Source organism: Micromonospora sp. CPCC 205558 (assembly GCF_036902955.1).
Taxonomy (GTDB): Bacteria; Actinomycetota; Actinomycetes; order Mycobacteriales; family Micromonosporaceae; genus Micromonospora.
In genome coordinates this window covers 1-113265 of the sequence record NZ_JBAKHR010000020.1, presented here as the reverse complement: position 1 = coordinate 113265, position 113265 = coordinate 1, and the positions used below count along the sequence as shown (strand labels likewise).

Here is a 113265-nt window from a genome sequence, read left to right as displayed (position 1 = left end):
CGAGCGGGGCGTTCTGTGCGGCCATGAAGGGCACCGGGTCGATCGCGCCGTTCGGGCTGGCATCGCCGTTGTGGTGCACCTCGTAGTGCAGGTGCGGGCCGGAGCTGTGGCCGGTGGAGCCGACGACGCCGATGGGCTGGCCGGCGGCGACCGGCTGCCCGACCGTCACCATCGGGGGTTGGTCCATATGGCAGTAGCGGGTGAGTAGGCCGCCGGCGTGGTCGATGTCGACGTACCAGCCGCACCCGCGCGTGCGAGCGGGGTCGCCGTCGCGGTCGCATCCCCAATCCGCGCCGGTGTCGGCGTGGACGGCGTTGCAGCGGACGGTGCGGACGGTCCCGGCGGACGCGGAGCGGATGATGGTGCCGCGCGAGGCGCTGAGGTCGACGCCGTCGTGACCGGGCCGGTCCGAGCTACGAAAGCCCGACCCGACAGGGGCCAGTACCGGCTGCGTCCACGGGCCGGTGGCCCCGCACCCGGCCAGGCCGTCGGTGCTGAGACCCGTGGTCTCGGCGATCGTGGCGACCAGGTGGGTGGCTGGTCCCTCCCATGTCCCGTAGGCGTCGGGGACGGCGCTGATCTGCACGGCCTGGGCGGCTTCGGTGAGCGGCATCGCCTGCCAGCCGCTGATGGTGGCCAGCTTGTCGAAGAACTTCTCCGACGCGTAGACGGGGTTCCGCAGTTGGGCGGGGGTGCCCCACCCTTGGCTGGGGCGCTGCTGGAACAGCCCGACTGAGTCCCGGTCGCCGCCGGGCAGGTTCCGCAGGCTGCTCTCCTGCATGGCGGTGGCGACCGCGATCGTCCAGCCGCGTGCTGGTAGCCCGAGGCGGGCGCCGGTGGCGACGATCGCGGCGGCGTTGCCGACCTGGTCGCTGTCCCAGTCGCCGATCGCCGGCCACAGGATCGGCGGCCCGCTCGGCGACGCCGTGCTGTCTGACGTGGACCCGGGAGTGGTGAGCATGGGGACGCATCCGGCGGTGGCCAAGCCGCCGGTGAGGAATCCGCCGAGCCCACCGGCGCAGAGGATGAGCACGGCGACGAGCGCTACCGCGACTGACACCAGAGATCGGAGCTTCACGTCGGCCCTAAGCGGTCGAGGGGATGAGTGAGGTAGGGAGCGCGGGAGGGCGTGGAGTGCCAATGGGCGAGGGGAGGGGCGTGGGCGGGCATGACTGGTCCTCCTGGTTGCCGGCTAGCCGAGGCTGTGGACACCGACCGGATCGCCGTCGTCGGTGTGCACGGTGACGGTGTTGTCGGCGGGGTTGATCACGTAGATCCAGGAGGCGTCGAGGTCGACGGCGAGGCTGAGCGGGAAGACGGTGGCGGGCTCCGGCTCGGTGTCGTCGAACGTCACGCCGACACCGCCGACGGGGTGCTGGTGGGGGAGCGACCGGGTGTCTGGGGTGATGTCGGATCCGAGGTAGTACCAGTCGTGGGCGAGGACCGCGTCGATGAGGGCTTGCGTGTGGCGGCGGGCGGTGGTGGCCCAGATGCCGCGCAGTTGCGCGATGAGCGCCAGGGGGTAGCCGTCGAAGTGGACGTAGCGGGCGTGGACGGTGCTCGGCTGGGCGGGATCGATGGCGCTGACGTAGCAATTGATTCCCACGGGTCGTGTCTCCTCGTCGTGATGGTGGGTTCGGCTACGGCGACGACCGCGCGGCCGTGGTGGGCCACGCGGTCGAAGGTCGTGAGGTCTCGTGGTCCGGGCCGGGTGGGCGTGGGTCGTCGCGCCTGGGCTGCGGCTACGCGGCGTAGACGGCGGTCAGAGACGCCCCGGGAACGCGGCGGGGCAGCCGCTGCGGGACCTGCGGCAGTAACTGCGTGGCAGCGGCGGCGAGACCGTTGGCGAACCAGCCGACGAATCCGAGGGAGTCGCGGGTCGGCCGTTGTGGTGTGGGTTCACGGGCAGGTGCCGGCTGTGGCGGTGGTGTGGCTTGCGCGGCGCGCATCGCCCGTTGTGCCTGCCTGGCGGCCGAACACGGCCCGCTCTGGTCGGCGCACTGCAGGTTGGCGCACCGGTTGCCGGGTCCGGGTTGGTGGGCGGTGAGGACGTCCACGGCCAGCCGCCACAGCAGGGGGTCGGTGACGTCACGGGGGAGAAGGGCACGGTGGGACGGGCGGGTTCGGCTGCGGTCAGACATGGCGGGTGACCTTCTATCGGGGTGTGGGCAGGGGTCACCGTCCGGTCGGGGTCGAGTCGTGTTCTGCCTGATGGCCGCCCAGGACAATGACCTAGTTGATCGACGCTTCTCTCTCGATGAAGGTCAAGTCGTCTGCCAGGGGTGGTGCCGTAGGGCACGGTGTGCGGCGCGCGGGTGAGGTGGGGACCGCGCTCGCGGTGGGGCGGCCGGCGGCCGTCAGGAGGCCGTCGGCGTGATTTGGCCGGGCTTGCTGGTGGTCTGGATGAGACGCGCCAGTGCGGAGCGAGTGGTTGGTGCGTCGTCGTGGTCGTCGTGGTCGTCGACGCGGACCATGGGGTGCGGTTCGCCCCGCAGCCTCGTGATCCGGTAGCCGCGGCGGTCGGCGTCGACCGCGTCAACGCGGCGGATCTCGTGCAGGTCGTCGGACTCGACGAGGACGTCCTCGTAGCAGACGGCCCAGGCCAGCAGGCGGAGTCCCGGGGTGGGATCGGCGAGGAGGTTCGTGATGAGGCCGATGTCGACGCAGGCCGCGAGGGTGGGCCGGGCGACCGGCTGGTTGATGTCGAGAGCGGTGGTGAGGTCGGGCAGGAGGTCGGCGAGCCCGGCGCGGTAGCGGCCCATGCGGGTGTCGTTGAGCGGTAGGTGCACGGCGCGCATCTGGCGTCTCAGGCCGTTAGGTGCTGATGGGGTGGGCCGGTCCTGGACGAGTAGCAGGAGAGGCGGGCGGCCCCAGCCGAGCAGGTCGGCGCTGGCCTCAATGTGCAGCAGGCACCCGGTCAGGGTGTGAACGGCGTGGAAGGACATCACGAGGATTTGAGCTCCTTGACATACGCGAAGCCCCGCAGGCGAATGGCCTGCGGGGCTCCTGGTGCGTGCGGGGACGTGGTGCGGTTGGCGCCAAGGGCGTGTTAGCGCAGGTCGCGATAGCGGATGACAATTCCAGGCGCCGTAGCGTGATCCGGGTCGTGGGCGCGGACGCCGCAACGCTGGCGTTTGGCCAGGTACATGGCCTGGTCGGCCGTGTGCAGGAGGTCGCGGGGCAGCATGTCCGGCTCGGCGAGCGCGTAGCCGACGCTGGCGGTGACGATCACCTTTTGCCCGGCGATCTCGTGCGGGAGCTCCGAGATGCGCCGGTGGGCGGCCTCCGCGGCAGTCTCGACCTCGCTATCGTCGCCGTGCACGACGAGGGCGAACTCGTCGCCGGCGAGATGCGCGGCCAGGGCTACCGACGGCCCGAGGGCCTTAAGGCGGTGTCCGACCTCGCGCAGCAGGTCATTGCCGTGCTCGTGGCCGTAGGTGTCGTTGACCTGCTTGAACCGGTCCAGGTCGATGAGGACGAGCCCGAGCGGTTCCCCGAGCGAGAACGTGGCCTCAAGGTGGGTCCACAGGGCCCGCCGGTTCGGCAGGTCGGTCGTGTCGTTGTGTGTGGCCAGCCGATGCCAGTAGGACCGGTCACGGTCGCGGGCAACCAACGCCCGCCGCTGATGGTGAATGATGTGCCGCTGCCGGGAGAGCAGTGCCGCGGCGACGGCGAGACCGGCGAGGACTCCGCCGGCCGCCGTGAGGTACGAGCTCAGGTGACACACTTGACGTCGCTCCTTCTGGATTAAGGAGCACCGGGGCGGGCGTGGTTCCGCCAAGTTCGACGCCCGCCCCGGGCTACCAGCGGTAACGGGGTTTGCTAGGTGGTTGCCGGGGCGAGTTGGAACGTCGCTGGCCTCTCGGCGATCTGAACGGCGACTCCGTCGGTGACGAGCTTGTGCACGGCGTTGACGACCGCGCCCGCGCTGGCCTTGGCCGAGTCGGTGCCCTCTTTCGCCTGGTCGATGGCCTTGCACAGTTGGCTGGTCTTGAACGGCTGCCCGGGATGGGCTTCGAGAACGTCGAGGATGGCCCTGCGCAGGCTGCCCTTGGACCGGCGTGGCTTCCCGCCATCGGACGCGCTCAGAGCCTCGGAAGGGCTGCTGGGCACAACGGTGTCGTCGCTGCCCCCCGGGTCCAGACTGGGCGCGGAGTCTGCCTGACCGGACGCATCGGCTGCAGGCGGATTCTCGGCGTCGGCCGGGGAAGCCTCGCCGGCCTCCGCCGGCGTTGTGGTCGATGCGTCGGGGACGCGGTCCGGCTGGGCGGGTGGGTCCTGTAGGGCTGGCCGGCCCGCGTCGCTGTCCGGCGCTCGTAGGCGTTCATCGTCCGGCTGGAGACTGGTCGATCCCTCGTCCGGGCTCGCCACCGAGGCGGTGTTCGCCGCCTCTGCCGGTCCGGGGACCTCGTCCGGTCCGTGAGCCTCGTCCGCGTTGTCGTCCGTCACTGCGGAGGGCGGATCGCGCCTGGCATCGGTCGTGGCCGCCGGCGGGCCGCCGTCGGTGCTGGTCGCCGCGTTCGCCACGTGCTGCCAAAGCGTGCGGCCGTCGTCTGCGCGCAACGGTTCGGCCTGGCCTGCCTCCGCCAGGCTGCGCAGTCGTTTGGTGGCAGTCGAGTAGCCGACGCCGGCGCGCTGCGCGATCGCGGCGGCCGTGTCCTGGCCAAGTGTGGCCAGAGCTGCGGCGACCCTGTCTAGGGCGCTGGGTGCCGCGGACTGGTCGGTCGTGTTGTCCATAGGTCCTCCCTGTGGCTGCTGTTGCGTCTGCTGGGATGTGGCGTGCACTGATCCACGCTTCGACAGCGCCCCGTGATCAAGTGCGGTGACCAGATCTCGGGATGCCGTCGACGCTCGGGGCCTGCCAGGCCCCCGTGCTGGTGGGCGGTGCGGCTATGACTGGCCGAAGACGTGGTCGCAGCGGCTCGGGTCGACCGGTAACCACGCAAGGCCCCAGCCGATCCGGTACCGCCCGCCGGTGAGCTCGACGAGGTGGACGCCGCCGCCGAGGGACACCGGACGGGCGATGGTGAGGGTGTGTCCGTCGAAGCCGACGGTGCGCCAGTCACCGCCGACGTAGGTGGCCATCGCGTCGAACGTCTGGGTAAGGGCGATCACGGCCTCGTGGTCGAGGGCGAGTTCGAAGCTGCCGTTCCACCAACCGGTCACCGTCGCGAAATATCCCTCGTGGTAGCGGTGGAAGCCAGGGACCGGTTCGTAGCGCAGCCACCGACCGGAGAAGACGGCGGTACTGCCCTGACGTGGTGTGTAGTCAGGGGTCGTCACCGCTGCCCTCCTGACGCTCCGTGCCGTCGGCGGTGGGGGAGGGGCCGAGGTGACTTGCGGCCGCGACCTTACGGGCGCTGGACCACGCGGTCCCGGATGCCTGCGCCGACTGGGCGAGCCAGCCGGCCGCATCCTGCAACCATGCGCGGATGTCGTCGGCAGCGTCGATGACGTCGCTTCCCTCGCTGTCATCGAGGCTGGCGAGGTGTGCCTGGCGGGCCTGGTCGAGGAGGTAGGACCCGGTCTGTGCGTGCACCCGGGCGAGCAGCCGGGTGCTGCGGTGCAGGTGCCCGATCAGGGAGGAGACGTCGGAGGGCTCCGGCAGGGTGAGCAGCGCGCTGAACGGTCCGGTGGCCGTGTGCAGCCAGCGGGTGAGGTGCTCGGCGGCGGTGATGGCGCCGCCCAATCGGGCGGGGTCGTAGGGACCGTCGACCGCGAACAGGCGGGTCATCTCGTCGAGCCAGGTGGTGGTCTGACTGTCGACCGGAAGCGGGTCGGCGACGAGGGCCGGCTGGGAGTGTTGGCCGTCGGCGGCCGTGCAGATGGGGCTGTTTTCCGCCAGATGCCACCACGGAGTGCCGCCGCGGTAGGCGTTGGTCCAGTGCGTGGCGGGTTGGTCAGCCACCGGCTCGTCGCAGACGGGGCAGATCGGAAGGTGAATCATGGAGCTATGTCCCTTCAGGCAGGGTGATGACGGCGGCCAGGGCCTGGTCGCCGACGGCTCGGTGAGGTGTCTAGAAGTTGGTGCCGGCGCTCGCCGGCTTACGCGCAAGAGGGAAAGGGCGGCCGTCTCGCTGGCCAGCGGCGCAGTCAGCGCCCCTGCCAGAGGCGGCTGGCACGCCGGGGCGAGATGCGGCGGCTCGCGGGTGTCTGCCGACACCGTGAGCCGGTCGCCAGGATGGTGGTGCGCCAGTGCGTGCAGCGGCCCGAAGCTGCGCGATGAGGTGCGCGTGGATGGCTAGCGGTTCGCGGTGCTGCCCCGCGGGGCGCGGACGCAGGCGGCGGCGAGGCGCTCGACCTCGTCGAGCGGGAACATGTCGCGGCCGGTCGGGCGTGTCTCCTTCTTGGCCGGCTCTGTCAGAGCGCGACCGCGAGCAGTCGCTGGTTGGAGTCGATGGCGTCGAGCAGCCGGTTGGCCTGTTCGAGGTAGGTCACCCGGTCGGCCATGGCGTCGCTGGCCGGGGCCAACCTCGCCCCTTCGGCGGTGATCAGCGCGTCGCCCGCGACGGCGGTCAGGGCGCTGTGGTGCTGGTAGGCCATGCAGCCGGCCTGGTACATCTCCAGTTCGCTGAGGCGGATCTGCCCGGCGCCGTAGGCGGCGGCGTTGTGCATCCGGATGGCGTTGACACGAGGCTGATGGGTGAAGTCCGAGACGGCCGTGTCCCACGGGTACTGCTGCGGGTCCGCCAGGTGGCGGGCCTCGTAGACGTGCCACGGCAAGGCGTTGCGGGTGCCGTGCACAGCGCGGCTGAACAGTTCGTGGCGGATGCCCGCCCCGACACCGGCAGCTTGGCGCATGCCCGTCAGGTCGAGCAGTCGTGCCGGTCCGCCGGCGCAGTAGGCCGGGCGGCCCTTGCGCAGCCCGAACATCTGGCTGCGCTGCCACAGGCGCAGGGCGGGGCTGGCCCAGAAACGGGGCGACAGCGTGCCCTGCACGCCGAAGTTGCGGTCGAGCTGGTGTGCGGTCAGGGACTCGCGGGGCAGGTCGCCCGGCACACACACGATCATGGTGCGGATCGTCGCCGTCGGTGTGACAGTCGGCGAGGTGGCCTTCCTGGTCGGGTTCTTGGGCATGAGTGGTCCTCCTTGGGGGTGGGCGCGTCAGGGCGCGCGGAGATGACCGGCCCATTGGGTGCGTGGGTCGGTTGCGGTAGAGGTGTGTGGTGCGGGTTGGTGCGGTGCGACCTGGGGTCGCCGCGCGGCGCGGCGCCGACCGGCCCCGTGAGGGGCGGGTGGGCGAGGCGCACCGGTGGGTGCGGCGGTGGTTCCGGGGTGGGACCGGACCGGGGTGGAGATGTATGAGGTGGTGTTAGTGCCGTGAACGGTAGCGGCCTGTTCTGTCAGGCCGATCCGACGAGTTAATCGCCGGGGAGTGGGGCTGACCTGCGCTGTGAGCCATTCCGGCTCGTAGCGGAGTCCTCGTCGGCGCGGGTGCTGTGAGCCTTCACGACTCTCACAGATGATCTCGTCTGCTGACAGAGTCCGCCGACGGTAGTCGGCTTGCCGGCGGTGCTCATTCTGGCAGGTTCAGCGCGCTGGCCTGCGGTGTGAGTTCTACGGGTGGTCGAAGCGCTGCGGGTTGGTGACGGTGTCGGGGCCGTGGTCACAGGGCAGCTCGTGCAGGTACCGCCGGTGGGTGGGGTCCGAGACGAGGGTCCAAACCCGACCCGCCGCGTCGGGGCCGTGGACGGCGGTGGCGATCGGGCTGGCGGTGCGCAGTCCGGCGAGCACGTCGAGGAGGCTGGTCTCGCGGCGTCGGCTGGGGACCCAGAACAGCACGGGGTAGCGGGGGCCGAAGGTGGTGAGGCGTTCGTAGCCGCGCAGCTTGGCCACGACCCGGGCGAGGTTCTCGGTGTCGTTGTCGTGCTCGAGGAAGAAGCCGGTCGAGGTGTCGCCGACAGTCCAGACGCCGTGCCCGTCGGGGCGGATGCCGGCTTGGGCGTAGACGGTGGTGGCGTGCTGCTCGGACCACCAACGCGACAGCCGCACTCCGCCGGCACGACGGGCGGTGGCGATGAGGTCGGTGAAGAACTGGTTGACGCCGAGCAGGTGGTTGACCTGGCCGCTGGCGGCGATCCGCTTGGCACGTTCCAGGGAGCTGCGCGGCGCCTTGCCGCTGGTGCCGGTCGGGCCGTGGTAGACGGTCGGGTGTAGCTGCAGTCCGACGGGGCCGAGGGTGTAGAGCAGTGACCCGTACCGGCCGTGGGCGCCGCTTCGGCCGAATCGGTGTAGCACGTCGAGGCGGTGCAGGATCGTCAGCCGCCGTTGGGCGGTGCGTCGGGTGTCGAAGAGGGCGCTGGTGATTTGGTCGGTGGACAGTAGGTAGTGCTCGGCGAGCAGGGTCAGGAGGGTGTGGTCGCGGGGGACGATGCGACCGAAGACAGCGAGGGGATCGGGGTTGCGGGAGGCGGGGGGAACGCGGGAGTACACGACGGTTGCTCCTGGGCAGGATGGGGTTCCCTCCCGATCGGGAGGGGTGTCTGGGCTAGGGAGGGTCGGTGTGGAGGGCGTGTCACGGGGTGTGTGCGGCACTGACAGCCCAGGTCAGCACTGTGCTGTGGATGCTCTGCGGTCACCAGTGACGATCCCGGTGACGAGCCGGTGCGCGACCCTCGGCGACGCCACCGTCTGAGAAGGCGTTTCGGAACGCTTTGGTTGATCTATACGTTGGGTCTGTTTGGTGATCATTCTGCGGGTTCGCGATAGATGGCGATCATTCGATGGCGTGAAAGATGTACCCCGGTCGCGACCTGGCTCGTAGCTGCGGCGTTGGCTGGTCATGGGTGATCAAAAGCCGTACCCGAGCGATGTGACCGACGAGCAGTGGCGTTGATCGGGCCGTGCCTGGACACATGGCGGGCCATGCGTGTCTCGGGACCGGGTCCGGCCCGGTAGCCGGACAGACAGAGAGCGGGCGGCGAGCCAAAGGGAGATGGACCGCCGCCCGCAGTTGGCTACGCTGATGGCGACGCCGAAGGACGTTCCGCCTCTACACAGGACTTGGTGGCAACGTCGTTACAGGCGCCTCAAGATGAGGTGCCGAGAGCTCGGCCGGCGAACACCGATGGCTTCCGCGAAAGCTTGCATTGATTCGCTAGCGTGACTGCATGGGTGACGTGGAGTATGCGATTGTGGCCATCGATGCGGCGCCGGCCCGCGCCTTATCGGCTGCGGCCAAGGACCTGGACGGGCGCGATCCGGAGGTCGTGAAGCTCCACGGGTTGGGTGGCTCGGTCGGCGACTGGATGCTGGTCGCTACGCTGGCCGCCAGCGTCGTGTCCAGTCTGCTCACGGCGGTGTACCCCTACGTCGAGGGACGCCGTATCAAGTCCATCAAGGTTGGCGATGTGGAGATCATGCACCCGCGTCCGGAGGACGTGACGAAATTGCTTGAGCTGTATTTGCACCGAGGGCAGGACGAGCCAAGCACCGATAAGTGACATCCGCGATGGAGGGTCCCGTGGACGCGCGGGTCGACTTCGCCGTCCGGTCCGTTCTCAACCTCGCCGGGCCGCCGTTGCCGCTCGGGCACCAGCATTGGGAGGTCCTTGAGTCGTTGGGGCGCGTACTCCGCAGGTATCCAGCGCCGCCCGTGGAGTTCTACGGCATCTGCAGCAGCGTGCCGGACGTGCTGTTCATCCCGGCGCGGCCTACTCCCGGGGCACCGGCGTACTGCGTCTACACGGAACGCCACTATTGCATGGTGGCGACGCTCAAGACCCTCTCTGCCTTGCAGCTGACGACGGAGCAGTCGCGGATGGGCATGGCACATAACGTCTTCCTCCGGCTGGCCGCCGACTACTTCTTGCAGCAGGGCGCTCATGGCGATGCGGCGCGGCTCTACTGCGCCAGCTGGCTGTCCCCCGCTGGGGACGAGGGTCTGGCTGTGGACGCGGGGCTGTTCGACACGCTGTTCACGAATCCGGTGGTCGAGTCTGCCCTGGTGGACGGTGGATGGCCACTGGCACACGAACTCGGCCACATCATCGCCGACAGCGACGAAGAGGTTCCCGCACTCCTAGCCGATTTGCTGAACCAGTACCTGCGCGAGCGCTTCGGCGGACAACCACCTGTGTGGGGTCCGCCCGGGGCACGCGATCGGTTGATCGCGGAGGTGTCGGCGGACTGGTTCGGCGCCGAGTTGCTGCTGCGGTCGATCGCTGGTCGAACACTCGGCGAGAATGGGCTGTCGATTCTGCTGAACGAGTTTGCCGGCAACATGTCGGTGATGATGCTTATGGAGTCGTGCAAGGAGATGGTGCGCCTTGCGTGCACTGACCCGAGCGCCCTGGGGCGGCCGCAGAAGAGTGGTCACCGGGGTTGGATGTACGACGTCCGGAGAGACATGCTCTTTCACAGCATCCGCCTTGACCTTTGGGAAGCGTTCCCCGACGAGCCGGCGCAGGCCACCTTCGTAGGACTGATCCGTAGGGCCATGGCTTTCTATAGGCTCAACTTCGACGCCATGCTGGCCGGGCTGTCTCGGGCAGAGCGCACTCTGCGGTACGGTCTCGCCCCGCCGGGACTGGACGAGCCCCTGCTCCAAGAGCTCAATCCGCGCGCGGCCGACTGGTGGGATACGGTGTTCCGTCCACTCGCGTCGGAACGTGCCCAGCAGTCCCGCTGGTTCGGATGGGCCACCAGAGAATTCGTCAACCGGGCCCGAGCTACTCACAACTCTCACCAACAGTCCGCAGAGCTCATCGGATACCTCGACCGCCTGGCGCCGGACGAGGTCCCGCCCCCCGCCCGGCACCGACTCAAGCCGGGCCAGCGCGACTGGTCGGGCATCCTGCCGCCCGAGTACCTGCCCCGTCGCTGAAGGGCAGCAATCACTGGCGTGACCAACATCGCCGCCGCCAACCGTCACTACGCCAGAACAGTCATCGACTACTGTCCCCATTCGGATCGCCCGCGCTCGACGTCGAGCGCTCACCGGAGCACGTCGAAGGCACCCGCGCGAGGCTGAAACGCATGGTCAACCGCCAGATCCTGACCGAAGACGAACCCGGAGTCTTGACTCTGACCCCGAAACGGACCTAATCCTCCGAACCGCCCTCTGAGAGAGACAGTTAGCTCCGGTCGCTCTTCGGACGGGACCGACGGTCGTCGGGTTTACGGCTGAGCCGTTCGACGAGGTCGTCGACGGCGCTGGTGTCCTGGCTCGGTACCGCCGCGGCGGCGGCCTGGCGGATGGCGGTCGCCTCCCCGACGATCAGCTTCGGCGGCCGGGTCTTCATCGTGAACGCCGGGGTCTGCCGGCCGTTGACGACCAACCGCGCGGCGGCGGTGTACGCGTCGAGGTGGGCGAGGTCGTGCTCGCCCAGCTCCGGCAAAGTGTGCCGGGACAGCACCTTCGCGTCCTCGGGCGCGACGGTGAAGTAGATCTTGTTGCGGGCGTTGGCTGACGCCGCGGCGAGGAGGTCGCGGGGGAACTGGGCCAGGTCCTGGTGGGCGAGTACGAGTGACAGCCGGTACTTGCGGGCTTCGGCGAGCATCGTGTCGAGGCTGTTGGCCAGGGTCAGGAAGTTCTGGGCCTCGTCGATGATGAGGGTCGCGTCGCGGCGCCGGTCGGGTGCGACGCCGGCGCGGGCGGTGGTGGCCTGCCACACCTGCGCGAGGATCAGGGAGCCGAGTAGCCGGCTGGTGTCCTCGCCGAGCACGCCCTTGGGGATGCGGACGAGCAGTACGCCGCCGTCGAGGACGCGGCCCATGTCGAAGCTCGATTTGGGGTAGCGCATGGTGCGTTTGACGAAGTCGCGTAGCAGGAACGCGCGCAGCCGGGCGAGGACCGGTCCGATGACCTGGGAGCGGAGGCTGTCGTTGAGGCTGTCGTACCACTGCCAGAAGCCGCTGAGCCCGGCCGGGTCGTCCAGGTCCACCGTCATCGCCGAGCGGAACTGAGGGCTGTTGAGCAGCGGCGGGATGTGTTGCAGGGTGACGTTGTTGTGGCGCAGCAGGGTCAGGCAGGCCACCCGCATGACGTCGTCCATCCGCGGCCCCCACGCCTTGGCGAAGATGTTCCCGAAGATCGACACGAGGTTGTCGACGACCAGGTCGGGGTCGTCGCCCTCGAGAGGGTTCAGCGTCGGCGGGTTGTCCTGGTCGGGGTCGAAGAGCACGACGCGGTCGGCGACGGTCGCGGGGAGCCGGTCGAGGATGTCCAGGACGAGGTCGCCGTGCGGGTCGATGACGACGGTGCCGCGGCCGGCCTTGATGTCGTCAAGGGCCATGTTGACCAGCAAAGTGGTCTTGCCGGAGCCCGTGGAACCGATCACATGCAGGTGATACCTCGCGTCCGGCACCGTCAGCCCCACGCTGTGGCCGCCGATTTCGGCGTCGCCGAGCATCTTCACTCCGCGGCCGCCGCCGGGGACGGCGACCGGTGCCGGCATGGACGCGGCCCGCGCCCGGTCGAGGCCGGGCACGGCAAGATCGCGCGGTAGGGCCGCGAGGGCGGCGAGTTCCGGGGCGGAGGTGAGGAAGCCGGGGCCGAGGCGGCGTGCGGCGAGGACGGCCACCGGCGCCCGCATGCGGGTGCGGTGGGTGAGCCGGTTGCGGCCGGTGTGGATGGCGAACGCCGAGGCGAGGGTGTCGGCGATGCCCCGCAGCCGGCCGGTCGGGTCGGCGCCGGGGCGCTGGTTGGTGGTGGCGACGGCGTAGCGGATGCCGGTCTGCCACAGCGGGTGCGCGGTCTTGTCCAGGATCGCCCGGACGTCACGCTCGACGGTGGGATCCCGACGGGACGCGGGCACCGTAGACCGCCCGGTGGTGCCGGTGCCGGGCAGGAACGCGTCCAGCAGCCACCGCAGCGGCGCGGCCGGGTTGATCGCCGGCACGGCGGTGGTGCCGGCCCGCAGCCGCCCGGCGGCGCGGCGGGCGCGTGCCGCACGTCGGGGTGTGGCCGGGCGGGCGAGGATCTGCACGCACGCGTACTCGCCGGGCTTGAGCTGCGCGCCGGCGGCCATCAGCGGGCGCAGCGGGTCAGTGTCGTGGTCGGTGGCCAGCGGCAACCACTCCACGTACACGGGCAGCAGATGCCCACCGGCCGCGGGATCGGCGTCCAGGGGGATCGGCGGCGGCGGGTTGTCGTCGGTGGTGGTGGCCGAGCTGGGCCACGCCGCCCGCACCGCGGCCTCGACCGCCCCCGCAGGGACGGTGCCGGGAACCCAGATCGAGATGAGCAGTCGCCGGCCGGACCAGGTGTACTGCCACACGACGTGCGGGGCGCCGTGCAGCAGGCGCCGCCGCCGTGACGGGGTCAGCACGCCGGCCAGGTTCGCCCACAGCGCGCCAGCGCTGTGTGGGTCGACTTCCGGCGGTGGTGCGATCGTCACGAGGCGCGCGCCGTTGGCGTGGTGGCGGTGCCGCCGGATCTCGAGCAGGTTGCGGGCCGCGATCCACACGATCAGCGCGCCGGCGGCGACAGCGGCCAGCCACGGCCGCTGTGTGGCCCACACGGCGGCGTCGAGCAGCGCCGCCCCTGCTCCGGTAGGGGGTGGGATGGGGTCGCCGTCCGGCCCGATCGTGGGGTCGGGCGCCGGTGACACCACCGCTGAGGTGAGGGCTTCGGTCGGTGGTGTCACAGATCGCTCTCCTCCTCGTCGAGGTCGGCCAACTCGGCGGGGTCAGTGGTGCACAGGGCGTGTTCGGTGTCGGAGGAGATCGACTCGAAGCTGGTCCTGCTCACGCCGCAGATCAGTAGCCCTTGGCCGCGGCGGGCCGCCAGCAGCAGCCGCCGTTCACCGTCGGTGAGTCCGAACGCCTCGCCGACGGCGTCGATGGCCTGCGGCGCCTGCCGCAGCAGCACCTGGGTGGAGGCGTTGGATACCACCGCTTGGCCGAGGTCGGTGCCCAGCACGTCGGCGGCGTCCTGGGTGATGACGGTCAGCCCGGCGTTGCGCTTGCGTGCCGCCTTCGACATGCGGAACAGGAAGCGGGCGCCTTCGCCGTCGCGCATCAGCAGCCACGCCTCGTCGACGACCACGAGCCGCCGCCGTGACGGGCGTTGTGGGGCGTCGACGGTGCGCCAGATCGAGTCCAGCGCGAGCAGGGTGCCGACGGTGCGCAGTTCGTCGGGCAGGTGCCGCAGCGACCACACGACAAGGTGTCCGGCCGGGGTTTGGGTGGTGGGTGCGTTGAACAGGTCGGCGAAGCTGCCCTGCACCCACGGTGCGAGCCGGGCGGCCAGCGTCGCGGCGGCCGCGTCGTCGTCGGCGCGTAGCGTGGCGGTGAGGTCGCGCAGCAGCGGCGCGGGCCGGTGGTGTGTGGCCGGGTCGGCGGTGATCCCGGCGGCGCGGTAGACGGCGAGGATCGCCCGGTCCAGCGCTGCCCGTTCCGCCGGTGGCGGCTGGTGGCCGAGCAGCACGCTGACGAGGGTGTGAAGGAACAGAGCGCGGCGGGTCAGCGTGTCGGGACGCCGGTCGCCGACCGGCAGGTCCAGGGGGTTGATCTTCACGCCGGGCAGGCCCAACCGGACGACGCTGCCGCCGACCGCGTCGGCCAGTCGCAGGTACTCGTCCTCGGGGTCCACCACCGCGACCCGCGCACCCTGGTAAAGGTTGCGCAGGATCTCCAGCTTCACGAAGTACGACTTCCCCGCTCCGGAGCGGGCCAGGACGATCGAGTTGTGGTTCTCCTGTGTCCAGCGGTCCCACCAGACGATGCCGGCGCTGGCCGGGTTGATGCCGTAGAGGACGCCGCCGGTGGTCGGCGGGTCGCCGGGCAGCGGGGCGGGCAGGTCCGGGCTGGACAGCGGGAAGGCGGCGGCGAGGGCCTGGGTGTCCATGGTGCGCGGCATCCGCAGCCCATCGCAGGCGAGGGGCAGGGTGGTGGTCCAACCGGGGAGCTGCCGCCAGGTCGCGGGCTGCACCTCCAGGAGGGTGGACGCGGCGGCGGCCCGGACCTGCGCGCACGCCTGCAGGAGTTCGTCTTCGGTGCGGGCGTGCACGGTCAGGTACAGGCCGACGCGGAACAGCTTCGCCGCGCCGCGGGCCAGCCGCTCGGCCAGGTCACCGGCGTCGTGGGCGGCGGCGTCGACGTAGGGGTCGGCGAGCTTGCCGCGCTCGGAGTCGGCCCGCCGGGACGACTCCAGCCGTGCTCGTTGTTTGCGGAGCCGGGACGCGGCGATCGGCGCTGGCAGCGGCTCGATGTGCAACGCGAGGTCGAGCCGGCCCGGCCAGGACAGCAGCGGCTCCAGCCACGCCGGGCCCACCTCGGCCGGATAGCCGGTCACGACGAGGGTGGCGGCGAAGCCGTCGCCCACCCGCAGCCACCGCGGTGTGACCTCGACGGTGGCCGGCGCGACCGCCGACGCCAGCGAGCCCGGCCGCGGCGGTGCGCCGCCGTCGCCGGACCGTCTCTTCCTGATCACGGGTTCCTCCTCTTCTTACGGGTGGGGGCGGCGGCGGTGATGACGGCGTCGGGTGCGGCCAGGCCGCCCGGGCGCGGCGGCCGGTACGGGTCGGCGGCGCTGGCCAGGGCGGCGGTGACCGCCGAGCCGTCCAGCACCCGCGGACTGACACCGATGCCGGCCAACGCCCGCACCGTGTCATCGGCTCGCCGCCGCGCGGCATGCGCCCGCTCGCCAGCCGCCGTCCGGGTGACGACCAGGACCTGTCGACGCAGCGGGTCCCGGCGGGCGGCGAGGTCACCGAGGAACTCGGCGTGATCGGCGCACGCCGCGCGCAGCCGCGGATGCGGTTGGGCGTCCGCGGCGGCGGCGAGGGCCCGGCTGTGGGAGGCCAGGTCGACCGGTTGCGCGGACACGACGATCTGCGTCGGCGTCGACAGGCTGTTGAGCCACCGACCCCACCCCTCGATCAGCGCCGTCTGTTCGTCGGGTGTGCGTAGCGCGAGGTTCACCGTGGTGGTGCCGACGATCGCTGCCCGCGCGTCACCGAGGCTGATCTCCCCGTCGTCGTCGATGGCGTCGGCGGGCAGCCGCAACGGCGCTGGCAGCGGCACCCGGCCGCTGGTGGGGGTCTCGACCCATTCCGGTGACCCGGTATCCGCCGCGACGGCGGTGGTGGACAGCGCCCGAGGGCTGCGGGTGTGGCGGATCGCGTGCAGCAGCCACACATCCATCGACAGGCCGTCGCGGCGGCCCAGCGCCAGGCCGATGACCAGCCCGCCGAGCACCACACCAGCACCGATGAACACCGGCACCGGCACCACGCCATGCAGCGTGCGCCACGCGCCGTAGAACAGCAGCGCGCCGACGGCGACGATCGCCAGCTGGTGAAACGTCAACCCGTAGGCGACCTTGTCAGGGGCGTCGACGTCGGCGGGCATCCGTGCCCTCATCGGCGCTTCGGGCTCAGGCCGGGTCATCTAATGCTCCTCTGAACGGTGTTCAAGCCGGGGACGGTGCGGGCGAACTGCCGCACCACGACGACGCGGACCACCGCGCCGAGCATGCTGCTCGTGCTACGTCCGGCCTGGCCCGCCCAGCGGGCCAACAAGGTGGGGATCTTGACCGTGGTCCACAGCAGCACCACCACGACCAACAGGTTCAGCGTGCCGCCCGGGTCGACGGGCAGCCCGAACACCGGCAGCATGGTCGCCGGGTCGAGCAGTGTCTGCTCACCCGCGGTGAGGAAGAACGCTTGCGCCACGGGGATCGCCAGGCATCCGGCGTAGGCGCGCCACCACAGCCGGGCGAGCCCATCGGTCTGCGGCAGCGCATGGCAGGCCAGCGCCAGCGACGCGATGCTCGTCATCACCAGCAGCGCCACGAACCGGCCGATCAACTGAAACGCGGCCGTCACGACCAGGACGGTGATGAGCAGGATCAGGACCAGGAACAACAGCGGGACGGTGCGGTCCTGTGCCGCCGCGAGGTGGGTGCGGATCGCGGTGAACGCGCCGCCGCCGTCGTAGCCGCCCTCGCTGATCGCCGCGGTCAGGGCGTTGGCGAGATCGACGAGCTGGTCGCAGGCCAACTGGGAGAAGTGCGCGGCGGTGAACCCGACGACCAGCCTCGGGAGGAGGTCCTTGACCGTGTACCGGGACTGTTCACCGCCGGCGACCATGACGAGCACGCCGGCGGCGACGAACGCCAACACGAAGACGGTGTCGACGATCCAGACCGACCGGCCGGTGACCGCCTGCACCTGCGGCAGCGCGGTGACCTTCGGGGTGGTGAGCAGGATTCCGGTGATGAGGTCGAAGATCGCGTTGAGGCAGGCCAGAACCGCCGTGGTGAGCCAATCAAGAACATGGTCGAGGACCCATCCCATCAGTTCAGCCCCCCACGATGCCCCGGACGACCTGCAGCAGGATCGGGGCCAGGACGGCCAGGCCGTAACCGAGCAGCGCGTTGCGCAGGGCGAGCTTTGCTTTCTCCACCTGCGACGGGTCCCCACCGGCGGTGGCCCAGTACACGCCGGCCAGAACGAGGAAGAGGGTCGCGACGGCGGCCAGGAGGCCCATGACCCAGGCCCGCAGATTGGCGATCACCACCGGCAGGGAGTTCGCCGCCAGGTGAACGGCGGCGCCCGGATCGGCGTACGCGGCCGCCGGGGCGGCCAGTGACAGGCCGACGCCGACCAGCGGTACGGCCGCACGGAGTGCGAGACGAGCGACTCGCGGGATTCGGAGAGTGTGCTGTGGGGTGCGGGACATTGCGGTTCACCTCCCGCCGCCCCGACCACGAAGACGTGTGACCGGGGCGGCGATTGCTCGAAGCGGTCCGATGAGACCGCCGCCGGGCGCAGACGAGCAGGGCACGAACCGCGTGAGTCCCGGGAGGAGCTCGTCCTCCCTCAAGGGTGGGTTGCGGTCATCAATGTGGTGTCAGCGCATCAACTGGCGCGGCACCCGAGGCGCGCAGATCGCGGCTGCTCGTGTCGCCCGGCGGCGGGCGGGACCGGCGAGCGGTACAGCTCGAAAGGTCCCGTACCCCCAAACCGAGATTTGTGAGCCCTGGCGAACACTTGCCGCGCTCACCCCGACCCAGGCAGGCTCACAGGGCAGGTCAAGGCCTTTCGCCGTCGACCGTGTGGCCCACGGGCGAGGACTCCCAGCCGGATCTGAACGGGCTGCCTGTGAGCGTGTGAGTGCCGCCGGGGCTCAAAGCTCTTGACACGCCCGCATCCGTCCGCCCGTTCCGGACTGCTTAGGACCAAGGCGGAGAGGTTCTGGTCGTCGGAGTGGGGGGCGAGCGGCGCCTGGGGCGCTCGCCCCCCCACTCCGACGTGGGCAAGTCGGCTGCAATCCTGCGCTGGCTCTCTGCTGCCAATGCAGCGCGTTGCCTCCGAAGCAGCTCTACGGGGACGGGCGCTCGGTACGCGCAAACGGCTGTGGCCCGACGTGGTACGTCGGGCCACAGCCGTGCCGGTTGGCTGTCAGGCGGCTGCCGCAGCGTGCTGCCGTGCGGCTTCGCGGCGGGCGGCCGCGGCACGTCCAGCGCGACGCCCACCGCGCTGCTCGGCCTGCTGCCGCAGCCGCGCCGTGGTCTCCGGCGACGCGACCCCGGTCAGCAGCCCGTCCGCGAGGGCCTCGGCGACGCGGCTGTCGATGCGGGACAGCCGCATGCGCAGGGCATCGACGCTGACGCCATTGCTCGCGGCGATCGGCTCGATCGCCCGTCGACCGAGCCGCACGTCAATGTAGGGCTGCTCGTCCTCGGGGTCGAGGATCCCGAGGGTCACGGCGCGGCGGACCAGGAGGTCCGGGTGCCCGTACGGCACCGGCGGGGTGCGGGAACCGAGGGCGAGATGCTCGATGTCCTGCACCGGCAGGCATTCATGCTGCTGCAACCGCAGGTCCCGCCCGGCCCGCCACGCCGCCTTGCACAGGCTCGCGTACGGTGCGGGTTTGCTCAGGTCGGCTCGGTCGCGAAGCGCGGTCAGGAAACCGGTCAGGATCTCGGCGTCGATATCCGCGGGGTCGCCGGTGTAGCCCTCGCACAGGTGGGCCGCGTACTGCTGCAGCGCGGGCATCGCCATGCCGACCGCGGCGACGACCCAGTGCGGCCCGTCGAGGCGGGCGCGTCGGATCAGCTCCCGCCACACCTCGTCACGCGTCGTGTAGTCGCGGGGGTGTCGCAACAGCCAGTCCCGCAGCGCGGGCAGCGGCATCACCGGCCGCGGCAGACGCACGTCGGAGAAGAACGCCATGCAGTCGAGCGCCAGCGGCGCGGGCTCGCAGGTCAGCGCGGCGTAGGCGGTCGCCGCCGCGTCGAGGGCGGAAGTCGGACAGTTCGTAGCGTCGGACGCGCTCATGTCAACACTCCTGTGATACCGAAGGGATGCGAATGCCGTCGCCGGCGTTGCCACGGCGATCGGTGGCATCGATTGCGCCACAGAGGGCTCACAAGGTCCTGACAGAGCTGCCCAGGGCGCTGTTCGTCGCCCTCGGTCCGGGCCTTTGTCAGTGACCCTCCCGCACGGCGCGCCATCGCCGCTGACCGTTGGCAAGAGTCTGACAAAGGCAGGCTGACCTGCCCTGTGACACCCTGACAGAGCCTGTGACCGCGCGATTCGGGAGCGGTGGCACGGGCTTCACGCCGTGATCCGCGAGACGGCGCGGACGACCTCACAGGGGACACGCACGGCCCGCTGTGACAACCGGGTGGCTCACAGCGTCACCGCTCGCCGGAGACGCCCGCGCGGACTGCCGGCGTACCGATGACAGTCGCAGGCAGGCTGTCACCGCTGGACATCCCGCACCCTGTGACAGGCAATGCCGCGCCGATGACAACGGCCCGGCACACGACGCTTGGCAACCTCTCACACTGCGGGTCAACGCTCACGTCCACGTCGCCGCCCAGACGGGTTCTGTCCAACCGGCGCCGGCACCGTCAGCGCCGTCTGTCACTGAGCCAGCGTCACTGACAGACGCGAGTAGGGACGTAGCCGGTCCCGTCGCGGTAGGGCGCCTGCCGATGGCCGCCGTCATGTCGCGCGCACCAGACAGGACGAGAACAACCGGGACCAGCCGCTGCGGGTCGCGCGTTGTGAGCGGTTGTGGGTTCGGCAAGTGTTCGCCGGGGCTCACAAAACCCGGTTTGGGGATGTCAGCGCTTCACGGCGCGGCGCGGAGCCGACAGCACATGAGCGAGCACACGCCGCACCCACACCAACAGGACGACCACAGCGAGCCGGCGGACTCCACTCTCATCGACTTGATCGTCGGCGACCCGCCGGTTCCGATCACGGTCTGGCGCACGGCCCGTACCAACGCCGACCCCCACGCCAGCCTGCCCACCCGTCTGGCCTACCGCCTCGTCGCCGCCTACAGCCGGCCCGGGGAGGCGGTGGTCGACCTCACCACCGGCCACGTCCTCGCACCGATCTGCGCCCGGGGGCGTCGCCAGCATCACCGCGCCTGGTTCACCGACAGCTCCGGTTTGATCATCGGACCCGCCACCGCCGGCCCGCCGGCACCCACGACCGCAACCAATCCGCTCACCACGCCCGCCGAGCCGGAGGCCAGCGACGCGCAGGACCTGCCCGAGCTGGGCGACTGGTTCGGCGACGACCTCACCGACCCCGACCTGCCCGACGCCGACACTGTGGTCGTCCGGCCGCCCGAGGACGGACCGCTGGACGCCGCCACCAGCCTGGTGGTCGCTTGCTGGCCGCTGCACGAGGCTGGCACGACCGCCCGGGTCCGCCTCGCCTGGCTCCTCGCTGCCTGCGCGCGGCTGCTGCGCCCCGGCGGCTGCCTCGTCCTCGTCGTCGGCGTCCCCGCCGGTACGCAGACCACACCGGAGGACTTCGGGCCGCTTGTGGCCGCCGCCTCCGCGGCGGGACTGGGCTACCTGCAGCACATCGTCGCCGTCGAGGCCGACACCGACGGCGACCAGTTCATCTACTACCACGGCGCGGACGAGGAACTGCTCACCCTGGCCCACGCCAACCCCGAGCAGTGGTCGGTCGCCCACCTGCGAGTGCACGCCGACCTGATGGTCTTCACTCCACACCCGACTCCAGCGGCTGGGGTGGGACGGCGCCGTGGCCGCGACGGCGGTGAGCGCCGTGGCTGAGCACACCACTACGGGATCCTCTTCCGGCGCGAGCGAGCCGAACCCCAACAGCTCCGCCGTGGGCGAGGACTACCCGGGTCGGCACCGCGACTACGAAGGCCGCCACCGCGCCGATCCTGAGGGCCTGTCCGTCTGGGCTACCGCCCAGTCGACCGGCCCCGTCCAGCGACGCGGCCGCTACGTGCCGGAGTCGGTCAAGCATCCCGCCCGGATGCTGCCCGCGATCGCCGCCCACGCGATCGCCGCCTACACCCAGCCCGGCGACCTGGTCCTGGACCCAATGTGCGGCATCGGCACCACCCTGGTCGAGGCCGTCCACGCCGGCCGCGACGCCTTCGGCATCGAATACGAGCCGCAATGGTCGAACATCGCCGACGCCAACATCCGCCACGCCCACGACCAGGGTGCCAGCGGACGCGCGTCGGTCATCCGCGGCGACGCGACCCGGCTGATGTCGCTGGTACCGAAGGCCCTCACCGGGCAGGTGGCGCTGGTGGTCACCTCACCGCCGTACGGGCCGACCGTCCACGGCCTCGTCCGCCCGGGCGCGGACGGGGTCGTCAAGTACGACGACCGGTACAACGACGGCGAGGACAAGGGCAACCTTGCCTACCGCGACCTGACCGGTCTCACCGACGGCTTCGCTGAGATCCTGCGCGGCTGCGCCACCCTGCTACGACCCGGCGGCACTGTCGTGGTCACCGCCCGCCCGTGGCGCAAACGCGGCGAGCTGGTCGACCTGCCCAGCGCCGTCATCGCCGCCGGCCTGCGCGCCGGACTCGTGCCGACCGAGCGGTGCGTCGCCCTCCTCGCCGCCGTCCGTCACGGGCGGCTCGTCGCCCGCCCGTCGTTCTTCCAACTCCAACAGGTCCGCAAGGCCCGCTCGTCCGGGGTACCGATGCACCTCATCGCCCACGAAGACGTTCTGATCTTCACCAAGACGCGAATCTCGGCTGAGGACGGATCCGGGGTGGTCGCGTGAGCCCACCCACCCACCGCTACCTGTCCCTGGGCGCCGGCGTGCAGAGCTCCACGCTCCTGCTGCTCGCCGCCCGAGGCGGGATCCCCGATTTCGAGGCGGCGATCTTCGCCGACACCTCCTGGGAGCCGGCGGCGGTCTACCGGCACCTGAACCGCCTGACCGGCATCACCGAGCAGGCCGGAGTCGAGGTGGTGCGGGTCAGCGCTGGTGACATCCGTGCTGACGCGCTCGACCCGCGCCACCGGTTCGCCTCCATGCCCCTGTTCACCCTCGGCCCCAACGGTGAGCGGGGTATGGCCCGCCGGCAGCGCACCTCCGAGTGCAAGATCAAATCCATCAAGGCTGAGGTGCGGCGCCGGCTGGGCTACCCGCACCCGAGGCGAGTCCCGGCACGGGTCCGGGCAGAGGTCGCGATCGGAATCAGCCTCGACGAGATCGGTCGGTCCCGGGACTCCGACGTCGCCTATATGCACAACGTGCACCCGCTGCTCGACGTCGGCTGGCGACGTACCGACTGCCTCATCGCAACCCAACCTACGCCCGGAACAGGTGCCGACGGATCGCCGCCGGCCGAATGCCCGTGCACTCTGCTGAATCCGACGACCGCTACCGATAGAAGCGATTCACCGGACGCGTTCGGCGACCCTCAGCTCAGTCAGGTAGCGCTTGACGACTTGGCCCCCGTAGTTGACGTCGATGAGCCGCGCGAGGGAGTTCAGCAATGCGCTCTGCTGCGCGTCCGGCAAGGCACGGTGGCCGGAGTAGGTCAACAGCAGATCCAGGTAGTCCGCTGTCGAATACGGCAACTCCCACTCGTATCGGTAGAAGCTCGCAGGCCCGAACCGCTCCGACGAGGTCAGCTCCCGATCGTCCTCCGGAATGTCTTGAGCACCTTCAAGACGCAGGCCCGGTGGGGTCGACGGATCGAAGAGCTCGTAAAGCTTCTGAATCTCAACGAAGAACGCCTCGGTCCAGGTGCCACCGGCGATGTGGTGGGTTCCCACGGTGGCCAGCAGACCACCGAGACGCAAGGCGTCAGCAGACTTCGACACCCGCACGGCCGGATCGATCCAGTGAAACGCCGTCGCGGAAAGGACCACGTCGAACGGTTCCGCAGGCAAGGGCCACTCCTCGAACGCTGCCGTCACCACCTCCACCGAGTCGGAGCCGGCAAGGTTTCGCCGAGCCACAGCAGTCATGTCTGCGCCCAACTCGACGGCCACGATCCGGTAGCCCCGTTCCGCCAGCGTCACGGTCGCCTGCCCGGTGCCACAGCCGATCTCCAACACTCTTGCACCGGGCGCTACGCCGGCCGCAGCGAGATCATCGAACATCTGTGCCGGGTACCGGGGCCGCGCACGGTCATACCGTTCAGCGTCCTCGTTGAAAGTTTCGCGCAGCCTCACGTAGTCATTGCTCTCGCTCACCCAGAGAGAGTACGAGTGCCGCTCCTACGGCAGGCACTCAATTCTCAATGCCTGGCTCGCCGAGGCGCTGCAGCTCGCCCGCCTGCCGATCGTTACCGGAAATTCGCAATGACGTGCCCGTTCCACGACGACGGCTTCTGGTTCGCCCTGCGCGAGCACAGCCCGCATGAGTGGGCCGACGCCGTCGCCTTCGACCGGTCCATCCGCAACGGCTCCGCCCGGGCCACCGCGGACGGACACCCCTTGCGCGGCCAGTTCGTCCTGCACCGGCAGCGAATGCCGCTCGACGAGGTACAACTGCGCCCACGTCCCCAACCCGGGCACGCGCCCGGCTGTGGGCCCTGGTCCTGCCCCAGTGGCGAGCCGGTGACAGGCGACGCCGGGCGCGGGGAGGTGACGTGAGCATTGCCCACACCACCGCCCCCCGCATCGGATCGCTGTGCACCGGCTACGGCGGCCTCGACATGGCCGTCGAGCTGGTGCTCGGCGGCCAGCTCACCTGGTACGCCGAAACCGACCGGCACGCCCGCACCGTCTGCGCCCACCACTGGCCCGGCGCACCCAACCTCGGCGACATCCGCACCGTCGACTGGACCCACGTCGAGCCCATCGACGTCCTCACCGCCGGGTTCCCCTGCCAGGACATCTCCAACGCCGGCAAGCGCGCCGGCATCACCGGGACGCACTCCAGCCTGTGGAGTGCCGTCGCCCACGCCGTTTGCGTCCTTCGACCGCCGCTCGTGTTCGTGGAGAACGTCGCCGCCCTCCGGCGGCGAGGATTCGACGTCGTCGAAGCCGACCTGGCCACGATCGGGTACGACACGAGCTGGCTATGCCTACGCGCGTCCGACATCGGCGCCGCCCACCGCCGCGACCGGCTGTTCCTGCTGGCCACACCCACGTCACGCCCGAGAGGAGATGCGGACGCTGCCGACACCGTGCGCCCGTGACGGCAAAGGCCCCGGCCACCAGCACGGCCTGCCCGACCTCATCGAACCGTCGGGCTCCACGCACGGCTTCCTACCCACCACCGCGGAGCGCACCGTTCAGCACGCGCACACCGACGCCGAACGGTTGCTGCCCACACCGAGAGCGAGTGACACCGGCACGCCCGGACGACGCGCGGGCGCCGGGTTCCGGCCCCCGCTGTCTCAGGTGCTGCTGCCCACCCCCAGGGCCACCGACGGCGAGAAGGGCTGCCCAGGGCAGCGCGGCTCCCAAGGAGACCTCACCCTCGCCTCCGCGGCGGTGCGGGTCCCGGCCCGGATCCTGCCCACCCCGCGCGCGTCCGACGGGCGCGGCCCCGGACACCACGGCGACGGCGGCGCGGACCTGCGCACCACCATCGCCGCCCTCGGGCAGCCCGACGAGCAGCGGTGGGGCGGCTATGCCCCGGCCGTCGCCCGCTGGGAGCTGCTGCTCGGCCGCCCCGCGCCCGAACCCACGCAAACCGGCCGGCACGGCAAGCCCGTCCTCGCGCCGTCGTTCGTGGAGTGGCTCATGGGCCTGCCCGACCACTGGGTTACCGACCCCACCCTCGGGTTGCCCCGCACCGCCGCACTGCGGGTCCTCGGCAACGGCGTCGTCCCCGCCCAAGCGGCGACTGCCCTGCGACTTCTGCTCTGCCAGCACACCTAGCCCCTGCCAGCCGGCGGTGGCTCGTCGCGGCGCACCCACACACCGTCCGCGACGAGCCACCACCCCGATCTCCAACCGCCAGAACCTCCGACGTTCGGGAGTCGACCGATGCCTGCCAACCAGCCCCGCGCCCGACGCCGACCACCACCGGCCGCCCCCACCCCTCACGAGACAACAGTGAGCCACGACGAGCAGGACCCGCGGCTTTATACGCCGGCCGAAGCTGCCGCCCGACTCCGCGTGCCGGAGTCATGGCTGCGCCGCCGCGCCGGCCGCCGCCAGATCCCTTGCACCTTCCTCGGCAAGCACCTGCGCTTTTCAGCCGCCGACCTCGCCGCCATCATCGCCGCCGCCGCGCAAGTCCCCACCGGCCGGCGTACTACCCGACGCCACCGACGCCCCACCGGCGACTTGCCCCGCCCCGGCAGCCACGCGTCAATCACCACCCCTGACACCAACCGGACGGAGACCACGCCATGGCCTGGGTAGAGAAGCGCGGCACCCGATTCCGCGTGCGCCTGCGCATGCCCGACGGAACCGTCACCACTGACTCATCCCACGACCTGCGCGCCGACGCCGTCATCCGCGCCAAGGAGATCGACGTCGAAGCGGCCCGTGACACCTACATCGACCCCCGCGCCGGACGAATCCCCCTCGCCGACTGGGTTCCGATCTGGGAAACGACCCACCAAGCAGGCCCCGCGACCTGGGCCGCCTACCGCAGTCACCTACGGCTGCACATCCTGCCCGCCCTCGGCCCGCTGCCGCTGATCGACATCCGCCGACAACACGTCAAAACCCTCGCCGTCGCCCTCGGCCAGCGCCTCTCGCCACGATCCGTCGCCGACGTGATGATGGTTCTGTCGATGGTCCTGCAAGAAGCCGTCGAAGACCGACGCCTACCCTTCAACCCCTGCCGGGGAATCCGGATCCCCAAAGGCATCCGCGGTGAGCGACCGCATGCCACCGCCGAGCAGGTCGCCGCGATCGTCGCCCGCCAAGCCCGCCCCAGCGACGGGCTGCTCATCCTCACCGCCGCCTACACCGGCATGCGGTGGGGAGAACTCACCGGACTCACCCGCGACAACGTCGACCTCACCACCGGCAGCATCCACGTCCACCCCGACGTCGGCGCCCTGCACGAAATCGAAGGCAAGCTGTTCCTCGGCCCACCCAAGACCAACGACTCGGTGCGCCACATCCGGCTGCCCCGCTTCCTGACCACCCTCCTGACCACCCTCCTCGCCGAACAACCCCACGACATCGTCTTCCCCGGAGCCCGCGGCCACCACCAGCGGCGCTCCAACTTCAACCGCCGGGCCTGGACCCCCGCCGTCGCCGGCAACCCTCAACGAGGCACCCCGCCGGTCCTACCCGGCATGCACTTCCACGACCTGCGCCACACCCACAAGACCTGGCTCATCGAGGACGGCATCCCCGAGATCACCCAAGCCCGCCGCCTCGGCCACCGCCTGCCCGGCGTACGGGGTATCTACAGCCACGTCACCGAGCCAATGATCACCACCGTCGTCGACGCGCTGCAACGTCGATGGGAAACCACCCAGCCCGACCATGCCAGCGATACCGTCCGACGACTGCGCGTGGTCGCCTAACGAACAGGGGAGGATGAGAGTTATGCCTCAAGCCTTCGTCGCGGAACCTCCGTGCGCGGTGTGCGGGCGCCCGGCAGCCCACATCGAACTCGTCGCACCCGCCTCCCAACCGGTGGACTGGCAGCGCTGGACACCGCCGCAGCGCAACGCCTACACCGCCGCCCGACAGCGCCACAGCGGCCAGCAATGGTGGCTACTGTTCTCCGGGATCGTGGCGGGCGACGGATTCGGCCGACCGGTGGACCCGGCAGAGGCACAACGAATCGCTGACGCCTTCACCCAGCCGTACCGGTACGCCGCCGTCACCTCCGCGGGCTTCTACGACGACGCCGGATTCTGCGGCCAGTGCGACGCCCCTTACTGCTACCACCACTGGAACGTCTCCAGCACCGGCTACGGGCGATGCCCGCGAGGCCACGGCAAAAGCCTCTACCCACACTGGTGGCCCGATGATCTATGAAGCCGAGGATCCGTCCTCCGGCTGCGGCAGCGCTGACCCAGGAAGACAATCCGCGATGACAGCCCGATCAGTCGTGGATCCGCACTGGGCGCCGGGCTGCTCGCGACAACCGAACAGCCGTGCCCGCTGTCCTTGCCCCGCTGGCTCACCGGCGTCGCATGACCGCGTGCAGCGTCCGGCCGCCCCCCACCTCCGTTAGAGTGACGAGTTCCCATCCTGTGTGGCTGAGGTAGTCGGCGGCCGCGAGAGCCTGGCTGATGTTGTCGCCGCCAGCGGCGTAGGCGACCACGGCAAGATGCCGGTGAGGGTAGGCGCGTAGATCGACCAGTTGCTGCAAAACCGCCGCCGCGGTGATCGCACGGGAACGAGCGACAGACTCGATGGTCTCGTGGGGCATGCCTCGACGATAAGGGCAACCCACACGGGCGAGAACGACGAAGGCATCAACCACCCTCGCGACCAGCCGGGTGTCAACGCCGGTTGGAATTTCAACCGGCGTTGATAGTCCCCGGCCTGGGCCGTGGTACCTGCGGGATCAGTGCACTCGTGCGGTGCTCCTCTTCTCCAAGCTCCTCCGCACCGGCATTCTCAACGACGCGCTCGTGTCGACCAGGGTCGTCTCTAGCGTAAGAAGTAACAACGGCCGCCGCCCGCCTCGATCGGACCTACCCCAATCAGCCCGGTAGGGGGGCCTCGGCGGACTACGTTCGATGTGGCACGATCCCGGGCGTGGATCCATCTGGGGCAAGGTGACATGGCACTTGACATCACTTACGGCCGACCTGAGTTGCTGGCGGTGCGTACCGCGGCCCGCGGAGGTGATTGGCCCGGCCTGATGGATGCGATCACGGCCGGCGTATCCGATGACGAAGATCGGTCAGACCGCGTCGAAGTTGCCGTGCAGACCTTGATCGGGCGATGGAAGACCGTTGTCCCGGCCCACTTCGAGCAGTACATCGCCTCGCTCGGAGCAGACGCTACCGCGTACCTGCTGCGGGGCGCGCTGGAAGTCGCACGGGCTTGGCTGTTACGCGGCGGGGCTCTTGCCCGCTACACCCGCAGCGAGCAGATGTCGAGCTTCCACCAAGGTCTGCACCGTGCCCAGGAGCTGCTGCAGGCGTCGGCCGCGCTGGCGCCTGCGGACGCATCGCCCTGGGTGTGGCTACTGCAGCTGGCGCGAGGGCTGGAAATCGGCCCGGAGCGTACCGGCGAACGCCGCGAGGAGCTGGCCAAGCGCAGTCCCTACCACTTTCGCGGGCACTATCAAGCAGTCATGTCCGTCACTCCGCACTGGGGATATTCCGCCGCCTTCACGGCACAGTGCGCGCGGGAGTGGACCGACGGCCATCCCGTCGGTTCCCCGACTCACGCGTTGATCCACATCGCGAATTTCGAACGCTGGCGCCGCGACAACACCGGCACGCCCCTGCGGAAGGACGTCGACGCTCTCGAACGCGCCCGGCAGGCGTCGACTCGGATGAATCTGGCAAGCTGCGAGCGGCCCGGCGAGATACTCGCTCACAACTACGCCGCCGCCTGGTTCAGCGTCATAGGCGACCGGAGATCGGCCAGGCCACACCTTGTCTTGATGCGGGGCCGGGTGACCCGATGGCCCTGGAACGACGTGGGCGACAACCCAATGGCCGTCTACCGCGTTCACCGGCTGCGGGCAGCGCTCGGCATCTGATGCAGCGTCCCGTTAGCGTACCTCTGCGGTTTTGAGCAGCAGTTGACGGCGCCATATGTGGCCTGGCAGGGGAGTGTGCGCAGGTCCTGGCGGTATGGAGCCATTGGTTAGTTTGGCCTTGCAACTGGGAGCAGATTGGGGGCAGGTTGGCGAAGAGTTCTTCGCCCGCCAGGTGCTCACCGAGGCCGGACAGAGGCGAGGCGCTTTGACCTGCGGTGATGGAGATCGAGCGGTGCGGCGTGACCTCCCAGTAGGGCTCGAAGTGGTCAGGCGTTGCTGCTCCCTGGATAGCTGGCGCCGGCCGGCGCTCGGTTCGTCTAAGGCCACGTCTGTAGCCGTGCTGCAAGTCGATGTGGAGCGTTGCGGGTGAGCTTGCTGGAGTCCGCCGCGGTTCCGCCATTTGAGACACCGATCCCACGGGTAACGTTCTGAGCAGGCCCTTCAGGCTGGGGACCTCTTCGGCGGATCCGGAGGCGTCAGCGTTGGCGCTCCGCGGAGGCAGAAGAGCGGCGTCCGCACATGTCGATCAGCGAGCACCCCACGAATCGGCCCGGGGCGAAGCGGACCGATGAGGAGCGAGGCTCAAGAGCCAGAAGGACGCATGCGTCGGCCCGCTGCCGCCCGACCGCGGACGAGACGATCAGGTGCTACGACACGAGTTGAACAGCAGCGGCTGCGGAACGAGTCACTGTAGGTGAGGCTGCTGCCGGACAGATGTCCTGCTGTCCCTTTGATCCTTTCAAGTTGTGATTGATCTTTACAGGCGATTGTCAGGGCTCCTACAGTTCGGCCACTCATTGGGTGTGATCAACGGGGGCCTTGGGTGGTTGCTGCATATCTCCGCTTCGAAGCCGAGCCGCGTAGGCGTAGCAGGCGTCGCGGCGGGCTCGGATCGTTCGCGGCTGTGCTGCTGTGGGTGAGCGCTGGCGCGGTGGTGCCGCTGATGGCGGCACCGGGTCAGGCCGCTGCGGCCCCGGCGGATTGCTCGACGTTGGTTCTTGAGGATGTCCGGGCAGCGGCGCTGCTCGCGGCGGAGTGCGGCGAGAGCGTTGAGGTGCTCGGCGAGCGCTCTGAAACCACGCAGGTGTTCGTCGACGCGTCAGGTGTGGGGCGGTTGGAGTCGGCGGTCGTGCCGCAACGGGTGCATCGCAAAGACGGCACCTGGGCAGACATCGATCTAGCGTTGCGGTCTGTGTCTGGCGGACTCGCGCCGGTGGCGTCGACGGCTGACATGACGTTCTCCGGTGGCGGTTCAGGCGCGCTGGTCACGTGGCGTGAAGGCGCTTCCACGTTCGAGCTGAGCTGGCCAGGATCGCTGCCGGTGCCTCGGGTGAATGGGGCGACGGCGATTTACGACGGCGTCCTGCCGGGGGTGAATTTGCACGTCACGGCGGATCGGGCCGGGTTCCGGCATGTGTTGGAGGTGTTGAACCCGCTGGCGGCGACTAATCCGGCGTTGCGCCAGGTCCGCTACGGCCTGGGCGGCGACATGAAGGTCACCCGCACAGCCGACGGCGGCCTGAGTCTGGCCGAAGCGTCGGGTAAGGAGTTGCTGCAGGCGTCGCCAGCGGTGATGTGGGACTCTTCGGCCTCCACACCCGCACCCGGCCTGCAGGAACGCGTGGCAAGCCCAGAGGATGTCCCTCAAGCAGAGACCGGCACTGAGGTGCCAGGACCGTCCGATCTGGTCTCGACCCCGCAGCGTCCCGGGGATCTGGCTGCGTCAGCGCCGGTAGAGGTGGCGGTCTCCGGCAGCGACCTCACGCTTACGCCTGACGCGGACATGATGGCGGCGCCGCCGGCGGCATTCCCGCTGTTCATCGATCCGGCGTTCAGCAAGCTGCGATCGAAGTGGGCGTATGCGAGTAGTAACGGGGAGAACAACGACACCAGCGCTGCGCGGGTGGGATTGAGTCCGGACTCGGGTGCTCGCTACCGTTCGTATTTCAGCTTCGACACCTCGGCGATGAGTGACACGACGGTGTTGACCGCCAAGGTTCTGATGAAGCTGGATCACTCCTGGTCGTGTGAACCCACCTGGGTGCACCTGTATCGCACCGGGAGTTGGACGGCGTCCAGCGGCAACCGGCTCGCTTGGTCCTCGTATCCTCTGGGCTCCTCGGCCACCTGGTTGGATTCCTGGGAGGGCAACGCCAACGAGGCTGGCGGGTGCGGGTCGCAGCAGCAGAACTCCGACGCGGTATTCGAAGGTGGCAGCCTGCTGCAGGATGTGCGGGCGCAGGTGGGTAGCAGCAGTTCCTACTGGGTGGGCTTGTGCGCCTGCAATCCCGAAAATGAGTGGGAGAGCGCTCAAGACCGGTGGAAGAAGTTCTTCACCGACAGGACGTATCTGGTGGCCACGTTCGATGTGAAGCCGAACCCACCTGTGGGCTTGGCGTTCACCACCACAACGGACTGCTACCGGCAGTGCGCGTCACCCGCGGTGCTGCGTAGTTTCACCCCGACTTTGCGGGCACAGGTGCAGGACCGCTTCGGTGGTGTGCTGGGGACCGCGTTCGAGATCCGGACCTCGGCGAGCCTGACAGGGACGATCGCGGTCAGCAGCACCACGATGCCCTTCGCCTCCGTGACAACGGTGGGTAATGCCACAGGCGTCGCTACGTCGAAGGTGCCGGCTGGGTCGCTGGTGGCCGGGGTCACCTACTATTGGCACGCGACGAGCATGGATGAGGCCGGACTGTGGAGCGGTTGGGGTTCCTGGTACAGCTTCACGATCGACAACACTCCGCCGACGGTGTCGAACGTGACCTCTACCCAGTATCCGTTCAAGTCCTGGGGTGCCACGCCGGGCACGGCGGGAACGTTCGCGTTCACGGCCGCCGGAGCCGCGGAGTACACCTGGGACATCGATGGCGGAAGCGCGACCACCACGACGTCGGCGTCGGCCGCCTACACCCCGGCCACTGACATGGTCCACACGCTTCATGTGAAGGCGAAGGACAGCGCTGGCAACACCAGCAGCACGTACGACTACCAGTTCTGGGTCTCTCCCGTCCCTAATGCGTACTCGCTGTGGACGTTCGACGAGACAGACCCGGCGAAGACAGCGGCCGACACAGGAAGCGGCTTCACCGCGCGCAATCCTGGGACGCTCACCGGCGGGGCGCACTTTGTGCCCGGTTATCTGAAGAACGCGTTGCACGTGTCCGGTGCGGCCGGGGACGGCATGGTGACGAGCGGGCCGGGCCTGGACACGACGAAAAGCTTCACCGTCATGGCATGGGTGCGCCCGGGCAATCTTTCGGCACGCCCCCTGCAGACGTTCCTTACCCAGGACGGGTCCTCGATGTCGCGGTTCCAGCTGCAGTACCGCCAAGACGCCAACGGCGGCCGAGGCGGCTGGTGCTTCACGCTGTCGAGCGCGGACACTGCCAGCGCCGGCAAGGTCGCGCCCTGCGCGGGCCAGAACGTCGGCATACCGACCAACGGGGAGTGGGTTCACGTGGCCGGCCGCTACGACCGCGTCACCGGCAAGATGCGCGTCTACGTGATGGGCGACCCGAACTCCTGCGCAGGTGAGGTCACCGAGGCAACCGCGCCGCCCTCCTGGTCGGCCACCACACCGTTCAGGATCGGGCACGACTTCAGCGGCGACATCGACGATGTACGCGCCTACCAGAGAGTCCTGTCGGACTCGGAGATCTGTCAACAAGCGTCGCAGTAACCAACCAGATGCCGCCACGGCCCGGGAGACACCGGCCGTGGCGGCACAGCCGGCGAGCCGGCGCAACACCAACGATTGGTGGCGCTGCCACCCATCGCAGGGTTTGGCAAGACACCGGCCAACGCCGGTCGAGTCTGTCGTCTGTACCGCATGGGGAGCGTTCTGGTGAGTGGAACTGGTTCCGGTCGAGCGCGAGTGGGCTTGTTCAATCGGCGCGTGTGGCGATCGGCGTTGCTTGCCGGCGGTCTGTCGATCGCCGTGGTGGTCAGCGGGTTGGGGCAGCCAGCACAGCGAGCCGAGGCCGCACCGAAATGGACGGCACCGACGCCGAAGGAAGCCACCGGTGTCCCGGTGCATGACGCGGTGCCGGGCAAAAGTCGCTCCACGCATGCCGCATCGAGCGTGACGACCGAGGCCAAGAAGATCACCTGGCCTTCCGGTACTGGAACGGCGAACCTCGGCCAGGCGCAAGCCGCCGCAGCGAGGGCCGCCAGCACGCGGGCGGGTATGACCGGGCCGGTTCGGGCTCGCGCGGGCGTGCTGCCGGTCACGATATCTACCCCCACCACCAGCAGCGACACGGACCGCGCCGGGAGCCCGGTCAGCGCCGCCCAGGTCACCCTGCATGACCGTGTGACCACCGATAGGGCCGGCGTGCAAGGTCTGCTGCTGTCGATTGGCCGAGCCGATGGCAACCCGGGCACCGGGCGCACCAGCGTGCAGGTCGACTACGCCGGTTTCGCTGACGCCTATGGCGGCGATTGGGCATCTCGCCTGCGGATGGTCGCGATCCCCGCGTGCGTGCTGACCACTCCGAAGCATCCCGCTTGTCAGAAGCGTTCAGGCGTGCCGACGATCAACGACAGACCTGAACGCGTGCTGTCGGCCGACGTGTCGCTCGCCGGCCGCACGCCGATGCTGCTCGCCATACAAGCAGGCGCGTCCGGCGACAGCGGTGACTACACCGCGTCCAGCCTGTCACCCGCCGGCCAGTGGCAGGTGTCGACCCAGAGCGGCGACTTCTCATGGTCCTACCCGATCCAAGTACCGCCAGCATTGGGTGGACCGGCTCCCGAATTGGGGCTCTCCTACTCCTCGGGCAGCATCGACGGTAAGACCGCGCTGACCAACAACCAGGGCTCCTGGATCGGTGACGGCTGGGACTCTTGGCCTGGCTTCATCGAGCGCAAGTACCAGCCGTGCGCGGACGACAACCCCGATCACCGAACGGGCGACCAATGCTGGTTCAGCGACAACGCCACCCTGTCCCTCAGCGGCCACTCCGGCGAACTGATCAAGGACGGGTCGGTGTGGCGGCTGCGCAACGACGACGGCACGAGAATCGAGAAACTCGCCAGCTCCGCCCGAGACAACGGCGACAACGACAACGAATACTGGAAGGTCACCACCACCGACGGCACCCAGTACTTCTTCGGCTACCACAAGCTGCCCAACTGGATCAGCGGAAACCCGGTCACCGACTCGGTGTGGTCCGTCCCGGTCAACAGCAACAACGCTAACGAGCCCTGCTACGACGCCACCTTCGCCAACGCCTTCTGCACCGAGGCGTGGCGGTGGAACCTCGACTATGTCGTGGACCCGAACTCCAACACCATGGCCTACTTCTATGGCAAGGAGTCTGGCGCCTACGCCAAGGACAACGACCCCGCCAAGCGCACCACGTACGACCGCGGGGGCTACCTCAAACGCATCGAATACGGGATGCGTAAGGACGCCGAGTACGCCCAGGCCGCGCCGCTGCGCGTGGTGTTCGACACCGCCGAGCGGTGCATGTCGAACTGCTGGACCGGTGCAGCATGGACATCCGACCCGGTGAAGGCGCAGTGGTTCGACACGCCTTGGGACCAGTACTGCGACAGCGGGGACCAGTGTACCGAGCAGGGCGCGCCGACCTTCTGGACCACGCGCCGGCTGACCAAGGTCACCACGCAGGTCCGCAACGGCACGACCAGTTACGCCAATGTTGACTCATGGTCGCTGCGACAGGAATTCATCAACGCCGGAACCGGTGAGTCCACCCCGATGTGGCTGCGCGGCATCACCCGCACTGGTCACGTCACCACCGCCGATGGCGCCGCCGTCTCCCATCCGGAGATCACCTTCGACACCGGATCGCTACCACTGCCCAACCGCGTCGACGGGCCTTCCGACCAGCGCTCCGACTTGAACCGGTGGCGCATCAAGACCGTGCACACCGAAACCGGCGGCGACATCATCGTCACCTACTCCGGACCCGATTGCACCCGCGACACCCTTCCAACGCCGGCCAGCAACACCAAGCGGTGCATGCCTTCCTACTACGCGCCCGAAGGCCAGGAACTGAGCCTGGACTGGTTCCACAAGTACGTCGTGACGCGCATCGACCTCGATGACACCGTCACCGACCAGCCCACCGAGGTCACCGAGTACGACTACGACACCCCCGCCTGGGCGTACAACACCGACGAGCTGACCAAGAACAAGTACCGCACGTGGAGTGACTGGCGCGGCTACGGCAAGGCCACCGTCCGACACGGCGACCCTTCCGGACAGCAAACCGCCGTCGAACACCGCTACCTGCGTGGCCTCGACGGCGACAAAGCCACAAGCGGCGTCAAGGACGTCTGGGTCGACGATTCCTGGGGCGGTAGAATCGAAGACCACGAAGCATTGCAAGGCTTCGAGCTGCAGAGCATCACCTACAACGGCAAGGGCGGCGCGGAGGTGTACTCCACCCGCAACGACCCGTGGATCAACGGACCCACCGCAACCCGCACCCGCGACAAAATAACCACGCGGGCGTGGATGATCGACACCGCCGCCACCCGCAGCCGTACCGCACTCGCCGCAGGCGGTTTCCGGTACACCAAGGCCGTCACCAGCTTCAACAGTGACGGCCTGCCAACCGCCGTCGAGGACCAAGGCGACGAGTCCACCACCGCGGACGACACGTGCACCCGATCCACCTACGCCCGCAACGACGCCACAAGCGACGACGGCATCTGGATGATCGATCGGGTCGCGCAGACCGAAACGCTGTCCATCCGTTGCGCCGACGCGCCAACCCCCGCCACTCCCGGCACCGTCCTGAATCGAACGCGCCTGTTCTACGACAGCTACGTCGATGACACCTCGTTCGGGCAGGCGCCCAGCCGCGGCAACGTGGTCCGCAGCGAGGTACTCGACAAGTTCACCGGCACCACACCCGTCTACGTCCGCACCACCACGACGGCCTACGACGCCAACGGCCGGATCAAGGCAGCTACCGACCCGCGGGGTTACATCACCTCCACGGACTACACCACCGCCAACGGCGGCCTCGTCACCCAGACCACCGTGACCAACCCGAAAGGTCACACTCTCACCACCCGGGCCGAGCCAGCCTGGGGCGCCCCGACGAAAATCACCGACGCCAACGGAGCCGTCACCGACTTCGCCTACGACGGACTCGGACGGCTCACCAGCACCTGGATCCCCGGCAGAGACAAAAGCACCCAGACTCCCAGCGCGACATACACGTACAAGGTCCGCAAGAGCGGCGGACCGACGGCCGTTACAACCGAGGCACTACTCGCCACCGGCACCACGTACCGCAAGTCAGTGAACCTGTACGACGGCTTCCTGCGGCTGCGGCAGAACCAACTTCAAGCCACCGGCGGCGGCCGCACGATCACCGACACCCAAACCAACAGTCTCGGCGCCACCAACTGGACGTCAGCCCCCTACCACGACGTCACCAACGCCGCCGTCAGCGACAGCGCGCTGGGACGGCCACAAGGGCAGATCCCATCCATCACCCAGTCCGTCTACGACGGCGCCGGGCGTGAACGCGCGCAGATCCTGCTCGCCAACGGCGCGGAAAAGTGGCGCACCACCACCACCTACGGCGGTGACCGTGTCAGCATGACCCCTCCCGCCGGCGGCACCGCCACCACCACCATCACCGACGCCCAGAACCGAACCGCCGTCCTGCGGCAGTACAAGAACCCCGCCGACGTCGGCAGCAATGACACGACCAAGTTCGACAAGACCACCTACACCTACACCCTGCTCGGACAGGCCAAGACCCTCACGGACGCGACCGGCGCCAACGTCTGGTCCTACACCTACGACCTGCGCGGCCGCCAGATCAAGGCCACCGACCCCGACAAGGGCACCACCGAAACCACCTACGACGCCGCCGGCAACATCGAAACCACCAAAGTCAACACCGGGACGGGCAGTAGCACCAGCACCGCCACCACGGCCTACACCTACGACGAGCTCGGCCGCAAGATCAGCATGCGCGACGACTCCGTCACCGGCGCTCTGCGCAGCAACTGGGTGTACGACACCCGGCCCAACGGCAAGGGCAAGATCTCGTCCGCCTCACGCTTCGCCAACGGCAACCGCTACGACTCCCGAATCGACGAATACGACGCCTACGGCCGACCCACCACCACGTCCGTCGTGCTGCCCGCCAGCGAGTCGACCCTGTGCGCCGCCGCCACCCCCAACACCTGCACCTACACCACCACGACCAGCTACCGAGCGAACGGCCAGCCCTACCAGGTCACCATGCCCGCCGCCGCCGACCTGCCCTCGGAGAAACTGACGATCGGCTACACCGACGTCGGCGACCCAGGCACCCTCCTGTCGGCCTCCCAGATCTACGTCTACTCCGTCAACTACGACAAGCTCGGCCAGCTAACCCAGCGGCAACTCGGCGCGTACGGCTCACGCGTCGTCGTCACCTCAACCATCGACGAACCCACCCGCCGCCTCCAAAGCACCAACGTCGTACCCGAACTCAAGGCCGAAGCAGCCAACTACAACTACCGCTACGACCCCGCGGGCAACATCACCGAAATCCACGACACCCCCGTCAGCGGCGTCGCCGACCACCAATGCTTCACCCTCGACTACCTCCGCCGAATGACCGAGGCATGGTCCCCGGAAAGCGGCAGTTGCACCACCAAACCCACCGCCTGGACGCAGATCGACGGCTCCGCCTACCCGTACTGGCGCACCTGGACACTGAACCTCGACGGGAACCGCAAGACCGATATCCGGCACGGCAGCACCAACACCACCTTCACCTACACCTACCCAGCCCCTGGCGCGGCCCGACCGCACGCCGTCACGAGCGTCAGCGCCAGCGGCGCTGGCACCTGGACCCGGGGCTACACCTATGACAACGCCGGCAACACCAAAACTCGACCCACCACCGCCGGTGCCACACAAACCCTGACCTGGGACCGCGAAGGCAAAGTCACCAGCTCCACCGACTCCACCACGACCAGCTACATCTACGACGCCGACGGCAACCGCCTTATCCGTACCGACGCCACTGGCAAAACCCTCTACCTCCCCGGCGGCGCCGAAGTCCGCTACACCACCAGCGGCACCACTAAGAAGGCCACCCGCTACTACACCCACGCCGGCCAACCCATCGCCATCCGCACCGCCGCCGGCCTGAACTGGATCACCAGCGACCATCACGGCACCGCCGAACTCACCATCAACGCCACCACCCTCGCCATAGCCAAACGCCGCACGCTCCCCTACGGCGAACAACGAGGCGCCACCACCGGCACCTGGGCAGCCGGCATGGACAAGGGCTTCGTCGGAGGCACCCAGGACCCCACCGGCCTGACCCACCTCGGCGCCCGAGAATACGACCCCTTTATCGGTCGTTTCATCAGCGTTGATCCCCTGATGAACACCAGTGACCCACAACAATGGAATGCCTACGCCTATTCACACAACAACCCCGCGACATTCAGCGACCCCAGCGGCCTAATCGACGCCGACTGCCTGATCCACTCCTGCCCCGACTACCAGAACGGTAACGAGCAGGGCAACCGTGACGAGAAGGCCAAGAATCAAGACTGCTGGCCACGGTGCTCCGGAAGTGGAGCCGCAAAGCCCGTCAAGCCGCCAACCATCAACGACATCCGCGCCGGAAGCTTCCCCATAAACGACAAGTACAAGGCCCTACTAAAAGCTAAAGGCTACGCCGGCTCCAACTCATTCACCATTGGCGACGTAACCGACTGGGCGGCCCAAAGTCGCGAGAATTATGTCCTGGTGTGTTCGGAGATAATGGGCGGCGACCCACTCGTCTGCGACGTTCAAAATCCGCTACTGCCGAAGAGAAGCGCCCTTCAGGACCTCATCCTCGGAGCCGCGATCCTCGCTGCGATTGCTTGCCCTCTCTGCCTGGTTGAGGCGGCCCTAGGTGAGGGCCAAATGGCCGCGACCGGTGCGATGATCGGAGGAGGCGGGCTGGCAGCGCTTCGTCAGTTCGGTGGCATTAAGGCTGCGCCGGAGTTCCGCTCAAACACAACGCATATCTTCCGAGATGGCCATCCTGGGCACCTCAAGGTAGATACGCCGGGGAATCGCGAAATGATTCAGAGGGCAATCAGGCCGCAGAACCTTCGTTCGAGGATAGAACTCCCGAATGGTGGCGGTACACTGGAAAAATATTTTGAGATTCTCCCTGACGGGACGCAGGCCTGGGCCGAGGTTAGGAATGGTACCACTATCACCAATGGTGGATTGAATATCACACCCCGTTAGGGAGATTTCCGTGGGCAGCTATTCCATGAATGAACGTGAAGCATTCGAGGCGATGTCAAAGTTTATATGGCAATTCGCTAATCGAGCGGGGGATGATCTACTCACTCTATTGGGTGATATTACCCTCGAGGCGGATGGGAAACCTACCGATCCGGCCGCGTGGACGGACTGGCTGGAATGTGTACGAGCGACCATGGATAAGAATCCGTAATTCGGTTGATATCCAACGGCCTAATCGCCGCGCGGATTCTCGGTAAAGTTGATGCGGCAGGAAATCCCACGATTCCCGCCCCGCTCGTCCCACTGAGCGGGGCGGGAATTCAGATCACCGTGACCCGGCAGCCTGTGCTGTCGCTATCCCGGCCGCCGAAGCGCCGCTCGAGCCGGCAGGAGTCGGGGTGGCTGACCCACACCATCACGCGGCCGTGCTCGAAGACCGGTTTGGACTCGGATCGACCGCGAAGTAGGTGATTTCTAGATCGGCAGGATCGATGACGCGCTGTCGTTCACAAGCCTGATACAACCGCGGTCTGATCACGCGTCTAGTTAGAGGACGTCTGATTCACGTATTTTGCGTGTGTGGTGGTTTTAGTCGTCTCGCCAGGTTGGGGTGGTTTCGGTGGTGAGGCGTTTGGTGAGGTTGTCGATCATGGCGATGGTGATCATGGCGGCGGAGTTGTCGGGTCGGGTTTCGTAGTCGCGGACGAGTCGGCGGTGGTGCATGAGCCAGCCGAGGGTGCGTTCGACGACCCATCGGCGTTTGGCCACGCTGAAGCCCTTGATTTGGGGGTCTTTGGTGACGATTTCGACGTCGACGCCGAAGGGGCGCCGTGTTCGACGACGCGGTTCTTGAAGCCGGCGTCGACCCAGGTCTTGGTCAGGGTGGGGTAGGTGGTGGTGGCCTGGTCGAGTAGGTCCATGCCGATGGCGTTGTCGCTGGCGCTGGCGCTGGCGCTGGCGGCGGTGACGATGACGGCGAGGAGCAGGCCGAGGGTGTCGGTGATGATGCCGCGTTTGCGGCCGACGATCTTCTTCCCGGCGTCGATGCCCTGTGTCGACAGCGGGACGTTGGCGGAGGTCTTCACGCTCTGGCTGCCCATGATGGACGCGGTGGGTTCGATGGTGCGGCCGTGGTGGTCGCGGACAAGGCCGGTGAGCTGGTAGTCCAGTTCGGTGAAGATGCCTTCCTTGCTCCAGGCGGCGAAGTAGCCGTAGACAATGCGATGCGGTGGAAAGTCGTGGGGTAGGTAGCGCCAGGCGATGCCGGTGCGGTTGACGTACAGGATGGCGTTGAAGATGTCGCGGAGGTCGTGGGTGGGTGAGGCCGGCGGCGGTCTCGCGTTCGGTGAGCAGGGTCAGCAGCGTCGGCTGCGTGACCGTTGGTCGCGCCAGGACGTGGTGGCGGTGCCGGTCAACCGGCGGACGAGGTTCGCCGTCGAGGCCCACCAGGTGCGTGACACCGCGGAGGCGGGTCGGCTTTCGTACTCGCGGACCAGACGGCGATGCAGCATCAACGTGCCGTTGGTCTGCTCCACCACCCACCGGCGTGCCAGCGGCACGAACCCGGCCGTCGTGTCGGACCGAAGGACCTGCTCGACATCGATACCTCGGACCGCGCCGTGGATCTGCACGTCGTCTTTGAACCCGGCATCGACCCACGCCTTGGTCACCGTCGGCGTGTGCGCCACCACGTTGTCCAGCAGCCGCACGCCGATCGCGTTGTCGGTGACTGACGCGGCGGTGACCACCACCGCGATGATCAACCCGAGGGCGTCGACCGCGAGGCCCCGTTTACGCCCCGGCACCTTCTTCGCGGCGTCCTTGCCGGTCGTGGCGGCCGGGACGTGGTTGGCCGCCCGAATCGACTGAGTGTCCAGCACCACCGCGGTCGGATCCTCCCGACGGCCGGCCTTCTCCCGCGCCTGACAACGCAGCAGATCATGAATCACCTGGTCAGTGCCGTCATCACGCCACCGGGCGAAGTAGTAATACGTCGCGGACTTCGGCGGCAGATCGTGCGGCAGGTACGCCCACTGACAACCCGTCCGGTTCTGGTAGAAGATCGAATTCACGATCTCCCGCAGCTCGTAGCGACCCTGATGCCCCGACACCGACGGATGCCGGTCCTTCCACGCCTGCAGGAACGGACCCACCACCGCCCACTGCTCATCGGTCAGGTCACTCGGATACGCCGCACGCTCACCCATGATCAGCCCAACGCCGGCCGGACCCACCGGTTACGACCACGGCTCACATTCACATGCCGACCCAAACCCACAATGGATGAAAGCTACCGAACCACCCTCTCAGGCGTACGGCGCGAGGACGCGGAGGTGACGGACTTTATGTCCGTCGATGTCGGAGTGAAAGTGAATCAGACACGATCGCGGGGCCGAATGCTCTGAATCCGGTCAGGGTTTAATCGACCGGGATGCGCCCTTTCTCGGTCAGGTCGGGCACCTTGCGCCATCGAGGCCCGAGACGCAAATCGACCGCTACTGGCGCGAAGGTGAAGCAAACGTTCAATTAGAGCGTGTTTGAGATGGGGGTTATTCAGATGCGGGTGAAGGTGCGGCGGGCTTGACGGCGTGCAGGTTGGCCGCGAGTCATGCGGCGTGTCATGCCGGCGATCGCGGCCCACGGGATCAGCGCTGCGTAGACGGCGGGGTGGTATTCGTAGTCCTGGGCCAATCGGCGGTAAACGGCGAGCCAGGCAAGGGTGCGCTGCACGACCCACCGATGTGGGTGGACCGCGAAGCTGCGCTGATCGGCGGGTTTGCGGACAATCGCCAGCCTGGTGCGCAGGGTCTCGCGGGTCCAGTTGACCAGCCGGCCGGTGAAGCCCTGGTCGGCGAAGACGTGCCGGATCGGAATGATCATGTCGGCATTGAGCAGGGCGGACTTGCGCCGTCGCGGTCCTGCCAGCTCACGGCGAGCACGGTCACGGTGAGCAGCAGGCCCAGGGTGCCGGTGATGATGAACCGCTTCCGGCCGTTGATCTTCTTCCCAGCGTTGTAGCCTCGGCTGTCTCGGCCGACGATGTCGGCCCCTTCACGATCTGCGAGTCGATGATCCCCGCCGATGGCTCCGGCTGCCGGCCTTGCTGCACCCGAGCCTTCACCCGCAGCGTGGCCAACAGCTTCTCCGTCACCCCGGCCTCTTCCCAGCGAGTGAAGTACCAGTACACCGTCCGCCGCGGCGGACGGTCAGCGGGCAGGTACCGCCACGGGCGCCCCGACCGCACCATGTAGAAGATCGGTGCCAAGTGGCGTTACGTCGCTCGCCGGGTGGGTGCGTCTGACGTCGGTGATGTTGTCGCTGAAGTCTTTCTCGTCGCGTGGCGGCGTCTGGACGATGTGCCGGCCGGATCGGCGTTGCCATGGACAGCCTCGCCGAGGGGACATTTTTTGGTCCTATGACGACATCGAGTGACCAGAAATGATCTACGCGCGTGGCTGTCAGGAGCAGGGGAGCGTCTGCGATCATGGCCGGATGTTCGAACCGGGGTCGCGTTCGAAGCAGGTCAGCACCTTCATGCTGCCCGAGGACGAGGCGGTATTCGACGAGGCGCTGGGGCACGCTATTGCCGATCTTGGGCAGTGGGAGACCCATGATCAGCGTGCTCGGAGCATCATGCTGCACGACTCATTGCCGGTTGCGATGCGCCACGACCGCACGCAGGCGTTCTTGCGGCTGCTCGGCCGTGACGGCGGAACCGTGGGTCCCCTCATCCAGTACCTGCGCACCTCCGTTGTGACCACGGACGAGGCTGTGCTCGCCTCTACCGGCGGTCGATACCGGGCAACGGCCGAACGGCTCGAGGCTCTGTCGCCGGGCAGGCTGGCGTTCAAGTCCTTCCCTGAAGACGAAGCCGACTACGTACGGCGGGACTTCGTCCTTCTGGCTGGCATGCCTGGAAGGCCTTGCAAGCGGTCACCTCACCGCACATCGAAACCGTCGCGGGCAAGCCGCTTCGGCGGTACCGGGTCGGGGCGGCAGCGACAGCATGGGCGCTCGATCGCCCGGGTCTTCAACTGCACGACTACGCGTTGCGTCTAAGGATCCGCCCGGGCATGCGACCGAGAGTGCGCGGTGCCTCAGGGCATCGGCCCTGCTGACTAACCAGACGCGGTCCCGGCGACGGCGATCGGGGGTTCGCGAGGTCTGGATCGATGCCATCCTTCGGAAGGGCTGCGGGGTATGTGCGCCTTGAGGCCCACATCGCCGTCGGCTGTCGCGTTGGCCCTGTAGTCGACGGGTTACCAGGCGCGGAGCAGCCGTTGCTGGCCGCGCTTGTGGTCAGGTCGCGGAGTTGGCTGACGGACGCCCTCCCGGAGCGGGTTGGGAGTTGCTGGATGCGGTGACGCGGGAGGCAGTGCCCGCTTCGCATCAGCTGGCCCGACACCGGCGCATTCGGCAACCACACGGTGCCGGCGTGGGCGTCAGTAGACCGTGTCCGCCGGTCAGCCGCCGGCGGTGTCGTGCCGAGATTGGGGAGCGGGATGGGAGCAGACGGATGCACTGAACGGCGTCGAACAGCGTTTAACGGCCCTGAACGGCATCCAACTGCACCCACCGCTGGCTGCGGCTTTTCGCCCCGCGGTGATCACTTATCGCTCGTACCTGACAGCCGAGTACGCCGCCACGCCACGCTGACACCACTTGCTTGGGGCCACCTGACGTCGCGCACTTGCCCGCTGAGGCGCCAGGGTCACCGGTCCTGATCGGCTGCTGGTCGAGTGGTTTTGCCGATGGCAGCGCTAGCGGAAGGGCTGTACGTCCAACGGCGCTGTGATCGCAAAGTTCTTGTCGATCGCTTCAACCAGAGCGGTCCCGCGCTGCTGCAGTCCGACTCGCGTGCCCCATCCGGTGAGGGCCTCGAGGAAGCCGATCAGGGCCCGGTGCACGTCGTTCAGTAGCCTGGGTAGCGCAACGTGTGGCAGGTCGACGTGTATGCCGGCCCATCGGCCTCGGTACCGGTTCTCGCCGCCGTCCTGCCACACCCGCAGATCGTCGTTGACGACCTCGACCTCGGGACCTGGGTCATGTCCCAACCACGGCGAGTCGCCGATCAACACCTGGGCCCAGTCGCGCCAGTCCTCGAGCCCGGCACAGCAGCCTGGCGTCACCACCGTCCCGATGGTGCGGTCGCGGACCTGCAGGCCGCCGGCAGCGATGAGAAACTCCTCGGCCAGCAGCGCGTTCACGACCTCATCGCGGCCGCTAGGAGGCTGAACCTCGATCCGGCCAGCGAGCGCGGCCACGAACAGCCCGACCTGGTCATCGGTGCAGCCGGCGTTGAGCGCCAACCACGATCCGGGCGCCATCGCTGCCACCGGCCAAGGCGGCGGTGACCCGTCGGTGACCGCGGGTACCGCGATTACCGCTTCCATGGTGATCATCGCGGTATTCAACCCGACGCACAGGGCACGGGTCACGCGCTTACGGAAGGTCAATAATGCGTATGTGAGCGTGGGTCGGACGGTCGGCGATCCGTAGCCGGGCGTGGCTGAGGTGTTCGGTTGATTAGTCTGCGCGGTCCAGCATGACGGCGCTGTGCACGGGGGTGCTCGCCCAAAGTGCTTGCAATGTTGGGTGGTGCTGCGCCTGCGACTCTGCTTCGCCGGTCGCATGGTCTCGCTCTGGACCGGGTGGACTGAAGTTGAACCCGGTGTCCTGGACGTTGAGCTGGTCTAGGTCGGCGAGCGCGGGTGTGTCTGGGAAGACCAGGTCCAGGCTCACCTGCCAGATCTCTGGTTGGTGCCGGTCGGTCTCGGTCCAGGTTCCCCGCACGTCGACGGCGAACTGTCGGGTGAAGCTCAGGCTGGGAAGTCGGTCGTGCCAGCTGTAGCGGCCCCACTGAACAGTGAAGCCGTCGGCGTCGCTGTCCGGCCCTGGCTCCAAGCCGTCGATCGGCTGGGCAAGAAACTCGCGGAACGCCTTCCACGCCGTCTCGACGTTGTCCACCCGGTCCGGAGTCAGGCCGTGTTGGAGTAGCAGCCCGACCAGCGCTTCCGGCGACTCGCGCCACGTGATACCCACGATCCAGCCCACCACCCGGAACCCATCCACCCGCCCGATCAGCTGGACATCCACCCGCGCGTTCAGGCCGCCGAATCTGTACTGGCCGCGTCGATCATAAGATCCGCGAGGTTCACGTCGGACACGATAACTGCGGCGTTTGGCTGGCGGTCGCCTTGGGGGCCATGGGACATCGTCACCTGCCATGCACCACGGCAGCGCCGCCATTGAGGCGCTGGACCTGCATCCTGACGTACCCCGGATGTGGGGGCACCCGCTGTCGTATCCCTGTGGTGAAGTGCGTGCCATGGGTGTGCTGTACGACTACTTCCGGGCCAACGACGACGCTGCGGCTGTCAGGTTGATGAAGGATTACGAGGGCGGACCGTTCGCTGCCAGCCGCGGCGGCTTAGCTGTGGATGTGGTTGATCTGAAGGGCATCGAGCCGACCGTGACCCTCGGCAAGCTTGTGAGCCTGGTTCGACAGGTCGACTGGGATGTGAGCCTGGTCGACCTTGAGTTGTTGTGGAGCGGGGACGAGCAGGAGGGGCCATGGCTGATGTCGCTGGACCGGGCCGCGCGGGACACCCTCGCCGCTATCAGCAACGCCCAGGTGCGGGAGTTGTCGGCGCAATGGGGGCGGATCGAGGAACTGGCGTGGAGTGGGCCACTGTCTGACGAAGAGATGCTGCCGGTCATCGAAAAGGTTGCCGCCCTTGCTCAGCGCGCCCGAGACGCGGGCGAGGATCTGTATTGCTGGTGCTGCCTGTGACTAACAAGGAGGCGGTGCCGGGCCCGGACAGGGGGAGCAAACTGGGAGCAGCAGGGTGCTCTGAACGGCCTTGAACTGCGTCCAACGGCGCCGAACGGCGCTCAACTGCACCCATCCCTACCTGCGGCTCCACGTTCCCGCAGGTCAGAGTCGGTGCGGCGTCCTGTTTCACACCGAAGAGGTCGCTGGTTCGATACCAGCATCGCCCACTCTCAGTTCTGGCAGTTCAGAGGCTGCTTCCCGGGTTCGGGAGGTGGCCTTTTTGCTGTCGTACAGCAGCTAAGTACAGCAACGGCGTCAGTGGCCGAGTGAATCGCCGGCCGTCGCCCACCTCTGCGGCGCCGCACCCATCCCCGCCAGTTCCGGACGAGTGCGCCGCCACCGCCTCCACCGAGGAGGCGACCGGGGAGCCAACCACGCCCTACACACCATCGCGCTCTGCCGCATGCGCTACGACCAGCGCACCCGCGCCTACGTCCGCCGCCGCATCACCGAAGGTATCAGGAAGCAAGAGATCCTCCGCTGCCTCAAGCGCTACTCGTCCACGACGTCTACGCCCCACGCGCCGACTTCGCCGCCCTCGCCCCTTGGCCTCCATGGGAGCATCGGGATGGCTGGGATCGCCGGCTAGTCTCGCTATGTCAGCGGGGGCTGCCCGGGAGTCGCTTGGCGGAGGCATCGTGATGGGGCGTGTTTTGCTCGGGCTCATGTGGGCAGTGCTCTTTATCGTGATCGGAGCGGCCCTCGCGAGCGATTATCGCGGCATTGCGACGAAGCATATAGAGCTGTCGATGCGGTTCGTTCGTCCTGTTAGTCCCTTCCGCTGGGAAGACGAGCAACTCGCGCGACGTCGCGCTTTCTTCATTGTGTTCGACAGGCTCTTTGGGATGATGTTGACACTGGCGGGCGTGGGAATGCTGGTTGCTGTCGGGCACTCGCTGCTCAACGGGCGCTGGTAGCTCAACCAGGTGTTGCCTCGGCACGCGCGGCGGGCGACCCGTGAGGATGTTGTGCGGGTGGGCGAGGTCCGGCGGTCCTGGGTGACCAACCGAGTGACGATCGGTGCGGACGCCAGTGGACAAGCACGGACGACGGAGGACCGCGCCCCCAGGTCAAGGGCCACGGAACAGCAGCTCACGTGGCCGTGCCGGTTGCCTGGGGGTCAAGGAGTCGTCGGGGCCGTGCGGGCAGCGGCAGAATGGTGGCGTGATGACCGAGCCCGTCATTGCTGGCCGTATGGAGCTGGTGGACGACCTGGAAGGGCTGCCGCGCCGGTCTTCCTTTGCGCCGGCGACGTTTGGCGGGTTGAGGACGAGGCGCTATAGGTCAGGCGAGGGAGCGCCGCGGCGGTGGCGCATCGAGGTCGCCTTGAATGGCGTCGGAGGTAGTAGCGCGGCATGCTGGGGCACGCTGGGGGCACAAGACACCGTGAAACGTCGTCAACCAGCGAACAATAATGGCAGCCCGAGACGCCGAGTGAGCAGGTGCCGGACGATCCCGCCGCTGGTAGTGGAATAGCGGCCCTTAGTTCCGCTTCAACGTCTGAATCAGGAGTTCCTGGCTCGCACGAAGTCCGCGTAGTCCTCCCCGGCAACCCCGTGGTTGACCCAGCGATCCGGGGACGCCCCGGTCGCGCGCTCTGCTAATTCCAACGCTTGGGCCGGATCTTCAACGTGACCGATCACGCGGCCGGGCCCTGGGTCGTCCTCGCCGTCTGGGTCCAGCGAGGGGAACACCGACAGGTCCCGGCGGTTCTCGTCGTCCAGGTCCTGCACGTCATGGATGGACACGTTGTAGCCCTCTTGCCAGGGCCAGACGGACACCCAGCGGATGCCTTCAACGCCCGCAATCACGACGGGTCCGAGGAACTGCTCGGCCTCCTTCTTGCGGTGCAGCGCGCCAAGGAGGAACGACCTGCTGAGATACCGCACGCTCGGAGGTTAACCGGCCCCCTCCTCAATGCGGAAACGTATGCCTGGCTGCTGCCGACAGCAACCGGCCAGGCGGGGAGGGGTTCAGTGAGAGAGCGCGGACCATTGCCTGAGGCCACGGACGTGCTGAGCGACCCGAACAACGCGCCCGGAACTTGCAGCCGTGAGGTCGTGGCTGCGGCGGCTGGCTCTCTGTAGGGATTTACTCGGCGACGAAAACTCCCACGCCGGGCAGGGTTTCGGTCATCCCTTTGATCCGTAGTACCTGCATGGCGCGGTCGATCACCGGCTCGGTGACCCCGTAGTGCTCGATCAACTCTCGCCGGCTGGGCAGCTTCGAGCCGGGCTGGAACTCGCCTGACGCGATGCGTTCGGCGAGGTCGTCGGCGATCTGTTCGTAGCGGTAACGCGGTGGCACGTGGCTCTCCTCGGTTGGCAACACGAGTAGACCACCTACACCAGCCCTTGACTACCCAACGGTACCTATGGGAGGTTGCCGAGGAGGTCGGTTCCCTCGGTTGGCGCTGTGGGCCGTCCTCGCCGGCGTGGATGTTCGGCGCGTCCCCCGCGTTCGGGCATCCACGCCCCCCAGATTGCTCCGGCACAAGGAGACGGCAGTGCTCCCTTCAACAACAGCAGGGCAGACCCTGGCGCGAGCGGGCGAGGCGAGTCGTTGAAGCGAGTTTCGTACGACGAGTACGTGCTGGCGGCGGCGCTGACTCTCGCTCGTCGGCACCGGCCCGTCTGGTCCTGGCGACACTGGCGGCGCGTCTGCCGCTGCGGAGGCGAGCTGCCATGCCGGCGCCACCACCGCATCCCGATCAACCGCGGCCATTGGCCAAGCCAGGACGGCCCGCAGTGACCATTCACCACCCGATCAAGCCGGCCTGGACGTGCGGCGGCTGTGCGGGGGAGTGGCCATGCCAGACCCGGCGCCGACAACTGCGAGCCGAGTACGACCGCGCCCCGGTGTCACTGGCCCTTTACCTGGCCGCCCAACTCGTTGACGCCGCCCAGGACCTGGCCCTCGTTCCCGCCGGCCACCTGCATTGCCGATTCCTTGGCTGGAACCGATGAGCATCCTGCGGCCGGGTGACGAGAAGTTCCACTACAGCGACGGTTCACACAAGTGGATCCCGCCGGACCCGGACTACGACCAGGAGGTCTGGGATGAGCAGGTTCGCCAGCACAAGCACGGCCACCTCAGGAACGAGCGCCCGAAGGTCCGCATCCAACGCCTCGTGTGACGCCAGCAGTACAGCAGTGATTTGTACCAGGTAGTCGCTAGAGAAGATCGTGTGTGCCTGGCCAAGCTGCCCATGCCACCAGCCGAAACCGCCTCGCGCTTCGTCGAGGTCGTCGAACATCAGACGGTGAACGCGGGCAACGGCGGTGAGGGCGGCGGAGACGCGGGCGAGCGGCTCAGGCACCAGATCATCTTCCTCGGTCCGGCGGGAGGACGCACCTGGAATTGTGCCGGCGACGTCGTGGCCTCAGCGCCGTTCGGCGGGGTCTCCGTCTGGAGGGGCGCTGGCACGTATGAGGCCCTGAGTTCGCAGCCGTTCCCAAACGTATCCGGACGACGTGCACAGAGCTTGTAAACGAGACGTCGGGCAGCAGTGAGGCAGCGGGAAGGCAGAAAGAGCCTTGATCCAGGTCGGTAGCGAACGTCGAACGATGGCGGTGCGCACCTGCTCTACGGCATAAGCCGCTAGGACCCAGCAGCAGTCGACAACTTCGGTCCGCATCCCCCAGCGGAGGTCGTGTGTTCGGTGTTCGTCTGGCGAGTACGCCAAGAGGGGCCGCCAGCAGCCCGGCGTGGGGTTCGCGCGGATACTGGCGGGGTGGTGGAGAAGCAGGCGACGGAATTGACCCGGTGGACCATCCACGGCGAGCGGGTCGTGGACGACACCCGCCGGGCGCGGCTGAGCATCGCGGAGGTCGAGCTGCCCGACGGGGTTCGGTTCGAGCAGTACGTGATCCGGGCTCCCCGGTCGGCCATGGTCGCTGTACTCGACGACCAGGAGCGCCTGCTGTTGATGCGGCGGCACCGGTTCGTGTTCGACCGGTGGGTGTGGGAGCTGCCCGGAGGCTACGTCGACGACGACGAGCACCCGGCGCAGTGCGCCGTGCGAGAGGTCGAGGAAGAGACCGGCTGGCGGCCCCACGCGGTGGAGCCGTTGCTGTCCTTCCAACCGTGGGTCGGCACTGCCGACGCCGAGAACCTTCTCTTCCTGGCCCGGCACGCCGAGCACATCGGCACACCCACGGACGTCAACGAGGCGGAGCAGGTCGCCTGGCTTCCGCTCGACGAGGCGTACGGGCTGGTGTCCCGGGGTGAGATCGTCGGTGCCGGCACGGTGATCGCTGTGCTGGAGCTGGTGGCGCGCAAGGCCCGGGGAGAGCTGTGACGGTCAGCGTCGAGGGCCGAGGGTGGCATCGATGCGACCGGTGAAGTGCCTGACGGCGGGTAGTCGCCGGTGTGGGGCGAGCTGTGCTTGCAGGTCGCGGCGGTAGCCAACGGCTCTGGCAGAGCGGAGCTGGGTGGTCAGGGTCAGGGCTTCCACGCCGATGGCGCAGGCTCGGTCGGGTTCGCCCTGTTGGGCGTGGACACTGGCGAGCAGGGCGAGGTTGAAGGCTCGGCCGCGTACGTAGCGGTTGTCCATCCGCAGGGATCGTGCCGCGAAGCGTTCCGCGTGGGTGTTGCGGCCGAGGGCGTGGAAGCAGTGGCCGAACTTGGCCGACAGGTACGCCTCGTCGAAGTAGCTGAGCCACTGCGGTTCGGTGCTGCGGTCGGCTCGGTCGAGGGCTTGTTCTGCCTGGTGCAGGGCGGCGGCGCAGGCCCGTTCGTCGTTGGCTTTGGCCAGGGCGTGGGCTTCCATGACGTGGGCTTCGGCGGTCAGGACGGGTATCCCGGCGCGGCGGGCGGTCTCGCCGGCGGCGCGGGCGAGGTCGAGGCCGGTGGTGGTGTGGCCGAGGTAGGTGGCCTGGTGGCTCATCGCCGCGAGGATTTCCGCGCCGAGGCCGTCGTCACCGGCGGCGTGGGCGAAGTCCAGGGCGAGGGTGAGGTACCGCTGGGCGATGCCGTGCTCAGCCGTGTCGTACGCCTGCCATCCGGCGAGTTGGGCCAGTTCGGCGGCGGCGCTGAGCAGCCGCTGACCGGTGGCGTGGTCGTACCGGCCGTCGGTGAGCAGCGGGGTCACCTCCTGGTGGAGGTAACGGGCGACGGTGTCGCGGGCGTGCCCGCCACCGTACTGGTTGTCCAACTGGCGGTAGGTCGACGTCATCGCGCGGATGGTGTCAATCTCCGGTTGCCCGACAGCGTTGCGTCCGGGTTGGGTGACCGGGGCCGGGTCAGGGGCGGTGAACCAGCGCAGCGCCGGCAGGGTGTAGCCGGCGGAGCTGAAGGCCACCTGTCGGAGTACGTCTCGACGGTTCACGTCACCTCGCCAAAGCTCTGCGGCACTGCGTACGTCCTCCTGCCAGGTGCGGATGGCCGGCGGCTCGCTGGGGATACGCCGGCCGGGGCCGGTGGGTGGTGCGGCCTGGCGGGGTGCCAGGCCCATCGTGGTACGCGCCTGGTCGGGCATCCGGCAGCCGTCGGCGATCCGCTCCAGGACGTCTATCGAGGTGACCTTGCGTCCGGCCATCACCCGGCTGACGTAGCCCTGTTCCAGCCCGACAGCCGCTCCGATCCGGCTCTGACTCGCCCCGGTGAGACTGATGATCCAGCGGAACAGACCGCCGATGTCGCGAGCGGCCAGCACGGTCAACACCTCGCCGTGCGACCACGCATCCTCCGGAATCCGAAGCGGATTGAGCAGCACGGCAACTCCCAGCGTCGCGTTCCGACTACTCAAGGTGTTCAGGTCGACAGCCTAGGGCGACCATTCGCACTGGTCGAGCCGCCTCATGTCACCGTGACATGACCGCTGGCCATGGAACGGCCCGTCGTCGGACGCGATGGTCGCCGCATGTCCTTCGATATCGACAACCCACCCGAAGAGCCACCCGCCGACTGCCAGCACCGCCTGCTGTGGCGACTGGCCCGCGCCCTCTGGGAAGCCCACCGACCCGACAACGCCGGCATCTGCGTGGCCACCGGCTGCTGGCACACGAACCAACGCGACCCCTGCCGGCTGACCCGACTCGCCCAGGAAGGGATGCGTACCGCGTGCGGCGAAGCCACCCCCGCGTCGCCACCCTGGATCGCCGTCACCCGCGAGCGCCTGGCGGCCGGGGACATCGACCCCGTGGACGCCGTGGCCGAAGCCCTCTGGCACCACCGCCACGCCCGCAGGGCAGGGCGGTGACCGATGGGAGCCATCTACACCTCGACAGCCTTTCGGGAGTACGCGAAGGCGCAGGTGGCCCATGCGGACATCCTGTTGACCAAGCACGCCGAGTCGGGCCTGAGTCTGTGCCGCTGCGGCCGACTCCACCCCTGCGACGAACACCGCCACTGGCTGGAGATGCGCACCCACTTCAGACAGTTCCTCGTCGACGAGCAGCACAGCAGCGAAGTACGGCAACCCTGCCCACCGAACCCGACCCAAAGCGACCCCAGCAGGCCGTACGACCTCGGATGACACCCGATCGGACCGGCCTGCCGCCAGTTCACACCGAAGAGGTCGCTGGTTCGATACCAGCATTCGGGCGCGATGGCAGCCTCGTCGACCGTCAGGCTATTTAGTCATCGCGGGTGCGTCCTTTTATCCGTGGGCGCGGCGGCAACGTGGTACGACTGCTTCAGCGACTAGCCGACGAAGCGAGCGGGCCGGGTGACGAGCAACAGAGTGGCCAATCTGCTGCGCAGGCGTGAGAGTCCGCAGCGGCCGACCTTCCTGGAACTGTTCTTCGATCTCGTCTATGTCTTCGCGCTCACCCGGATTGTGCACGAGTTGGTGTTGGACTACACCAGGGGTCACGTCGCGGAGCGGTTGACCACCTCCCTTGCGGAGAACGGCGAGACGCTGCTGCTGCTTCTGGCCCTCTGGTGGATCTGGACCCAGACGGCCTGGGTGACCAGCAGGTTCGATCCGTTCCAGCCGCCGATCCAGTTCGTTGTCGTCGCGACGATGTACGGGAGCCTGCTCATGGCGGTCGCCATTTCGGGGGCTCTCGCCGAGACTGGCATGCTCTTCGCGAGCACCTATGTCGCGATCCAGGTGGGCCGCACCCTCTTCTTCGTCGGCATCGTGCGCGGTCATAATCTGCGCCGCGTCAATATGTTGGCGCTCATCTGGTTCGCCGCGTCGGCCGTACCATGGCTCGCCGGAGCCTTCGCTCCCGAAGTGGCGCGCAATTCGCTGTGGACGGTGGCCCTGGCAATCGACTACCTGGGGGCCAGACTCGGCTGGCCGGTGCCGGGGTTGGGCCGCTCGCGGGTGTCCCCGTGGGCCGTCGCGGGCGAGCACCTGGCCGAGCGCTACTGGCAGCTTGTCATTGTCGCGCTGGGCGAGACGATCCTGACCACCGGGTCGAGTCTTCTCCGCGGTCCGATCGTGGCTGACCGAACGATGGCCCTTACCTTGTCGTTCCTCACCACGGTGTTGCTGTGGCGGATCTACTTCTATCGAGCCGGCCAGATCCTGGGCGAGGCCATCGCGGCATCCGCCGACCCCGGCCGGCTCGGTCGGTTGGCCGAGTTCGCACACCTGCTCATGGTGTCCGGCATCCTCGCCAGCTCAGCCGGCTCCGAACTCGTCCTCATTGATCCAGCCGGAGACGCCAAACCCGCCTGGGTCGGAGCCCTCCTCGGAGGGCCTGCGCTCTACCTCGCCGGGCGCTCAGTATTCGAGTACGTGGCCTTCGCGCGAGTGTCCTGGCCGCGGCCGATCGGGATCCTCGTCCTCGCGACCATGGCACCGATCATGGTCGGCCTACCACCCCTCGGGGTCGCCGCCGCCGCAGCCGCCGTCCTGCTCGGCGTTGCCGTCTCTGACACGACCCGAGCCCATGGACGTCCACTGGAGGAGGCCTCGCCGCCACGCTGATGCGCACCCGGCACCTCACCTAGCCTGAGGACCGTGAACAAACGACAGCGAAAGAAGCTCGCTGAGCGCCTGGTGGAGGCGGTGCTACGCGGAGACGCAGCGGTTGTCAGCGCACTCCTGCGCGTCGGAGCGGACCCAAACGCGGCCGACCGCGAGGGCTCGACTCCGCTCTACCAGGCGTCCGTGGACGGGGTGGTCGACCTCGTGCGGCTTCTTCTTGCCGCCGGCGCTGCGCCGGACACCGAAAGCGGGCACGGCCAGGAGGGAACGCCTCTGTGCGCTGCAGCGGCCTGGGGATATACCGACGTCGTGCAAGAGCTTCTCGCCCACGACGCAGACCCGAACCTTCGCGAAGACCGAGGAACCGGCTACTCGCCACTGGACTGGGCGGTACGAGGCAACCAATCACAGACAGCCGATCTGCTCCTGACCGCCGGCGCACGCCCCGCCGCCGCTGACATCTGAACGCGCCCTACGGCCACACGACGGCCTCGACGACGAGCTTTGCGGAGCACGACTCATCATCAATCCGCTCGGCACGAATGGTGAGCGATGACGTGCCCTTAGGTACGTTCAGTTCTTGTTCCTGGCTCTCAGAACCAGCCGTGGCATTGCCGAGAGATTCGCCGTCAGCAAGAAGCTCCCACCGAACCTGGGCGCGGCCCGAGCAGCCATCAACAACGATGCCCAGGTCTCTCTGGCGTGCCGGACCTGAGAGGGTGGCCTGTGCCTGAATCCTCTGTCCGGACGAGTCAAGGAACCAGTGATTGGTGCATGTGGTGCTCATTGCCATGTTGAGACCGGTGGTCTTGCATTCCTGCTGTGCCGCGTCGCCCACGGAGAATCGTATCTCGGTAGGGTAAGGGCGCTGAAGGTGCTGAGGAAGTCGAGGAAGAAGTAAGGCACCGCCGACCCCCGTTGCCAGTAAGGCAAATGCCAATCCTGCCACGACGAGCATGCGGCGTGTCTTCTTGCGCAGGATGTCCCCTGCGGTCGTGCACTCGGATTCGTATGCCGTCAGGATGTCGGGCTTGTCCAGGGAGAGCGCCAACGCACGGACGAAAGGCCTTGCCATATCCAGCGTCGCTTTAATCCGAAAGGTGTTCGACGCTTGCACGGCCATGAAGACACCGACCAGCGTGCCTATGATCGCCGCAAACCAGGACCCCAGCTCCGCCCAGTTCGTCCAGTGCGACATGGCTCTCCATCGCTCGGCAGTTGTAGGAGATCCGAGTGAGCATAGGCGAACGTCGGGCGGCACGCCGGTTCTGTTCCGCGCCTGCGGCAGGGGCTCATTGCCCCCTTTGCGCGTATCCCGGCGGGCTCCCAGTTTCCGTGCTCGCCGTACCACTTCCGGGCCTGACCAGGGTTTTTGAGCCTTGGCAGCGCGCCGGCCGGCCACGTAAGGGCGCACCATGTGCCGGTGCGGGCGCTACTCGGATGAGGGGCAACAGCGCTCTGGGCGCGGTCGGCGTCAGCGTGATCAGTCGGCGGAGGGCGGGACGCGGAACGAAGCGGGATTGACGGGACGGCTCTGCTTCGGCAGGCCGGCGACGACGAGGAGGTACGACTCGGTCACGAGATTGTCGACAAGCGCGGGCTCGACGTCCGCACCCGCCCGCACCGTGATCCAGTGCTTCTTGTCCATGTGGTAGCCGGGCGAAATGCTGGCGTGAGCTGCGCGGAGCGCCTCCGCGTCGGATGGGTCCGCTTTCAGGATCACGACGGGCTCGCCGGGCATGGACGTCTGCAGCATGAACACCTTGCCGCCGACTTTCCACACCTCCCAGTCGCCGGTGGACTGGTGTGTGTGCTCCGAGCCGGGAAGCTCGGCGGCGCGGGCTGCCGCTCGATCCTGCACAGCCTTGTCAATCTGCATCTTGACCTCCTGGAAGTCCTTGGGGGGTTGACTGTCCGGCGTCCGTCGAGGAGGTGTGGACGCCGGGCAATCGAGTCGAAGTGAACGGGCAGGCATCGCGGTCCGTGTCCGCCCCGTCCGTCACATGTGCGTGAAGATCTTCTCCGCGTCGAACCGCGAGACCGGCTGGTGGGAGACCCGAGCCTCGTCGGGGTAGCCGAGCACCAGAAGCAGCGTGGTCGTGTAGTCGGTGTCGGTCAGGTCGAAGGCCGCGTCCACGGTCCTGCGGTCGAAGCCCTCCATCGGCGTCGCGTCCACCCCGAGGGATGCGGCGGCCATCATCGTGGCGCCGACGACGAGGTAGGTGTTCTTCTCAAGCCAGTGGAGTACGTCCCCGCCGTAGTTCTTCGTCTGGATCTCCACGAAGTTGGAGGCACCCGCCTCCCATCCCTTCTGGATCTCCGGGTCGGCGAAGCGCCTGTCGGCGCGCTCCTTTTCGAAGATCTCCTGCAGGTGCGTGTCGGGGATGTCCTTGCGAGTCGTGAAGACGATGGCGTGCGACGCGTTGCGTACCTTCTCCGCGTTGTCGGCGAAGCGGCCGACCAGTGCGTCCGCGAGCTTGTCCTTGCCATCCTGCGTCTCCAGCACGTGGAAACGGTTCGGCTGGATGTTGATCGTCGTCGGCGAGGTGCGCAGGTAACGCAGCAACTGCTGGAACGTCTCCTCCGGGATCCTCTTGCTCGGGTCGAAGTAGCGGGTGAGGTGCTTCGTCATCAGCTTGTCGAGATTCAAAGTCGTACTTTCTGTCGTTTGCACGGCGGGTGGAGAGGGCAGTCAGGCCGACTGGTGATCGGCGCCGGGGACGTCGACGACGGCGTCGCTGACGTTGTTGAGGTAGTTCGTGAGCAGGGTGACGACCACGATCGTGACGATCGCCTGGATCTCCGGGTCGATGTACCCGGCCTCGCGGATCGCCGCGAGGGCCGCGTCGCTGACCTGGCCACGCGTCTCGATCACGTGCTGCGCGAACGTCGCGACGGCGGCGCGCTTCGGGTCGCTGGACGTGCCGTTGCGGGCGAGCTCAATCTCCTCCGCCGACATGCCGCCGAGGTTCGACGAGATGAAACCGTGGAGTGCCTGGCAGTAGTGGCAGCCGTTCGACTGAGAGACCGCCAGGGCGATCGTGTGACGCGTCTTCGCGTCCAGGAGCTTCGCGATGCTGCCCTGCAGGCCCATCACGATCTCGAGCACGGTCGGGTTCGCGGCGAGCGTGGTGAACATGCTCGGGGCGAAGCCGAACTGCTTCGCGATGGCGTCGAGAGCACCCCTCGTCTTGGCGTCCATGTCGGCGCGCGCGGGAGCGGTCAGGCGGGACATGGTGATGAACCTCCGGGTGGCGTGACTGGACGATTTCGTCCACTCGCTTGAGTGAACACCATCGAAATTGGGTTAACAAGCCCAGTCGGTGTTACCTGGATTACATGCAGGTGCGCGGCGGGTCAGGCGCAGCCCGGAGGCTCGCCGCAAGGGCCGAACCGCGCACGAGCGAACACTGGAGCATGTGCCCGCCGCGTAACGGTGCTGGACGATTTCGTCCACTTGCGGAGCCGATACCGCAAACTGGGCTCCTAAGCCCAGTTCGTGTAGCGTTGATGACATGCAGGTGAACAACCGGGTGGATGCGGCCCAGAAGCTCACTCCCAAGGGCCAGGCCACGCGCGAGCGAATCGTGGAGCAAGCGGCGGCGTTGATCTACAGCAAAGGGGTCCACGCAACCAACAACGACCTCGTCCGCCGCGCTGCAGGGGTGAGTGGATCGCAGCTGAGTCACTACTTCCCCACCAAGGAGAGCCTGGTCCTGGCGGTCATCGACTGGCAGGCCGACAGCGTCCTCGGCTTCCATCGCAGCCAACGGTTTGCCGGCTTCGACACCGTCGACGCGTTCCAGGACTGGTCGGACTTCTACGTCCTCTCGGGGCGTCCGTTCGAGGACGGCTGCAGCCTCGGCTCGCTCGCGAGCGAGATCGTCAAGACCGACCTCGACGTGCACGACCGGCTCGCCGAGGTGTTCGCTCAGTGGCGCGAGATCTTCCGCGTCGGGCTCGATCGCATGCGACAACTCGGCCGCATCGACGCGTCCGCCGACCCCGCGCGGCTCGCCGACATGTTCCTCGCGGCGTATCAAGGCGGCACGCTCCTCGCTCAGGTCGCCCGGGACATCGGCCCCCTGCAGGACGCGCTCGCTGCGGCGGTCGACCATCTGCGGACGTTCGCGACGTCTGACGACCAGCACATGGGCTGAGGCGGCGCATGCGAGCCCTGGGTGTCGGGGGCGCGGAAGGAGGTCTGCCGAGTCATTAGGTGTGAGCGTCCGTCGTGTTGCCGGTGTTAGGTTCGCCAGCATGACCGTGCAGATCACCGCGGGGCAGTTCCACGCGGCGGACGGTGTCGAGGACTGGCGCTGCCTTTACCACGTGGTCTCGGCCTACTTCCGGACCGGCTCGCTAACCAAGGGTGTTGCCCTCGTCGATGAGATCGGCCGGCTCGCCGACAGCGACGAGCAGCAGTACCTCAGCATCGACCTGCGCCACGCCGGCGTCACAGTGTCCCTGTCCCGGCGCGACGTCGCGCTGGCCCGGCGGATCTCGGCCGCCGCCAGGGAATTGGACATCGCCGGCGATCCGACCGCCGTTCAACTTGTCAACGTCACCCTCGACGCGTTGGTCTGCGCGGACGTGCTGCCGTTCTGGCAGGCGGTGCTTGGTTATTGCCAAATCGGAGACGACTACCTGGCTGACCCGTCTCGCCGAGGCCCGGGCCTCGGGTTGCAGCAGATGGACGCGGTGCGCCCACAACGCAACCGCGTACACCTCGATGTAGCGGTCCCGCACGACCAGGCCGAGGCCCGCATCGCCGCAGCCCTGGCTGCCGGCGGCCGCCTCATCTCTGATGAACACGCGCCGAAGTGGTGGGTTCTGGCCGATGCCGAAGGCAACGAAGCGTGCGTCGCCACCTGGCTCGGCCGCGGAAGCCACCGCTGGTAGCAGCATGGCGCAGGGGCGCCAGCTCAGGATCAACACCACGCTCTGAATCGCGTATCGTGCTGCCCGTGTCTGACCAGCCGGCGTCGGAGCCGAGCCGCAAGGCAACGATCGCTCTCGTCCTGGCCAGCCTGAGCCTCGTGCTGTCTTTGGTCTCGTGTGGCTTCGTGGCCGTTGCGGGGCTTGAGGACTTTGATGATTCGCTTCAGTCACCGCCGCAGCCAGCGAGCGCGTCGGAGGTCGAAGCCTTCGCCCACGTGACCTTCCCGCCGGGCACGGTGTTTCTCTCGGCCGCCCAAAGTAACGGACTGGAGACCTACCTGTCGGCGAGGTTCCGGATTCCTCGCGAGGCCCTCGACACCTTCCTCACTGACGGAGATTTCGCCGCCGAGTTGACCCCCGGGCTACGCGCCGTCAGCAAACAGGACGACGTCGGCGGAGGAAACAGCTGGCACCCCGAGACGGCGGTTCGAGTCTCCGGACTGGACGAAGAAGCACCGGGACCCAACGGCACCTACCGTCGCCTGCTGGTGGACCTCGATGCGGAAGACACCGTGACGGTGTACCTCCGCGCGAGCAAGCCCTGATATCCGAGGCTCGCGTCGACGTCTGACACTTGAGTTGGACGAGGGATGCTTTCAGGCAGTCCCATCAGGTGGGGGCGGGTCTGAGCGGTGCATGGGGAGGACTGACTTCGCGGTCCTCAGCGACGCAGACAGCATGGACGTCAGCCCGCGCTCGGTCAGCCGACCATCTTGGCGCTGTTGAAGCGCCCCGATGACGATGACCGCAATGAGCGCTGCTACCAGGACAACCGGAAGGGTCCACCAGTCCAGCAGCCGAGCGGTGACCAAGAAGAGTGTGACGACGACGGCAAGGCAGACGAGGTAGAACAGTCCAGCGCGCCAAGGTCCCTGGTTCGCGAGTCGTTGACGCTCAAGCTCCCGTACTACCTTGATCACGTCGTCAGCGCGACGTCCTGAGACGCGATAGCCAGCTCGGCCGACATAGGCGCCGCACTCGGGGCAGGAGTTGCCGACAGCGGGCGCGCGACAGTGGGGGCAGACGACCAAGTCCGTTGGATCCTGGTCGTGAGGTTCTCGTGCCATGGCACTGATTTTCACCCAGCCGTGCAAGATGGTCCGTCGCACAAGCGTTCGCGACGGCCATCGGGTCAGATGGTGACGACGATCTTCCCCGCCGGGTGCCCGTCGCGGAGGTGCCGGATCGCGTCCGCAGCCTGGGCCAAGGGATAGGTACGGTCGACCGCCGGGGTTAGCGCGCCCGATTCGATGAGGGTCCCCAACCCGCTCAGGTCCCCGGTCCGCTCGACCGCGCTCACGCTGCGCAGCCGTTGACCGACGAACAGGGACAGCATTGGCGCGCGGAACATCTGCCGGTCGTAGCCGCTGAGAACCGGACCCTTGGTGTACGCGCCGCCGACCAACGCCAGCGTCCCGTGTGGGGCGAGGGCGCGGCGCAGGAGAGAGATCGGCCGGTCGCCGCCGGTGTCGATGACCACGTCGTAGACCGGGCCGTCGCGGTCGACCTCCTCGCTGGTGTAGTCGAGGATGTCGTCGGCGCCGAGGGAGCGTACGAAGGCGGCCCTGGCTGGTGTGCAGACGGCGGTGACCGTCCCCCCGTACGCCTTGGCGATCTGCACGGCATGCGACCCGACGCCGCCGGACGCGCCGATGACCAGCACGCGGTGCCCCCGGCGCACCGCGCCGCTGTCGCGGACCGCGCGCAGCGCCGTCATTCCGGAGACCGGCGCGGCGGCGGCCTGCGCGAACGACACGTTGGCCGGCTTACGGGCCAGCCGCCGCTCCGGCACGCTCGCGAACTCGGCGTACGAGCCGCGCAGGCAGGTGCCGTACACCTCGTCGCCGGGCCGGAACCGGGTCACCCGGGCGCCGACCGCGACCACCACCCCGGCCAGGTCGCGGCCCCGAACCGGCACCCGGGGTCGGCGCAGCCCGCTGGCCAGCCGCGCCAGGTAGGGGCGGCCGGTCATGAAGATCCAAACTCCGGGGTCGACGCCGGCGGCGCGGACGGCGACGAGGACGTCCCCGTCGCCCACGGCCGGCTGGTCGATGTCGCGAAGGTGGAGCACGTCAGTGGAGCCGTAGCTTCCCTGGACGATGGCCTTCATGGTGCCGCCTCCTCGGGGTACTGGAACACGTCGTCGAGCCGAACACCGAACACGTGGGCGATCTTGAACGCCATCTCCAGCGATGGCGAGTAACGGCTCTGTTCGATGGCGATGACGGTCTGCCGGGTCACGCCGATCCGGTCGGCGAGCTCGGCCTGGGTCATCTCGTTGTGCGCGAAGCGCAGCGCGCGGATGCTGTTCGTGACGCGGGTCGGCTTCACCACTGCGGAACACCCCTGCGGTAGACGATCACCTTGGCCAGGGAGCCAACCGCCGCCGACAGGACAAAGCACAGGTAGATGACATTGGCGATCCAGAACCAGTCCCACTCGGCCAGCGCCATCAGCATCGCCGACACCGCGCCGATGGCCACGAACGCCTGGCCGACGTAATCGCCGAGCCGTCCGATTTCCCGGTCACGTACGTCGCTGACCCGGGAAGCGCGCGGGTTCACCACGCCCATCACGATCTCGGCCATGATGCTCGCGACGATGCCCCCGCCGACCGTCCACAGCAGAACCCCGGCGTACGGGGTGGCGGTGAGCGTCCCGCCGTCGGCCCGGTTCACGACGACGGCGGCGTAGACGGCATACCCCACCACGCTGACCACCAGCATGATCCAGGCGCGTTTCTCCTCATGCGTCACGGCTGCCTCCCTGTAAAGAATTCTTGACACGACCATAGTATGGCGTTTTTGACACCATGTCTAGAAAGTTTTACATCGATTGCAGTGAGTGCCCAGTGGGCCGCCTGCTCGGCGGCCTGACCGGCTCAACCGGCGCACGCATGCCTGTCACTGCGATCTACACTCCACCCTCGTGCCGACGAAGACGACGACGCCCAGCAGGTGTCCGGCTTGTGCCCACGACCTGTTCCTGCTGGATGCGGGGGTGCGCCCCTGGTGCCCAGCCTGTCGGTGGAACCTGGACGTGTATGACCCCGCCCTGGCTCCGTGGCGCGGCACCACGGTGATCGGTCGGTGGGGGTTCCGGCGAGGGCTGGAGCTCGACCAAGCAACGCATGAAGAACTGCTGGCCGACCCGGAGGCACGCCCGGTTGGGAAGTCGTCGGCTGAGGTTTGGCTGTTGGCGGTCTCCGTGGTGCTGGCCCTGCTGGGGGTTGCGGCAGCGGGTTGCCTCGTCTGGCTCGTCGTGGCCAGCGACCTGCCACCGGGGGTACGGCTGGCTCTGGCGATCCCCGCTGTGCTTGTCCTGCTGCTGGTCAAGCCGTCGTTCGGGCGGGTGCCCAGGCACGGCGTGATCACCGAGCGCGAGGCCCCGCAGTTGCACCGTCTGGTGCGGGAGGTTGCAGATGCCGCGGGTACGCCGGTTCCCGATGTGATCTGTGCGGACCTGACCATCAACGCCGGTGTCGGTCGGCTGGGCTGGCGCCAGCGATCGGTGCTCGTCATCGGGATTCCCCTGTGGGTGATGCTGCCGCGGCCGGCTCGGGTTGCGCTGTTGGCGCACGAACTGGGTCACCTCGCCAACGGCGACCCGCTTCGGGTGCGCAGGACGCTGCTAGCGACGACGTTCGGCAGCCGGGCGGTAATGGCCACTGGAGGGCGAAACCCTTGGCGGCGGGCGGTTCGCGCGACGGAATCGCTGGCCGAGCAGGGGAGCGGGATGGTCGTCTTCCTTGGGATGGTCGTCCATGGAATCGTCGCTTTGGCGAACGTCGCCGCCGCGACCGCGCAGCTGCTCATCGACACCGTGGCGATGCCCGATAGCCGCCGCGCCGAGTACCGGGCCGATCTGGTCGCCCGCCGGGTCGCCGGCAGCGCACCCTTCCTCCGATCTTGCGAGACGGTCCTGCTCGCCGGGCGGCTCTGGCAGGACTTGTGGCATCTGGCGCCCCGCATCGACGGCGAGCAACTGGAGGCGATGGCCGCTGAAGCCCGCCAGCGGCTGAGCGCTGACCTGCCGCTGACCCGTCAGCTCAGCCAGCGAACCACCGACCTGTGGAGTACCCACCCGGGCGAAGACCAGCGGATGCGGCTGATCGAGGCTTTGCCTGACACCGACGGGGCACTCTGGGTCGATGACATCCGCTGGGCCGAGGTCGACGCCGAACTCGCGCCGTGGCGCCGTAGCGCGCACAACGCCCTCCTTGGCACCCGGGACCGGTTCTGAAGAGCTTGCGCCACCAGGCAACCTGACGGTGCCGGCCGGACGGGCGGACCGTGCGGGGCCGACGCCAGGAGCGCCGGCCCCGCTGTGGTCGACCTCTTCAGAAGCTGAAGAAGGTGCACTGGAAGGCCATGTCATCCACCCGCACGGCACCGCTGCCACCGAGCAGGGAGACCCGCATGAACACCTGGCTCGGACCGTTCGCGTAGCTGGCCACATCATGCCGCCGCCAAGCGGTGTCGGTGATCCGGACGGTTCGCAGCGCGAGGTAGGTCCAGCTCGCCGGATCGATCACCTCGACGTTGAGCACCGCCGGCCCGCTGACCGCCCGGACGAAGAACCCGCCGCCGCAGGTGGTGGAGTGCCCGGCGGTACGCGGCCGCACGGTGAGCAGCTTGCCCACCCCGGACCAGCCGCCGGCCGAGGTCGTGAGAATGGCGTTGTTCGAACCGGACCGGGCCGTTCCCGCGCCCAGCTCGAAGGCTCCGCTCCCGGCGCCGGAGCGGTGGAACTCCCACACCGCTGCCGGATTCCCCTCGAACCCGTCGGTGTGCTGCCACAGGTCCGCCTGGGCGGGGCCGACGGCCACGGTCAGGGCCACCGTCGTCGCCATGACGGCCGCGGCGGTGAGGCGTACGGCTCTGGTGAATGCGGTTCTCATCGCTGTCTCCTTCGCTCGTCGCCGCTCGTCACGGCGCGCCGTAGATGACGACCTGGTACGTGTTGATCGCCTCTCCCACCGGCTGATGCCAGGTGCGCGGCGTGGAGTTGCATTGGCTGCCGTTCCGGTTGGCGTGCGAGTTCAGCCCGTACGCGGTGTTGTTGGCGAAGAGCGGCCCACCACTGTCGCCGCCGAGGGTGCAGATGTTGGTTTCGACCATTTGGCGTACGGTGCCGCCCGTGCCGTTGACCGTCACATTGGTCTTGAGCACGGAGCCGCACCTGAATCCGGTGGTCTTGCCCGAGTTGCAGACCGACAGCCCGCTCACGGCCGTCGCCCAACCGTGGATGCTGCGGCTTGTGTTGTTCCACAGGTTGATGACGCCGGTCGCCCAGACCGACGAACCGTTCATCCAGATGAGGCCGAAGTCGTTTTCCGGGTAGTTACTCTCCAGCGACGGGCCGACGTCCTGCCCGTTGGGCAATGTCCAGTGCGGAAAGCCCCGGGTGCAGTGGCCCGCCGTGATGATGTAGTTGAAGGTGAAGTCAGTGGCGGTGAAGCCGACCGAGCAGCCGCCCAACGCGTCCGCGCTGGAGATCCCGACGTTCGGTTGGATCTGGCCGGCGTTGGTCTCGAACCGGACCGCCGCGCCGAACTTGCGCGCAGCCGAGCGTTGCACGGCGTTCTTCGCCCCCGACGCCGGCAGGCTCACCACCACCTGGTTGGTCTTCGGGTCCACCCCCCAGGTCGTGTTCGGTTCACTCGCCGTGGCCTCCAGCGCCCGCTGGATGGTCTGGAGTTGCCGTTCGCCACGAGCGACGAGGCGTGCCTTCGCGCCAGCGGCGGTCACCTTCGCGGCGGCTGCGGCGTCGGTGACAGTGACGACGAGGCCGCCGTCGGACAGGTAGGCGCCACCCGAGCTGGCACCCAGCTCGGTGGTCAACTGGTTGGCGAGTCGCACATTGGCGTTCTCGGCACTGAGCAGCTTCTCGGCGGCATCGCGGCTGATGCCCCGCTGCTCGGCGATCGCCTCGGCCATGTCCGCTGCCCCGTCCGCCCGGGCCCCGTCGGCGACGCCGCCGGCGGAAGCCAGGGCTGCCGAGCCACCGGTGCGGGCCGGATCCGCCGCGCCCCCGGGCCGGGCCGGTCGGTCGAGCGGCCCGGCGGCTGCGGCCGTCGGGACGAAGGCCACCGACGCCACGACGGCGAGTGCCATTGTGAGCAGGGACCTGCGGCTTGGTCTTTTCGTACGCGGATGGCTGACCACACGTTCTGACATTCACCGCTCCGATCACGAGGGGACTGGTCGGCCAGGTCAGGAGCCGGATGGTCCGGACCAGACGGGAATCCTCGCAATCGGGAGGGGGCCGTGAGCGGGATGTTGGACGCGGCTGGACGCGGCTGGACACGGCCGGACACCTGGCTCGGGAGGCGTTGGGCGATGATCCCGACCTCGGGTACCGCCAGTGGCGGACCGCGATGGGGCACACTCTCCACCGGGGTTGCCCGCCGCCGGATCTGTCGCGATGCGTCGGGTGTCAGTGGGCGATGACCAGGTTGGCCATGTCGACGACCGGTCGGTAGCCGAGGGCGGCGTAGATCTTGTTCGAGGTCGGGTTGGCCTGGTCGGTGTACAGGCAGACCCGCGTACCCTCGGCCTGGATTCGCCGGGAAACCTCGGCGACCGCGTTGCTGGCCCAACCCCGCCCGCGTTGGGCCGGTGGTGTGTACACCGGGCCCACGCGAGCCACTCCGAACGACGGTGGGTTGGCGCCGGTGAGGTGCACCGGCTCCCCAGTCCCGTCGACCCAGAACCACAGCCGTCCGGCGTGGAGCCGGCGCAACATGTCCGTGCGGTCGGGCACGTCGTGGGCACTGGCATCGCGCGGGCGGCCGGCTTGTTCGTCGGCGTCGCCCGCGAACGCGGCGAACCACTCGGTGGCCAGTTCGACGTCGTCCTCGGTCGCGACCACCAAGCGGCCCGGCACCGGCGACGGCATCACCAGCTCGCCGAGCTCGTGCAGCCGGGTGTGCTGATTGACCTGAACTCGGCCCCCGCCGAGCCGGGTCAGTTCGGCGGCGCACAGTTCAACGGCGGGCAGGGCCCCGTTGATGGCGAGTATCTCCTCGTCGCGTTCGTGCAACGCGTGGGCCAGCGCAACGGCCGCCTCGTCGGGCATGGGCAGCAGGAACGGTGGGTAGGGGGCATACGGTGCGGAACGCATCCCGGCACCGACCACGGCACCGCAGCCGTCGCTGACCACCAGCCACCAGTTGCCGTCCGGCGGCGAGATCCCCTCGGCCCGCTGCGACAACAGCCGATGCGCGACGGTGGTCACGACCGTGCTGACGACCGGATCGGCGGCCAGGTAGTCACCCGCTGCGGCCAGGAACTCGCCCGGATCGGTGTAGAACCGCAGCCGCAATCCGGCCGTCGGGACAATTCTCATCCGCGTACGCTAGCCACCGCCCACCGGATCGGCACCGGAATATCCTCCGGCCGAGGACCTGTAAGCGCTGAGCCAGCCGGGATCTCATCTCCGCGCCTTCGAACAACCGCCGACGGTCGGGACTGATGAGTAGCGACTCAGCTGCCGTCAAACCGGTTACGGCGTCGTGCCGTCGCTGAGCTGCGGAGGCTTCGGTAGCGAGATGGGGACCGTTGACAGGCCTTGGATCGCCATGGAGTAGTACGTGTCGAAAAGGTCGAACACTTCGTTGGCTTGGTCAAGGGTGAGGTCGTCGGCACCGGTGCCGGCTGGCCAGTCGTGCGATGAGACGTGGTACTCGGAGTCCATGAACATCACCTGAACCGATCCGATCTGCCTGGGCGTACGAGGCTCGCAGCAGTGAAAACGTTTGGCGTGCCGTCTGGTTCACAGCCGAGGGGTCGTCGCACTCCAATCGCTCGATATGTTGGCTGAGTGTAACAGGGCCTTGCTCTAGTGGAGGTACTCCTTGGGTCCACCGAAACCATCGGTTCTGGCCGATAGGTGGATGAATTCCCACGTCCTCGCGAGGTAGGCGTAACCGGTGGTACTCGCGTTTAGGACGGCCAACAGCATCAGTACGCTCCAGGCCGTCGACGTAATGCCGAGGATTTGCATATCGGGTGGGACTTTCCATTGCAGGAGGGGAAGTCCTGCTTTGTAAACCATGAATAGGCCGCTGGCGGCGATCGAACACAGCACGGTGGCCAGCAGGGAGAGCCGCGCTGCGAGCGTTCCCTCAAGCAGACGTCTCGGTTGGCTGTCAAAGCCGAGCCAGGCTGCGGCGACAGCGGGAAATACCAGAAGGAACGCCGGCACATCGGTCCCCGGGTCGGGCTCACGGGATGTGACGAAGCCGATCAGCCAGATGAGGAGCGCCGCCGCGGCGGCAGCGATGAGCGCGCGGAAGACTGAGCCTGGCGGCACCTCGTAAAAGCGGAACCGCACATCCGGGATGCGCTCACCGTCGGGCAGTTTTTCTCTGGGCTCGGGGAAGAAGCGTGTGTAGAAGTGGGCGTAGCGTTGGCCGGCACGTCGGCGGAAGCGGTAGTAGGGCGGGGGAGTGGTCAGTTCCAGTAGAGGGCTCGTCTTCTCCAGTGCAAAGCTCTGCTCGAGCCTTGATTGGCGATCGTTCCAGTGGGCGTCCAGGTATCCCACCAGACCCTGCGCCTCCTGCACGCCGACGAACACCCCGTCCTGGCAGTCGATGATCAGGTGATAGCTCTGCGTGGTCCAAGCGTTGTCCAACGAGATGGAGAAGTCGACCGGCCGGGAGCCGAGCAGTAGGCGGGCGCGCGCCTTCAACCAGCTCAGGATGCCCTCGGACCAGGGCGCGAGGGCGAGGGTGGGCGTCATCATCCGCTCGTATGAGACGACGAATCGACCATCCACTGGACAGGGAACGGCCGCGACCACTGCGTAGTGGGATGAAAGCTTCTTGATCAGTTGGGCCGCGAGCTTCAACGCGGCGGGGTTCGCCAGCTTTTGCCGGCCGTTCGCATGTCCAGCCCGGTACAGCGCGTTGCTGCCCTCGTGATCATCAGCCTCGTCACTAGTGGTCGTGGCCCGACGCATCACCGCCTGGAGGGCGGTCCGCTCCGCTTCGAGCGCGTCCGAGTGATTGCCGTTGGAGATGTCCTCGCCGTAGGCAATGTCGAGGAGGGTCCGAAGCACTTTGGCGACGAGCTGCAGGTACTGCCGGTAGGACAGCACCGGTACCGCGCTGCCGTCGGCGGCCAGGACCCGCAGGTTGTCTACCATCTCGCCCTTGCGGGGCACGAGCACGGGGAAGAGGATGACGGCCGGATGTTGCTTGGTGTCGGCGTCGCTGCGCCCACCTTCGGAGACGTCGTTGCTCGTCGTCGTCCGCTGAGTCGGAATGCCTGATTTCTGGAGTGTCGCGGTATCAGCGGGGTTCAGTAGCCGTTGGACGTCCCGTGACGGCAACTGCGCATCGATCGTGACGAACTGGGTCAGTGTCCGCTGGCCCGGATCATATCGCTCGGTGAGCCGCTGACGAACGTGTGCGGGGTAGATGACGGCAGAGGTGAAGATACGCGCTTGGGCGGGCCCGGCGTTGTCCGAGGTATTGCTGATCTGAGCTTGGCCAGCGGTCCGCTGCAGGACGTTGACCTGGTATTCGGGCAACCCCCATACCTTCGTAGGTCGATGTGATTTCCGTTGCGGCAGGATGTAACGACGCCGGGTGTGTATGAAGAGCAGCAGACCGAGCATCAACGCTCCTAATGCCCGTAGCGCCCATCTCGTGTCGGTGCCCCAGCGACCTGGCGTGCCGACGATCACGAAGGCAAACAGGAGCGTCATGGTGACGCAGGTGACGAAAACGGAGAAGCTCGATGGCGGCGATGCCACACTTCGCTTTGCGATAACACGAGCCGAGGGCGGTTTACCCGTTGGCTCTGCTTCCTGTGCGGCCGGTGCGTGTTCGAGCGAGGAGACCACATTCACCCCCGGGTTACCGCTAGGACTCAATGAAATTCACGTTCGGCTTTACAGCCTTGCCGCTTCCCATAGGGGGAAGAAGATGGGTGTCAGCGACGCGACAGCAGGACAATGCCGGCGGCCACAGTTGCTCCGAGCAACGGATTGATTACGGTGGACGACCGGATGGGCGGCTGGTCCCCTTGACGGTTGAGTCGAGGTCGGGTGGCGCAGACCCTGAGGCGTTCGGGCCACATTGAGGACAGCGGCGCTATGCGAGCCCGGCAGGGATTCGGGCTGATCCAGTGGGCAACGTGGACCGTTCGGACAGCTGAGCCTGATGGGGAGCGGGCGGCCAGCGGCACGCGGACAATGGGGGGATGAAGCGAGAGGTACGCCTGACGCAGTTGGCCGGGACGCGGGCGAACGGCGCGGTGGCGACGGGTGCGGCGGCTACCGGCGCATGGGCTGCGGGGGCTGCGTCGCTCGGCGCTCTGGCCGTCGGGGCCGTGGCCGTCGGGGCGCTGGTAATCGGGCGGCTGGCTATCCGCCGCGCGGTCGTGCGCGAGCTGCGCGTCGGCCGGTTGGAGATCGACGAGCTGGTGGTGCACAGCCGACCCGCTGCCGAGGAGTAAGGCGCGGCCGAAGCGGACGGCAGCCGCCGGGATGCGCCTGGTGGCACCGCGTACGGGAGATCTGACGCGTGAGGTCCGTCGGTGGGGGCACGCTCCCGCCGACGGACCTCACGCGGATCGCGCCTACGGTTTGCGGGCGAGAAGCCCGACGAAGGTGTGATAGGTGTCGGTCTGCACCGTGGCGGGTGCGTCCGGCTCTGGGCGCCACTCGGCCAGCGGCACCAGTCCCGGTTCCAGCACCGTCAGCCCATCGGTGAACGAGAGGATCTCCTCGTCGGTACGCCAGCGGCCGGTGCCCAGCGACTCGTTGAAGATCCGCTCGACCTCGCGGGCCTTGCGGGAGCCCTCGGGGTCGCGTTCGCCCGGGTCGCGGAAGTGTGAGATCGCGACGTAGCTGCCGGAGGGCAGTGCGTCGATCAACGCGGCCGCCACCCCTCGCGGGTCCTCGTCGTCGCCGAGGTGGTGCAGGATCGCGAAGAGCAGCAACCCGATCGGCCGGTCGAAGTCGAGGAACCGACGTACGTCGGGATGGTTGAGGATCTCCTGCGGCTCCCGGATGTCCGCCTGGATCACCGTGGCGGTGCCGTCCGCGGCGAGCAGGGCCCGCCCGTGCGTCAAGACGATCGGGTCATTGTCCACATAGACCACCTGAGCCTTGGAGTTCTGCTCGGTGGCGACCTCGTGCACGTTGCCCTGGGTGGGTAGCCCAGATCCGATGTCGAGGAACTGGTCGATGCCCGCCTCGGTGACAAGGAAGCGAATCACTCGACGCAGGAAGGCCCGGTTCGCCTGGCCGGCGGCTGGTCCGTCCGGTGTGATCCGCAGGGCGTGCTCGGCGACCTTCCGGTCGGCCTCGAAGTTGTCCTTGCCGCCCAGAAAGAAGTCATAGACCCGGGCCACGCTGGGAATGGTGGGGTCGATGCCGGCGGGTGCCGCCTTGTCGCGGGTCATAGGCGTCTCCATTCGATTGGGGTTGGCGCGGGTAGGGGTCTGCGGGCGGTGCCGGCGTTGCGGCGAGTGTAGCGATCGGAAGGATTGAATTTTGCCCCACTGGTATCGCTCCCAGCCGAGCGAGGGGCATGAATGGTGCTCACGCAGGAGGAGGGTGCGGCGACCGTCCAGCGGGAGTCGGGTCGCGCCGACCGAGGCGTGAGATACGTTGGCGATCATCGATGTGCCGCTGCATGGTCGACGTATGACAGGCGTCTCCTGGTCCTCGCTGTTCTGCCGTCCGCGGCCGGTTCTGCTGGCCGCCGTCCTGCTGTCGGCGGCGGTTCTCAGCACCGCCCTGAGCGCCGCACCGGCGGCCTATGCCGCCACCGCGAGGCCCGCCGTCCATCCGAGGGTCGCCCCGACGCCCGGCGGGGCCGCGATCTCCGCCGCCGAGCCGACCGGAACCGCGCCGCTGGCGCCGGCCAGTACGCCGAGCACCGCGCCCGTCCCGCCGAGCGCGCCCACGAACCTGGCCGCCAGCGAGGTCCGGACCGGGTCGGTCACTCTCACGTGGACGGCCGCCACGTCCGGCTGCTGCGCCATCACCGGCTACGACATCACCTACTACCAGGAGTTTGGCGATGTCATCCTCAGCGCCACCGCCGGCGCGGTCACCACCACCACGATCACCACGCACATTGGGCCGGGCATGCAGTTCTCGTTCCGAATGATCGCCCGGGACAGCCTCGGGCAACGCTCGAACTGGTCGAACATGCTGACCGTGGTCACACCGGTGACGGACACCGGCCCGGACACCACCCCGCCGAGCGCACCGCAGAGCCTGACCATCGGCGACGTGACCGCCTCGACCGCCACGCTGTCCTGGTCACCGTCGACGGACAACGTCGGCGTGCTCGGGTACAACGTCTACCGGTTCGACGGCTGGTTCACCTCCAGGCTGATCGCCACCGTGCCGGGTACGACGTACACGACGTCGCTACCTACGTCGACGCCGCTGCGCGACCTCTACTATGTGCGGGCGCGGGACGCGGCGGGCAACGTCTCGATCGCGTCCAACACGGTCGAGGCGCCCACGACGCCCACGCCACCGCCCTCGACCTGCCGGGTGACCTACCGCAACCAGTCCGAGTGGCCGGGCGGGTTCGTGGCCACCGCGACTGTCCACAACGCCGGGGCGGCACCGGTCGACGGCTGGACCGTGACCTTCAGCTTCCCGGGAGACCAGCAGGTCACCTCGGGGTGGAACGCCACGATCGGCCAGACCGGTGCCACCGTGACCGCCCGTAACGTCGACTGGAACCGGGTCCTCGCCCCAGACGGCTCGGTGACCTTCGGCCTCCAGGGCCGGTGGGGCGTCAGCGACGCGCCACCGACTGGTTTCTCGCTGAACGGCGCTCCCTGCACCGTGGGCTGAAGGAGTCTTGTGAATACGCATCGCGTCACCACCCACCGCCGCACCAGGGCCCTGATCGGGGCTGTCACGGCCGGCATCCTCGTTGCCACCACCACGCTCGGCGGAGCGCCCGCCCCGGTCTCCGCCGCGAACACGCTCACCATGCGAGGCGCCGACGTCTCCTCGTTGCAGCGCAGCCTGGATCTGGGCGCCAGGTACTACGACGCGGGCGGCGTCGCCCGCGACCCACTGGACATCCTGAAGTCCGTCGGCGTCAACTACGTCCGACTGCGGGTCTGGAACAACCCGGTCAGCGGCTACAACAACAAGAGCGCGGTGTTGGCGCAGGCGAGGGCGGCCAGGGCGAAGGGCCTCAAGGTGCTCGTCGACTTCCACTACTCCGACACCTGGGCCGACCCCGGTAAGCAGTACAAGCCCGCCGCCTGGGCCGGCCACAGCCTGAGCCAGTTGCGGACCGACGTCTACACCTTCACCTACGACGTCTGCTCCAGCCTCAGGGGGCAGGGCACCCTGCCGGACAGTGTGCAGATCGGCAACGAGATCAACGTCGGGATGCTGTGGAACGAGGGCAAGGTCGTCAACAACGACTTCGCCCCGCTGGCCGGGCTGCTGAAGCAGGGCTACAACGCGACGAAGGCGTGCGGCGGCGGCATCCCGGTGATGATCCATACCGCCAACGCCGACAGCAACGCCAACGCCAGATGGTTCTACGACGGCATCCGCGCCCAAGGTGTGCAGTGGGACATCACCGCCCAGTCGTACTACTGCATGTGGCACGGCAGCCTGGCGAACCTCTACAACAACATCGTCGACCTGCGCGGGCGCTACGGCAAGCCGGTGGTGATCGTGGAGACCGCGTACCCCTTCACCCGGAACAACGCGGACAGCGAGCCGAACGCCATCGGCGACGCGACCTGTGACGGCATCAGCGCGACCTGGTCCGGGCAGGCACAGGAGTTCGACTGGGTCCAGAACACCGCCCGCAACGCGGGCGCCATCGGTGTCTTCTACTGGGAACCGACCTGGTACGCCGTCCGCGGCAACGGCTGGGACCCGGCCAACATCAACGGCACCGGCAACCAGTGGGACAACATGGCTGTCTTCGACTGGTCCGGGCGGGTGAACCCGGGCGTGCGCTGGACACCCTGACGCCCTCGTCGGACGCGGCGACGGATCGTGGCCGCTGCCAAGACCGCTCAAGCAACAGGCGTCGACCGGGCTGGGGTGCGGCAGGCGCGGTGGCCGTCAGGAAGCAGTGCTCGTGCCAGATGCTCAGCAGGTGCCCGACAGGCCCCCGCGAGCGGTCAGCGGTTGAGGTAGGCGGCCAGCCCGCCGAGCTCCTCGCTGGCGATGAACACCGACCGTACGTTGAGGATGGCTTCCTCGACGTGGACGGCGCAGCCCCACGCCGCGTCGCCCCACGAATCGGCGATCTTGATCTCGGCTCGCGCGGTGCACCCGTCGGCGCCGCCGAGCTGGCAGTGCTCCGGGTGCGGCGTGGCGGCCTGCGCGGCCGCGGCGGCACGCATCTGGGTGGCGAGTTCCGCGGCGCCGGCGGCCCGCTGCTCAGCCTCGGCGCGCAGCTCCCGCTCCACGCGCAACACCTTGGCCAACTCGTCATTGGCTGACTTGGCGCGTGCCTCGGCGTCGAGCTTCGCCTGCTCGATGTGGTGGCGTTCGATGGCCAGGGCTGCGGTGCCGGCGAAGAGCCGGGTGAAGGCGAGGTCGGTGTCCTGCGGGACGCGCGGGGTGCGGTGATACATCGCGAAGGTGCCCAGCAGGCCGCCGTCGCGGGCCAGGATCGGCGTGGACCAGCAGGCCGCCAACCCGGCCTGGTCGGCCAGGTCCCGGAAGTCGTCCCAGAACGGATCGGTGGCGATGTCGGTGACGATGACCGGTTCCCGCCGGTGGGCGGCGGTGCCGCAGGAGCCGACACCTTCGCCGGTCGCGATGCCGTCGATGGCCTGGTTGTAGAAGTCGGGCAGGCTCGGCGCGGCGCCGTGGCGCAGGTGACGGGCGTCGGGGTCGGCGAGTAGGACGGAGACGAGCACCTCCTGCGGTGCGAGGTTCTCGATGCAGCGGGCCATTCCGTCGAGCACCTCGGTCAGGGGTGCCTGACGGGCGATCTGCTCCAGCAGGGCACGATGTTCGGCCATCAGCCGTTGGGCCTGCTTGACCTGCGTGGTCTCCACGCCGAGCACCCGGATCCCGGTCACGTTGCCGTCGGCGTCCCGGCGCGGCTCGTAGGTGAAGTCGAAGAACGACTCCCGCGCCTGCGGGCCGCTGCCCAGCATGACCCGGACGTCACGGCCGGTGTACGGCTCACCCGTGCGGAAGACCTGGTCCAGTAGCGCGATGAATCCTTGACCGGCCAGTTCCGGCATCAGTTCGGCGAGCGCGACCCCGACGCGGGCCCGCTCTTCGCCGACGGTGGCGAGGAACGCCGGGTTCGCCGTTTCCACCAGGTGCGCCGGGCCCGCCAGAGACGCGAAGACGGCGATGGACTGCCCGAACAACGCCCGCAGGTCCTCCTCCGCTGCTCGTTCGGCAGCCGCCGGACCCGCAGCAGCAGTAGACCGTTGGCCTGGCACTGCGGTCATGGTGTGGTCTCGCCTCTCGTCTGTGGACAGGGGGAACGCCGGTGGTGCGCCCGCACGGTGGGGGTGGCGGTGGTGCGGAGGGGCTTGGCCGAGGCCGCCGCCGGTGCAGCGTACCCATGTACTCAGGAATCAGGTCCTACCCACCAACCACGCACCGCAACCCGCCGCCCGACCAGCCACGACAGCCGGTGACCCCGGCCCGACCGACGGTGTTTCGTCAGTCTCGCTCGTCGGGTGCGGGTGCGGGTTGGGGTTGCTGTTGCCAGGGATCACCGGAGGCGCCCGCGGCAAGGTGTTGTTCGTAGCTGGCCACTTTGCCGTCGATGAGTGCCAGGCAGTCGCGCAGCTGTGTGAGCTGTTCGATGATGTGGCGCTGGTGTTCGCGGAGCAGCTTGAGTCGTTCTGCCTCGTTGCCGCTGCCCTCGCGAACGAGCTTGGCCAGGCGGCCGATCGTGGTGAGCGGCATCCCGGAGGCCCGGAACCTCACGCAGTTCGTCAGCCACTCGATGTCCCAGGCGCTGTAGACGCGCCTGCCGGACCCGTCGCGCCGCACCTCGCTGGCCAACAAGCCCTCACGCTCGTAGAGCCGCAGGGTGTGCACGCTCAACCCGGTGTGCTGCGCCACCTGCCCGATGCTCAGGCCGCTGTCCGCCATGCCATCGACCGTAGCCGGTGGCCCGTACCCGTAGCCTGTTGACCTAGACCTGGGTCTAGCACCTAGCGTCCGCGGCATGACCCACACCATGTTCGGCGCCCACAGTACGACCGGAGATGTCCTCGACGGGATCGACCTGACCGGCAGGACCGCCCTCGTCACGGGTGACTACTCCGGGCTCGGTCTCGCCACGACCCGCGCGCTCGCCCAGGCCGGCGCTCGGGTCGTCGTCCCAGCTCTCCGGCCGGACGTGGCGCAGCAGACACTCGCCGACGTAGCCGGGGTGGAGGTCGACCGCCTGGACCTCGCCGACCTCGCCTCCGTCCGCGCGTTCGCCGAACGGTTCCTGCGCGGCCATCCGGCCCTCGACATCCTGATCGCGGGCGCTGGCATCATGGCCTGCCCGGAGACCCGGGTTGGACCTGGCTGGGAGGCGCACCTGGCGATCAACCACCTCGGCCACTATGCGCTGGTGAGTCTGCTGTGGCCCGCGCTCACCGGGGCGGAAACGGCTCGTGTCGTCTCGGTCGCCTCCGGGCGCGACCCGGCGTGGCGCATCCGGTGGGACGACGTGCAGTTCGAGCGCGGGTACGACAAGTGGGAGGCGTACACGCAGTCCAAGCTCGCGAACATCCTGTTCGCCCGCCACCTCGACCTGCTCGGCAGGCCGCACCGCGTCCGCGCCTTCTCCGTCAACCCCGGCTGGATCCTCACCCCCCTGCAACGGCACCTCGCTGTGGAGGAGATGGTCGCCGCCGGCTGGATCGACACCGACGGCAATCCTCGGCCGGGCCTGTTCAAGACCGTCGAGCAAGGCGCGGCGACCCAGGTCTGGGCCGCCACGTCATCCCAACTCGACGCGGATGGCGGCGACTACTGCGTGGACTGCCACACCACCGAGGGCAACCCCACCGACAGCGGTGAGGCGGCCCGACTCTGGGCGCTGTCGGCCGACCTGACCGGCCTCGATCTCATCGCCTGAGCCTGCGTCTCACGGCGGCGCCTGCCGGCAGTCAGATCAGGGCCGCGGCCAGGGTGCGGAACGCGTCGGCCGGGAACGTGGTGTCGTCGCCACCGTTGAGTACCTGGATCGCCACCTCGTCCGCCCCGGCCTGGTAGTGCTGCTCCAGCCCGGCCGCCACCTGCTCGACGGTGCCCCAGGGGATCAGGGCGTCGACGAGGCGGTCGCTGCCTCCGGCGGCGAAGTCCTCGTCGGTCCAGCCGAATCGCCGCAGGTTGTTGGTGTAGTTGGGCAGTGCCAGGTAACCGCTCGTGTACTGCCGGGCGGTGGCGCGCGCAGTGCTGGCGTCCGGGTCGAGGACGACCGCGACCTCGGGGGCGAGCAGCCGGTCGGGCCCGATTGCCGCCCGGGCCTCGGCGGTGTGCTCGGCCGGGACGAAGTACGGGTGCGCCCCGGCGGAACGGTCGCGGGAGAGTTCGAGCATCCGCGGGCCCAGTGCGGCCAGGATGCGTCGCTCGGGCGAAACCCCCGCCGCGTCGAGGCCGTCCAGGTAGTCCACCATCCGCGAGTACGGCTTGCGGTAGTCGGTGCCGCCGCCTTCCACTATCACCGCGTGGCTGGCGCCGAGACCGAGCAGGAACCGGCCGGGGTGCGCCTGCTCCGCGGCCTGGACGAACGCCGCCACCTCGGGGGGCGTCGAGTGCCAGATGCTCACGATCCCCGACGCGACGCCGATGCGCGTGGTCCCGTCCAGGATCTCCCGGAAGCGCGGGGCGACGTTCTCGCCGAAACCGCCGGAGAACCAGATCCGTGAATAGCCGAGGTCCTCCAGCTCGGTCGCGGCGTCGATGACGGCGCCCTGACTCTGGCTGGCGAGGAAGAACGGTTGCCACACGCTGACGAGTCGTTGTGCCATACCGGAACCCTACGACCCTCAGCGCCGATTCCTCACTCACGGCGCGAGGCCGGCCTGGATCGCCAGGATGGCGGCCCGTACCCGGTCGCGGCTGCCGGTCTTGGCCAGCACGTTGGTGACGTGGGTCTTGACCGTGCTCATGGACAGGTAGAGGCGCTCGGCGATCTCGTTGTTGTTGAGCCCGGCGCCGATCAGGGCGAGCACGTCGGTCTCCCGGGCGGTCAGCTGGTAGGCCGACAGGTCCACGCGGGTGGCCGGGTCGGTCGCGCGGACCCGGTCGAGGACGGCACCGGTGACCTGGGCGGAGAGGACCGCCTCGCCGGCCACCACCGTGCGCACCGCGGCGATCAGGTCGCGGGCGCTGGACCGCTTGAGCAGGAACCCGCGTGCGCCGGCGGCGATGGCGTCCAGGACGTAGGCGTCGTCGTCGAAGGTGGTGACGACGATGACCGCCGGCGCGTGCGGGATGGTGGCCAGCTCGCGGGTGGCTTGCAGGCCGTCGAGTACCGGCATGCGGATGTCGACGAGAGCGACATCGATGCGGGAGTCGCGACGTACGGCGTCGAGGAGCTGCCGGCCGTCAGCCGCCTCAGCCGCGACCTGGATGTCGGGCTGGGACCGCAGGATCAGGCTGAAGCCGTCCCGGACCAGCTCCTGGTCGTCGGCGATCGCGACGCGGATCACGGGTTCGCCACCGGCAGGTTGGCCTGCACCACGGTGCCGCCGCCGGGGCGCTGGCTCAGCTCCCAGCTCCCACCGCGCGCGGAAACGCGTTCGCCGATGCCGAGCAGACCCGAGCCGCTCGTGGGTACGCGGGGCGGCCCGATGCCGTCGTCGCTGACCCGCAGGCGGGCATGGTCGCCGACGCGGACCAGCTCGACCCAGGCCGCTGTGGCTTTCGCGTGGCGGGCGATGTTGGTGAGCGCCTCCTGGGCGATGCGGTAGACGGTCAACACCCCGACCTCGTCCAGGCCCGGCTCGGGGTCCAGTTGGACCCGCACCGTCACGCCCTGCTGGCGTAGCGGCTGCGCGAGCAGCTCGTCGATGTCGGACAGGCGCGGCGGCGCGCTCACCGCGATCGACGCGTTCGGATCGCGCAGGTGCACGACGAGCGTGTCGAGCTCACTCAGCGCCGTGCGCCCGCTGCCCGCGATCGCCCGCAGCGCCGCCCCCGGGTCGTCGCTGAGCTGACCCGCCTCGGCCTGCACCACCATCGCGGTGACGTGGTGGCCGACCACGTCATGCAACTCGCGGGCCAGGTTGGTGCGCTGTTCGAGCCAGGCGGCCTGGCCGCGCAGGTCGGCTGTCTCCCGCGTGAGGGCGTATCCGCGTGACCACGACCGCAACAGGATCGCCAGGAGGTAGCCGGCGGTCACGAAGAAGAACGGCTGCTCGTACAGCCCTCGCCCGTTGAGCAACGCGATGGCGAGGGCGCCGGCCGCACCGATCAAGCCACCCACCCATCCCAGCCACGGGTGTCGGGTCGGGTCTTCGCAGACCGAGACGAACACCAGGCCGGCGGCCGCGAGGCCCAACTGCACCGACTCGCCGGTGCTCACGATCGCCACGAACGCCGCGCAGACCGCGAAGATCAGGGTTCGGTGGCGCGGGCGTAGCGCCGTGGCCCCGAGGCTGACCGGCAGCACCAGCCACGCCCAGCCCGCCGGAACGGACACGCCCCCGTCGACGGTGGTGACCACGGCGATGATGATCAAGCCAACCGCGCCGTACGCGAGTCGGCGCACCCGCGAGGGGTCGCGCAACCGTTCGCGGATTCCAGTCATCACCCGCACAGTCTCCGCGACCGGCCGCAGGACCGGCCAGTACCCAGGTACCGGATCGGTCGGCACCCCGGTACCGCCCTCCCGGCCAGATCGGCACCGCGGCACGTTCCGCGAAAACGCTCACCGCGCGAACCTGCGGAGGTGACTCTCGTTGACTCCCGCGCCGCCATCACCGTCGGCCCTCTTCGTACGGTTCCCAACTACATCACCGCCGTTCGCACGGTCGCCGCTGTCACCGTCGGTGTCGTAGCCATCGTCTCCGGCTCAGTGGCATTGATGGCGATATCGTATGGTATCTACTGGATCGGCGACGTGCTCGACGGCTGGACCGCCCGTCGCCTCGGGCAGGAGACCCGAGCCGGGGCGGTCTTCGACATCGTGAGCGACCGCGCGTGCACCGCCGTGCTCTGCGTGGGCCTGGTCGCCCTCAAGCCCGACGTCGCGGTCGTGGCCGTGGTCTTTCTGCTCTCGTTCCTGGTGCTGGACACCATGCTGTCGCTGGCGTTCCTGTGCTGGCCCGTGCTCAGCCCCAACTACTTCCACCTGGTCGATCGGCGGGTATGGGCGGTGAACTGGTCGCCGACGGCCAAGGTCGTCAACACCGCCGGGGTCATCGGCGCCATCGCGTTCGGTCAACACCTGCTCGCGCTGGCCGTCGCCGTCGCCGTCATCGCGGTCAAGCTGTGGTCGGTCGCGGCGGTGGTCCGGCTGCTCGAACGGGACGGGCGGGCGTGAGCAGCCTCGCCGAGGCCGCGTTGGCGCTCGGCTACGGTGTCGCCTCGGCGCTCGTCCCGGTCGTCAACGCCGAGGCGTACGCCGTGATCGCCGGGCACCGTGGCGGCCACGCGCTCGTCGCCGTGGTCGCCCTGGCGCTCGGGCAGACCGTCGGCAAGCTGCTCCTGTTCGAGTCGGCGCGACGTGGCTCGGGGCGGCTGGCCCGGACGCTCGCGCAACGCAGAGGGTCAGGTCGCGCGGCGGGCCGGGCCGCACGGTGGACCGAGCCGATCCGGCGCTGGCTCTCCCGCCGCCGCACCGCCCTTCCGACGGTGCTCGTCTCCGCCGCGGTGGGGGTTCCACCGTTGGCCGTCGTCAGCCTCGCCGCCGGCACCGCGGGCCTTCGACGCTGGGAGTTCGCCGTCGCGTGCCTTTCCGGGCGGGTGATCCGGTTCGGCCTCCTCGTCCTGCCTGCGGCGTTGGCCTGACCGCCGCGGCGGCGGGGGGAGTGGCTGACCGACCGTCCGACGGCGGCGCGTGCTCAGACGATGCGACGCAGCGCCGCCTCCACGGCGTCGATCAACGGATCACCCTCGGTTGACGGGTGCCGGGCGAGGCCGAACTCGACGTCCGGCAGGACGGGCAGCGCGTCCGGGTCGCGGCAGATCATGACCGGTTCGAGGTTCGCGGGCATGAGCGCCGCGACGCCGAGCCCGGCCCGGACCGCGGCGAGCACCCCGACCAGGCTGTTGCTCTCGAAGGCGACCCGCCAGCGTCGATCGGCACGTTCCAGCGCGTCCAACACGGACGTACGCCAGGAGCACGGGTTGGAGAACAGCACCACCGGCAACGGATCGGCGGTCACGTCCACCCCCTGCCCGGTCGCCCAGACCAGCGGGGCGCGCACCGTCCAACGCGGTGGCCCGGGAATGTCTGGCACCGCGTCGAGCACGAGTTGGACGCGGCCCGCGTCGTAGGCCTCCCGCATGGCGGCGTTGGAACAGCTGAGCACCTCCAGCGTCGCGCCGGGATGCAGCCGGGCAAGGTCGGCGAGGGCCTGCGGAAGCTGGGACGCGGCGAGGTCTTCGAGCAACCCGACGCCGCAGTGGCCGGTGAGCGCGCGTCCGGTTTCGGCGAGTGCCTGTGCGGAGAGCGACAGGATGCGTTCGGCGTACGGCAGGAGTTCCTCGCCCGCCCGGGTCGGCGAGACACCGGCCGACGACCGGTGCAGCAGCGGACGGCCGACGACGCTCTCCAACTTGCGTAACTGCTGGCTGAGGCCGGGCTGGGTATGCCCGAGCGCGGTCGCGGCGCGGCTGATGCTGCCCTCCCGCACGGCGGCGACGAACGACCGCAGTAGGGCGGTCTCCAAATCCTTGGCCATAAGCATTCATTATGTCGGCCTGAACAAACTGACGTCTTCTTATGGAGCGGCGGAGGAATTAGCGTCATTTGAGTGACCGGATACCGGCAGGTGCTCGCCGTGCCAGGGATGGCACCGCTGCTGGGCGTCTCGCTGCTCGCCCGTACCGCGATAACGGCCGACGTGATGGCGCTGACCCTCGTTGTCGTCCTGGGCCTGGAGCTGAGCTACACGGCGGCGGGTGGTGTCGCTGCGGCCCTGACCGCCGGAGTCGCGCTGGGCGGACCACTGCTCGGCCGCATGATCGACTCGCGGGGCCTGCGCCCCGTCCTGCTGGTGACCGTCACCGGGCAGGTCGTGTTCTGGCTGGGCGTGCCAGTCCTGCCGTACGGGTTCCTGCTGGCCGCCAGCTTCGTGGCGGGCCTGTTGATGGTGCCGGCCCAGGCGGTGGGCAGACAGGCGATCGCCGCGATGACGACCGCGGCGCAGCGCCGGCCCGCGTTCGCCCTGGAATCGGTGCAGGGCGAACTGTCGTACATCGTGGGGCCGGCGGTGGTGATTCTGGGTGCGGCGACGGTGTCCCCCGACGTGGTGGCGTGGGGGGTCGGCGCCGCGATCCTGGCCGGCGGCGTCGGCATCGCCGCGCTCAACCCGCCGATGCGCGCAGGTGACGAGGCGGACACCGCCGCCGCGGAACGACCTCCACCCAGGGAGTGGCTGGATGCCAGGATGATCGCCGCGCTGATCATGGCGTTCGGCACGACGACGCTGCTCAGCGGCGTCGACCTCGCCATCGTCGCCACGCTGCGGGAGGCGGGTCAGGTGTCCTGGGCCGCCGTGGTCGTCGTGGTGTTCGGCGTGTCGTCCGTCGTCGGCGGGCTGGTCTACGGCGCGCTGACCCGGCCGCTGCCCACGTGGCTGCTGCTCGGCCTGCTGGGGCTCGTGACGATCCCGGCCGGGCTCGCCCACGACTGGCCCTGGCTGTGCGTGGCAGTCGTCGGCAGCGGGCTCCTCACCGCGCCGACCCTCAGTACGGTGGCCGACGCGGTGAGCCGGCTGGCGCCACCCGGGGTGCGGGGCGAGGTGATCGGTCTGCAGTCTTCGGCGCAGAGCGCTGGCTTCGCGCTCGGCGCACCGCTCGTCGGCGTGGCGATCGACCTCTCCGTGCCGGCTGGCGGTTTCGCGGCGGCCGGGCTCGCCGGCCTCGCCGCCGCACTGACCGGACACCTGCTGTCCCGCCGCTCGCCCGCGCGGACGGCGGTGCCCTACCACCCCGAACCGGCTGAACTCAGGTGATGAGCTGCCGCTCAGTTGGCGCGACACGGTTCGGATGACTCCTCGGCGTCACACCGGGCGCGTACCGGAAGGTCTTCCGTCCGCAGCCGAATCCGGGTGGCCAACAGGCCGGCGCGTAGCTGGAGGGCTGGTGGAGGGCTGGGCGACGGTCGGCTCCGGCCCGACGCGGCCGCGACGCGTGTCCACGGCGAGCAGCGTGACGGCGGCCAACGTCAGCAGCCCGCCGGCGAGTGCCAGCGGGCGTGCCCCCGACAGGGGTAGGAGGGCGCCGCCGAGCAGCGATCCGCCAGCAATGCCAGCGTTGAAGGCGGTGCTGACCCCGGCCGACGCGATGTCGGTGCTGCCCGGGGCGAGTTGCAGCATCCGGTTCTGCACGGCGGAGCCGAACGCCGCGTACGCGAGGCCGATCCCGGCGAGGAGCGCGACCACACCCGGCCGGAGCGCGCCGAGGGCGTACAGCCCGAGCAGCGACACCGTGCCGATGCTCAGCGGCGTCAGCAGCGAAGCGATCGGTCGGCTGTCCAGAGTTCGGGCCGCCACCAGGGTGCCGACGACCCCGGCCGCGCCGGAGACGAACAGCAGCGGTGCCAGCACCCCATCGGTGAAGCCGCTGACGTCGAGCAGGAACGGTGTCACGTAGGTCTGCAGGGTCATGAAGCCGCCGATGCCCAGGGCGGTGGCGATCAACAACACGGCGAAGCGCCGCCCGTCCGGTGCGGAGCCCCGGGCAGCGCCGCCGGCGGCCGGGGGATAGGACGGCAGGAGGACCAGCACCGCGGCGGCGATCGCCAGACCGACCCCGGCCAGCACCGCGAACGCCGCGCGCCACCCGGCCTGCTGCCCGAGCCAGGTGCCCAGGGGTACGCCGAGCACCGGGGCGAGCGTCGCCCCGGTCGAGAACAGCGCCACCGCCCGGCCGCGCACCGCGACCGGAAACGGCCCGATCACGGTCGCCGTGGCGATGGACCAGAACAGCGCCTGCGCGAGGGCGGTCACCAGACGGGAGCCGGCCAGCACGGCGTACGTCGAAGCGAGCGCGGCGGCGGCGTTCGCGGCGGCGAACAGGAGCATCGTGACGCCGAGCAGCTGCCGCCGGGGGATCCGCTGGGTCAGCCGGGTCAGCGGTATGGACGCCAGCACCACCACCACGGCGTACCCGCTGACCAGCAGGCCCACCTCTGAGCGGGACCGGCCCAGATCGGGTGCGATGTGGGTCAGCAGACCGACGGGCAGCAACTCGGTCGTGATGAACGCGAACGCGGCGAGGGAGAGCGTGACGAGCACGGCCCTGGCCCTTCGCGGCGAGACCTCCGGTGCCATGGCCCACCCCCCGTTTCCGGGGTCACCGTAATGGAGGCCCCGACCCCTGCTCCGCTCGCGGGTCACTCGACGGACGTCGACCACCCCGCGGGGGTGCTGTCATCTCGCGGGGCGCTGAGCGCCGGCTGCCGCGGTCGACGGCCGGGCCTCCGGTCAGGGTCGTGCCCGGAACGGGGCAAGGACGGCGCGGATCTGATCAGCTGCGCCCCAGTCGTCGTCGAACTGGGCCAGCACGGCGAGGTGCTGTCGCAGCTGGATGAGCGGCATGCGGGCCTCCCAGTCGTCGTCGAGCGAGGTCAGCTCGGCGTAGACCTCGAACATCCGTCGTGCCTCGGGCGGGGGCGAGGTGGACCACACGTGCGCGAGGTCGACCTCCGCCCACATGTACGACACGGCCGGGTCGATCAGCGCCGGCTCTCCGTCCGCGGTGGCCAGGATGTTCTGTGCCCACAGGTCACCGTGCGTCAGACACGCCGGTCGGTCGGGCAGCAGGTCCGGCAGCCGGTCACAGAGCCGTTCCAGCGCCGCTCGGTCTGCCGCGTCCAGCGCCGCCTCGACGCGGGGCTGATCGAGCCAGCGAAGCAGCCGGTGTTCGGCGAAGAAGGCGAAGCCGTCGTCGTTCCAGGTGTTGATCTGGCGACGACGGCCCAGCCAGTTGTCGTGGTGCCAGCCGAAGCGGGGATGGGTCGTGCTGAGGTGCAGGCCGGCGAGCAGGTGCGCGAACCGCTCCCAGAAGGCCTCGCTGCGCGGCCTCGCGTGCAGCACCGACAACACCAGTAGGTCCCGATCCGCCAGGATCACCTCGGGTGTCGCCACCCCGCCGAGCTCGCGCAGCGCGGCCAGTCCTTCGGCCTCGGCGGCGAAGACGTCGCCGGCGGGCAGGTCGGCGAAGCCCTTGACGAACACCGGTGGCGCATCCCGACGGGTGGCGATGCCGGCGAGCGCCGCGAGCCCGCCCGTCACCGGCTGCACCGTGACGACCTCACGCATACCGGCCCGGTGCAGGCGCTCCAGCAGGGTCATGCGGGATGCTCCTCAGGTCCGGTGGGGTTACGCGATCCTATGAGGCGGGTCACGGCTCGCCCTGCCCATGGCCTCGGTGGCGGACGATGCTGGGCATGGGTCAGGTGTCGGTGGATCAGCAGCGGCTGGGGCGGGTCGTCCAGGAGTTCGGTGCCCGGTGGACGAGAGACGCCGCCGACATCGAGACCTACCTGGCGGCACAGGTCGCGGACGTCAGCCACCGCGAGGTCGTCGGCCCGCTGCGCGCCGCCAGTGGGGCCAGCGGGGTGGTCCGGGTCGGGGGCAGGGAGGTCGCGGTCTGGGGCGACCCGAACGTCCCGGAGATGGCCTTCAGCGTCACCAAGTCCGTCGTGTCGGTGGTGGCCGGCCTGGCCTTCGACGACGGGCTGTTGGTGCCGGACCAACCGGTGCACCAGGTCGTCGACGTTCCTGAGTTCCGGGGGCCACACAACGAGCAGATCACGTGGCGTCACCTGCTGCAGCAGTCGAGCCAGTGGGAGGGCCAACTGTGGGGCAAGCCGACGAGCGTCGACGCGCAGAGCTTCCGCGAGGGCACGGAGGTGCACGGTACGCCCCCGGGGCAGGGGTGGGCGTACAACGACGTGCGGATGAACCTGTTCGCGTACGCGCTGACGCTCCTGCTTCGCAGGTCGCTGCCGGAGGTGCTGCGGGAGCGGGTCATGGACCCGCTGGGCGCCTCCGATCGGTGGTCGTGGCACGGGTACCGGACGAGCGTCGTCGACATCGACGGCCGCCGGACCGAGGTGGTTTCCGGCGGCGCGCACTGGGGCGGAGGGCTGATCGTCCCCGCCCGGGACCTGGCCCTGATCGGGCAGCTCTTCCTGAATCGAGGGACCCATGCCGGGGCCCGGCTGTTCAGCGCCGAGTGGATTGATCAGTCGTGGGCGCCCTGCCCGGTGAAGCGGGAATACGGCTATCTGTGGTGGCTCAACGATGAGCAGGTGCCGTGGCCCGGGGCGCCGGCGACCGGCCGCAGCGCCCGGGGCAACGGCGGGCGACACCTGCTGTGGGTCGATCCGGCCCGGGAGCTCGTCCTCGCCTCCCACTGGACTGAAGAACCGCTGGACCTGATCCGCGCCGTTTCTCACACCGTCACCAACCCCACTGGTTGAGGTCGTCTCGCACGCCGACAGGTTTCCCGATCAGCCGAAGCGGTCGGCCAGCTTCGTCAGCTTGCTGACATAGGCCGGCCAGTCGTAGTCGTCCGGCATGTTGGGGTTGTCCCGCCGGAGGCCGATCGTTGTGTCGTGCTGTTCGCGCATGATGTCGGCGTGCCCGGCGTGACGGGCGAGATCGCAGGTCACATGAATGATGATCTTGTGCAGCGTCACGTCCTGCGCACCTGGCCGCCACCACGTCACATGCCCCGGAGCGTCGAGTGGCAGCTCGTCGATCGTCTGGTCGGCGAACGCGCCGACCCGGCGATACAGGTCGATCAGACCGTCCTTCGTCTCGTCCTCCCGGGCGTACCAGTCGGCCTGGGGGTCGTCGTCGAACGCCGCCAGCGGGACCAGCTCGCCAGGGGTCGGGAATTCGCGGCCGAAGGTGGGCCCGAAGTAGCCGGCTTCGACATTGAGGCAATGCTTGAGGACGCCCAGCAGGTTGTTGCCGGTCGCCGTGCGGGGCAGCCTGGCCTCGCGTTCGCTGAGCCCGTCGAGCTTCCAGATGAGGGTTTCGCGGGCCCCGCGAAGGTAGAGGTGCAGCGCGGCCTTCACATCGCTCAGATCAGCCATGCCGGCCAGTCTTCCCTATCCGCCGTACCGCCGCGCACCCACGGCGGGCCGGTGCCAGGGCACCGGCCCGCCGAACGAATCGACGTGTCCGGGGTGTCAGCTTCCGGCGCAACTCGCTGTGGCTCCGCTGCCACTGCCGGTGCCCTGGAAGCCGAAACTGGTGGCCTGACCTGCGGCCAGTCGCCCGTTGTAGCTCTGGTTCGCGACGGTGATGGTCCCGCTGGTGCCGCTGCTGACCCCGTTCCACAGCGAGCTGACCGACGCGCCGCTGGGCAGGGTGAGGGTGACCCGCCAGCCGGTCAGCGCGGTGGTTCCCGCGGTGACGCTCACGTTGGCGACGAATCCGCCGTTCCACTGGTCCTGGACGGCGTAGACGGCGGTGCAGGTGGGGGTGCCGCCGGTGGGCGGCGGGGTGGTGGGCGGCGGGGTGGTGGGCGGCGGGGTGGTGGGCGGCGTGTCGTCGTCGAGCGTCAGGTTCTTCTGCTGGACGCTCCACTGGCTACCGCACAGACCGCAGCTGGCGCCGACGAAGTTCCGGCCGGCGGTGGTGTCGCCCTTCAGACGCCACTTGAAGTACAGCGTCGCCACCCGGCCGAACTCGCCGCCGTTGGGCTGGTCGTAGGTGCCGCCATGCCCGACGTTCAGGTTGCCCATGAAGGCGGGCAGGCCGGCGGGCAGCTTGCCCCAGTCGTCGATCGCGTTCGGGTAGGCGATGTCGCTGGGCCCGCCGATGAAGTAGGCGATGGGCTTGGTCAGTCTCCTGAGCTGGTAGTCGTCGGCGTCGTTCAGCAGCCCGCTGCTGAAGATGCCGGTCGTGGTGACGCGCGGGTCGTTCGAGACGGCGTACGCCTCCAGGCCTCCGCAGGAGAAGCCCGCGACGGCGACCTTGCTCGTGTCGAGCTTGTTGTAGTACTTGCTGCCCTGCCGGGAGTTCTCCGCGACCGCCCAGTCGATGGACTGGGTGAGCATCTGGGCGTTGGTGGAGCCGGACCCGTTGGGGGCGCCGTTGGCGATGGCGAGGAAGCCGTGGGAAGCGATCTCGCGGAGGAAGTTGCCCTGGGAGAGGCCGTTTGCCGAGCACGCGCCGTTGCCCCACACGACGATGGGTAGGCGTTCGGACGGGAGGGTCTGGGGTCGGAAGATCGTGTGGTTGGCCAGGGTGGCCGAGGTTTCGTAGTCGGCGGGGTAGGGACCGGAACCGCCGATGGCGGCGGACGCCGGTGTCCCGCCGAGCGCCATGATCACAGAGGTGACCGGGACGATGGCGGCTGCCAGGCCCGCGTAGATCTTCGATCGCCTTCTCATTGAACCCTCCAGGAACAGTCACGGTGGCGCTCCCTGGGGTGGTGGTGTCATCCGCACCCCGACGAAGGCGGTCGGTGCTGGCCACGGGTCTGATCGACACGGGCGCGACGCGGCCTGGGCGGTGACCGTGCCCTCGGCCACCACTGCCCGCTCGTCCGGCGCCGGCGACCGCCCGGCCGCGGTCCCCACAGGCGATCCGATGGGAGCTGTGTGCAGTTACTATCACTCTGGCAACGAAAAGTGTCAGTGTCTGGGCCGCTCTGGCCGGCCGTGACCGGTCAGCCGACACGTGGCGGCCTGCCGCCGATCGGCTCCGGGCGCGAGGGGTTCCTCGACGCCTGGAAATGGGTGATCCACGACGAGGCCTCCGGCCAGTGCGGCGTCGTCACCTCGACCAGACGCGCCTGAGCGAGCGAGCCGAGCCTTGTGTGGATGTCCAGGAAGGTCTCCCTGGCCTCCTGGCGAGGCCACGGCTTCGGCAGCAGGTGCGCGGGCAGGTCCGGGTCGACGTCGGCGAACTTCCGCCAGGAGTCCATGGCGGAGGTGCGAGCCACCAGCGCTCGGGCTCTGTCCACCTGACCGTTGCGCGCGGCCGCCCGCAGCTCCGCGTACTGCTGGACGAAGCTTGCGTACGCCGAGGCGAGAGTGGTCAGGTCGTACGCGGCGGCCGGACCGTGTGGCCCGGTCTCCTCGTCGAACCGGGCGTGCAGGACCGACCACCGCGCGCCCTCGACGTGGTGCAGCAACGCACGCATCGCCTCCTTGACCGGCGCGGCGTCGGACCCGGGCCGGATCCACACGCTGTCGTAAAGGCCCACGAAGCCCAGTGCGCTCAACGACCGGCGCAGCGCGTGACGGGACGCCTGGGCGGAACTCGGCAGGGAGAAGGACGCCAGCAGCCACTCGTCGGTCCAGGGCGCCGGGTGGGAGCCGAAGTTCAAGAAGTGCTGCATCCGGGAGCGATGCTTGGCGATCGCCTGCGGTGTGAGGTGGTAGACCGGCGGCCGTCGGTTCCCGCGCGTGGCGATGAGACCGCGCTTGACCAGCCGGGACAGCGCGGCACGGGCACTGGACTCGCTGACCCCGAACTCGCCCAGCATCGCGATGACCGCCGTCGACGGCAGGTCGGCCTCCGAGGAGTCGAGGTACTCGCCGAGCAAGGTCGTCAGCAGATGCTGCGGGCTGGACCCGGCCTGGGCCCGGGGCACTCGGACGTCGTCGGCGTTCACCTCATCAGACTGCCGCACCAGGAAGCCCCTGCCTCGTCAGGTGAGGGCGGGGCACGGCGCCTTCAGGGGTGGGTGGAGGCACTATCGTTCTGGCGTGCACATCCGATTTGACGTCCCCGCCGACCCTGACTACCCCGGCCGGGTGGCCGCTGCCCTCGGCAGCGTCCGGCTGCGCAGATTCGGCTATATCGGAGCGGTCCTGACGGCGGTCGGGGTTATCGGTCTCGTCGTCTCGCGGGGGTTCGGGTGGGGTGAGCGGACGTCACCGCTCTGGACGACGCTGGTCATCGCCGGCGTGCTGTCGATGCTGTACCGCCCCTGGGTGCTGGCGCGTGCCCGACGCCGCTCCGGCAGCTACGCCGTCGAGGGCGCCTACGACATCACCGATGACAACATCATGATGCGCAGCGGCTCGGAGTCCGGCGGCATCGCCTGGGACGGGGTCGCCCAGGTGCGCGACGTCCAGGATTTCTGGGTTGTCTACGTCGGCCGGATGCCGGCGACCGTGATCCCGCGCTGGCTGATGTCCGCCGAGGATGCCGAGACGTTGCGCGCCCACCTGGTCTCACGAGGGCTGCTGGAGAGCTGAGTTCAGCTGCCACCGGCTGCTGGCGGACGGGGCTGCGCCGCCTGGGTCGGTTGCCAAGGGGCGCCGAGGGTTACCTCGTACCGGTGAAGATCATCGTTGCTGCCGACGTGCCGGAAACCGGCACGTTCGAGGGTCCGCCGGGAGGCGACGTTGTCGTCGGTGGTCTCGGCGACAACGCACGACAACCCGTGATCGGTCGCGAGGCTGAGCAGGACGGCGAGCGCCTCCGCCGCATAGCCGTTCCCCCGGGCCGATGGGGCAAGGCCGTAACCGACCTCGATGCGCCCGTTGTCCGGCTGACCCTTGAACCCGATTCCTCCGATGGCCTTCCCGTCGGCGACCCGGGTGATCCGGTAGTGCCCGAATGGGCGGCGGTCGCCGTAGGCGGCGGTGGCGGCGAGAAAGCCCCGGACGCCGAGGATGTCGCCGTCGAACGGGAAGTCCTCAGCCCAGTCGTCCCCGGCCCCGGGACGCCGCCCGACAATGCGTTCACCCTCCGCCGAGTCGATGGGATGCAGGCGCAGTCGGGGCGTACGAAGTTCGGTCACGGGCCACAGCGAAGCAGCCCTCGGGAGCTGACACAAGCCGATTACGCGCCCGACGCAGACCGGCTTCGCGGCACCGGCCCTCCGTGTCGGCATCCGCGCCCCTGAGCGATGACCAGGGGGTACGGGGACCAGCGGCGGCAGCACGACCCATAAGGTGAACGGATGTCGGTCAAGCAGATTCAAGTGACGTTCGACTGCGCCGAGCCTGTGCGCGTCGGTCTTTTCTGGTGTGAGGCGTTGGGATACGTTCCGCCGCCGCCACCGGAGGGGTTCGCCACCTGGGACGATGTCGATCGCGAGGCGGGCTCGTGGTTCGCGTGCAGTGATCCCGCCGGGGTGGGTCCGCGCCTCTATTTCCAGCGGGTGCCCGAGGGCAAGGTCGTCAAGAACCGGGTGCACCTCGACGTGCGGGTCGGCACCGGGCTGGTGGGCGAAGAGCGTCTGGCAGCCCTTGAGGCCGAATGCGCGCGACTGGTCCCGCTCGGCGCGGTACGCGGGCAGCTGTTGCTCGCCGACGGCGAGAACGAGTCGTGCCTCAACATGCAGGATGTCGAGGGCAACGAGTTCTGCCTCGACTGAGTGACCGACGCCCGGCCGGAGCGGCTCACGTTGCCGCCCGTCTGCTGAGCGGGCGGCCGAACCTGGTGGGGGTCAGGCGGGTGCCTGGCCCCCCACGTTCGGGTTCGGTCAGCCCAGGTACTTCTCCCACGGACCGGTGATGGCCAGGGTGAGGCCGGGGTCCTGCATGTTGACGAAGAGCACCTTGCCGTCGGCGCTGAAGGTCGGCCCGCAGAACTCCGAGTCGTTGAGCTGGTTGCGGGCGATCGCGTACGTGGGGCCGCCCGGGACCGTGCTGAGCACGTGCGAGGCGCCCGTGCCGTCCTCGGCGAGCACGAGGCTTCCCCACGGGGTGACGGTCACGTTGTCCGGGCCGTCGAAGGTGAGGTCGGTGTACTTGACCGGAGCGCCCTCCTCGGACTGGGTCTGGTGCGGGAAGTACGTCACCAGCTGGATGGTCTGGTTCTTGAAGTTGTAGAACCAGACCATTCCGTCGTGCGGCGCGGCGTCCGCCGGCAGGTCACCCTCGTCCCAGGCGTACGAGTTGACCACGTAGACGCCCTCGTCGGTGGCCCACACGCCCTCGAACTTGCGGCCGCGGGTGACCTGGCCGTCGGCGAACTGCTCGCGCACCGACCTGGTGCGCGCGTCGCGGTCCGGCACCTCGATCCAGCGGACCGGGAAGGGGCGGCCCAACTGGGCGGAGGTCAGGTACGCGACGTCCGGGAGCACCGAACCGTCATCCATGATGATCTGCATCGCGGCGAGGACACCGGCGTTCGGTGCGAGGCGGGTGAGCACGCCGGGGCCCAGCTTGACGCCGTGCGGGGCCGTCCAGCGGTAGAAGAGGCCGTTGGGCGCGTCGGCGTCCTCGGAGAGGTAGATCCGGGTGCGGTCCTTGTCGATGGCCAGGGCCTCGTGGGAGTAGCGGCCCAGGCACTTGATCGGCTTCGGGTCGGCGCTGCCGTCGGCCCACACCTCGAAGACGTAGCCGTGGTCCTTCTGGTAGACGCCGGACCGGCCGCCCTCTGCCCACTTGTCGCCGGCCCGGTCCTCGGTCTCCTCGCAGGTGAGCCAGGTGCCCCAGGGGGTCGGCCCGCCGGCGCAGTTGGAGATGGTGCCGGAGAGCGCCACGAACTCACCCAGGTTCCGGCCCGCCAGGTCAGTCTTGATCACGGTGCAACCGCCGGCGTCGACGGCGCCCGCGTCGTAGACCGTCCCCTTGATGTGGGGCACACCGAACTCGGCACCCGGGTCGATCTCGTGGTTCTGGATCAGGGTGTATCGGCCGTGGCCGGCGTCGTAGACGGCCATGCCGTCGTGGTCCGACGGGGTCACGCCCTGGCCGCGGTCGAGCCGGGTGACGCCGGTCCGGGTGACGATGGTGTAGCTGAAACCCTTGGGCAGGGCCAGGATTCCCTTGGGGTCGTCCACGAGCGGCGGGAAGGGCACGTTGCCGGGCTTCACCGGCGGGTGCGGCCGGACCGGGCTGGCCTGGGCCAGGGACGGCAGGCCGCCTGCGACCGCAAGGCCGACGCCGGCGGCGGCGCCTCCGGCGAGGAAGGTACGACGAGAGGAAGGCACGGGGATCAGCTCCTGGTCGAGGCAAGTGCGTCGATTGGCAGCCAACTCCTGCGGACGGACAACGACACGTCACCCGTGGGATCGGGCGGTGACATCGGAGTGAAGAGTCAGGGTCGCGCACGCGTCGCCGGCGGCCGGTGGCACGGGGGCTGGCTCATCGAGCGGGCCACCACACCAGCCGGGTCGGGCTTGACCTTGACGCTGCGTCAACCCTCCATGCTGCCGCCATGAGCAATTCGCCAACAAGCGCTCAGGTCGAGCAGCCCGCGATCCGCGTGCACGGCCTGGAGAAGTCATTCAAGCAGGTGAAGGTGCTGCGCGGCGTCGACATCGACGTGGCGCGGGGCAGCATCTTCGCCCTGCTCGGCTCAAACGGGGCCGGCAAGACCACCGTGGTGAGGATCCTGGCCACGCTCCTGCGGGCGGACGGCGGGACGGCCCGGGTCGCCGGCTTCGACGTGGCGACCCAGGCCGCCGACGTACGGAACTCGATCAGTCTCACCGGGCAGTTCGCGGCGGTCGACGAGATCCTCACCGGGCGGGAGAACCTGGTCCTGGTCGCCCGGCTGCGGCACCTCAGGGAGCCCGGTGCGATCGCGGACGACCTGCTGGGGCGCTTCTCGCTGACCGAGGCGGGCACCCGGAGGGTGGGGACGTACTCCGGTGGCATGCGTCGCCGTCTGGACATCGCGATGAGCCTGATCGGGAACCCGCCGGTCATCTTCCTCGACGAGCCGACGACCGGGCTGGACCCGGAGGCGCGCATCGAGGTGTGGCAGGCGGTCAAGGAACTCGCCCGTGGCGGCACGACGGTGCTGCTCACCACCCAGTACCTCGACGAGGCCGAACAACTCGCCGACCGGATCGCGATCCTCCACGAGGGACGAATCATCGTGAACGGCACCCTCGACGAGCTCAAGCAGCTCCTGCCACCCGCCGAGATCGAGTACGTCGAGAAGCAACCGACCCTCGAGGACGTCTTCCTCACCCTCGTTGGCGCCAAGACCGAGAAGGAACAACGATGAACAAGCACTTTGTCGGCGACACCACAGTCCTGCTGGGACGCTCACTGCGCCACATCGCCCGCAGCCCGGACACCATCATCACGACCGCCGTCATGCCGATCGCCTTCATGCTGCTGTTCGTCTACGTCTTCGGCGGCGCGATCGAGACCGGCTCCGACTCGTATGTGAACTACCTGCTCCCCGGCATCCTGCTCATCACGATCGCCTCGGGCATCTCGTACACCGCCTTCCGGCTCTTCCTGGACATGCAGGGCGGCATCTTCGAACGGTTCCAGTCCATGCCGATCGCGCGCTCCTCGGTGCTGTGGGCGCACGTGTTGACCTCGCTGGTCGCCAACGTGATCTCACTCGTGGTCATCGTCCTCGTCGCCCTGCTGATGGGCTTCCGCACGGGCGCGGGCGTGCTGGGCTGGCTCGCCGTCGCCGGCATCCTGCTGCTGTTCACCCTGGCGCTGACCTGGATCGCCGTGATCCCCGGCCTCACCGCTCAGTCTGTGGACGGCGCGAGCGCCTTCTCGTACCCCCTGGTCTTCCTGCCGTTCGTCAGCTCGGCCTTCGTGCCCACCGCGTCGATGCCCGGCCCGGTGCGCGCCTTCGCCGAGCACCAGCCGGTGACCGCCATCGTCAACGCGATCCGAGACCTCTTCGCGCAGGAGCCGGTCGGATCGGGCATCTGGACCGCTCTCGCCTGGTGCGTCGGCATCCTCGTGGTGGCCTACCTCTTCGCCAACCTGACCTACCGCCGCAAGATCTCCTGAGCTGGATTCGAGTGGGGCCGAGCGACTTGAGGGGCAGGATCAGGGCATGCTGACGATCAGTCAACTCGCGGCGTACGCCGGCGTCACGGTGCGGGCGGTACGGCACTACCACCAGATCGGCCTGCTGCCGGAGCCCGAGCGGGACGCCTCGGGTTACCGGCGGTACAGCGCGGGGGCGGTGGTGTCCCTCATCAGGATCCGGATTCTCGCCAACGCCGGCGTGCCGCTGTCCCAGATCGGTCAGATGCTGGAGGCCGACGCGTCGACCTTCGCGGCCGCGGTCGAGGAGATCGACAGACAACTGGGCGACGAGATCGCACGACTGGAGGCCAGCCGGAAGCAGATCGCGCAACTCGCCGCCGGGGATCGGCTGGCGCTCGCACCAGAGGTGATCACCTACCTCGACCGGCTCCGGGACATCGGCGTCTCCGAGCGGGTGGTGGCGGGTGAGCGGGACAGCTGGATCCTGATGTCGGCTCGCTGGCCCGATCGCGTCCGCGAATGGATGCCCGGCAAGATCGCGCAGCTCGACGACCCGCAGCTCATTCGGCTCTACCGGATCCTGTCGGAGATCTTCGAGAGCGACACCGGCGACGACGCGCTTCTGGTGGAGGCCGCCGACATCCTGGCGAGCCTCGCCGAGCAGGCATACCGCTCTGGTGAGATCGACCTCGGTGAGGTGGCGCAGGACGATCTACCGTTCGACCTTCTGGACGCCTTGGCCGTCGAGTCGGACCCGCGGGTGCAGCGACTGCTGGATCTGATGCGCGAGCGCGGCTGGGATGGTCTGGCGCGGCTGGAGCGGCTGGCAGAGCCGTCCACCTGATCGACTGTCAGCTCTGTTGGTAGTTGACCGCGGCGAACCCGCAGGGCTGGTGCAGGTGCAGGTAGTAGGCGCCCTCGCCGAACTCGTCCAGGTCCGCGCCGCCGATCAGGCCCACGTAGTCCATCGGCTCCCCGCACCCGGGGCAGTCGGCGTGCTCGGCGTCCTGGATCCAGTCCGGTCGGCCGCCCAGGGTGGAGCCGCCCTGGTTCCAGGCACTGGCCTGGTACGGGCTCGCCAGGGCCGGCCCCGCAACCGGGAGCAGGGTCGGCGGGTCCTCCGGTCCGGTATCGCCGCCCAGGTAGCTCGGCCGGGTGTTGTCGGCCCACCAGGTGGTGGCACCGGCCGGCGTGACCCGGCTGTACAGCGTCGTGTAGCAGGCGCAGAAGTGGCAGGTCTCGACGACCAGGCGGCCGGACCAGCCGGTGTGGGCCAGCGCGGCGCCGATGGCGGGGTCGGTGGTGTCGAGGTCGGCGGCGATCCAGAGCGGGGACGCGCACCAGGGGCAGGCGGATCGGTCCGCGGACGCTGGCGCGTCCCGCATGACCCACCGGTACGCGACGTCAGCGCACAGGTCCCGTCGGTTGCCGTCCGGGCCGATCGTCCAACCGCCCTCGGCCGCGTAGCTCAGCACCCCCACGTGCAGGTCGTCAGCACCGGCTGGCGGGTGCGTCGACCAGCGACGCAGGGCGTCCTCGGCGAGCGGGTGAGCGCTGTGGGCCAGGATGAGGAGCAGATGGTTGAGTCGGTCCGGCGTCCGCCCGCCGTCGACCTGCTCGATGACCCGGCCGACCACGTCGGCGCCCGCCGCCCGGTACAACGTCGCCGGCCACAGCAGATCGAGGTCGAGCAGGGCCCCGTGGTACGGCGACAGTCTCTGCGGATCGGCGGCGGCGATCTCGCCCAGCTCCTCGATCGCGTCGTCGTCCTCGTCCGCCGCTCTCCTGATCAAATCCTCGATCACCAGCGGATGTTAGCTCCCAGCTCCGACGCTCAGCGTCCCGCTGCCGGGGCCGGCTGAGGTCGACGATCTGTGGGCGTGTCGGGTGTGTCGCGCCACCAACGGCGGGACGCCAGCGCCGCCAGCCCGGCGCGGGCGGCGTTGAGCAGGACATCGTCCACCGACGACACCCGGTCCAGCCGCAGGACGTACTGGGCGGTCTCCACCAGGACCGAGCAGCCGGCCGCGAGAGACAGGACGCGCGGCACCGACGCCAGCGCCGGGAACCGCAGCGGGGCGAAGAACCCCAGGGCCGCGAAGACCAGCAGATTGCCGACGACCTGGACCGTCGCCGTCAGCGGCCCTCCGTCGGAGAAGATCGTGAACAGGTCGCGCAGCGGCACCACTGTCACCCGGCCGGGGACCGCGCCGGCCTGGTCACCCGGCAGCATGATCATCCATACCCAGGGGATCGTGCCGTAGACGATGCCGACATCGGCCAGCGACGTGCGCCATGCCGACGTGGTGCCGGCGGCGCGTCGGCGGCGGGCCAGGGCCCACACCGCCAGCACGGCCAACGGCAGGACGATGACCGTGATCAGGACGACGCCGTTGAACGTACCGAACCAGCCGTGCCAATCCCTGACCATCCGACCCCCGCCATTCGCCCAGCCCCGAAACCTACCCGGTCCGGGTGGCGGGCGATCGCCCGTTTGTGGCACCCGCGCGCCGGGCACACACCAGCGTGGCGATTGAACGAGCCCCGCAGATCCTGTTCATCCAGGGTGCCGGTGCCGGCGTACACGACGACTGGGACAACAGGCTGGTCGACAGCTTGCGCCGTGAGCTCGGGGACGGGTTCGAGGTCCACTACCCGCGGATGCCCGACGAAGCCGATCCGGGCTACGCCACCTGGGGCGTAGCCATCCGGCGGGAGATCGCGGCGCTGGACGACGGCGCGATCGTCGTGGGTCACTCGGTCGGCGGGACGCTCCTCGTCCACACGCTCGGCGAACGGCCACCGGAGCGGGCGCTCGGTGCGATCGTGCTGATCGCCGCCCCCTTCGTCGGTGCTGGCGGCTGGGCCGGTGAGGAGTTCGAACTGCCGCCCGATCTGGGCGCAAGGCTGCCGCCCGGAGTGCCGGTGCACGTGTTCCACGGCCTCCAGGACGACACGGCGCCACCGTCACACGCAGATCGGTACGCCGCAGTCATCCCGCAGGCGCACCTGCACCTGCTCCCCGGTCGCGATCACCAGCTGAACGACGATCTGAGCGAGGTGGCGACGGTGATGCAGCGCGATCTGGCGACCGCAGCGGATCGTGCTCTGCCGCGGCTGCCGCTCGTCCGACCCGAAGCTGGTGTTCAGCGCATCACGGGCTCATCGGTTGACGTTGAGAGGGACCGCTCTTTTCGGGATGCGGCGACGGGCGAGGTGCCTGATGCCGGTAACGGCGACCGCGATCACCGTGATGAGGATCGCCAGGGGTAGCGGCTGACCGTCGAAGTGCTGCATCGCCGTGTTGACGAGCAGCGGGTCGGGGATGAGCCATCCGGCCAGGAAGCCGGTGAGTCCGACGCCGACGATCACGGCGGGCCGGTGGCGGCGGACCGCGAAGGCGGCGACGACAGCGGCGGTGGCGGCGGCGAGGATCCCCAGGACCGTCGGCGCGGCGTCGAGAACGTAGACGCCGTGGCGTCCCCACTCACCGGTGCCTTTCCAGGCGAGGACGCCGAGCGGGACGAGGGCCCACCAGAACAGGCGCGGCCGGGGCGCGGTCCACCGCTCGCGGGCGGCGATCACGAGCAGGACGAGGATCGAGACCGGTACGGCGGTCGTGAAGAGCTGTTGGCCGAGGTTGGCGCCCAGGCCGGCGCCGCTGCGAGCATCGATGACGAACCAACCAACGGTGACCGTCAGGAATATCGCCTGCAGGGTGAGGGCGGTCCGGGCCGCGCCGCACAACCAGGCGATCAGCGGTGCGAGGGGCACCAGGCCGAGAACGACTATCTGCGGCCAGCTGGCGATGATGGCCGGCATGTCGGTGGCGAGGACGGCGCCGGTGAACAGGTCCAGGGTCTGACCGGCGGGCTGGGTGCCGGCGGCGACGAGCAGGGCACTGAGGCCAGTGGTGAGGGCTGTGGTGCTGACGGGCGTGGTGAGTCTCAGTCGGATCGCCAGGGCGATGATGTGCAGGGTCTCGTGCCAGCTCGGGTGCCGGCGGCCGTGGTCGAGGTCGAGCAGCAGTCCGAGCAGTTCCTCGCCGCGGGCGGTGCGGTGCGCGGCTGGCAGCAGCCGCAGCAGCCGTCGATATCGTCGCTCCAGACTGCTCATGCCCGGGCTCATCCGATGGTCCCAAGGCGCGGAGCGTTGCGGGCGGCACGCTTGCTGAGGCGCTCCTCGGCGAGCCGGACCGCCTCGGCCATCCGCTGGCTCTCCGCACGGATGGCGTCTGCCCCCGCATCGGTCAGTTTGTAGAAACGGCGCAGCCGACCCTTCTCCACCTCGTCGTGGTCGGGGGTGATGAGCCCTTGGGCGACGAGGCGGTCAAGGGCTCCGTAGAGGGTGCCGGCGCGTAACCGGACCCTGCCGTCGGTCATCTGGTCGACCTCCGTCACCACTGCGTAGCCGTGCCGGGGTTGGTCAGCGAGGGCGGAGAGGATCAGGAACGTCTGCTCACTGAGGTCCATAGACGATATATATCGCACCACGATATATAAAGCAAGGACGTCCTGGCGTGGCGGAGCCGTCATCGGTGTCAGACGTCGCCAGTCGTGCCGCCCCCGGCTGCGTCGTGGGGCGGCACGACCGTTCGATCGCGCGGTGGGTCAGCTGCGGGTGGACCAGCGTTGGTTCTGCTGGCCGTTGCAGGCCCAGAGGATGAGCTTGGTGCCGTTCGCGGTGGCGGCGGCGTTGGCGTCGAGGCAGAGGCCGGACTGGACGCCGGTGATGGTGCCGTTGGAGTTGACGTTCCACTGCTGGTTGGTGCCGCCGTGGCAGTCCCAGATGATGACCTGGGTGCCGTTGGTGGTGCCCTGGCCGTTGGCGTCGAGGCATTTGGTGCCGTACACCTGGAGTTGTTTGCCGGCGGTGTAGGTCCACCGCTGCGCGGTGCTGTTGCTGATGCAGTCCCAGAGTTGGACCTGGGTGCCGTTGGTGCTGGTGCCGTTCGGCACGTCGACGCAGCGGTTGGACTGGGCGCCGACGACCTGGACGTTCTGCTGCGGGTTGCTGCCTCCGGCCGGTGCGTAGCCGGCGGCGTTGATGTTGGCCTGGACGGCGTTCTCGGTGGCCGCGGTCGGGTAGCCGGAGGTCAGTACGCCCTCGAAGAAGGTGCCGCGACCGGTGATGCTGTTGTCACCGCCGATGCCGAGCAGGATGGCCCCTTCCTTCTTCATCGGGTGGTAGCCGTTGGGGCGTGGCCCGTCGAAGTAGGTGGTCAGGCTGCCTGACTGCGCGTTTCCGCCCCGGATCGCCCAGTGGTTCGGCTCGCCCTTGACCATGGCGGTGACGAAGCGGTGGTTGATCGACGCGATGTTGTTGTAGCCCGCGTTGACTCCGGAGAAGAGGCCCCACTCCAGGTCGGCCATGATCCAGGGGCCGGCTCCTGCCCCGTAGCCCCACTGCTTGTTGGCGCCGAAGTAGACGGTCTCCATGATGGCGCGTTCGTCGGCCAGGTTGTTCGTCTGGGCGTTGCCGTAGTCGAAGCAGCACCACTGGTTGTAGTGCGTGCCGTCGACGACCGCGTAGATGCCCTCGGGCTGGTCGCCGGTCGCGACACCGTTGGTGTTGTTGTTGCGGTAGCCGGTGCCGGGGGCGATGTAGACGCCGTACGCCTTCTGGCCGCCGACGATGACCGGGGCCGCCTTCGCGTCGGCGAGGTTGTCCCATCCGCCAGGGGCGGGCCCGGCGAAGCCGCCGGGAGGTGCCTGCGTGAGGCGGTTGTTGCGGCCGGACTGGTCGTAGATGATCGTGATGACGCAGTTGGTGTTGGCGCAGAACGTGTCCTGGGTGGCGGCGTTCGCGTAGCCGCCCTCGCTCAGCACGCCGACGTCGCGGGTGGTGTTGTCCGACGATCGTCGGACCTGGTAGAGCGGGCCGTTGTACGCGCCGTACAGCGCGCGGGTGGTGCTGTGCGCGGCCACGCACGGCGTGCCGCCGGAGGCGTAGATGTCACACGGACCCGTGCCGGCCGCATGGGCGACGCCTGGCGCGTCCGAGACCACATAGACGCCAACGCCGACGACCAGGGCCAGCAGCGTCGCTGCGGCGGCCATCGGGCGGCCCAGCCTTCTCTTCACATTCATCGGATCCTTTCCCCTGCGGGGTGGGTGCGGTGGTGGAATTGACGTCACACGTCATACCTGTGACATTAATAGCCGGCCATCTATTGGCGCTAGTTGGCACGCGTTGGTAATCGATCGATGAGCCTGAGGACGGATATGCTGGTCGGCGGAGCAAGGTGCGTCCCCGTGTCGGGGCAAGAATCGATTCGAGGGCGATTGATGAACATCGGGGAGATCGCTCGTCGGGCGGGGGTGTCGCGCAGCACCGTCTCCTACGTGCTCAGCGGGAAACGCAGCGTCTCGGAGGGGACCCGGCAACGGATCCAGTCGGTCATCGACGAGTTGAACTACCGGCCGAACGCCAGCGCCCGCGCGCTGAAGGAGGGGCGCACCCGCACCCTCGGGCTGGTCATCCCGCCGGCGAGCCAACGATTGACCGACATGCAGCTGGGTTTCGTCGCCAGCGTCGTCGAGGCGGCCGCCCGCCATGACCTCGATGTGCTGCTGTCCCCCTCCGGCGGCGACCACGACCGGTCCTTCGAACGGATCGTCACCGGGCGTCGGGTGGACGGCGTGATCCTGATGGAGATCCGGTTGGCGGACGACCGGGTGACCCGGTTGACCAACGCCGGGCTGCCGTTCGTCACGATCGGTCGGACCGCCGAGCCGCACGGGATGAGCTGGATCGACATCGACTACGCCGGGTTGATCGCCCGGTGCGTGCAGCACCTGGCCGACCTCGGGCACCGGCAGGTGGCACTCGTGAACCGGTCAGCGGAGTTGGTGGCCGCCGGCTACGGCCCCAGCCACCGCGCGCTGGCCGGCTTTCGGGCGGCGGTGCTGGAGCGAGGGTTGACCGGCGTGGAGGTCTGCAGCGGCGACGACACCGCCTCCGGCGAGGCGTGTATGGAGCAGCTGCTCGCGACGCACCCGGAGGTCACGGCGGTGGCCACCATCAACGAGGCCGCACTGCCCGGGATACAGCGCGCGCTGACGGGCGCCGGGTTGTCGGTGCCACGCGACTTCTCCGTCACCGGAGTCGCCGCGCAGCACTGGGCGGAAGACTTCCGCCCGCCGCTGACCGCCGCCGATGTGCCGATGGTCGAGATGGGCGCCGAGGCGGTGGCCCTGTTGCTGGAGATGAGCGCGACTCCCGGCGCCGTGCCACGACACCGGCTGTACACCCCGCCCATCTCGTTGCGTTCCAGCACCGGTCCGGTCCGGGCCCACTGATCCGACCCGGCTACCCGCCCCTGACCCGCCGTTCCTCCGCAGCGGCGGCGAGGATGAGATAGCTGCTGGCCGTCCAGGTGTACGCGCGGTCCCGGAGCCCGGTGCCGGTCTCGGCGTCGAAGTTCTCCGCGAAGCCGGACTTCTCGCACAACGCGAGGAATCGTCGACTGACCTCGTCGGCGATCCTGGTCTGCCCGGCCCGGCGCAGGCCGTCCTCGACGAGGACGGTGGAGGGCGCCCAGATCGGGCCCCGCCAGTAGCCGTCGGCGAGGTAGTGGGCCGAGTCCGTCGGCTCGGTGGCCAGACCGTGCGTGGTCAGGTGGGTTTCGACGCCGCGCGCCAGTGCGGCGGCGACCGGGGCCGGGAGGTCGGCTCCGAGTGCGACGGGCATCAGGTCGAGCAGGCTGCGGCTCCTTCGTCGGTGCCCGGTGCGGGGGTCACGGGCGGTGAAGCGTTCGCCGTCCCACAGGTCGCGCAGCATGGCCCCGTGGATCCGGTCGGCCTCCTGCCACCAGCGGTCGGCGGGCTCACCCAGCTCGGTGGCGAGTTCGGCGAGGCAGCGAAGCTGCGCGACCAGGAACGCGGCGAGGTCGGCCGTCTCCAGGACCCGGTTCTCGTCGAAGGTGGTGGCGTTGTCCCAACCGCTGTCGTTGCCGTGCTGATAGTGCGGCAGGTCGTGGCCGGGGGCCCGCCGCGCGTCCAGCCAGAACTCGGTCCAGCGGGCGAGCCGGTCGTACGTCTGCGCCAGCGCCAGCCGGCTCGGCGGCTGGGGAAGGCGTCGGCGCAGGTGACGGAGGGCCCAGCCGTGGATGGGGGGCTTGACGTAGTTGTGCAGGACCTCGGAATGGGTGACCGAGTCGGGGAGGGCGCCGGTCTCGTCCTGGTGGTCGAAGGGCAACTGGAACTGGTGCCAGGCCAGCTCCGGGTCGCCGGCCGCCAGGGCGATCGCGTTGAAGCAGTGGTCCCAGCTCCACACCTTGTCCATCCAGTGCTTGGACATCAGTACGGCCGGTCGGGTGACGAAGCCCGCAGGCGCGACAGTGGCCGACCACAGGACGTACGCGGCCAGCTCGGCGGCCGGGGTCTCCGCACCACGCCACGGCGCGATCGCGTCGACGAACGCGGTGAACTCCGCGACCCGGTCACTGCACAACTGCTCGAAGGTGACGGATCCGGAGTACGGGCGGCGGGCCGTCGCGTACTCCTCGATCGCGATCTCCCAGGGTTGGTCGCCGCGCAGGTCCACGGACCGGTCGGCCGTGCCGAGCGCCTGCACGCCGTCGGTCCGCGGCGAAGCGCCGGAGAGCACCGTGATGCGGTAGCGACGACCAGTCTCGTACGAGGTGAAGACGTGTGATCCGTCGACCGGGTCGGCGTACAGGTAGGTGCCGCTGAACGGGGTGAGGGTGGGCGCGGCGGCGGCCACCCGCAGGCCGAGCCGGTGTCCCCGGATCCGCAGGGTGTCCGGCCCGTCGTAGACGGCCTCGATCCGGTCGACGCCGTTGCGCCAGGTCAGCAGCGCGGGCGTGGCGACGACGGTGGTGCCGGCGACCGTGGGGGCGAGGCGCAGAACGGGGTGCAGCCCGGTCTGGTGGGAGACCAGGTGCAGATCGTCGGCGTACGTCTTCTCGGCTACCACCGGGGAGATGTTGAACCAGGATCCTCGGTAGCTGAACGGGATGTCCTGGATTCCGAACTCCGGACCGGACGGGGCGACGGTCATGGGTGGCGGGTGCCTTTCTGTGTTGCGGATGGTCGGTCCTCGACCGCTGCGGGTGGTCGGTCCTCGACCGGTGTGGATGGTCAGTCCTTGACGGCGCCGGCGGTCACGCCCATCGAGACGTAGCGTTGGGCCAGGATCAGCAGCACGGCGGCGGGGATCGAGGCGACGACGGCGGTGGCCATGATGGCGTTCCACTGCTGGTTGTTGTTGCCGATGTAGTGGTAGATGCCGAGGGTGATCGGCTGGTGGTCGCCGCCGCCGGCGAGGGTCGAGGCGAAGATGAAGTCGGACCAGGACCACAGGAACGCGAAGAGGGACACCGTGACGATCGAGTTGCGGCTGACCGGCAACACGACCGACCAGAAGGTCCGCAGCTGACCGGCGCCGTCGACCACGGCGGCCTGCAGCAGCTCGTCGGGGATGCCGGACATGAAGGCCGTGAAGATCAGGACGCCGAACGGCACCGCGAGCGTGGTGTCGGCCAGGATCAGGCCGGGCAGCGTGTTGAGGACGCCGAGAGTGAGGAAGATGGCGTAGAAGCCCATCGCCATGATGATGCCCGGGATCATCTGCGCGATCAGCAGCACGAAACTCAGCGCCGGCCCGCCGGGGGGCCGGAGCTTCGCCAGCGCGTAGCCGGCGGGGGCGGCCAGTGCCACGGTCAGCGCCACCGTGCCGAGCCCGACCAGGAAGCTGGTGCCGAGGTACGGCAGTTGCTGGTCGAGCACCGCCCGGTAGCCGTCCAGGGTGCCGTTGGTGGGAAACAGGTGCGGGGGAGTGGCTCGCATGTCCTGGTCCCGGGTGAAGGACACGTTGATCATCCAGTAGACGGGGAAGAGCATCAGCCCGGTCAGCACCAGGCCGACGCCGGTCTTCCACCAGGCCCGAGGCGTCGAGGTGGTCATCGCAGCTGCTGCCTCCGCTCGATCCGGATGTAGACGAGGCCAGCGATCAGCGCCAGCACGATGAGCAGGTTGCCGATGGCCGCGCCCGGGCCGAACTCGGGCAGCAGGTTGCCGAAGCCGAGCCGGTACGACCAGGTGGCGAGGGTGGCGGAGGAGCCGGTCGGACCACCCCTGGTCATGATCCAGATGATGTCGAAGACCTTCAGCGTGTAGATCAACCCCAGTAGCAGCGTGATCGCGGAGACGGGACGCAGCAGCGGGAAGGTGATCCCCCAGAACCGTTGCCACCCGGTCGCGCCGTCCAGCGCGGACGCCTCGTACATCTCCGCCGGGATCGCCTGCAGGCCGCTGTAGAGCACCACCAGGTTGAACGGGATGCCGATCCAGACGTTCGCGATGATCACCGAGGTGAGCGACCAGCCCGGCGACGTGAGCCAGTTGACCGGGTCGACCCCGACGACGCCGAGCGCCGCGTTGACCAGCCCCGAGTCGCTGTTGAGCAGCCACGACCAGGTCGACGCCGAGACGATCAATGGCAACAGCCACGGTACGAGGATCAGCGCCCGCAGCGTGCGCGACAGCGGGAAGTGCTTGTAGAAGAAGAGAGCCAGGGCCATGCCGATGGTGAACTGGAAGGCGAGCGAGGCTGCGGTGAACACCACTGTGTGCGTCAGCGTCGGCCCGAATGCCGGGTCGGTCAGGACCGTCCGGTAGTTGTCGAGGCCAGCGAAGGGCGCTCCGCCCTGCACGAACGACCGGACTGTGTACTCCCGCAGGCTCAACTCGACGTTGCGGTAGAGCGGGTAGGCGTAGAAGGCCGCCAGGTAGATGGTCACCGGTGCGAGGAAGCCCCACGCCCACCATCGGCTGGGCCGGCGGACACGGGACGGGGGAGGCCCGGGCGGGGCGGCGCTCGCCGCCCCACCCTGGTCTCGTACGGCGGCAGTGGTCTCGGTCGTGGAGGGCATGGTGTCGGTTCGGGTCGCTTACCTGGTCGCGGCGGCGCTCTGCGCGGCGGTCAGTGCCTCCTGTGGCGACTTCCCCCCGCTGAGGGCCGACTGCACCGCCGTCCACAGCGATTCGGAGATCTTCGGGTACTTCGTGCCGAGGTTGTCACCGGTGCGGCCCTTGGCGGCCCGGACCGCCTCCACCCAGACCTTGAGCTTGGGGTCCGCGGTGGCCTGTCGTTCCTGTACGGCGGCGACGGGTGCGACGTAGGAGAGCGTGGTGTCCGTGGTGAGGAGGTTGTCGGCGTTGGTCAGGCAGGTGACGAGCTTCTGTGACGTCTCGTACCGGCCGGTCTTCTTCTGCACCGGAATGGAGACGAACTCGCCGCCGGTGGGTGCCGGGGCCGGGCCGCCCGCGCTGGCCGGAATCGGGATCGTGCCGTACGCGAAGCCGAGCTTCTCCGCGTTGGCCAGTTGCCAGGTGCCGTTCTCGGCGAACGCGTAGTCGCCGGTGGCGAACTCCTGCCAGCTGGTGGTCTGGGTGTTGTTGATGACGGAGTTCGGGGCGTGGCCCTGCTTGAGCCAGTCGGTCCAGAGCGTCAGCGCGGAGACCGCCTGCGGCGAGTCCAGACTGGTCAGTTGGGCACCCGATCCCCAGAACCAGGGCAGGAACTGGAAGCTGCCCTCCTCGGTGCCGATCGCGGAGAAGGTGATGCCCTTCTTCCCCTTGGCCTTGACCTTGGTCAGTGCCGTGGTCAGTGACGTCCAGTCCGTGACGGTGGCGGGATCGACGCCGGCGGCGGTGAGCAGATCCTTGTTGTAGTAGAGGGCGAGGGTGTTCGCCCCGATCGGCACCCCGTAGGTCTTGCCGTCGCTCTGACCGGCGCCGAGCAGGTTCTTCTCCATGGCCGAGACGTCAAGTTTGTTGTCGTCGGTGGTGGTGAGCGCGCCAGCCTCGGCCAGGGTCGAGATGACCGGGTTGTCCACGATCAGCACGTCCGGTGAATTTCCCTGCTGGGCGGCGAGCAGTGCCTTGTTGGTCAGGTCGGTGGTGTCGTAGCCGGTGCGCTCGACCGTCACCCCCGCGGAGGTGCCGCACTTCTTGAGCAGCGCCACCCAGTCGGAGTCGTCGGCGAACTGCGGGTACGGGTCCCAGACGAGGTAGGCGCCGCCGTCGGTGGGGTCGTCGGCGGACGACGAGCAGGCGCTTGTGGTCACTGCGGCGAGAGCTATCACGGCGACGGCGGCCAGGCGCCGCCGACGGCTGAGTCCGGTCATCTGCTGCCTCACTTCACATCGATCGTCAGGTGGGTGGGCGGGTTGATCGTCGCGGGTTGGGTCAGCCAACCCATGAGGCGAACCGATTCGACGAATCGATTCGCCCGAAGATAGGTCTGGCCATGCCCGAAGGTCAAGAGTCAGGCCGCCGTTCCGGGTGGATCGCTGGGCAACATGGCCGTCACCGGGACGTCACTTCATTGACATCGTTCAGTTCCCAGTCCTACGATCCGTGCGAATCGATTCGCAAGAGCTGCCCTCCGGAGAGCGTCCCCCGCGCCCCACCAAGGAGCCGCCCGTGAAAACCCCGTCCCGCAGCAGGTCAGGACGAGCCCGCGTGTTCGCGGCCCGACTCGTCGTCGGCCTGCTCGCCGCCGCTGCCGCCGTCACCGTCGTCTCGTCCCCCGCCCAGGCCGCCGACGAGTCGATCAGCGTCAACTTCTCCACCACCAGCGGTGCGCCGACCTACCGCGCATCCGGCTGGATCTACGGCATGACCGAGAACGCCAGCGGTCCCGCCGACCACTTCTACCGGGACGTCAAGTTCCAGTACATGCGCGCCGGCGGCGCGCAGCTTCCGGGGAGTGGCTGGGTCGGCGGAACCTACGACCGTCGCTGGAACTCCACACTCGCCCAGGCGCGTCGGACCACCGCCCTCGGCGGGACGTTCATCATCCTGCCGCACGACCTGTGGGGTGCCGACGGTGCCGGAATCTCCCGCTTCCCCGGTGACAACGGCAACTGGACCGACTACGACAACTTCCTGACCCGCCTGATCAACGACGTCCGGGCGTCCGGACTGTCGGTGCAGTGGGACATCTGGAACGAACCCAACATCACCATCTTCTGGAACCGGCCGATCTCCCAGTACCTCGAACTGTGGCGTCGGACCTACCAGCGCATCCGGGCGGAGTTCCCCAGCCAGCTCATCGTCGGGCCGAGCTGCGCCTGCGTACCGTCGACCACGCACGCCTTCTGGAACCAGTACCTGGACTTCGTCCGCTCGACCAACACGGTGCCGGACATCGTCAGCTGGCACTCGCTGCCCGGTGACCCGGTCGCGAACGTCAATGCCGCCAACGCCACCCTCGACCCGCGCGGCATCGCCCACCCGCGTCCGTACCAGATCAACGAGTACGGCGCGCCCGACGAGCAGAACCCGGCTGACGGCGCCTGGTACATCGCGCGTCTGGAGCGGGCCCGCGCCGACGGCCTGCGGGCGAACTGGGCCAGCGGCGGCAGCCTGCACAACGACCTCGGCAACCTGTTGATCCGTAACTCGGCCGGCCAGCACCAGCCCAAGGGGGAGTGGTGGAACTACCGCTTCTACGCCTCCCAGGTCGGGGAGATCGTCGCGGTGACTCCCAGCCAGTCGCACGACGCGTACGCCACGAAGACGACCGGGGCGGCGAAGGTCCTGGTCGGCGGTGGTCGCACCACCGGCAACCTGACCGTCAACCTGCAACGCCTCGACACCACCAGCGGCATCGTGCAGAACAACCAGGTCCGGATGCTCACCCAACGCATCCCGCACAACGGCGGCGGCGCGGTGGCGGGGCCGGTCACGGTCTCGAACATCGTGGTCACGGTGTCCAACAACAACGCCACGGTGACTCTGCCGTACACGAATCAGACCGACACCTACGCCGTCACGCTGCTGCCCCCCTCGGACGGCGGCTTCCAGTCGGTGGCGGTGGCCCAACACTCCCAGCAGTGCCTGAACAACGCCGGGCTGAGCACCGCCGACGGCAACGTCCAGCAGCAGAACTACTGCGACGGCGGTGACCAGCAACTCTGGAACTTCCGGCCGGTGGCCGGCGTGGCCAACACCTACACCGTGGTCAACCAGCAGAGCGGCAAGTGCCTCGACGTCAGTGGTGTGTCCACCGCCGACGGCGCGGCGGTGCACCAGTGGACCTGCCTGAACGGGCTCAACCAGCAGTTCACGTTGCGCAAGGTGACCTACTCGGGCAACGACTCGCACGACTACCAACTCGTCGCCCGACACAGTGGTAAGTGTGTCGATGTCAACGCGGTCTCCACGGCGGCCGGCGCGCAGGTGCACCAGTGGCCCTGCCGGGCGGTCAACCAGGGCAGCCCGTTGAACCAGACCTGGCGGCTTCTGGGGCGGTAGGCGTCCCGGGGGGAGGTGATGCGTTGGCCGTCCACCCGGCGGCCAGCGCATCGCCCCGCTACTGCATTCATTGACATGAATTAAACAAAGGTCATACCATTCGCTGCGAATCGATTCGCCACCGCCACCATTCCCCCATGGCGCATCGACCTTCCCCCGCGCCTCCACGACTCCGAGGAGCCACCCCGTGCGAACCCCGTCCCCCCTCGGGCCAGGAAAGGCCCGTGAACTCATCCCGAGACGTCAGCGCACCCGACGGCTGACCGCCCTGGCGGGTGCTCTGGTCGCCGTTCTCGTCGGCATCGGCGCCGCCCCCGGCGCCCCGTCGCCCATCGCCGAGGCAGCCGCCGCCCCGATGGCGGCAGCCATCGAACCGGGGCAGAGCACGCGAATCATCGGCACCCAATCCGGCCGCTGCCTCGAAGTGCCCAACTCCAGCACCACCAACGGCACCCAGACGCAACTCTGGGACTGCAACGGCAGTGCCGGCCAGACCTGGACGTGGACGTCGGCGAAGCAGATCCAGGCGTACGGCAACAAGTGCCTGGACGCCTCCGGCCGAGGCACCACCAACGGCACCCAGGTGATCATCTGGGACTGCAACGGCCAGAACAACCAACAGTGGAACGTCAACAGCAACGGCACCATCACCGGCGTGCAGTCCGGGCTCTGCCTCGATGCCAACGGCGCCGCCACCGCGAACGGCACAAAGATCATCCTGTGGGCCTGCAACGGCGGCGCGAACCAGCAGTGGGCCTCGCCGACCACCACCCCGCCGCCGACCGACCCGCCGACCGGCGCGCGCCCGTGCGACATCTACGCCTCCGGCGGCACCCCGTGCATCGCGGCGCACAGCACCACCCGGGCGCTCTACGAGACGTACGCCGGCAACCTCTACCAGGTCCGACGCTCGTCGGACAACACGACCCGCAACATCGGGCTCACGGCAACCGGCGGCACCGCCAACGCGGCGACGCAGGACTCGTTCTGCTCCGGCACGACCTGCGTGATCACTGTCGTCTTCGACCAGTCCGGGCGCGGAAACGACCTCTGGTACCAGGGCTCCAGCGTGGTTCCGGGCTCGCCCCAGAGCAAGCCGGCGGTCGCGACCTCGGAGTCGCTGACCGTGGGCGGGGCCAAGGCGTACTCGCTCTACATCAACCCGGGTAACAGCTACTGGCGCGACGGGCACCTCACCGGCGTGCCGACCGGCGCGGCGCCCGAGGGCATGTACATGGTCACCAGCGGGACCCACGTCAACAGCGGCTGCTGCTTCGACTACGGCAACAGCGAGACGACGCGCAAGGCCGACGCCGCCGGGGCGATGGACGCCATCAACTTCAGCAAGCAGTGCTGGTTCGGCGGCTGCTCCGGCAGCGGGCCCTGGGTGCAGGCGGACCTGGAGTGGGGCCTCTTCCCAGGTGGCAGCCAGACCTGGAACCCGAACCAGCGTGCCTTCACCAGCAAGTTCGTGACCGCAACGCTGAAGAACAACGGCACCACCCGCTTCGCCATCAAGGGCAGCGACGCGCAGTCCGGCAGCCTCTACACGCTGTACGACGGCTCGCTCCCGCCGGGATACAGCCCGATGAAGAAGCAGGGCGCGATCATCTTGGGCAGTGGCGGTGACTGCTGCAAGCCCGACGGTGGCGCGAACCTGAGCGCCGGCACCTTCTACGAGGGTGCGATGGTCGCCGGCTACCCGTCCGACGCGACCGAGAACGCGGTGCAGGCCAGCGTGGTGGGCGCCGGCTACCGCTGACCCGGCGACGCCGGAACGGGTCGTGCGCCGGTCACCACCTGCGTGGTGACCGGCGCACGGTCTCGTTGACGCCAGCCTGGTCTCAGGCGATGGTGCAGGACGCGCCGTTGAGGGTGAACGAGGACGGTCGGGCGTTGTTACCGGTGTGGGTGGCCTGGAAGCCGATGGTCACCGAGCTGTTGGCGGGGATGCCGCCGTTGTAGGCGACGTTGCGGGCCGTCACCTGCCCCGAGCTGGGCGAGTAGGTGGCGTTCCAGCCCGAGGTGATGGTCTGGCCGCCCGGCAGGGTGAAGACGAGTGACCAGCCGTTGACGGCACTGGTGCCGGTGTTCGTGATGGTGATGTTCTCGGTCAGTCCGGTGTTCCAGGCGTTGAGGTCGACGGCCACCCGGCAGGCGCCGGACGCCGGCGGCGGAGTGGTCGGCGGCGGGGTGGTCGGGGGCGGGGTGGTCGGGGGCGGCGTGGTCGGCGGCGGGGTGGTCGGCGGGTTGGTCAGTCCGAAGAACGCGATGGCGGACGCGGCCATGCCACCGGAGGGCAGGCTGTGCCCGGCCCCCTGGATGCTGTACGCCTCGACCTGGACGGTGCCGCTGCTGTCGGCGTACCGACGCCGGTTCCAGTTGGCCTGCGGCGTGTCGGTGGAGGTCGGTGTCTGGCTCAGGCCGAACACGTTGGTCCACTGCTCGATCGTCTCCTGCAGCAGCGAGTACGGCACGAGCGTGTCGCTGGTGCCGTGCCAGAGCTGCACGCGCGGGCGGGGCCCGGAATAGCCGGGGTACGCCTGACGCACCGCGTCGCCCCACTGCTGCGGGGTCCGGTTCATGTTCCCGCCGGTGCACTGGCTGCTGCCGGGCGGGTAGTCCGCCGCGTTGGCGAAGCAGTTGAACGGCACGCCCATGAACGCGGCGCCGGCCTTGAACACGTCGGGGTGGAGCGCCAGCATGTGGTTGGTCATCATGCCGCCGGACGAGCTGCCGGTGGCGTAGACCCGGTCCGGGTCGGCCGCGTACTGCTGTTGCACGTACCGGATCATCGAGATGATCGAGACCGGGTCGCTGCCCCCACCGCGGCGTTTGGCGGCGTCCGACCAGGTGTCGAAGCAGTTGCCGAAGCCGGCCTGCTGGGTCGCCGACGGGTAGATGACGATATATCCGTAGCGGTCGGCGAGGCTGGCGAACTCGCTGCCGGAGTAGAAACCGGGGCCGGACCCTCCGCAGCCGTGCATGGCCACCACGACCGCCGGCCGGGCCGGGCGGTTGTCCGGCACGTAGACGTGCATGCGCATCCGGCCCGGGTTGTCACCGAAGCTGGTCACCTCGGTCAGTGACGCCGCGTACGCGGGCCCGACCGTGGGGGCCACCAGGCCGGCCGCCACCAGTGACGCGGCCAGGGCGACTAGCAGTCTTCTTCTGATTTTCAACGGACGACTCCTTCGATTGCCTGTGCAGGCTGGATTGGCCGTGCGACCCGGTCGCGGGGATGCCCGTCTCCCGCGGTGATCGCACGTTGCCCGCTACCTGTGGCTCGCCCAGCCCGGCTTCGGATGGCATCGCGTGGCAATTAGTGTTCCCTCCGGGCCAACAAGTGTCAATCGAGGGCTCTCTATTTGTAGCGCCGGCGGTCCGTCTACAGTCGTCATACCGTCCCCGAGGAGCACGGAGCGCCTGTGGCAAGCCTCTTCGACATCGACGAGATCTATCCGGACGACGGAGACCATCCACTCCGGCTGCCCCGCAGGCAGGTCGGCAACTCGCCCCAGGGTGTCGCCGTGACCCTGTTGGCGGACTACACCCTGCGGACCCGGGTCGCCCTCCCGTCCGCCGCCATCGTGGCTCTGCTCGGGGAGACCGGCGTGACGACGGCCGGAGCGCGGACCGCGATCAGCCGGTTGGCCCGCCGTGGGGTGTTGGAGGGCAGTCGACTGGGGCGGCGCAGCTCCTACCGGCTCAGTCGCGCCGCCGCCGCCAACCTCTCCGCCGGCGGGCACTGGATCCTCGCCTCCACCACCTCGACGGCGCGCTGGGACGGGTGCTGGACGATCGTCGCCTTCTCGCTGCCGCAGGATCGCAGTACGCAGCGTCGGGCCCTGCGGGCGCAACTCCGGTGGCTCGGTTACGCGCCGTTGTACGACGGGTTGTGGATCTCGCCGCAGGAGCTGACTCCTGCGGCTCGGGCCCAACTGGACCGGCTGACCCTCGGCGCCGTGACGGTGTTTCGCGGGCGCCAGACCGCGCTCGCCTCGACCATTCACCGCGCACCGATCGAGGCCTGGGACATCGAGGCGATCAGCCGGAGCTACGACGCGTTCCTCCGGCGTTGGACGCCACTGTTGCCCCCGGTGGTGTCCGGGCAGGTCGACGGTGCCGCCGCGGTGCGGGCCCGTACCGAGGTCATGGACACCTTCCGGCGTTTTCCCGTCCTCGATCCGCAGCTGCCGGTGGAGCTTCTGCCACGGGATTGGCTCAGGCGGCCGGCGCGGGAGCTGTTCGCAGCCGTCTACGACGGCCTTGCCGCACCCGCCGAGCGGCACGTCCGGGCGGTCGTCGAGCGGTTCGCCGACGCCGCGCAGCCCGGCATCGAGGCCCACACCACCGCCGACCTGGTCGCCGGAATACGCGCCGACGAGGATCAGGCGCTGCCGTCCCCGAGTAGCTCGGCCACCGGCTGCTCGTGAAACCGCGAGGCGGCTGCTGCCGGCCGACGACTGTGAGCGATAACAGGGTTGCCGTCCGGTGCGACCCCGGTGGCGCGTTGGTGCGGCTTGTCCACCGCTCGGGCGGCCGCTGAGCACGGTGGTTCTGGGCGTTCGGGCCGGGGTGAAACGGGGCGTTCCGGGAGATCGGCGTGAACGCCCCGTTACGTCTTGACGAACGGCATGTTATCGCTCACTCTCGATATAGAGGACGATCGTTGTCGTGGCTCACCGGGCGAGCCGCGCAGCGCGTACCTCCGATCACGACGTCCGCAAGGGCATGCGGACGTCACCTCGGGACCCGGCAGGTGCCGGTGACAGCCGTCTCGGACTGTGCGTGCTGATGTCGGGCGGGCAGGATGACCGCCCCGCTCAGTCGTCCCGATGGAAGTGGCACATCACCACCACCGATGCAACCACTGAGAAGGAACGCCATGAAACCCATGAAAACGATGCTGGCGGCGGCGACCATCGCCGTCGCCCTCACCACCGGCATGACGGTGGCGCTGACTCCCGCAGCCGGGGCCGGCACGACCCTGAAGGCGGCCGCCGCCGAGAAGGGCCGCTACTTCGGCGCGGCTGTCGCCGTCAACAAGCTCTCCACCAGCGCCTACACGACCATCCTGAACCGCGAGTTCAACAGTGTGGTGCCCGAGAACGAGATGAAGTGGAGCTCCACCGAGCCGCAACAGGGCGTTTTCACCTACTCCAGTGGTGATCGCCTGGTCAGTCACGCGCAGGCCAACGGGATGAGCGTGCGGGGCCACACGTTGTTGTGGCACGCACAGCAGCCGGGTTGGGCGCAGGGAATGTCGGGTAGCGCGTTGCGCAACGCGGCGATCAACCACGTCACCCAGGTGGCGACGCATTACCGGGGCAAGATCTATGCCTGGGATGTGGTGAACGAGGCGTTCGCCGATGGTGGTTCTGGTGGACGGCGGGACTCGAACCTGCAGCGCACCGGTAATGACTGGATCGAGGCGGCGTTCCGGGCGGCGCGGGCGGCGGATCCG

At 68.8% G+C, this 113265-nt stretch carries 107 protein-coding genes and 2 pseudogenes (1 of these 109 only partly in view); 46 read left to right on the top strand and 63 right to left on the bottom strand.

Going from position 1 to position 113265, the window contains the following annotated elements; genetic code table 11:
* From V6U86_RS22545 to V6U86_RS22500, 10 genes are all read right to left on the bottom strand, one after another.
* Nucleotides 1-1078, bottom strand: partial view of a M23 family metallopeptidase gene (locus V6U86_RS22545; RefSeq protein ID WP_334506113.1) — the 5' portion only. It extends 14 nt beyond the left edge of the window; only the first 1078 of its 1092 coding nucleotides appear in the window; it begins with the start codon at nt 1076-1078; the stop codon falls past the left edge of the window.
* Between the two features lie 114 nt (nt 1079-1192).
* Entirely contained in the window at nt 1193-1606 is a 414-nt protein-coding gene (locus V6U86_RS22540) for a hypothetical protein (protein ID WP_334506111.1), read from the bottom strand.
* 136 nt (nt 1607-1742) lie between these two features.
* Entirely contained in the window at nt 1743-2141 is a 399-nt protein-coding gene (locus V6U86_RS22535; protein ID WP_334506109.1) for a hypothetical protein, read from the bottom strand.
* Between the two features lie 216 nt (nt 2142-2357).
* Nucleotides 2358-2945 carry a hypothetical protein gene (locus V6U86_RS22530; protein ID WP_334506107.1) on the bottom strand — a complete coding sequence of 196 codons (588 nt, stop codon included), beginning with the start codon at nt 2943-2945 and terminating at the stop codon, nt 2358-2360.
* A gap of 104 nt (nt 2946-3049) precedes the next feature.
* Nucleotides 3050-3727, bottom strand: a complete 678-nt coding sequence (locus V6U86_RS22525) for a GGDEF domain-containing protein (RefSeq protein ID WP_334506106.1) — start codon at nt 3725-3727, stop codon at nt 3050-3052.
* Nucleotides 3728-3822: 95 nt separating this feature from the next.
* The gene (locus V6U86_RS22520) at nt 3823-4737 is read right to left on the bottom strand and encodes a MarR family transcriptional regulator (protein ID WP_334506104.1); all 915 of its coding nucleotides are present in this window, start codon (nt 4735-4737) and stop codon (nt 3823-3825) included.
* A 153-nt stretch (nt 4738-4890) separates the two neighbouring features.
* Nucleotides 4891-5283: a hypothetical protein gene (locus V6U86_RS22515; RefSeq protein ID WP_334506102.1), complete on the bottom strand. Its 393-nt coding sequence runs from the start codon at nt 5281-5283 to the stop codon at nt 4891-4893.
* Entirely contained in the window at nt 5270-5947 is a 678-nt protein-coding gene (locus tag V6U86_RS22510; RefSeq protein WP_334506100.1) for a hypothetical protein, read from the bottom strand. The genes V6U86_RS22515 and V6U86_RS22510 overlap by 14 nt, the downstream gene beginning before the upstream one ends.
* Before the next feature lie 413 nt (nt 5948-6360).
* Nucleotides 6361-7077 carry a hypothetical protein gene (locus V6U86_RS22505; protein WP_334506098.1) on the bottom strand — a complete coding sequence of 239 codons (717 nt, stop codon included), beginning with the start codon at nt 7075-7077 and terminating at the stop codon, nt 6361-6363.
* 480 nt (nt 7078-7557) lie between these two features.
* Nucleotides 7558-8433, bottom strand: a complete 876-nt coding sequence (locus V6U86_RS22500) for a replication-relaxation family protein (protein ID WP_334506096.1) — start codon at nt 8431-8433, stop codon at nt 7558-7560.
* 677 nt (nt 8434-9110) lie between these two features.
* Here V6U86_RS22500 and V6U86_RS22495 point away from each other — a divergent pair.
* Both V6U86_RS22495 and V6U86_RS22490 read left to right on the top strand, forming a co-directional pair.
* Nucleotides 9111-9443 carry a hypothetical protein gene (locus V6U86_RS22495; protein WP_334506094.1) on the top strand — a complete coding sequence of 111 codons (333 nt, stop codon included), beginning with the start codon at nt 9111-9113 and terminating at the stop codon, nt 9441-9443.
* Nucleotides 9444-9463: 20 nt separating this feature from the next.
* Nucleotides 9464-10825: a hypothetical protein gene (locus tag V6U86_RS22490; RefSeq protein WP_334506092.1), complete on the top strand. Its 1362-nt coding sequence runs from the start codon at nt 9464-9466 to the stop codon at nt 10823-10825.
* 250 nt (nt 10826-11075) lie between these two features.
* Here V6U86_RS22490 and V6U86_RS22485 read toward each other — a convergent pair whose 3' ends face one another.
* The 6 genes from V6U86_RS22485 to V6U86_RS22460 form a co-directional block, all read right to left on the bottom strand.
* Nucleotides 11076-13508: a type IV secretory system conjugative DNA transfer family protein gene (locus V6U86_RS22485; protein WP_442934991.1), complete on the bottom strand. Its 2433-nt coding sequence runs from the start codon at nt 13506-13508 to the stop codon at nt 11076-11078.
* Between the two features lie 77 nt (nt 13509-13585).
* Nucleotides 13586-15373 carry a VirB4 family type IV secretion system protein gene (locus tag V6U86_RS22480; protein ID WP_442934990.1) on the bottom strand — a complete coding sequence of 596 codons (1788 nt, stop codon included), beginning with the start codon at nt 15371-15373 and terminating at the stop codon, nt 13586-13588.
* Entirely contained in the window at nt 15373-16296 is a 924-nt protein-coding gene (locus tag V6U86_RS22475; RefSeq protein ID WP_334506178.1) for a PrgI family protein, read from the bottom strand. The genes V6U86_RS22480 and V6U86_RS22475 overlap by 1 nt, the downstream gene beginning before the upstream one ends.
* 35 nt (nt 16297-16331) lie before the next feature.
* A complete protein-coding gene (locus V6U86_RS22470; protein WP_334506088.1) occupies nt 16332-17243 on the bottom strand; it encodes a conjugal transfer protein TrbL family protein in 912 nt (303 codons plus the stop codon).
* A gap of 4 nt (nt 17244-17247) precedes the next feature.
* Nucleotides 17248-17628, bottom strand: a complete 381-nt coding sequence (locus V6U86_RS22465; RefSeq protein WP_334506086.1) for a pilin — start codon at nt 17626-17628, stop codon at nt 17248-17250.
* 722 nt (nt 17629-18350) lie between these two features.
* Nucleotides 18351-19229: a hypothetical protein gene (locus V6U86_RS22460; protein ID WP_334506084.1), complete on the bottom strand. Its 879-nt coding sequence runs from the start codon at nt 19227-19229 to the stop codon at nt 18351-18353.
* Nucleotides 19230-20059: 830 nt separating this feature from the next.
* On the opposite strand from V6U86_RS22460, the gene V6U86_RS22455 reads away from it, so the two are divergent.
* Together V6U86_RS22455 and V6U86_RS22450 are read left to right on the top strand one after the other, a co-directional pair.
* A complete protein-coding gene (locus V6U86_RS22455) occupies nt 20060-20995 on the top strand; it encodes a hypothetical protein (RefSeq protein WP_334506082.1) in 936 nt (311 codons plus the stop codon).
* Nucleotides 20979-21977 carry a DNA methyltransferase gene (locus tag V6U86_RS22450; protein WP_442934989.1) on the top strand — a complete coding sequence of 333 codons (999 nt, stop codon included), beginning with the start codon at nt 20979-20981 and terminating at the stop codon, nt 21975-21977. Before V6U86_RS22455 ends, V6U86_RS22450 begins: the two co-directional genes overlap by 17 nt.
* A 623-nt stretch (nt 21978-22600) precedes the next feature.
* Here V6U86_RS22450 and V6U86_RS22445 read toward each other — a convergent pair.
* Nucleotides 22601-23404 (bottom strand): class I SAM-dependent methyltransferase, encoded by an 804-nt coding sequence (locus V6U86_RS22445; RefSeq protein ID WP_334506080.1) that lies wholly within the window; start codon nt 23402-23404, stop codon nt 22601-22603.
* A 108-nt stretch (nt 23405-23512) separates the two neighbouring features.
* On the opposite strand from V6U86_RS22445, the gene V6U86_RS22440 reads away from it, so the two are divergent.
* From V6U86_RS22440 to V6U86_RS22415, 6 genes are all read left to right on the top strand, one after another.
* Nucleotides 23513-23806: a hypothetical protein gene (locus V6U86_RS22440; protein ID WP_334506078.1), complete on the top strand. Its 294-nt coding sequence runs from the start codon at nt 23513-23515 to the stop codon at nt 23804-23806.
* Complete coding sequence (locus V6U86_RS22435; RefSeq protein WP_334506076.1) at nt 23803-24354, top strand: DNA cytosine methyltransferase; 552 nt, start codon at nt 23803-23805, stop codon at nt 24352-24354. The genes V6U86_RS22440 and V6U86_RS22435 overlap by 4 nt, the downstream gene beginning before the upstream one ends.
* Nucleotides 24323-25042: a hypothetical protein gene (locus tag V6U86_RS22430; RefSeq protein ID WP_334506074.1), complete on the top strand. Its 720-nt coding sequence runs from the start codon at nt 24323-24325 to the stop codon at nt 25040-25042. Before V6U86_RS22435 ends, V6U86_RS22430 begins: the two co-directional genes overlap by 32 nt.
* 177 nt (nt 25043-25219) lie before the next feature.
* Complete coding sequence (locus tag V6U86_RS22425) at nt 25220-25531, top strand: helix-turn-helix domain-containing protein (RefSeq protein WP_334506072.1); 312 nt, start codon at nt 25220-25222, stop codon at nt 25529-25531.
* On the top strand, nt 25519-26655 hold the full coding sequence (locus V6U86_RS22420) for a tyrosine-type recombinase/integrase (RefSeq protein WP_334506070.1): 1137 nt from the start codon (nt 25519-25521) through the stop codon (nt 26653-26655). Before V6U86_RS22425 ends, V6U86_RS22420 begins: the two co-directional genes overlap by 13 nt.
* A 22-nt stretch (nt 26656-26677) precedes the next feature.
* Nucleotides 26678-27115, top strand: coding sequence for a hypothetical protein (locus V6U86_RS22415; RefSeq protein ID WP_334506068.1), 438 nt, complete (start codon nt 26678-26680; stop codon nt 27113-27115).
* 145 nt (nt 27116-27260) lie between these two features.
* Here V6U86_RS22415 and V6U86_RS22410 read toward each other — a convergent pair whose 3' ends face one another.
* Nucleotides 27261-27512 carry a transcriptional regulator gene (locus V6U86_RS22410; protein WP_334506066.1) on the bottom strand — a complete coding sequence of 84 codons (252 nt, stop codon included), beginning with the start codon at nt 27510-27512 and terminating at the stop codon, nt 27261-27263.
* A 357-nt stretch (nt 27513-27869) separates the two neighbouring features.
* On the opposite strand from V6U86_RS22410, the gene V6U86_RS22405 reads away from it, so the two are divergent.
* From V6U86_RS22405 to V6U86_RS22395, 3 genes are all read left to right on the top strand, one after another.
* On the top strand, nt 27870-28802 hold the full coding sequence (locus V6U86_RS22405) for a hypothetical protein (protein WP_334506064.1): 933 nt from the start codon (nt 27870-27872) through the stop codon (nt 28800-28802).
* Nucleotides 28803-29706: 904 nt separating this feature from the next.
* The gene (locus V6U86_RS22400) at nt 29707-32487 is read left to right on the top strand and encodes a LamG-like jellyroll fold domain-containing protein (RefSeq protein WP_334506062.1); all 2781 of its coding nucleotides are present in this window, start codon (nt 29707-29709) and stop codon (nt 32485-32487) included.
* Between the two features lie 216 nt (nt 32488-32703).
* Nucleotides 32704-39051 (top strand): RHS repeat-associated core domain-containing protein, encoded by a 6348-nt coding sequence (locus V6U86_RS22395; protein ID WP_334506060.1) that lies wholly within the window; start codon nt 32704-32706, stop codon nt 39049-39051.
* 588 nt (nt 39052-39639) lie between these two features.
* Here V6U86_RS22395 and V6U86_RS22390 read toward each other — a convergent pair.
* From V6U86_RS22390 to V6U86_RS33430, 4 genes and pseudogenes are all read right to left on the bottom strand, one after another.
* Nucleotides 39640-40388, bottom strand: a pseudogene (locus tag V6U86_RS22390) (IS5 family transposase); the annotation flags it as partial.
* Nucleotides 40389-40406: 18 nt separating this feature from the next.
* Nucleotides 40407-41258: an IS5 family transposase gene (locus tag V6U86_RS22385; protein WP_334506058.1), complete on the bottom strand. Its 852-nt coding sequence runs from the start codon at nt 41256-41258 to the stop codon at nt 40407-40409.
* Between the two features lie 346 nt (nt 41259-41604).
* Nucleotides 41605-41931, bottom strand: a complete 327-nt coding sequence (locus tag V6U86_RS22380; protein ID WP_334506056.1) for a hypothetical protein — start codon at nt 41929-41931, stop codon at nt 41605-41607.
* 61 nt (nt 41932-41992) lie between these two features.
* Nucleotides 41993-42298 (bottom strand): transposase, encoded by a 306-nt coding sequence (locus tag V6U86_RS33430; protein WP_442934988.1) that lies wholly within the window; start codon nt 42296-42298, stop codon nt 41993-41995.
* A 191-nt stretch (nt 42299-42489) separates the two neighbouring features.
* Here V6U86_RS33430 and V6U86_RS22375 point away from each other — a divergent pair, with 191 nt between their 5' ends.
* Entirely contained in the window at nt 42490-43110 is a 621-nt protein-coding gene (locus tag V6U86_RS22375; RefSeq protein WP_334506054.1) for a hypothetical protein, read from the top strand.
* 701 nt (nt 43111-43811) lie between these two features.
* On the opposite strand, the gene V6U86_RS22370 is transcribed toward V6U86_RS22375, so the two are convergent.
* Both V6U86_RS22370 and V6U86_RS22365 read right to left on the bottom strand, forming a co-directional pair.
* Nucleotides 43812-44489 carry a hypothetical protein gene (locus tag V6U86_RS22370; RefSeq protein ID WP_334506052.1) on the bottom strand — a complete coding sequence of 226 codons (678 nt, stop codon included), beginning with the start codon at nt 44487-44489 and terminating at the stop codon, nt 43812-43814.
* A gap of 88 nt (nt 44490-44577) precedes the next feature.
* On the bottom strand, nt 44578-45147 hold the full coding sequence (locus tag V6U86_RS22365; protein WP_334506050.1) for a hypothetical protein: 570 nt from the start codon (nt 45145-45147) through the stop codon (nt 44578-44580).
* Between the two features lie 130 nt (nt 45148-45277).
* Between V6U86_RS22365 and V6U86_RS22360 the strand changes: the two genes are divergently transcribed.
* The 3 genes and pseudogenes from V6U86_RS22360 to V6U86_RS22350 all read left to right on the top strand — a co-directional run bounded on the left by V6U86_RS22360 (nt 45278) and on the right by V6U86_RS22350 (nt 46803).
* Nucleotides 45278-45844 carry a hypothetical protein gene (locus V6U86_RS22360; protein WP_334506048.1) on the top strand — a complete coding sequence of 189 codons (567 nt, stop codon included), beginning with the start codon at nt 45278-45280 and terminating at the stop codon, nt 45842-45844.
* 319 nt (nt 45845-46163) lie between these two features.
* Nucleotides 46164-46528: pseudogene (locus V6U86_RS22355) on the top strand (transposase); the annotation flags it as partial.
* Nucleotides 46525-46803 (top strand): hypothetical protein, encoded by a 279-nt coding sequence (locus tag V6U86_RS22350; RefSeq protein WP_334506046.1) that lies wholly within the window; start codon nt 46525-46527, stop codon nt 46801-46803. The pseudogene V6U86_RS22355 and the gene V6U86_RS22350, both read left to right, overlap by 4 nt.
* Before the next feature lie 588 nt (nt 46804-47391).
* Here V6U86_RS22350 and V6U86_RS22345 read toward each other — a convergent pair.
* Both V6U86_RS22345 and V6U86_RS22340 read right to left on the bottom strand, forming a co-directional pair.
* Nucleotides 47392-47775 (bottom strand): hypothetical protein, encoded by a 384-nt coding sequence (locus V6U86_RS22345; protein ID WP_334506044.1) that lies wholly within the window; start codon nt 47773-47775, stop codon nt 47392-47394.
* A gap of 202 nt (nt 47776-47977) precedes the next feature.
* Nucleotides 47978-48193: a winged helix-turn-helix domain-containing protein gene (locus V6U86_RS22340; RefSeq protein ID WP_233578732.1), complete on the bottom strand. Its 216-nt coding sequence runs from the start codon at nt 48191-48193 to the stop codon at nt 47978-47980.
* A 655-nt stretch (nt 48194-48848) separates the two neighbouring features.
* Here V6U86_RS22340 and V6U86_RS22330 point away from each other — a divergent pair.
* Nucleotides 48849-49022: a hypothetical protein gene (locus tag V6U86_RS22330; protein ID WP_167362340.1), complete on the top strand. Its 174-nt coding sequence runs from the start codon at nt 48849-48851 to the stop codon at nt 49020-49022.
* A gap of 597 nt (nt 49023-49619) precedes the next feature.
* A complete protein-coding gene (locus V6U86_RS22325; RefSeq protein WP_334506033.1) occupies nt 49620-50186 on the top strand; it encodes an NUDIX hydrolase in 567 nt (188 codons plus the stop codon).
* Between the two features lie 3 nt (nt 50187-50189).
* Here V6U86_RS22325 and V6U86_RS22320 read toward each other — a convergent pair whose 3' ends face one another.
* Nucleotides 50190-51602, bottom strand: coding sequence for a helix-turn-helix domain-containing protein (locus V6U86_RS22320; RefSeq protein WP_334506031.1), 1413 nt, complete (start codon nt 51600-51602; stop codon nt 50190-50192).
* Nucleotides 51603-51749: 147 nt separating this feature from the next.
* Between V6U86_RS22320 and V6U86_RS22315 the strand changes: the two genes are divergently transcribed.
* The 4 genes from V6U86_RS22315 (at nt 51750) to V6U86_RS22300 (ending at nt 54236) form a co-directional block, all read left to right on the top strand.
* Entirely contained in the window at nt 51750-52088 is a 339-nt protein-coding gene (locus V6U86_RS22315; RefSeq protein WP_334506029.1) for a hypothetical protein, read from the top strand.
* 3 nt (nt 52089-52091) lie between these two features.
* Entirely contained in the window at nt 52092-52364 is a 273-nt protein-coding gene (locus V6U86_RS22310) for a hypothetical protein (protein ID WP_334506027.1), read from the top strand.
* 207 nt (nt 52365-52571) lie between these two features.
* Nucleotides 52572-53771 (top strand): low temperature requirement protein A, encoded by a 1200-nt coding sequence (locus V6U86_RS22305; RefSeq protein WP_334506025.1) that lies wholly within the window; start codon nt 52572-52574, stop codon nt 53769-53771.
* 33 nt (nt 53772-53804) lie between these two features.
* Nucleotides 53805-54236, top strand: a complete 432-nt coding sequence (locus tag V6U86_RS22300; protein WP_334506023.1) for an ankyrin repeat domain-containing protein — start codon at nt 53805-53807, stop codon at nt 54234-54236.
* Between the two features lie 7 nt (nt 54237-54243).
* Here the strand turns inward: V6U86_RS22300 and V6U86_RS22295 are convergent, their stop codons facing one another.
* From V6U86_RS22295 to V6U86_RS22280, 4 genes are all read right to left on the bottom strand, one after another.
* On the bottom strand, nt 54244-54969 hold the full coding sequence (locus tag V6U86_RS22295; protein ID WP_334506021.1) for a hypothetical protein: 726 nt from the start codon (nt 54967-54969) through the stop codon (nt 54244-54246).
* A gap of 285 nt (nt 54970-55254) precedes the next feature.
* Nucleotides 55255-55650: an MmcQ/YjbR family DNA-binding protein gene (locus V6U86_RS22290; protein WP_334506019.1), complete on the bottom strand. Its 396-nt coding sequence runs from the start codon at nt 55648-55650 to the stop codon at nt 55255-55257.
* A 120-nt stretch (nt 55651-55770) separates the two neighbouring features.
* Nucleotides 55771-56421 carry a nitroreductase family protein gene (locus tag V6U86_RS22285; RefSeq protein ID WP_334506017.1) on the bottom strand — a complete coding sequence of 217 codons (651 nt, stop codon included), beginning with the start codon at nt 56419-56421 and terminating at the stop codon, nt 55771-55773.
* A gap of 42 nt (nt 56422-56463) precedes the next feature.
* A complete protein-coding gene (locus V6U86_RS22280; protein WP_334506015.1) occupies nt 56464-57006 on the bottom strand; it encodes a carboxymuconolactone decarboxylase family protein in 543 nt (180 codons plus the stop codon).
* 280 nt (nt 57007-57286) lie between these two features.
* Here V6U86_RS22280 and V6U86_RS22275 point away from each other — a divergent pair, with 280 nt between their 5' ends.
* From V6U86_RS22275 to V6U86_RS22265, 3 genes are all read left to right on the top strand, one after another.
* A complete protein-coding gene (locus V6U86_RS22275; RefSeq protein WP_334506013.1) occupies nt 57287-57931 on the top strand; it encodes a TetR/AcrR family transcriptional regulator in 645 nt (214 codons plus the stop codon).
* Between the two features lie 100 nt (nt 57932-58031).
* Entirely contained in the window at nt 58032-58673 is a 642-nt protein-coding gene (locus V6U86_RS22270; RefSeq protein WP_334506011.1) for a VOC family protein, read from the top strand.
* Nucleotides 58674-58738: 65 nt separating this feature from the next.
* Entirely contained in the window at nt 58739-59257 is a 519-nt protein-coding gene (locus V6U86_RS22265; RefSeq protein ID WP_334506009.1) for a hypothetical protein, read from the top strand.
* A gap of 587 nt (nt 59258-59844) precedes the next feature.
* Here the strand turns inward: V6U86_RS22265 and V6U86_RS22260 are convergent.
* Genes V6U86_RS22260 through V6U86_RS22250 form a run of 3 tightly spaced genes read right to left on the bottom strand, consistent with a single transcriptional unit; the run spans nt 59845 to nt 61468 of the window.
* A complete protein-coding gene (locus V6U86_RS22260; RefSeq protein ID WP_334506007.1) occupies nt 59845-60822 on the bottom strand; it encodes an NAD(P)-dependent alcohol dehydrogenase in 978 nt (325 codons plus the stop codon).
* Complete coding sequence (locus V6U86_RS22255) at nt 60819-61046, bottom strand: helix-turn-helix transcriptional regulator (protein ID WP_442934985.1); 228 nt, start codon at nt 61044-61046, stop codon at nt 60819-60821. Before V6U86_RS22255 ends, V6U86_RS22260 begins: the two co-directional genes overlap by 4 nt.
* Nucleotides 61040-61468: a hypothetical protein gene (locus V6U86_RS22250; protein ID WP_334506005.1), complete on the bottom strand. Its 429-nt coding sequence runs from the start codon at nt 61466-61468 to the stop codon at nt 61040-61042. Before V6U86_RS22250 ends, V6U86_RS22255 begins: the two co-directional genes overlap by 7 nt.
* Before the next feature lie 451 nt (nt 61469-61919).
* Here V6U86_RS22250 and V6U86_RS22245 point away from each other — a divergent pair, with 451 nt between their 5' ends.
* Entirely contained in the window at nt 61920-62954 is a 1035-nt protein-coding gene (locus V6U86_RS22245; RefSeq protein WP_334506003.1) for a M48 family metallopeptidase, read from the top strand.
* Between the two features lie 97 nt (nt 62955-63051).
* On the opposite strand, the gene V6U86_RS22240 is transcribed toward V6U86_RS22245, so the two are convergent.
* The 5 genes from V6U86_RS22240 to V6U86_RS22220 form a co-directional block, all read right to left on the bottom strand.
* Nucleotides 63052-63612: a hypothetical protein gene (locus V6U86_RS22240; protein ID WP_334506002.1), complete on the bottom strand. Its 561-nt coding sequence runs from the start codon at nt 63610-63612 to the stop codon at nt 63052-63054.
* Between the two features lie 28 nt (nt 63613-63640).
* On the bottom strand, nt 63641-64828 hold the full coding sequence (locus V6U86_RS22235) for a S1 family peptidase (protein WP_334506000.1): 1188 nt from the start codon (nt 64826-64828) through the stop codon (nt 63641-63643).
* 322 nt (nt 64829-65150) lie between these two features.
* Complete coding sequence (locus V6U86_RS22230; protein WP_334505998.1) at nt 65151-66062, bottom strand: GNAT family N-acetyltransferase; 912 nt, start codon at nt 66060-66062, stop codon at nt 65151-65153.
* Nucleotides 66063-66218: 156 nt separating this feature from the next.
* Nucleotides 66219-66410: a hypothetical protein gene (locus V6U86_RS22225; protein ID WP_334505997.1), complete on the bottom strand. Its 192-nt coding sequence runs from the start codon at nt 66408-66410 to the stop codon at nt 66219-66221.
* 144 nt (nt 66411-66554) lie between these two features.
* Nucleotides 66555-68426, bottom strand: a complete 1872-nt coding sequence (locus V6U86_RS22220; RefSeq protein ID WP_334505995.1) for a hypothetical protein — start codon at nt 68424-68426, stop codon at nt 66555-66557.
* Between the two features lie 497 nt (nt 68427-68923).
* Here V6U86_RS22220 and V6U86_RS22215 point away from each other — a divergent pair, with 497 nt between their 5' ends.
* Entirely contained in the window at nt 68924-69178 is a 255-nt protein-coding gene (locus V6U86_RS22215; RefSeq protein WP_334505993.1) for a hypothetical protein, read from the top strand.
* Nucleotides 69179-69301: 123 nt separating this feature from the next.
* On the opposite strand, the gene V6U86_RS22210 is transcribed toward V6U86_RS22215, so the two are convergent.
* Nucleotides 69302-70129 (bottom strand): SAM-dependent methyltransferase, encoded by an 828-nt coding sequence (locus V6U86_RS22210; protein ID WP_334505991.1) that lies wholly within the window; start codon nt 70127-70129, stop codon nt 69302-69304.
* 244 nt (nt 70130-70373) lie between these two features.
* On the opposite strand from V6U86_RS22210, the gene V6U86_RS22205 reads away from it, so the two are divergent.
* Together V6U86_RS22205 and V6U86_RS22200 are read left to right on the top strand one after the other, a co-directional pair.
* Complete coding sequence (locus V6U86_RS22205) at nt 70374-71546, top strand: cellulose binding domain-containing protein (RefSeq protein WP_334505989.1); 1173 nt, start codon at nt 70374-70376, stop codon at nt 71544-71546.
* 9 nt (nt 71547-71555) lie between these two features.
* Nucleotides 71556-72695, top strand: coding sequence for a glycoside hydrolase family 53 protein (locus V6U86_RS22200; RefSeq protein ID WP_334505987.1), 1140 nt, complete (start codon nt 71556-71558; stop codon nt 72693-72695).
* A 155-nt stretch (nt 72696-72850) separates the two neighbouring features.
* Here V6U86_RS22200 and V6U86_RS22195 read toward each other — a convergent pair whose 3' ends face one another.
* Together V6U86_RS22195 and V6U86_RS22190 are read right to left on the bottom strand one after the other, a co-directional pair.
* Nucleotides 72851-74146 (bottom strand): GAF domain-containing protein, encoded by a 1296-nt coding sequence (locus V6U86_RS22195; protein WP_334505985.1) that lies wholly within the window; start codon nt 74144-74146, stop codon nt 72851-72853.
* 217 nt (nt 74147-74363) lie between these two features.
* On the bottom strand, nt 74364-74801 hold the full coding sequence (locus V6U86_RS22190; protein WP_334505983.1) for a MerR family transcriptional regulator: 438 nt from the start codon (nt 74799-74801) through the stop codon (nt 74364-74366).
* A 76-nt stretch (nt 74802-74877) separates the two neighbouring features.
* On the opposite strand from V6U86_RS22190, the gene V6U86_RS22185 reads away from it, so the two are divergent.
* Nucleotides 74878-75783 (top strand): SDR family NAD(P)-dependent oxidoreductase, encoded by a 906-nt coding sequence (locus V6U86_RS22185; RefSeq protein WP_334505982.1) that lies wholly within the window; start codon nt 74878-74880, stop codon nt 75781-75783.
* A 31-nt stretch (nt 75784-75814) separates the two neighbouring features.
* Here V6U86_RS22185 and V6U86_RS22180 read toward each other — a convergent pair whose 3' ends face one another.
* From V6U86_RS22180 to V6U86_RS22170, 3 genes are read right to left on the bottom strand one after another with little or no spacing between them, the layout of a single operon-like run.
* Nucleotides 75815-76678: an LLM class F420-dependent oxidoreductase gene (locus tag V6U86_RS22180; protein ID WP_334505981.1), complete on the bottom strand. Its 864-nt coding sequence runs from the start codon at nt 76676-76678 to the stop codon at nt 75815-75817.
* Nucleotides 76679-76714: 36 nt separating this feature from the next.
* On the bottom strand, nt 76715-77362 hold the full coding sequence (locus tag V6U86_RS22175) for a response regulator transcription factor (protein ID WP_334505980.1): 648 nt from the start codon (nt 77360-77362) through the stop codon (nt 76715-76717).
* Nucleotides 77359-78462: a sensor histidine kinase gene (locus V6U86_RS22170; protein ID WP_334506173.1), complete on the bottom strand. Its 1104-nt coding sequence runs from the start codon at nt 78460-78462 to the stop codon at nt 77359-77361. Before V6U86_RS22170 ends, V6U86_RS22175 begins: the two co-directional genes overlap by 4 nt.
* Nucleotides 78463-78603: 141 nt before the next feature.
* On the opposite strand from V6U86_RS22170, the gene V6U86_RS22165 reads away from it, so the two are divergent.
* Nucleotides 78604-79197 (top strand): CDP-alcohol phosphatidyltransferase family protein, encoded by a 594-nt coding sequence (locus V6U86_RS22165; RefSeq protein WP_334505978.1) that lies wholly within the window; start codon nt 78604-78606, stop codon nt 79195-79197.
* Nucleotides 79194-79664, top strand: coding sequence for a hypothetical protein (locus V6U86_RS22160; protein ID WP_334505976.1), 471 nt, complete (start codon nt 79194-79196; stop codon nt 79662-79664). Before V6U86_RS22165 ends, V6U86_RS22160 begins: the two co-directional genes overlap by 4 nt.
* Before the next feature lie 53 nt (nt 79665-79717).
* On the opposite strand, the gene V6U86_RS22155 is transcribed toward V6U86_RS22160, so the two are convergent.
* Nucleotides 79718-80560 (bottom strand): LysR family transcriptional regulator, encoded by an 843-nt coding sequence (locus tag V6U86_RS22155; protein WP_334505974.1) that lies wholly within the window; start codon nt 80558-80560, stop codon nt 79718-79720.
* 72 nt (nt 80561-80632) lie between these two features.
* On the opposite strand from V6U86_RS22155, the gene V6U86_RS22150 reads away from it, so the two are divergent.
* A complete protein-coding gene (locus tag V6U86_RS22150; protein WP_334505972.1) occupies nt 80633-81835 on the top strand; it encodes an MFS transporter in 1203 nt (400 codons plus the stop codon).
* Nucleotides 81836-81883: 48 nt separating this feature from the next.
* Here V6U86_RS22150 and V6U86_RS22145 read toward each other — a convergent pair whose 3' ends face one another.
* On the bottom strand, nt 81884-83155 hold the full coding sequence (locus tag V6U86_RS22145) for an MFS transporter (RefSeq protein WP_334505970.1): 1272 nt from the start codon (nt 83153-83155) through the stop codon (nt 81884-81886).
* Between the two features lie 153 nt (nt 83156-83308).
* Nucleotides 83309-84178: a fructosamine kinase family protein gene (locus V6U86_RS22140; RefSeq protein WP_334505968.1), complete on the bottom strand. Its 870-nt coding sequence runs from the start codon at nt 84176-84178 to the stop codon at nt 83309-83311.
* A 95-nt stretch (nt 84179-84273) separates the two neighbouring features.
* On the opposite strand from V6U86_RS22140, the gene V6U86_RS22135 reads away from it, so the two are divergent.
* Nucleotides 84274-85311: a serine hydrolase domain-containing protein gene (locus tag V6U86_RS22135; protein WP_334505966.1), complete on the top strand. Its 1038-nt coding sequence runs from the start codon at nt 84274-84276 to the stop codon at nt 85309-85311.
* Nucleotides 85312-85341: 30 nt separating this feature from the next.
* Here the strand turns inward: V6U86_RS22135 and V6U86_RS22130 are convergent, their stop codons facing one another.
* The 3 genes from V6U86_RS22130 to V6U86_RS22120 all read right to left on the bottom strand — a co-directional run bounded on the left by V6U86_RS22130 (nt 85342) and on the right by V6U86_RS22120 (nt 88484).
* Nucleotides 85342-85932, bottom strand: a complete 591-nt coding sequence (locus tag V6U86_RS22130; RefSeq protein ID WP_334505964.1) for a DinB family protein — start codon at nt 85930-85932, stop codon at nt 85342-85344.
* A gap of 96 nt (nt 85933-86028) precedes the next feature.
* Nucleotides 86029-87237, bottom strand: coding sequence for a cellulose binding domain-containing protein (locus V6U86_RS22125; RefSeq protein ID WP_334505962.1), 1209 nt, complete (start codon nt 87235-87237; stop codon nt 86029-86031).
* Nucleotides 87238-87515: 278 nt separating this feature from the next.
* Nucleotides 87516-88484: a PaaX family transcriptional regulator gene (locus V6U86_RS22120; RefSeq protein WP_334505960.1), complete on the bottom strand. Its 969-nt coding sequence runs from the start codon at nt 88482-88484 to the stop codon at nt 87516-87518.
* Nucleotides 88485-88560: 76 nt separating this feature from the next.
* Here V6U86_RS22120 and V6U86_RS22115 point away from each other — a divergent pair, with 76 nt between their 5' ends.
* Complete coding sequence (locus V6U86_RS22115) at nt 88561-89055, top strand: YcxB family protein (protein ID WP_334505958.1); 495 nt, start codon at nt 88561-88563, stop codon at nt 89053-89055.
* A gap of 2 nt (nt 89056-89057) precedes the next feature.
* On the opposite strand, the gene V6U86_RS22110 is transcribed toward V6U86_RS22115, so the two are convergent.
* Complete coding sequence (locus V6U86_RS22110) at nt 89058-89603, bottom strand: GNAT family N-acetyltransferase (RefSeq protein ID WP_334505957.1); 546 nt, start codon at nt 89601-89603, stop codon at nt 89058-89060.
* A 162-nt stretch (nt 89604-89765) separates the two neighbouring features.
* On the opposite strand from V6U86_RS22110, the gene V6U86_RS22105 reads away from it, so the two are divergent.
* Nucleotides 89766-90182 carry a VOC family protein gene (locus V6U86_RS22105; RefSeq protein ID WP_334505955.1) on the top strand — a complete coding sequence of 139 codons (417 nt, stop codon included), beginning with the start codon at nt 89766-89768 and terminating at the stop codon, nt 90180-90182.
* A 108-nt stretch (nt 90183-90290) separates the two neighbouring features.
* Here the strand turns inward: V6U86_RS22105 and V6U86_RS22100 are convergent, their stop codons facing one another.
* Nucleotides 90291-91745 carry an alkaline phosphatase PhoX gene (locus V6U86_RS22100; RefSeq protein ID WP_334505953.1) on the bottom strand — a complete coding sequence of 485 codons (1455 nt, stop codon included), beginning with the start codon at nt 91743-91745 and terminating at the stop codon, nt 90291-90293.
* 227 nt (nt 91746-91972) lie between these two features.
* On the opposite strand from V6U86_RS22100, the gene V6U86_RS22095 reads away from it, so the two are divergent.
* The 3 genes from V6U86_RS22095 to V6U86_RS22085 are packed head-to-tail and all read left to right on the top strand — an operon-like array spanning nt 91973 to nt 94354.
* A complete protein-coding gene (locus V6U86_RS22095; RefSeq protein WP_334505951.1) occupies nt 91973-92770 on the top strand; it encodes an ABC transporter ATP-binding protein in 798 nt (265 codons plus the stop codon).
* Complete coding sequence (locus tag V6U86_RS22090) at nt 92767-93528, top strand: ABC transporter permease (protein ID WP_334505949.1); 762 nt, start codon at nt 92767-92769, stop codon at nt 93526-93528. Before V6U86_RS22095 ends, V6U86_RS22090 begins: the two co-directional genes overlap by 4 nt.
* Before the next feature lie 46 nt (nt 93529-93574).
* Nucleotides 93575-94354, top strand: a complete 780-nt coding sequence (locus V6U86_RS22085; protein ID WP_334505947.1) for a MerR family transcriptional regulator — start codon at nt 93575-93577, stop codon at nt 94352-94354.
* Nucleotides 94355-94361: 7 nt separating this feature from the next.
* Here V6U86_RS22085 and V6U86_RS22080 read toward each other — a convergent pair whose 3' ends face one another.
* Entirely contained in the window at nt 94362-95315 is a 954-nt protein-coding gene (locus V6U86_RS22080) for a hypothetical protein (RefSeq protein WP_334505945.1), read from the bottom strand.
* A gap of 29 nt (nt 95316-95344) precedes the next feature.
* Nucleotides 95345-95941 (bottom strand): VanZ family protein, encoded by a 597-nt coding sequence (locus V6U86_RS22075; protein ID WP_334505944.1) that lies wholly within the window; start codon nt 95939-95941, stop codon nt 95345-95347.
* A 44-nt stretch (nt 95942-95985) separates the two neighbouring features.
* Here V6U86_RS22075 and V6U86_RS22070 point away from each other — a divergent pair, with 44 nt between their 5' ends.
* Complete coding sequence (locus V6U86_RS22070; RefSeq protein WP_334505943.1) at nt 95986-96783, top strand: alpha/beta fold hydrolase; 798 nt, start codon at nt 95986-95988, stop codon at nt 96781-96783.
* Here V6U86_RS22070 and V6U86_RS22065 read toward each other — a convergent pair.
* The 3 genes from V6U86_RS22065 to V6U86_RS22055 form a co-directional block, all read right to left on the bottom strand.
* On the bottom strand, nt 96673-97626 hold the full coding sequence (locus V6U86_RS22065) for a hypothetical protein (protein WP_334505942.1): 954 nt from the start codon (nt 97624-97626) through the stop codon (nt 96673-96675). The two genes, V6U86_RS22070 and V6U86_RS22065, sit on opposite strands and share 111 nt — an antisense overlap.
* An 8-nt stretch (nt 97627-97634) precedes the next feature.
* On the bottom strand, nt 97635-97982 hold the full coding sequence (locus V6U86_RS22060; protein ID WP_334505940.1) for a PadR family transcriptional regulator: 348 nt from the start codon (nt 97980-97982) through the stop codon (nt 97635-97637).
* Nucleotides 97983-98120: 138 nt separating this feature from the next.
* Nucleotides 98121-99599 carry an arabinofuranosidase catalytic domain-containing protein gene (locus V6U86_RS22055; RefSeq protein WP_334505937.1) on the bottom strand — a complete coding sequence of 493 codons (1479 nt, stop codon included), beginning with the start codon at nt 99597-99599 and terminating at the stop codon, nt 98121-98123.
* A gap of 198 nt (nt 99600-99797) precedes the next feature.
* On the opposite strand from V6U86_RS22055, the gene V6U86_RS22050 reads away from it, so the two are divergent.
* Nucleotides 99798-100811: a LacI family DNA-binding transcriptional regulator gene (locus V6U86_RS22050; protein ID WP_334505935.1), complete on the top strand. Its 1014-nt coding sequence runs from the start codon at nt 99798-99800 to the stop codon at nt 100809-100811.
* 10 nt (nt 100812-100821) lie between these two features.
* Here the strand turns inward: V6U86_RS22050 and V6U86_RS22045 are convergent, their stop codons facing one another.
* The 4 genes from V6U86_RS22045 to V6U86_RS22030 form a co-directional block, all read right to left on the bottom strand.
* The gene (locus tag V6U86_RS22045) at nt 100822-102534 is read right to left on the bottom strand and encodes an amylo-alpha-1,6-glucosidase (protein ID WP_334505933.1); all 1713 of its coding nucleotides are present in this window, start codon (nt 102532-102534) and stop codon (nt 100822-100824) included.
* A gap of 80 nt (nt 102535-102614) precedes the next feature.
* Nucleotides 102615-103439, bottom strand: coding sequence for a carbohydrate ABC transporter permease (locus tag V6U86_RS22040; RefSeq protein WP_334505931.1), 825 nt, complete (start codon nt 103437-103439; stop codon nt 102615-102617).
* On the bottom strand, nt 103436-104407 hold the full coding sequence (locus tag V6U86_RS22035; protein ID WP_334505929.1) for a carbohydrate ABC transporter permease: 972 nt from the start codon (nt 104405-104407) through the stop codon (nt 103436-103438). Before V6U86_RS22035 ends, V6U86_RS22040 begins: the two co-directional genes overlap by 4 nt.
* A gap of 18 nt (nt 104408-104425) precedes the next feature.
* On the bottom strand, nt 104426-105664 hold the full coding sequence (locus V6U86_RS22030) for a sugar ABC transporter substrate-binding protein (RefSeq protein WP_334505928.1): 1239 nt from the start codon (nt 105662-105664) through the stop codon (nt 104426-104428).
* A 298-nt stretch (nt 105665-105962) separates the two neighbouring features.
* Between V6U86_RS22030 and V6U86_RS22025 the strand changes: the two genes are divergently transcribed.
* On the top strand, nt 105963-107798 hold the full coding sequence (locus V6U86_RS22025; RefSeq protein ID WP_334505927.1) for an RICIN domain-containing protein: 1836 nt from the start codon (nt 105963-105965) through the stop codon (nt 107796-107798).
* A gap of 187 nt (nt 107799-107985) precedes the next feature.
* A complete protein-coding gene (locus V6U86_RS22020; protein ID WP_334505925.1) occupies nt 107986-109560 on the top strand; it encodes an arabinofuranosidase catalytic domain-containing protein in 1575 nt (524 codons plus the stop codon).
* Between the two features lie 82 nt (nt 109561-109642).
* On the opposite strand, the gene V6U86_RS22015 is transcribed toward V6U86_RS22020, so the two are convergent.
* Complete coding sequence (locus tag V6U86_RS22015; protein WP_334505923.1) at nt 109643-110980, bottom strand: extracellular catalytic domain type 1 short-chain-length polyhydroxyalkanoate depolymerase; 1338 nt, start codon at nt 110978-110980, stop codon at nt 109643-109645.
* A gap of 246 nt (nt 110981-111226) precedes the next feature.
* Between V6U86_RS22015 and V6U86_RS22010 the strand changes: the two genes are divergently transcribed.
* Both V6U86_RS22010 and V6U86_RS22005 read left to right on the top strand, forming a co-directional pair.
* Nucleotides 111227-112234: a PaaX family transcriptional regulator gene (locus tag V6U86_RS22010; protein WP_334505921.1), complete on the top strand. Its 1008-nt coding sequence runs from the start codon at nt 111227-111229 to the stop codon at nt 112232-112234.
* Between the two features lie 470 nt (nt 112235-112704).
* On the top strand, nt 112705-113265 hold a 561-nt coding region (locus V6U86_RS22005), incomplete at its 3' end, for an endo-1,4-beta-xylanase (RefSeq protein WP_334505919.1).

What these genes read in the sequence shown, in the direction of transcription:
- V6U86_RS22520 (WP_334506104.1), bottom strand. Translation starts at nt 4,737, where the DNA reads ATGGACAACACGACCGACCAGTCCGCGGCACCCAGCGCCCTAGACAGG.
- V6U86_RS33430 (WP_442934988.1), bottom strand. Translation starts at nt 42,298, where the DNA reads ATGGTGCGGTCGGGGCGCCCGTGGCGGTACCTGCCCGCTGACCGTCCG.
- V6U86_RS22375 (WP_334506054.1), top strand. Translation starts at nt 42,490, where the DNA reads ATGATCTACGCGCGTGGCTGTCAGGAGCAGGGGAGCGTCTGCGATCAT.
- V6U86_RS22220 (WP_334505995.1), bottom strand. Translation starts at nt 68,426, where the DNA reads ATGACGCTCCTGTTTGCCTTCGTGATCGTCGGCACGCCAGGTCGCTGG.
- V6U86_RS22225 (WP_334505997.1), bottom strand. Translation starts at nt 66,410, where the DNA reads ATGGACTCCGAGTACCACGTCTCATCGCACGACTGGCCAGCCGGCACC.
- V6U86_RS22270 (WP_334506011.1), top strand. Translation starts at nt 58,032, where the DNA reads ATGACCGTGCAGATCACCGCGGGGCAGTTCCACGCGGCGGACGGTGTC.
- V6U86_RS22430 (WP_334506074.1), top strand. Translation starts at nt 24,323, where the DNA reads ATGCGGACGCTGCCGACACCGTGCGCCCGTGACGGCAAAGGCCCCGGC.
- V6U86_RS22045 (WP_334505933.1), bottom strand. Translation starts at nt 102,534, where the DNA reads ATGACCGTCGCCCCGTCCGGTCCGGAGTTCGGAATCCAGGACATCCCG.
- V6U86_RS22310 (WP_334506027.1), top strand. Translation starts at nt 52,092, where the DNA reads ATGGGAGCCATCTACACCTCGACAGCCTTTCGGGAGTACGCGAAGGCG.
- V6U86_RS22055 (WP_334505937.1), bottom strand. Translation starts at nt 99,599, where the DNA reads ATGAATGTGAAGAGAAGGCTGGGCCGCCCGATGGCCGCCGCAGCGACG.
- V6U86_RS22050 (WP_334505935.1), top strand. Translation starts at nt 99,798, where the DNA reads ATGAACATCGGGGAGATCGCTCGTCGGGCGGGGGTGTCGCGCAGCACC.
- V6U86_RS22470 (WP_334506088.1), bottom strand. Translation starts at nt 17,243, where the DNA reads ATGGGATGGGTCCTCGACCATGTTCTTGATTGGCTCACCACGGCGGTT.
- V6U86_RS22275 (WP_334506013.1), top strand. Translation starts at nt 57,287, where the DNA reads ATGCAGGTGAACAACCGGGTGGATGCGGCCCAGAAGCTCACTCCCAAG.
- V6U86_RS22420 (WP_334506070.1), top strand. Translation starts at nt 25,519, where the DNA reads ATGGCCTGGGTAGAGAAGCGCGGCACCCGATTCCGCGTGCGCCTGCGC.
- V6U86_RS22085 (WP_334505947.1), top strand. Translation starts at nt 93,575, where the DNA reads ATGCTGACGATCAGTCAACTCGCGGCGTACGCCGGCGTCACGGTGCGG.
- V6U86_RS22440 (WP_334506078.1), top strand. Translation starts at nt 23,513, where the DNA reads ATGACGTGCCCGTTCCACGACGACGGCTTCTGGTTCGCCCTGCGCGAG.
- V6U86_RS22145 (WP_334505970.1), bottom strand. Translation starts at nt 83,155, where the DNA reads ATGGCACCGGAGGTCTCGCCGCGAAGGGCCAGGGCCGTGCTCGTCACG.
- V6U86_RS22235 (WP_334506000.1), bottom strand. Translation starts at nt 64,828, where the DNA reads ATGGCACTCGCCGTCGTGGCGTCGGTGGCCTTCGTCCCGACGGCCGCA.
- V6U86_RS22475 (WP_334506178.1), bottom strand. Translation starts at nt 16,296, where the DNA reads ATGCCCGCCGACGTCGACGCCCCTGACAAGGTCGCCTACGGGTTGACG.
- V6U86_RS22280 (WP_334506015.1), bottom strand. Translation starts at nt 57,006, where the DNA reads ATGTCCCGCCTGACCGCTCCCGCGCGCGCCGACATGGACGCCAAGACG.
- V6U86_RS22135 (WP_334505966.1), top strand. Translation starts at nt 84,274, where the DNA reads ATGGGTCAGGTGTCGGTGGATCAGCAGCGGCTGGGGCGGGTCGTCCAG.
- V6U86_RS22140 (WP_334505968.1), bottom strand. Translation starts at nt 84,178, where the DNA reads ATGACCCTGCTGGAGCGCCTGCACCGGGCCGGTATGCGTGAGGTCGTC.
- V6U86_RS22260 (WP_334506007.1), bottom strand. Translation starts at nt 60,822, where the DNA reads ATGAAGGCCATCGTCCAGGGAAGCTACGGCTCCACTGACGTGCTCCAC.
- V6U86_RS22205 (WP_334505989.1), top strand. Translation starts at nt 70,374, where the DNA reads ATGACAGGCGTCTCCTGGTCCTCGCTGTTCTGCCGTCCGCGGCCGGTT.
- V6U86_RS22035 (WP_334505929.1), bottom strand. Translation starts at nt 104,407, where the DNA reads ATGCCCTCCACGACCGAGACCACTGCCGCCGTACGAGACCAGGGTGGG.
- V6U86_RS22455 (WP_334506082.1), top strand. Translation starts at nt 20,060, where the DNA reads ATGAGCGAGCACACGCCGCACCCACACCAACAGGACGACCACAGCGAG.
- V6U86_RS22505 (WP_334506098.1), bottom strand. Translation starts at nt 7,077, where the DNA reads ATGCCCAAGAACCCGACCAGGAAGGCCACCTCGCCGACTGTCACACCG.
- V6U86_RS22380 (WP_334506056.1), bottom strand. Translation starts at nt 41,931, where the DNA reads ATGATCATTCCGATCCGGCACGTCTTCGCCGACCAGGGCTTCACCGGC.
- V6U86_RS22090 (WP_334505949.1), top strand. Translation starts at nt 92,767, where the DNA reads ATGAACAAGCACTTTGTCGGCGACACCACAGTCCTGCTGGGACGCTCA.
- V6U86_RS22295 (WP_334506021.1), bottom strand. Translation starts at nt 54,969, where the DNA reads ATGTCGCACTGGACGAACTGGGCGGAGCTGGGGTCCTGGTTTGCGGCG.
- V6U86_RS22330 (WP_167362340.1), top strand. Translation starts at nt 48,849, where the DNA reads ATGAGCATCCTGCGGCCGGGTGACGAGAAGTTCCACTACAGCGACGGT.
- V6U86_RS22155 (WP_334505974.1), bottom strand. Translation starts at nt 80,560, where the DNA reads ATGGCCAAGGATTTGGAGACCGCCCTACTGCGGTCGTTCGTCGCCGCC.
- V6U86_RS22415 (WP_334506068.1), top strand. Translation starts at nt 26,678, where the DNA reads ATGCCTCAAGCCTTCGTCGCGGAACCTCCGTGCGCGGTGTGCGGGCGC.
- V6U86_RS22130 (WP_334505964.1), bottom strand. Translation starts at nt 85,932, where the DNA reads ATGGCTGATCTGAGCGATGTGAAGGCCGCGCTGCACCTCTACCTTCGC.
- V6U86_RS22530 (WP_334506107.1), bottom strand. Translation starts at nt 2,945, where the DNA reads ATGTCCTTCCACGCCGTTCACACCCTGACCGGGTGCCTGCTGCACATT.
- V6U86_RS22170 (WP_334506173.1), bottom strand. Translation starts at nt 78,462, where the DNA reads ATGACTGGAATCCGCGAACGGTTGCGCGACCCCTCGCGGGTGCGCCGA.
- V6U86_RS22535 (WP_334506109.1), bottom strand. Translation starts at nt 2,141, where the DNA reads ATGTCTGACCGCAGCCGAACCCGCCCGTCCCACCGTGCCCTTCTCCCC.
- V6U86_RS22215 (WP_334505993.1), top strand. Translation starts at nt 68,924, where the DNA reads ATGAAGCGAGAGGTACGCCTGACGCAGTTGGCCGGGACGCGGGCGAAC.
- V6U86_RS22105 (WP_334505955.1), top strand. Translation starts at nt 89,766, where the DNA reads ATGTCGGTCAAGCAGATTCAAGTGACGTTCGACTGCGCCGAGCCTGTG.
- V6U86_RS22095 (WP_334505951.1), top strand. Translation starts at nt 91,973, where the DNA reads ATGAGCAATTCGCCAACAAGCGCTCAGGTCGAGCAGCCCGCGATCCGC.
- V6U86_RS22065 (WP_334505942.1), bottom strand. Translation starts at nt 97,626, where the DNA reads ATGAGCAGTCTGGAGCGACGATATCGACGGCTGCTGCGGCTGCTGCCA.
- V6U86_RS22290 (WP_334506019.1), bottom strand. Translation starts at nt 55,650, where the DNA reads ATGCAGATTGACAAGGCTGTGCAGGATCGAGCGGCAGCCCGCGCCGCC.
- V6U86_RS22060 (WP_334505940.1), bottom strand. Translation starts at nt 97,982, where the DNA reads ATGGACCTCAGTGAGCAGACGTTCCTGATCCTCTCCGCCCTCGCTGAC.
- V6U86_RS22510 (WP_334506100.1), bottom strand. Translation starts at nt 5,947, where the DNA reads ATGATTCACCTTCCGATCTGCCCCGTCTGCGACGAGCCGGTGGCTGAC.
- V6U86_RS22240 (WP_334506002.1), bottom strand. Translation starts at nt 63,612, where the DNA reads ATGAGAACCGCATTCACCAGAGCCGTACGCCTCACCGCCGCGGCCGTC.
- V6U86_RS22460 (WP_334506084.1), bottom strand. Translation starts at nt 19,229, where the DNA reads ATGAGCGCGTCCGACGCTACGAACTGTCCGACTTCCGCCCTCGACGCG.
- V6U86_RS22385 (WP_334506058.1), bottom strand. Translation starts at nt 41,258, where the DNA reads ATGGGTGAGCGTGCGGCGTATCCGAGTGACCTGACCGATGAGCAGTGG.
- V6U86_RS22185 (WP_334505982.1), top strand. Translation starts at nt 74,878, where the DNA reads ATGACCCACACCATGTTCGGCGCCCACAGTACGACCGGAGATGTCCTC.
- V6U86_RS22030 (WP_334505928.1), bottom strand. Translation starts at nt 105,664, where the DNA reads ATGACCGGACTCAGCCGTCGGCGGCGCCTGGCCGCCGTCGCCGTGATA.
- V6U86_RS22230 (WP_334505998.1), bottom strand. Translation starts at nt 66,062, where the DNA reads ATGAGAATTGTCCCGACGGCCGGATTGCGGCTGCGGTTCTACACCGAT.
- V6U86_RS22495 (WP_334506094.1), top strand. Translation starts at nt 9,111, where the DNA reads ATGGGTGACGTGGAGTATGCGATTGTGGCCATCGATGCGGCGCCGGCC.
- V6U86_RS22190 (WP_334505983.1), bottom strand. Translation starts at nt 74,801, where the DNA reads ATGGCGGACAGCGGCCTGAGCATCGGGCAGGTGGCGCAGCACACCGGG.
- V6U86_RS22405 (WP_334506064.1), top strand. Translation starts at nt 27,870, where the DNA reads ATGGCACTTGACATCACTTACGGCCGACCTGAGTTGCTGGCGGTGCGT.
- V6U86_RS22125 (WP_334505962.1), bottom strand. Translation starts at nt 87,237, where the DNA reads ATGAGAAGGCGATCGAAGATCTACGCGGGCCTGGCAGCCGCCATCGTC.
- V6U86_RS22465 (WP_334506086.1), bottom strand. Translation starts at nt 17,628, where the DNA reads ATGTCCCGCACCCCACAGCACACTCTCCGAATCCCGCGAGTCGCTCGT.
- V6U86_RS22180 (WP_334505981.1), bottom strand. Translation starts at nt 76,678, where the DNA reads ATGGCACAACGACTCGTCAGCGTGTGGCAACCGTTCTTCCTCGCCAGC.
- V6U86_RS22040 (WP_334505931.1), bottom strand. Translation starts at nt 103,439, where the DNA reads ATGACCACCTCGACGCCTCGGGCCTGGTGGAAGACCGGCGTCGGCCTG.
- V6U86_RS22360 (WP_334506048.1), top strand. Translation starts at nt 45,278, where the DNA reads ATGCACCACGGCAGCGCCGCCATTGAGGCGCTGGACCTGCATCCTGAC.
- V6U86_RS22075 (WP_334505944.1), bottom strand. Translation starts at nt 95,941, where the DNA reads ATGGTCAGGGATTGGCACGGCTGGTTCGGTACGTTCAACGGCGTCGTC.
- V6U86_RS22210 (WP_334505991.1), bottom strand. Translation starts at nt 70,129, where the DNA reads ATGACCCGCGACAAGGCGGCACCCGCCGGCATCGACCCCACCATTCCC.
- V6U86_RS22315 (WP_334506029.1), top strand. Translation starts at nt 51,750, where the DNA reads ATGTCCTTCGATATCGACAACCCACCCGAAGAGCCACCCGCCGACTGC.
- V6U86_RS22410 (WP_334506066.1), bottom strand. Translation starts at nt 27,512, where the DNA reads ATGCCCCACGAGACCATCGAGTCTGTCGCTCGTTCCCGTGCGATCACC.
- V6U86_RS22195 (WP_334505985.1), bottom strand. Translation starts at nt 74,146, where the DNA reads ATGACCGCAGTGCCAGGCCAACGGTCTACTGCTGCTGCGGGTCCGGCG.